The organism is Sulfurimonas sp., assembly GCF_028694605.1.
GTDB lineage: Bacteria > Campylobacterota > Campylobacteria > Campylobacterales > Sulfurimonadaceae > Sulfurimonas.
Map to the genome: position 1 here is coordinate 1 of NZ_JAQVKP010000008.1, position 110906 is coordinate 110906.

The 110906-nt window shown below is 38.9% G+C and carries 136 protein-coding genes and 2 tRNA genes (1 of these 138 running past the window's edge); 98 read left to right on the forward strand and 40 right to left on the reverse strand.

What is annotated here, in order from left to right; all coding sequences use genetic code 11:
* Window positions 1-671: 671 nt before the first annotated feature.
* The 5 genes from PHY84_RS05885 (at window position 672) to PHY84_RS05905 (ending at window position 3082) form a co-directional block, all read left to right on the forward strand.
* Window positions 672-812, forward strand: a complete 141-nt coding sequence (locus PHY84_RS05885; protein ID WP_299858447.1) for a hypothetical protein — start codon at window positions 672-674, stop codon at window positions 810-812.
* The gene (locus tag PHY84_RS05890; RefSeq protein WP_299858448.1) at window positions 809-1465 is read left to right on the forward strand and encodes a DUF4143 domain-containing protein; all 657 of its coding nucleotides are present in this window, start codon (window positions 809-811) and stop codon (window positions 1463-1465) included. Before PHY84_RS05885 ends, PHY84_RS05890 begins: the two co-directional genes overlap by 4 nt.
* The gene (locus PHY84_RS05895) at window positions 1462-2487 is read left to right on the forward strand and encodes a dipeptide epimerase (protein WP_299858449.1); all 1026 of its coding nucleotides are present in this window, start codon (window positions 1462-1464) and stop codon (window positions 2485-2487) included. Before PHY84_RS05890 ends, PHY84_RS05895 begins: the two co-directional genes overlap by 4 nt.
* 84 nt (window positions 2488-2571) lie before the next feature.
* Window positions 2572-2793, forward strand: a complete 222-nt coding sequence (locus PHY84_RS05900) for a ribbon-helix-helix domain-containing protein (protein ID WP_299858450.1) — start codon at window positions 2572-2574, stop codon at window positions 2791-2793.
* A gap of 1 nt (window position 2794) precedes the next feature.
* Entirely contained in the window at window positions 2795-3082 is a 288-nt protein-coding gene (locus PHY84_RS05905; protein WP_299858451.1) for a type II toxin-antitoxin system mRNA interferase toxin, RelE/StbE family, read from the forward strand.
* Between the two features lie 9 nt (window positions 3083-3091).
* On the opposite strand, the gene PHY84_RS05910 is transcribed toward PHY84_RS05905, so the two are convergent.
* Together PHY84_RS05910 and nhaA are read right to left on the reverse strand one after the other, a co-directional pair.
* A complete protein-coding gene (locus tag PHY84_RS05910; protein ID WP_299858452.1) occupies window positions 3092-4201 on the reverse strand; it encodes a multiheme c-type cytochrome in 1110 nt (369 codons plus the stop codon).
* A gap of 43 nt (window positions 4202-4244) precedes the next feature.
* Window positions 4245-5588, reverse strand: coding sequence for a Na+/H+ antiporter NhaA (gene nhaA / locus PHY84_RS05915; RefSeq protein WP_299858453.1), 1344 nt, complete (start codon window positions 5586-5588; stop codon window positions 4245-4247).
* A gap of 108 nt (window positions 5589-5696) precedes the next feature.
* Here nhaA and PHY84_RS05920 point away from each other — a divergent pair, with 108 nt between their 5' ends.
* On the forward strand, window positions 5697-6962 hold the full coding sequence (locus PHY84_RS05920; RefSeq protein WP_299858454.1) for a hypothetical protein: 1266 nt from the start codon (window positions 5697-5699) through the stop codon (window positions 6960-6962).
* Window positions 6959-7954, forward strand: coding sequence for a MoxR family ATPase (locus PHY84_RS05925; RefSeq protein WP_299858455.1), 996 nt, complete (start codon window positions 6959-6961; stop codon window positions 7952-7954). The genes PHY84_RS05920 and PHY84_RS05925 overlap by 4 nt, the downstream gene beginning before the upstream one ends.
* Before the next feature lie 91 nt (window positions 7955-8045).
* On the opposite strand, the gene PHY84_RS05930 is transcribed toward PHY84_RS05925, so the two are convergent.
* Together PHY84_RS05930 and PHY84_RS05935 are read right to left on the reverse strand one after the other, a co-directional pair.
* Entirely contained in the window at window positions 8046-8471 is a 426-nt protein-coding gene (locus PHY84_RS05930; protein WP_299858456.1) for a HepT-like ribonuclease domain-containing protein, read from the reverse strand.
* Window positions 8464-8754: a nucleotidyltransferase family protein gene (locus tag PHY84_RS05935; RefSeq protein WP_299858457.1), complete on the reverse strand. Its 291-nt coding sequence runs from the start codon at window positions 8752-8754 to the stop codon at window positions 8464-8466. The genes PHY84_RS05930 and PHY84_RS05935 overlap by 8 nt, the downstream gene beginning before the upstream one ends.
* A 207-nt stretch (window positions 8755-8961) precedes the next feature.
* Here PHY84_RS05935 and PHY84_RS05940 point away from each other — a divergent pair, with 207 nt between their 5' ends.
* On the forward strand, window positions 8962-10056 hold the full coding sequence (locus PHY84_RS05940) for a VWA-like domain-containing protein (protein WP_299858458.1): 1095 nt from the start codon (window positions 8962-8964) through the stop codon (window positions 10054-10056).
* On the opposite strand, the gene PHY84_RS05945 is transcribed toward PHY84_RS05940, so the two are convergent.
* A complete protein-coding gene (locus PHY84_RS05945) occupies window positions 10053-11297 on the reverse strand; it encodes a response regulator (protein WP_299858459.1) in 1245 nt (414 codons plus the stop codon). The two genes, PHY84_RS05940 and PHY84_RS05945, sit on opposite strands and share 4 nt — an antisense overlap.
* 47 nt (window positions 11298-11344) lie before the next feature.
* Here PHY84_RS05945 and PHY84_RS05950 point away from each other — a divergent pair, with 47 nt between their 5' ends.
* Both PHY84_RS05950 and PHY84_RS05955 read left to right on the forward strand, forming a co-directional pair.
* Window positions 11345-12604 (forward strand): DEAD/DEAH box helicase, encoded by a 1260-nt coding sequence (locus PHY84_RS05950; RefSeq protein ID WP_299858460.1) that lies wholly within the window; start codon window positions 11345-11347, stop codon window positions 12602-12604.
* Between the two features lie 55 nt (window positions 12605-12659).
* A complete protein-coding gene (locus PHY84_RS05955) occupies window positions 12660-14675 on the forward strand; it encodes a diguanylate cyclase (RefSeq protein ID WP_299858461.1) in 2016 nt (671 codons plus the stop codon).
* On the opposite strand, the gene PHY84_RS05960 is transcribed toward PHY84_RS05955, so the two are convergent.
* Window positions 14670-16580, reverse strand: coding sequence for an HD domain-containing phosphohydrolase (locus tag PHY84_RS05960; protein ID WP_299858462.1), 1911 nt, complete (start codon window positions 16578-16580; stop codon window positions 14670-14672). The genes PHY84_RS05955 and PHY84_RS05960 overlap by 6 nt on opposite strands.
* Before the next feature lie 70 nt (window positions 16581-16650).
* On the reverse strand, window positions 16651-17247 hold the full coding sequence (locus PHY84_RS05965) for a peroxiredoxin (protein ID WP_299858463.1): 597 nt from the start codon (window positions 17245-17247) through the stop codon (window positions 16651-16653).
* Between the two features lie 203 nt (window positions 17248-17450).
* On the opposite strand from PHY84_RS05965, the gene metK reads away from it, so the two are divergent.
* The 7 genes from metK (at window position 17451) to PHY84_RS06000 (ending at window position 22163) form a co-directional block, all read left to right on the forward strand.
* On the forward strand, window positions 17451-18614 hold the full coding sequence (metK, locus tag PHY84_RS05970) for a methionine adenosyltransferase (protein WP_299858464.1): 1164 nt from the start codon (window positions 17451-17453) through the stop codon (window positions 18612-18614).
* Between the two features lie 111 nt (window positions 18615-18725).
* On the forward strand, window positions 18726-19010 hold the full coding sequence (locus PHY84_RS05975; protein WP_299858465.1) for a 4Fe-4S dicluster domain-containing protein: 285 nt from the start codon (window positions 18726-18728) through the stop codon (window positions 19008-19010).
* A gap of 160 nt (window positions 19011-19170) precedes the next feature.
* Entirely contained in the window at window positions 19171-19584 is a 414-nt protein-coding gene (gene ndk / locus PHY84_RS05980) for a nucleoside-diphosphate kinase (RefSeq protein WP_299858466.1), read from the forward strand.
* 9 nt (window positions 19585-19593) lie between these two features.
* Complete coding sequence (locus PHY84_RS05985; RefSeq protein WP_299858467.1) at window positions 19594-19965, forward strand: hypothetical protein; 372 nt, start codon at window positions 19594-19596, stop codon at window positions 19963-19965.
* 45 nt (window positions 19966-20010) lie between these two features.
* Window positions 20011-20160: a 50S ribosomal protein L32 gene (gene rpmF, locus PHY84_RS05990; protein WP_021287145.1), complete on the forward strand. Its 150-nt coding sequence runs from the start codon at window positions 20011-20013 to the stop codon at window positions 20158-20160.
* A gap of 3 nt (window positions 20161-20163) precedes the next feature.
* On the forward strand, window positions 20164-21162 hold the full coding sequence (plsX, locus tag PHY84_RS05995) for a phosphate acyltransferase PlsX (RefSeq protein WP_299858468.1): 999 nt from the start codon (window positions 20164-20166) through the stop codon (window positions 21160-21162).
* Complete coding sequence (locus PHY84_RS06000; protein WP_299858469.1) at window positions 21162-22163, forward strand: beta-ketoacyl-ACP synthase III; 1002 nt, start codon at window positions 21162-21164, stop codon at window positions 22161-22163. Before plsX ends, PHY84_RS06000 begins: the two co-directional genes overlap by 1 nt.
* 1 nt (window position 22164) lies before the next feature.
* On the opposite strand, the gene PHY84_RS06005 is transcribed toward PHY84_RS06000, so the two are convergent.
* Window positions 22165-22533, reverse strand: a complete 369-nt coding sequence (locus PHY84_RS06005; RefSeq protein ID WP_299858470.1) for an HIT family protein — start codon at window positions 22531-22533, stop codon at window positions 22165-22167.
* 113 nt (window positions 22534-22646) lie between these two features.
* A complete protein-coding gene (locus PHY84_RS06010; protein WP_299858471.1) occupies window positions 22647-24236 on the reverse strand; it encodes a DEAD/DEAH box helicase in 1590 nt (529 codons plus the stop codon).
* A 175-nt stretch (window positions 24237-24411) separates the two neighbouring features.
* Between PHY84_RS06010 and PHY84_RS06015 the strand changes: the two genes are divergently transcribed.
* A complete protein-coding gene (locus PHY84_RS06015) occupies window positions 24412-24609 on the forward strand; it encodes a hypothetical protein (RefSeq protein ID WP_299858472.1) in 198 nt (65 codons plus the stop codon).
* Window positions 24609-24989, forward strand: a complete 381-nt coding sequence (locus PHY84_RS06020; RefSeq protein ID WP_299858473.1) for a DoxX family protein — start codon at window positions 24609-24611, stop codon at window positions 24987-24989. The genes PHY84_RS06015 and PHY84_RS06020 overlap by 1 nt, the downstream gene beginning before the upstream one ends.
* Here the strand turns inward: PHY84_RS06020 and PHY84_RS06025 are convergent, their stop codons facing one another.
* The gene (locus tag PHY84_RS06025; protein ID WP_299858474.1) at window positions 24990-25547 is read right to left on the reverse strand and encodes a CDP-alcohol phosphatidyltransferase family protein; all 558 of its coding nucleotides are present in this window, start codon (window positions 25545-25547) and stop codon (window positions 24990-24992) included.
* A gap of 306 nt (window positions 25548-25853) precedes the next feature.
* On the opposite strand from PHY84_RS06025, the gene PHY84_RS06030 reads away from it, so the two are divergent.
* Genes PHY84_RS06030 through mltF form a run of 7 tightly spaced genes read left to right on the forward strand, consistent with a single transcriptional unit; the run spans window position 25854 to window position 33408 of the window.
* Window positions 25854-27065: a hypothetical protein gene (locus PHY84_RS06030; RefSeq protein ID WP_299858476.1), complete on the forward strand. Its 1212-nt coding sequence runs from the start codon at window positions 25854-25856 to the stop codon at window positions 27063-27065.
* Between the two features lie 44 nt (window positions 27066-27109).
* On the forward strand, window positions 27110-27349 hold the full coding sequence (locus tag PHY84_RS06035; RefSeq protein ID WP_299858478.1) for a FeoA family protein: 240 nt from the start codon (window positions 27110-27112) through the stop codon (window positions 27347-27349).
* Window positions 27346-29481 (forward strand): ferrous iron transport protein B, encoded by a 2136-nt coding sequence (gene feoB / locus PHY84_RS06040; RefSeq protein ID WP_299858479.1) that lies wholly within the window; start codon window positions 27346-27348, stop codon window positions 29479-29481. Before PHY84_RS06035 ends, feoB begins: the two co-directional genes overlap by 4 nt.
* Before the next feature lie 17 nt (window positions 29482-29498).
* Entirely contained in the window at window positions 29499-30014 is a 516-nt protein-coding gene (locus PHY84_RS06045; RefSeq protein WP_299858480.1) for a ferritin-like domain-containing protein, read from the forward strand.
* 10 nt (window positions 30015-30024) lie between these two features.
* On the forward strand, window positions 30025-30687 hold the full coding sequence (locus PHY84_RS06050; RefSeq protein ID WP_299858481.1) for a response regulator transcription factor: 663 nt from the start codon (window positions 30025-30027) through the stop codon (window positions 30685-30687).
* Window positions 30688-30694: 7 nt separating this feature from the next.
* Window positions 30695-31969 carry an ArsS family sensor histidine kinase gene (locus tag PHY84_RS06055; RefSeq protein WP_299858482.1) on the forward strand — a complete coding sequence of 425 codons (1275 nt, stop codon included), beginning with the start codon at window positions 30695-30697 and terminating at the stop codon, window positions 31967-31969.
* Between the two features lie 23 nt (window positions 31970-31992).
* Window positions 31993-33408, forward strand: a complete 1416-nt coding sequence (gene mltF, locus PHY84_RS06060) for a membrane-bound lytic murein transglycosylase MltF (protein ID WP_299858483.1) — start codon at window positions 31993-31995, stop codon at window positions 33406-33408.
* Between the two features lie 11 nt (window positions 33409-33419).
* Here mltF and rsfS read toward each other — a convergent pair whose 3' ends face one another.
* The gene (gene rsfS, locus PHY84_RS06065) at window positions 33420-33755 is read right to left on the reverse strand and encodes a ribosome silencing factor (protein WP_299858484.1); all 336 of its coding nucleotides are present in this window, start codon (window positions 33753-33755) and stop codon (window positions 33420-33422) included.
* Window positions 33740-34288 (reverse strand): nicotinate (nicotinamide) nucleotide adenylyltransferase, encoded by a 549-nt coding sequence (gene nadD / locus PHY84_RS06070; RefSeq protein ID WP_299858485.1) that lies wholly within the window; start codon window positions 34286-34288, stop codon window positions 33740-33742. Before nadD ends, rsfS begins: the two co-directional genes overlap by 16 nt.
* 66 nt (window positions 34289-34354) lie before the next feature.
* Here nadD and gap point away from each other — a divergent pair, with 66 nt between their 5' ends.
* From gap to PHY84_RS06095, 5 genes are all read left to right on the forward strand, one after another.
* Complete coding sequence (gene gap / locus PHY84_RS06075; protein WP_299858486.1) at window positions 34355-35353, forward strand: type I glyceraldehyde-3-phosphate dehydrogenase; 999 nt, start codon at window positions 34355-34357, stop codon at window positions 35351-35353.
* Window positions 35354-35362: 9 nt separating this feature from the next.
* Window positions 35363-36559 carry a phosphoglycerate kinase gene (locus PHY84_RS06080; protein WP_299858487.1) on the forward strand — a complete coding sequence of 399 codons (1197 nt, stop codon included), beginning with the start codon at window positions 35363-35365 and terminating at the stop codon, window positions 36557-36559.
* 4 nt (window positions 36560-36563) lie between these two features.
* Window positions 36564-37271, forward strand: a complete 708-nt coding sequence (locus PHY84_RS06085; RefSeq protein WP_299858488.1) for a triose-phosphate isomerase — start codon at window positions 36564-36566, stop codon at window positions 37269-37271.
* A 19-nt stretch (window positions 37272-37290) separates the two neighbouring features.
* Complete coding sequence (fabI, locus tag PHY84_RS06090) at window positions 37291-38106, forward strand: enoyl-ACP reductase FabI (RefSeq protein ID WP_299858489.1); 816 nt, start codon at window positions 37291-37293, stop codon at window positions 38104-38106.
* A gap of 140 nt (window positions 38107-38246) precedes the next feature.
* Window positions 38247-38912 (forward strand): TorF family putative porin, encoded by a 666-nt coding sequence (locus tag PHY84_RS06095; RefSeq protein WP_299858490.1) that lies wholly within the window; start codon window positions 38247-38249, stop codon window positions 38910-38912.
* A 2-nt stretch (window positions 38913-38914) separates the two neighbouring features.
* Here PHY84_RS06095 and PHY84_RS06100 read toward each other — a convergent pair whose 3' ends face one another.
* On the reverse strand, window positions 38915-39379 hold the full coding sequence (locus PHY84_RS06100) for a hypothetical protein (protein ID WP_299858491.1): 465 nt from the start codon (window positions 39377-39379) through the stop codon (window positions 38915-38917).
* A 138-nt stretch (window positions 39380-39517) separates the two neighbouring features.
* Between PHY84_RS06100 and PHY84_RS06105 the strand changes: the two genes are divergently transcribed.
* Window positions 39518-40849 carry an OprD family outer membrane porin gene (locus tag PHY84_RS06105; protein WP_299858492.1) on the forward strand — a complete coding sequence of 444 codons (1332 nt, stop codon included), beginning with the start codon at window positions 39518-39520 and terminating at the stop codon, window positions 40847-40849.
* 81 nt (window positions 40850-40930) lie between these two features.
* On the forward strand, window positions 40931-41890 hold the full coding sequence (locus PHY84_RS06110) for an ABC transporter permease (protein ID WP_299858493.1): 960 nt from the start codon (window positions 40931-40933) through the stop codon (window positions 41888-41890).
* A gap of 3 nt (window positions 41891-41893) precedes the next feature.
* On the opposite strand, the gene nusA is transcribed toward PHY84_RS06110, so the two are convergent.
* Window positions 41894-43036, reverse strand: a complete 1143-nt coding sequence (nusA, locus tag PHY84_RS06115; protein ID WP_299858494.1) for a transcription termination factor NusA — start codon at window positions 43034-43036, stop codon at window positions 41894-41896.
* 175 nt (window positions 43037-43211) lie between these two features.
* On the opposite strand from nusA, the gene PHY84_RS06120 reads away from it, so the two are divergent.
* Genes PHY84_RS06120 through PHY84_RS06155 form a run of 8 tightly spaced genes read left to right on the forward strand, consistent with a single transcriptional unit; the run spans window position 43212 to window position 48749 of the window.
* Window positions 43212-43457, forward strand: a complete 246-nt coding sequence (locus tag PHY84_RS06120; protein WP_299858495.1) for an HP0268 family nuclease — start codon at window positions 43212-43214, stop codon at window positions 43455-43457.
* Window positions 43458-43466: 9 nt separating this feature from the next.
* Complete coding sequence (gene miaB / locus PHY84_RS06125; protein ID WP_299858496.1) at window positions 43467-44768, forward strand: tRNA (N6-isopentenyl adenosine(37)-C2)-methylthiotransferase MiaB; 1302 nt, start codon at window positions 43467-43469, stop codon at window positions 44766-44768.
* Window positions 44761-45384 carry a lysophospholipid acyltransferase family protein gene (locus tag PHY84_RS06130; protein ID WP_299858497.1) on the forward strand — a complete coding sequence of 208 codons (624 nt, stop codon included), beginning with the start codon at window positions 44761-44763 and terminating at the stop codon, window positions 45382-45384. The genes miaB and PHY84_RS06130 overlap by 8 nt, the downstream gene beginning before the upstream one ends.
* On the forward strand, window positions 45374-45832 hold the full coding sequence (locus tag PHY84_RS06135) for a hypothetical protein (protein ID WP_299858498.1): 459 nt from the start codon (window positions 45374-45376) through the stop codon (window positions 45830-45832). Before PHY84_RS06130 ends, PHY84_RS06135 begins: the two co-directional genes overlap by 11 nt.
* The gene (locus PHY84_RS06140) at window positions 45810-46649 is read left to right on the forward strand and encodes a tyrosine-type recombinase/integrase (protein ID WP_299858499.1); all 840 of its coding nucleotides are present in this window, start codon (window positions 45810-45812) and stop codon (window positions 46647-46649) included. The genes PHY84_RS06135 and PHY84_RS06140 overlap by 23 nt, the downstream gene beginning before the upstream one ends.
* A complete protein-coding gene (locus tag PHY84_RS06145) occupies window positions 46646-47653 on the forward strand; it encodes a hypothetical protein (RefSeq protein WP_299858500.1) in 1008 nt (335 codons plus the stop codon). Before PHY84_RS06140 ends, PHY84_RS06145 begins: the two co-directional genes overlap by 4 nt.
* Complete coding sequence (locus PHY84_RS06150) at window positions 47654-48208, forward strand: hypothetical protein (protein WP_299858501.1); 555 nt, start codon at window positions 47654-47656, stop codon at window positions 48206-48208. It abuts the gene before it with no gap.
* A complete protein-coding gene (locus tag PHY84_RS06155; protein ID WP_299858502.1) occupies window positions 48198-48749 on the forward strand; it encodes a hypothetical protein in 552 nt (183 codons plus the stop codon). Before PHY84_RS06150 ends, PHY84_RS06155 begins: the two co-directional genes overlap by 11 nt.
* On the opposite strand, the gene tilS is transcribed toward PHY84_RS06155, so the two are convergent.
* Window positions 48720-49733 carry a tRNA lysidine(34) synthetase TilS gene (gene tilS / locus PHY84_RS06160; RefSeq protein WP_299858503.1) on the reverse strand — a complete coding sequence of 338 codons (1014 nt, stop codon included), beginning with the start codon at window positions 49731-49733 and terminating at the stop codon, window positions 48720-48722. The genes PHY84_RS06155 and tilS overlap by 30 nt on opposite strands.
* The gene (gene rimO, locus PHY84_RS06165) at window positions 49726-51039 is read right to left on the reverse strand and encodes a 30S ribosomal protein S12 methylthiotransferase RimO (RefSeq protein ID WP_299858504.1); all 1314 of its coding nucleotides are present in this window, start codon (window positions 51037-51039) and stop codon (window positions 49726-49728) included. Before rimO ends, tilS begins: the two co-directional genes overlap by 8 nt.
* Before the next feature lie 62 nt (window positions 51040-51101).
* Here rimO and PHY84_RS06170 point away from each other — a divergent pair, with 62 nt between their 5' ends.
* Complete coding sequence (locus PHY84_RS06170; protein ID WP_299858505.1) at window positions 51102-52250, forward strand: aminoacetone oxidase family FAD-binding enzyme; 1149 nt, start codon at window positions 51102-51104, stop codon at window positions 52248-52250.
* A gap of 1 nt (window position 52251) precedes the next feature.
* On the opposite strand, the gene PHY84_RS06175 is transcribed toward PHY84_RS06170, so the two are convergent.
* Window positions 52252-52327: transfer RNA gene (locus tag PHY84_RS06175), tRNA-Val, on the reverse strand.
* A 173-nt stretch (window positions 52328-52500) separates the two neighbouring features.
* Here PHY84_RS06175 and pckA point away from each other — a divergent pair.
* The gene (pckA, locus tag PHY84_RS06180) at window positions 52501-54087 is read left to right on the forward strand and encodes a phosphoenolpyruvate carboxykinase (ATP) (protein WP_299858506.1); all 1587 of its coding nucleotides are present in this window, start codon (window positions 52501-52503) and stop codon (window positions 54085-54087) included.
* A gap of 5 nt (window positions 54088-54092) precedes the next feature.
* Here the strand turns inward: pckA and PHY84_RS06185 are convergent, their stop codons facing one another.
* Genes PHY84_RS06185 through PHY84_RS06195 form a run of 3 tightly spaced genes read right to left on the reverse strand, consistent with a single transcriptional unit; the run spans window position 54093 to window position 57535 of the window.
* A complete protein-coding gene (locus PHY84_RS06185) occupies window positions 54093-54659 on the reverse strand; it encodes a DedA family protein (protein WP_299858507.1) in 567 nt (188 codons plus the stop codon).
* A 7-nt stretch (window positions 54660-54666) separates the two neighbouring features.
* A complete protein-coding gene (uvrB, locus tag PHY84_RS06190) occupies window positions 54667-56649 on the reverse strand; it encodes an excinuclease ABC subunit UvrB (protein WP_299858508.1) in 1983 nt (660 codons plus the stop codon).
* 19 nt (window positions 56650-56668) lie between these two features.
* Window positions 56669-57535, reverse strand: coding sequence for a radical SAM/SPASM domain-containing protein (locus PHY84_RS06195; RefSeq protein ID WP_299858509.1), 867 nt, complete (start codon window positions 57533-57535; stop codon window positions 56669-56671).
* A gap of 130 nt (window positions 57536-57665) precedes the next feature.
* On the opposite strand from PHY84_RS06195, the gene PHY84_RS06200 reads away from it, so the two are divergent.
* Window positions 57666-57797 (forward strand): hypothetical protein, encoded by a 132-nt coding sequence (locus PHY84_RS06200; protein WP_299858511.1) that lies wholly within the window; start codon window positions 57666-57668, stop codon window positions 57795-57797.
* A gap of 53 nt (window positions 57798-57850) precedes the next feature.
* On the opposite strand, the gene PHY84_RS06205 is transcribed toward PHY84_RS06200, so the two are convergent.
* From PHY84_RS06205 to PHY84_RS06220, 4 genes are read right to left on the reverse strand one after another with little or no spacing between them, the layout of a single operon-like run.
* Window positions 57851-59293: a mechanosensitive ion channel domain-containing protein gene (locus PHY84_RS06205; protein ID WP_299858513.1), complete on the reverse strand. Its 1443-nt coding sequence runs from the start codon at window positions 59291-59293 to the stop codon at window positions 57851-57853.
* A gap of 10 nt (window positions 59294-59303) precedes the next feature.
* Window positions 59304-60335, reverse strand: a complete 1032-nt coding sequence (locus PHY84_RS06210) for a peptidase M42 (protein ID WP_299858514.1) — start codon at window positions 60333-60335, stop codon at window positions 59304-59306.
* Between the two features lie 2 nt (window positions 60336-60337).
* Window positions 60338-61270 (reverse strand): 30S ribosomal protein S6--L-glutamate ligase, encoded by a 933-nt coding sequence (gene rimK, locus PHY84_RS06215; protein ID WP_299858515.1) that lies wholly within the window; start codon window positions 61268-61270, stop codon window positions 60338-60340.
* Entirely contained in the window at window positions 61267-61701 is a 435-nt protein-coding gene (locus PHY84_RS06220; protein ID WP_299858516.1) for a RimK/LysX family protein, read from the reverse strand. The genes rimK and PHY84_RS06220 overlap by 4 nt, the downstream gene beginning before the upstream one ends.
* A 240-nt stretch (window positions 61702-61941) precedes the next feature.
* Here PHY84_RS06220 and PHY84_RS06225 point away from each other — a divergent pair, with 240 nt between their 5' ends.
* The 4 genes from PHY84_RS06225 (at window position 61942) to PHY84_RS06240 (ending at window position 62940) form a co-directional block, all read left to right on the forward strand.
* Entirely contained in the window at window positions 61942-62190 is a 249-nt protein-coding gene (locus PHY84_RS06225; protein WP_299858517.1) for a hypothetical protein, read from the forward strand.
* A 157-nt stretch (window positions 62191-62347) separates the two neighbouring features.
* On the forward strand, window positions 62348-62575 hold the full coding sequence (locus tag PHY84_RS06230) for a hypothetical protein (RefSeq protein ID WP_299858518.1): 228 nt from the start codon (window positions 62348-62350) through the stop codon (window positions 62573-62575).
* Window positions 62576-62579: 4 nt separating this feature from the next.
* Window positions 62580-62798 carry a hypothetical protein gene (locus PHY84_RS06235; RefSeq protein WP_299858519.1) on the forward strand — a complete coding sequence of 73 codons (219 nt, stop codon included), beginning with the start codon at window positions 62580-62582 and terminating at the stop codon, window positions 62796-62798.
* 65 nt (window positions 62799-62863) lie between these two features.
* A tRNA-Arg gene (locus tag PHY84_RS06240) sits at window positions 62864-62940 on the forward strand.
* A gap of 33 nt (window positions 62941-62973) precedes the next feature.
* Here PHY84_RS06240 and trpA read toward each other — a convergent pair.
* Window positions 62974-63714: a tryptophan synthase subunit alpha gene (gene trpA / locus PHY84_RS06245; protein ID WP_299858520.1), complete on the reverse strand. Its 741-nt coding sequence runs from the start codon at window positions 63712-63714 to the stop codon at window positions 62974-62976.
* On the reverse strand, window positions 63711-64115 hold the full coding sequence (locus PHY84_RS06250) for an Hpt domain-containing protein (RefSeq protein ID WP_299858521.1): 405 nt from the start codon (window positions 64113-64115) through the stop codon (window positions 63711-63713). Before PHY84_RS06250 ends, trpA begins: the two co-directional genes overlap by 4 nt.
* A gap of 90 nt (window positions 64116-64205) precedes the next feature.
* On the opposite strand from PHY84_RS06250, the gene panB reads away from it, so the two are divergent.
* Genes panB through PHY84_RS06265 form a run of 3 tightly spaced genes read left to right on the forward strand, consistent with a single transcriptional unit; the run spans window position 64206 to window position 67057 of the window.
* A complete protein-coding gene (gene panB / locus PHY84_RS06255) occupies window positions 64206-64997 on the forward strand; it encodes a 3-methyl-2-oxobutanoate hydroxymethyltransferase (RefSeq protein ID WP_299858523.1) in 792 nt (263 codons plus the stop codon).
* 9 nt (window positions 64998-65006) lie between these two features.
* Window positions 65007-66020 (forward strand): Holliday junction branch migration DNA helicase RuvB, encoded by a 1014-nt coding sequence (gene ruvB / locus PHY84_RS06260; protein ID WP_299858524.1) that lies wholly within the window; start codon window positions 65007-65009, stop codon window positions 66018-66020.
* Window positions 66017-67057, forward strand: coding sequence for an AI-2E family transporter (locus PHY84_RS06265; RefSeq protein ID WP_299858525.1), 1041 nt, complete (start codon window positions 66017-66019; stop codon window positions 67055-67057). The genes ruvB and PHY84_RS06265 overlap by 4 nt, the downstream gene beginning before the upstream one ends.
* On the opposite strand, the gene PHY84_RS06270 is transcribed toward PHY84_RS06265, so the two are convergent.
* Window positions 67054-67953, reverse strand: coding sequence for a lipid A biosynthesis lauroyl acyltransferase (locus tag PHY84_RS06270; protein WP_299858526.1), 900 nt, complete (start codon window positions 67951-67953; stop codon window positions 67054-67056). The two genes, PHY84_RS06265 and PHY84_RS06270, sit on opposite strands and share 4 nt — an antisense overlap.
* Window positions 67954-68178: 225 nt before the next feature.
* Here PHY84_RS06270 and PHY84_RS06275 point away from each other — a divergent pair, with 225 nt between their 5' ends.
* The 42 genes from PHY84_RS06275 (at window position 68179) to PHY84_RS06480 (ending at window position 93253) form a co-directional block, all read left to right on the forward strand.
* Complete coding sequence (locus PHY84_RS06275; RefSeq protein ID WP_299858527.1) at window positions 68179-69138, forward strand: transposase; 960 nt, start codon at window positions 68179-68181, stop codon at window positions 69136-69138.
* Window positions 69126-69269, forward strand: coding sequence for a hypothetical protein (locus PHY84_RS06280; protein WP_299858529.1), 144 nt, complete (start codon window positions 69126-69128; stop codon window positions 69267-69269). Before PHY84_RS06275 ends, PHY84_RS06280 begins: the two co-directional genes overlap by 13 nt.
* Before the next feature lie 63 nt (window positions 69270-69332).
* The gene (locus tag PHY84_RS06285) at window positions 69333-69719 is read left to right on the forward strand and encodes a hypothetical protein (protein ID WP_299858531.1); all 387 of its coding nucleotides are present in this window, start codon (window positions 69333-69335) and stop codon (window positions 69717-69719) included.
* Between the two features lie 19 nt (window positions 69720-69738).
* The gene (locus tag PHY84_RS06290) at window positions 69739-70020 is read left to right on the forward strand and encodes a hypothetical protein (protein WP_299858532.1); all 282 of its coding nucleotides are present in this window, start codon (window positions 69739-69741) and stop codon (window positions 70018-70020) included.
* 71 nt (window positions 70021-70091) lie between these two features.
* A complete protein-coding gene (locus PHY84_RS06295) occupies window positions 70092-71504 on the forward strand; it encodes a hypothetical protein (RefSeq protein WP_299858533.1) in 1413 nt (470 codons plus the stop codon).
* Window positions 71505-71870, forward strand: a complete 366-nt coding sequence (locus tag PHY84_RS06300; RefSeq protein WP_299858534.1) for a D-Ala-D-Ala carboxypeptidase family metallohydrolase — start codon at window positions 71505-71507, stop codon at window positions 71868-71870.
* A gap of 21 nt (window positions 71871-71891) precedes the next feature.
* The gene (locus PHY84_RS06305) at window positions 71892-72083 is read left to right on the forward strand and encodes a hypothetical protein (RefSeq protein WP_299858535.1); all 192 of its coding nucleotides are present in this window, start codon (window positions 71892-71894) and stop codon (window positions 72081-72083) included.
* A 16-nt stretch (window positions 72084-72099) separates the two neighbouring features.
* Complete coding sequence (locus PHY84_RS06310; RefSeq protein WP_299858536.1) at window positions 72100-72621, forward strand: hypothetical protein; 522 nt, start codon at window positions 72100-72102, stop codon at window positions 72619-72621.
* A gap of 9 nt (window positions 72622-72630) precedes the next feature.
* Window positions 72631-73107 (forward strand): hypothetical protein, encoded by a 477-nt coding sequence (locus PHY84_RS06315; protein ID WP_299858537.1) that lies wholly within the window; start codon window positions 72631-72633, stop codon window positions 73105-73107.
* Between the two features lie 153 nt (window positions 73108-73260).
* On the forward strand, window positions 73261-74487 hold the full coding sequence (locus PHY84_RS06320; RefSeq protein ID WP_299858538.1) for a hypothetical protein: 1227 nt from the start codon (window positions 73261-73263) through the stop codon (window positions 74485-74487).
* Complete coding sequence (locus PHY84_RS06325) at window positions 74484-75233, forward strand: hypothetical protein (RefSeq protein ID WP_299858539.1); 750 nt, start codon at window positions 74484-74486, stop codon at window positions 75231-75233. Before PHY84_RS06320 ends, PHY84_RS06325 begins: the two co-directional genes overlap by 4 nt.
* A gap of 11 nt (window positions 75234-75244) precedes the next feature.
* Complete coding sequence (locus PHY84_RS06330) at window positions 75245-75376, forward strand: hypothetical protein (protein WP_299858540.1); 132 nt, start codon at window positions 75245-75247, stop codon at window positions 75374-75376.
* Window positions 75377-75877, forward strand: coding sequence for a hypothetical protein (locus tag PHY84_RS06335; RefSeq protein ID WP_299858541.1), 501 nt, complete (start codon window positions 75377-75379; stop codon window positions 75875-75877).
* On the forward strand, window positions 75870-76229 hold the full coding sequence (locus tag PHY84_RS06340) for a hypothetical protein (protein ID WP_299858542.1): 360 nt from the start codon (window positions 75870-75872) through the stop codon (window positions 76227-76229). Before PHY84_RS06335 ends, PHY84_RS06340 begins: the two co-directional genes overlap by 8 nt.
* Window positions 76230-76236: 7 nt before the next feature.
* Window positions 76237-76467 carry a hypothetical protein gene (locus PHY84_RS06345; protein ID WP_299858543.1) on the forward strand — a complete coding sequence of 77 codons (231 nt, stop codon included), beginning with the start codon at window positions 76237-76239 and terminating at the stop codon, window positions 76465-76467.
* 527 nt (window positions 76468-76994) lie between these two features.
* Window positions 76995-77348: a hypothetical protein gene (locus PHY84_RS06350; protein WP_299858544.1), complete on the forward strand. Its 354-nt coding sequence runs from the start codon at window positions 76995-76997 to the stop codon at window positions 77346-77348.
* Window positions 77349-77351: 3 nt separating this feature from the next.
* Window positions 77352-77696 (forward strand): hypothetical protein, encoded by a 345-nt coding sequence (locus PHY84_RS06355; protein WP_299858545.1) that lies wholly within the window; start codon window positions 77352-77354, stop codon window positions 77694-77696.
* Window positions 77697-77703: 7 nt separating this feature from the next.
* The gene (locus PHY84_RS06360) at window positions 77704-77913 is read left to right on the forward strand and encodes a hypothetical protein (protein ID WP_299858546.1); all 210 of its coding nucleotides are present in this window, start codon (window positions 77704-77706) and stop codon (window positions 77911-77913) included.
* A gap of 279 nt (window positions 77914-78192) precedes the next feature.
* Entirely contained in the window at window positions 78193-78336 is a 144-nt protein-coding gene (locus PHY84_RS06365; RefSeq protein WP_299858529.1) for a hypothetical protein, read from the forward strand.
* Between the two features lie 63 nt (window positions 78337-78399).
* A complete protein-coding gene (locus PHY84_RS06370) occupies window positions 78400-78786 on the forward strand; it encodes a hypothetical protein (protein ID WP_299858531.1) in 387 nt (128 codons plus the stop codon).
* A 19-nt stretch (window positions 78787-78805) separates the two neighbouring features.
* Window positions 78806-79087 (forward strand): hypothetical protein, encoded by a 282-nt coding sequence (locus tag PHY84_RS06375; RefSeq protein ID WP_299858532.1) that lies wholly within the window; start codon window positions 78806-78808, stop codon window positions 79085-79087.
* A 71-nt stretch (window positions 79088-79158) separates the two neighbouring features.
* The gene (locus tag PHY84_RS06380) at window positions 79159-80571 is read left to right on the forward strand and encodes a hypothetical protein (RefSeq protein ID WP_299858533.1); all 1413 of its coding nucleotides are present in this window, start codon (window positions 79159-79161) and stop codon (window positions 80569-80571) included.
* On the forward strand, window positions 80572-80937 hold the full coding sequence (locus PHY84_RS06385; protein WP_299858534.1) for a D-Ala-D-Ala carboxypeptidase family metallohydrolase: 366 nt from the start codon (window positions 80572-80574) through the stop codon (window positions 80935-80937). It begins immediately after the preceding gene.
* Window positions 80938-80958: 21 nt separating this feature from the next.
* Complete coding sequence (locus tag PHY84_RS06390) at window positions 80959-81150, forward strand: hypothetical protein (RefSeq protein WP_299858535.1); 192 nt, start codon at window positions 80959-80961, stop codon at window positions 81148-81150.
* Window positions 81151-81166: 16 nt separating this feature from the next.
* Window positions 81167-81688 carry a hypothetical protein gene (locus tag PHY84_RS06395; RefSeq protein WP_299858536.1) on the forward strand — a complete coding sequence of 174 codons (522 nt, stop codon included), beginning with the start codon at window positions 81167-81169 and terminating at the stop codon, window positions 81686-81688.
* A 9-nt stretch (window positions 81689-81697) separates the two neighbouring features.
* Entirely contained in the window at window positions 81698-82174 is a 477-nt protein-coding gene (locus PHY84_RS06400) for a hypothetical protein (RefSeq protein WP_299858537.1), read from the forward strand.
* 153 nt (window positions 82175-82327) lie between these two features.
* Entirely contained in the window at window positions 82328-83554 is a 1227-nt protein-coding gene (locus PHY84_RS06405; RefSeq protein WP_299858538.1) for a hypothetical protein, read from the forward strand.
* Window positions 83551-84300 carry a hypothetical protein gene (locus PHY84_RS06410; RefSeq protein ID WP_299858539.1) on the forward strand — a complete coding sequence of 250 codons (750 nt, stop codon included), beginning with the start codon at window positions 83551-83553 and terminating at the stop codon, window positions 84298-84300. The genes PHY84_RS06405 and PHY84_RS06410 overlap by 4 nt, the downstream gene beginning before the upstream one ends.
* An 11-nt stretch (window positions 84301-84311) precedes the next feature.
* Window positions 84312-84443, forward strand: a complete 132-nt coding sequence (locus PHY84_RS06415; protein WP_299858540.1) for a hypothetical protein — start codon at window positions 84312-84314, stop codon at window positions 84441-84443.
* Window positions 84444-84944 carry a hypothetical protein gene (locus PHY84_RS06420; RefSeq protein ID WP_299858541.1) on the forward strand — a complete coding sequence of 167 codons (501 nt, stop codon included), beginning with the start codon at window positions 84444-84446 and terminating at the stop codon, window positions 84942-84944.
* Complete coding sequence (locus PHY84_RS06425) at window positions 84937-85296, forward strand: hypothetical protein (RefSeq protein WP_299858542.1); 360 nt, start codon at window positions 84937-84939, stop codon at window positions 85294-85296. The genes PHY84_RS06420 and PHY84_RS06425 overlap by 8 nt, the downstream gene beginning before the upstream one ends.
* 7 nt (window positions 85297-85303) lie before the next feature.
* A complete protein-coding gene (locus PHY84_RS06430) occupies window positions 85304-85534 on the forward strand; it encodes a hypothetical protein (RefSeq protein ID WP_299858543.1) in 231 nt (76 codons plus the stop codon).
* 527 nt (window positions 85535-86061) lie between these two features.
* Complete coding sequence (locus PHY84_RS06435) at window positions 86062-86415, forward strand: hypothetical protein (protein ID WP_299858544.1); 354 nt, start codon at window positions 86062-86064, stop codon at window positions 86413-86415.
* 3 nt (window positions 86416-86418) lie between these two features.
* Window positions 86419-86763, forward strand: a complete 345-nt coding sequence (locus PHY84_RS06440; RefSeq protein ID WP_299858545.1) for a hypothetical protein — start codon at window positions 86419-86421, stop codon at window positions 86761-86763.
* Between the two features lie 7 nt (window positions 86764-86770).
* Entirely contained in the window at window positions 86771-86980 is a 210-nt protein-coding gene (locus PHY84_RS06445) for a hypothetical protein (protein WP_299858546.1), read from the forward strand.
* A 147-nt stretch (window positions 86981-87127) separates the two neighbouring features.
* Window positions 87128-88033 (forward strand): PDC sensor domain-containing protein, encoded by a 906-nt coding sequence (locus PHY84_RS06450; protein WP_299858547.1) that lies wholly within the window; start codon window positions 87128-87130, stop codon window positions 88031-88033.
* Window positions 88030-88641, forward strand: a complete 612-nt coding sequence (gene hisH, locus PHY84_RS06455; RefSeq protein ID WP_299858548.1) for an imidazole glycerol phosphate synthase subunit HisH — start codon at window positions 88030-88032, stop codon at window positions 88639-88641. Before PHY84_RS06450 ends, hisH begins: the two co-directional genes overlap by 4 nt.
* A 9-nt stretch (window positions 88642-88650) precedes the next feature.
* Window positions 88651-89382 carry a 1-(5-phosphoribosyl)-5-[(5-phosphoribosylamino)methylideneamino]imidazole-4-carboxamide isomerase gene (gene hisA / locus PHY84_RS06460; RefSeq protein WP_299858549.1) on the forward strand — a complete coding sequence of 244 codons (732 nt, stop codon included), beginning with the start codon at window positions 88651-88653 and terminating at the stop codon, window positions 89380-89382.
* Window positions 89383-89432: 50 nt separating this feature from the next.
* Window positions 89433-89807, forward strand: coding sequence for a response regulator (locus PHY84_RS06465; RefSeq protein ID WP_299858550.1), 375 nt, complete (start codon window positions 89433-89435; stop codon window positions 89805-89807).
* Window positions 89807-90640, forward strand: a complete 834-nt coding sequence (locus tag PHY84_RS06470; protein WP_299858551.1) for a 50S ribosomal protein L11 methyltransferase — start codon at window positions 89807-89809, stop codon at window positions 90638-90640. The genes PHY84_RS06465 and PHY84_RS06470 overlap by 1 nt, the downstream gene beginning before the upstream one ends.
* 2 nt (window positions 90641-90642) lie before the next feature.
* Window positions 90643-92610, forward strand: a complete 1968-nt coding sequence (gene ftsH, locus PHY84_RS06475) for an ATP-dependent zinc metalloprotease FtsH (protein WP_299858552.1) — start codon at window positions 90643-90645, stop codon at window positions 92608-92610.
* A complete protein-coding gene (locus tag PHY84_RS06480) occupies window positions 92600-93253 on the forward strand; it encodes a phosphatidylserine decarboxylase (protein WP_299858553.1) in 654 nt (217 codons plus the stop codon). The genes ftsH and PHY84_RS06480 overlap by 11 nt, the downstream gene beginning before the upstream one ends.
* Window positions 93254-93306: 53 nt before the next feature.
* Here the strand turns inward: PHY84_RS06480 and PHY84_RS06485 are convergent, their stop codons facing one another.
* Together PHY84_RS06485 and serS are read right to left on the reverse strand one after the other, a co-directional pair.
* Window positions 93307-95664, reverse strand: coding sequence for a tetratricopeptide repeat protein (locus tag PHY84_RS06485; protein ID WP_299858554.1), 2358 nt, complete (start codon window positions 95662-95664; stop codon window positions 93307-93309).
* Window positions 95665-95762: 98 nt separating this feature from the next.
* Window positions 95763-97010: a serine--tRNA ligase gene (gene serS / locus PHY84_RS06490; protein WP_299858555.1), complete on the reverse strand. Its 1248-nt coding sequence runs from the start codon at window positions 97008-97010 to the stop codon at window positions 95763-95765.
* A gap of 99 nt (window positions 97011-97109) precedes the next feature.
* Here serS and PHY84_RS06495 point away from each other — a divergent pair, with 99 nt between their 5' ends.
* Entirely contained in the window at window positions 97110-99218 is a 2109-nt protein-coding gene (locus PHY84_RS06495; RefSeq protein WP_299858556.1) for a bifunctional diguanylate cyclase/phosphodiesterase, read from the forward strand.
* On the opposite strand, the gene PHY84_RS06500 is transcribed toward PHY84_RS06495, so the two are convergent.
* Entirely contained in the window at window positions 99215-100108 is an 894-nt protein-coding gene (locus PHY84_RS06500; RefSeq protein ID WP_299858557.1) for a methylenetetrahydrofolate reductase, read from the reverse strand. The two genes, PHY84_RS06495 and PHY84_RS06500, sit on opposite strands and share 4 nt — an antisense overlap.
* A gap of 54 nt (window positions 100109-100162) precedes the next feature.
* Between PHY84_RS06500 and serB the strand changes: the two genes are divergently transcribed.
* Together serB and PHY84_RS06510 are read left to right on the forward strand one after the other, a co-directional pair.
* On the forward strand, window positions 100163-100792 hold the full coding sequence (gene serB / locus PHY84_RS06505) for a phosphoserine phosphatase SerB (RefSeq protein ID WP_299858558.1): 630 nt from the start codon (window positions 100163-100165) through the stop codon (window positions 100790-100792).
* Window positions 100786-101106 (forward strand): hypothetical protein, encoded by a 321-nt coding sequence (locus tag PHY84_RS06510; RefSeq protein WP_299858559.1) that lies wholly within the window; start codon window positions 100786-100788, stop codon window positions 101104-101106. Before serB ends, PHY84_RS06510 begins: the two co-directional genes overlap by 7 nt.
* On the opposite strand, the gene PHY84_RS06515 is transcribed toward PHY84_RS06510, so the two are convergent.
* From PHY84_RS06515 to rpsF, 4 genes are all read right to left on the reverse strand, one after another.
* Window positions 101107-102849, reverse strand: coding sequence for an OmpA family protein (locus PHY84_RS06515; RefSeq protein ID WP_299858560.1), 1743 nt, complete (start codon window positions 102847-102849; stop codon window positions 101107-101109). It lies immediately after the preceding gene.
* A gap of 98 nt (window positions 102850-102947) precedes the next feature.
* Complete coding sequence (rpsR, locus tag PHY84_RS06520; protein ID WP_299858561.1) at window positions 102948-103211, reverse strand: 30S ribosomal protein S18; 264 nt, start codon at window positions 103209-103211, stop codon at window positions 102948-102950.
* A gap of 26 nt (window positions 103212-103237) precedes the next feature.
* The gene (locus tag PHY84_RS06525; protein ID WP_299858563.1) at window positions 103238-103762 is read right to left on the reverse strand and encodes a single-stranded DNA-binding protein; all 525 of its coding nucleotides are present in this window, start codon (window positions 103760-103762) and stop codon (window positions 103238-103240) included.
* Between the two features lie 54 nt (window positions 103763-103816).
* On the reverse strand, window positions 103817-104236 hold the full coding sequence (gene rpsF / locus PHY84_RS06530; RefSeq protein ID WP_299858564.1) for a 30S ribosomal protein S6: 420 nt from the start codon (window positions 104234-104236) through the stop codon (window positions 103817-103819).
* Window positions 104237-104422: 186 nt separating this feature from the next.
* Between rpsF and PHY84_RS06535 the strand changes: the two genes are divergently transcribed.
* Both PHY84_RS06535 and PHY84_RS06540 read left to right on the forward strand, forming a co-directional pair.
* Window positions 104423-105487, forward strand: coding sequence for a divergent polysaccharide deacetylase family protein (locus PHY84_RS06535; RefSeq protein ID WP_299858565.1), 1065 nt, complete (start codon window positions 104423-104425; stop codon window positions 105485-105487).
* Window positions 105488-105490: 3 nt separating this feature from the next.
* Window positions 105491-106267 carry a DNA-processing protein DprA gene (locus tag PHY84_RS06540; RefSeq protein WP_299858566.1) on the forward strand — a complete coding sequence of 259 codons (777 nt, stop codon included), beginning with the start codon at window positions 105491-105493 and terminating at the stop codon, window positions 106265-106267.
* Here PHY84_RS06540 and queA read toward each other — a convergent pair.
* The 6 genes in view from queA to PHY84_RS06570 are tightly spaced (at most 51 nt apart) and all read right to left on the reverse strand, a layout consistent with a single transcriptional unit that may run on beyond the window.
* On the reverse strand, window positions 106251-107279 hold the full coding sequence (gene queA / locus PHY84_RS06545; RefSeq protein ID WP_299858567.1) for a tRNA preQ1(34) S-adenosylmethionine ribosyltransferase-isomerase QueA: 1029 nt from the start codon (window positions 107277-107279) through the stop codon (window positions 106251-106253). The genes PHY84_RS06540 and queA overlap by 17 nt on opposite strands.
* A 1-nt stretch (window position 107280) precedes the next feature.
* The gene (gene tatC, locus PHY84_RS06550; RefSeq protein WP_299858568.1) at window positions 107281-108081 is read right to left on the reverse strand and encodes a twin-arginine translocase subunit TatC; all 801 of its coding nucleotides are present in this window, start codon (window positions 108079-108081) and stop codon (window positions 107281-107283) included.
* Complete coding sequence (gene tatB / locus PHY84_RS06555) at window positions 108074-108496, reverse strand: Sec-independent protein translocase protein TatB (protein ID WP_299858569.1); 423 nt, start codon at window positions 108494-108496, stop codon at window positions 108074-108076. Before tatB ends, tatC begins: the two co-directional genes overlap by 8 nt.
* A 51-nt stretch (window positions 108497-108547) precedes the next feature.
* Complete coding sequence (gene hemW, locus PHY84_RS06560; RefSeq protein WP_299858570.1) at window positions 108548-109600, reverse strand: radical SAM family heme chaperone HemW; 1053 nt, start codon at window positions 109598-109600, stop codon at window positions 108548-108550.
* A gap of 3 nt (window positions 109601-109603) precedes the next feature.
* A complete protein-coding gene (locus PHY84_RS06565; protein ID WP_299858571.1) occupies window positions 109604-110722 on the reverse strand; it encodes a methyl-accepting chemotaxis protein in 1119 nt (372 codons plus the stop codon).
* Between the two features lie 9 nt (window positions 110723-110731).
* A protein-coding gene (locus PHY84_RS06570; RefSeq protein WP_299858572.1) for a PAS domain-containing protein crosses the window boundary here: on the reverse strand, window positions 110732-110906 show its 3' end. The gene runs 209 nt beyond the window's last position; 175 of the gene's 384 nt are visible here — the last part of the coding sequence; its start codon lies beyond the right edge, outside the window; the stop codon is at window positions 110732-110734.

Genomic DNA, 110906 nt, shown 5'->3' on the forward strand with positions numbered 1-110906 from the left:
TAAAAAAGCACCTTGTATTGGTCTGTTGTCGTAAACAAATTATACTTTAAAGTGCCTATTTATGGGCTTTATTTATGCTTTTGAATGTAGGAAATTTAGGATTTTCTATGTGCGAAAGTTGAGTTATTATCTACCAACAACTTGAAGACAAAATTATACTAATATCAATTTTCTCTAAAACAGATAAAGGAAATTTAAGTGATGATGAACTCTCTTTGGCATTAAAGAAATTTCTCATGCAGTAGAAGATTGATAGTAAGTGAACCCGGAATTTAAGAATTCAACAAGATATAATGTTAAGGGCACCTCTAAAAACTCTAGCCATCTTCAGCGATAGAGCCAAGTTCACAATCAAGGCGGCTCTTTGCAGCCCTAGCTAAGGCTAAGGCAAAAAGAGGCAACGCAGAGTGTGGGCTTGGCTCTATCGCCCTACGGGAGGGTTCAAAAAAGCGATATGCCGCAAAACTTTTTATCGCCTTAGCGTTGGCTAAGGCTCAAAAAAGATTTTGCGTCCTCTCATCTTTTTTGATTCCCTCTGAAGACGGCTAGAGTTTTTAGAGGTGCCCTTAATAAAATAGATTTTAATTAAGCATTGACAACAAGGATAATAATATCTATAATAGTCCTTTTAAATAAGGATAAAAATAAGAGAGGTGTTTAAGCGGCTTATCATGGACTTTATAGAAAAAGAGATAAAAAATATACTCCCAAGAGCGTATGATATACCCATAGAGTCAAAAAAGATTACCTCTTTGACGGCGGTTTTGCCGAAACTATTAATGAAGACAAAACTATATCTAGAAAAATTTTGAGCGATTATCTTGAGCTTATCGTCTATAAAGATATAGTTGACAGATACAACATCACAAACAGAAGTTTGCTAAAGAGTTTAAATAAATACTGTTTTACAAATATCGCTACTTTGGTAAGTTTTACGAAGCTTTATAACGATTTTAAATCCCAAGGGTTCAAGCTCAGCAAAGACACTGTTTTTAACTATCTCTCACACCTAGAAGACGCTTATGCCATCTTTACACTGCCCATATATCGAAACTCCATCAAAGAGGAGCAACGCAATCCCAAAAAAATATATGCCATAGATAACGGATTTAAAAAGATATATGACTATGCTATCGGTGAAGATATGAGTAAGCTTTATGAAAATATCGTCTTTTTGCATTTGCGAAGACAGACAAAAGATTTGTACTACTTCAAGCAAAATCATGAGGTTGATTTTTATGCCAGAATTGATGGCAAAGAGCATTTGGTAAATGTAAGCTACATGATTGAGAATGAAAAAACAAGAAAAAGAGAAGTCGATGGACTGCTTGAGGCTATGGATTATTTTGGTATGGATAGCGCATACCTTATCACAAAAGAGCAAGAGAGCGTAATCGAGGTCGATGGTAAAAAAGTGTATGTTTTACCACTGTATAAATATCTGCTAGAATCGGATAAAAAATGAAAATAACAAAAATTATAACCGAAGTGAAACATATAGAGTTAAAAACTCCGTTTAAAACTGCTCTTAGAACTGCTGCTCATGCGGAGTTTGTAAGAGTTTTTGTAGAGTGTGAAAACGGTCTTACAGGGGTTGGCGAAGCGCCTGCAACTAAGGCGATTACTGGGGAGGGGATAGAGGATATTTTAGAGTCTATCGGCAGTGTTAAAGAGCTGTTTTTTAATCTCTCGCCAAAAGAGGCTATAACAACTCTTCATAAGGCAAAAATCGGCTCAAGTGCAAAAGCCGCACTTGATATAGCGTTTGTACATCTATTAGCTCAAGAGGCAAAAAAGAGGCTTTATGACTACTTTGGTGCAACGGATTTGTCTTTACTTAAAACAGATGTTACTATCAGTTTAAATGAGACCGACAAGATGCTTTATGATGCTAAAAAAGCTTATAGTGAGGGTATGGAGATACTAAAAGTAAAAGTCGGGAGCGATGTTTTGCATGCAGTGGGTGTTGTAAGAGCTATAGAAAAAGAGCTTCCGTGCGCAAAGATACTTGTAGATGCCAATCAGGCATGGAGTGTGGAAGATGCGGAGTTTTTTGTCACCAATATGTTTGATATAAAGATAGAGCTTATAGAACAGCCCGTAATTGCGGCTGATTTGGATGGATTGAGAAAAGTTACCGAGTTTTCGCATATCCCTATTTTGGCGGATGAAGCGGCATTTACTCTTGAAGATGTAAAAAAAGTGGTGAATTCTAAGAGTGCGGATATGATAAATATAAAGTTTATGAAGTGCGGCGGAGTGAGCAAGGCTATAGAGATTTTGGAGTATGCAAGAGAGCAAAAAGTCCCTTGTATGCTAGGTTCTATGCTTGAGGGTCCATGCTCTATCAATATGGCCATTTATCTTGCGTTTGCATATCGTGATGTTGTGAAGTATGTCGATTTGGATAGTCCGCTGCTTTATAAAGAGCCATGCAGCGAGCTTGATTTTGAGTTTCATGGGTGTGAAATAACTTTCAAAAATTAATGGCACCTCTAAAAAAATCTACTTGATAATAAATATAATAAACAATATAATAATAAATACAATAATAGACACAAAGGGCACAAAATGTACAAAACAGTAAAACCTACAACATTTACACTTCCGCTTTCACTTTTAGAGGAGCTAGACGCACTCTCTCATGAACTTGGTAAAAAAAAGAGTGCGATTATCTCTGAGGCGCTTGAGATGTATATGGATTATCAAGATGTTCAAACGGCTAGGGATAGGCTTAAAAATAGTGAGGGGACAATTACACATGAAGAACTTCTCAAAGAGCTAGGGCTTTAGGATGTACAGCGTTGTTTATGATAAAAAAGCTATTAAAGATTTTAAATCTATAAATAAATCGCACTTAAAATATTTAACAGATTCAATACTGGAGTTTGTAACAAATTTCTCCCACAAACTAGAACAAGATTTTTTAACAAACGGGAAGATTAAAAAACTAAAAGGCTTCGACGAAGAGCTTTATAGGCTTAAGCTTAGAACTTACAGAGTTATCTACAAAAAAGAGGATGAGAGGCTTATTATTTTGGTTGTGAGCGTAAAGTCAAGAGAGGGGAGCTATAAAAAATAGCTCCACCCACTAAAACGAAAAACTCTCTTTCTTAAAGACATGAAACTCTTTTGCCGCTTTTTCGTTCTCAAGCCCAAGTGATTTTAGTGACTGCGGATGCACTAAAAACCACCCCAGCGTAACATCTACTCTGTCGCCTTTTTCGAGTTTAAAGTCCCGTCTCACGGCTCTTTTCTCGTTTGCTTTTACCATGCTATCTTTTAGCGTTGCATCGGCAACCCACGGCATGGCAGGTTTGTTCTCTTTGCCTATAACACGCACAAACTGCTCTTCTGCAAGTGCTTCTGTTTTGCCGTCCCTTGTGACGCTAATCTTAAGAACGGCTAGACGCATTGGGTGTAGCAACAGTGCATGAGAAGTTTGGTTGTCCACATTGACTATAAAGTGGTCAGTATTGCGTAAAAGTGAGATTTGGACATACTTTTTGAGCATGTCGGAGTTGGCATGCGCCCCTGCAAAACCATGAAAAGAGTGCGTTTTCGTCTCTATGATAGAGGAGAAACTTCCCTCAACTTTTGGCATGTGGCAGCTTACACAGTTAGAAGTGCTCATCTCATCGTTTACATTTGTGGAACAGAGGTTAAGCCCATGAGCGTTGAGGTTGTGCGAGTGGCATCCGATACAGACATTGCCGTTACTAAAATGTTCGTTTTTTTCGGTGATGATTTTATGGTAAGGCGACTCTAAAGAGCTTCTTGTGGAGCCGTAAAAGCTAAGTTTTTCTTTGGAGATAATGTTGGTGTTGTTCATCTTGCCGTGTTCTATGCTTTGGATGCGGTGGCAGTATGCGCAGCCGACCGCCTCTTGATGCGTTTCGTTTTTTGAATCATGAAGAGCTTTCTGCCCTTTAGCAAGCATCGCATCTAGGTTGTCGGCGGCAGGTGAGTGGCACTTGCCGCATGAGTATTGTTCAAACTTGTTTTTATGCGGATGCTTATCCCAGACGGCTTTATGGATGGGGTCTTTGTCCGGAGTAGCATTGGCGTGCATAGAGCCGTAATACTCTTCGTAAATCTTCGGATGACATGCCTGACACTCCGCACTCTTTGCAAATTCGTGTGCGGTGTCGTTGCCCAGTAACCAAGCTGCGGCAGAGAGTAAAAAGAGCAGTTTTTTCATGGCGCATTCCTTTTTTTAAAACTATTATAACACTAAAAAACTATTACTGCTCTTGTACAGGGCTTTTTGCAACGTAGCGAAGCCAGAAAAAGCCTAAAAGTCCGGCACATAAAGAGGCGCTAAGTATCCCAACCTTTGCTTGAAATATAAGCGCATCATTGCCCGCAAATGCCAAGTCAGCGACGAAAATGGACATCGTAAAGCCGATACCGCCTAAAAAGGAGACACCTACTATCTGGTTCATTGTGCTGTTTTGCGGCAGTGAGGCGATTTTAAGTTTGATGGCTAGATAAGCAACTCCCGCAATTCCGATAGCCTTTCCAAAGAGAAGCCCCATGATGATGCCCAAAGAGACGTTTTGCGTGACGGATGCGCCGATTGATGAGAAATCTATGGCGATTCCTGCATTGGCAAGGGCAAAAAGCGGGATAATTACTAAACTTATAGGCAGATGCAGCGAGTGTTCAAGGCGTGCAGACGGAGAGCCAACGGCATCTATCTTGTCTTTGATATTTTGTAAAATCGCTTTTTGTCTCTCGTGCATAGTATGGTCTGTGGCAACCGGATAGTTGTCGTACTCATCAAGGAGGTTTTTGGTATGTGTGGTAAAAGAGGTAGGTGTGTATTTTGGTTTGGATGGGATGCTTAGTGCCGCAATTACTCCGGCTATGGTCGCATGAACACCGGATTCAAGCATAAAAAACCACATAAAAAGCCCCACGCTAAAGTATGGAAGCACCGCATGGATACCAAAACGGTTGAGTACAACCATCACTAAAAATGCGCCTCCCGCCATCATAAGCCATGAGAGATGAATCTCGTTTGTGTAAAAAAGTGCAATGACGATAACTGCTCCAAGGTCGTCCACGATGGCAAGAGCGACCAAAAATGTCACAAGCGAGGTGGAGACTCTGTTTCGCAAAAGCACAAGCGCACTGATGGCAAAAGCGATATCTGTCGCCATAGGGATACCCCAGCCGTTAGCTCCTTCGCCGCCGCTGTTGAGGGCACTATAGATAAGTGCCGGAAATATCATCCCGCCGATGGCACTAAGTATGGGCAGCATCGCCACTTTGATGTTGGATAGTTCACCGACCAAAATCTCCCGTTTTATCTCCAGTCCGATGATAAAGAAAAAAACCGCCATAAGTGCATCGTTAATCCAATGATGGATAGAGTGCGATAGCTTAAACTCCCCGATTTCTAACGCAATGGAGGTGTGAAAAAAGTGCATGTAAGCATCATAAAGAGGAGTGTTCGCCAGTACAAGCGCAACGATAGTCATGCTCATCAAGATGATACCGGTTGTCGTCTGCGCATGGATAAAGTGTTCAAAAGGAGTAGCGATTTTGTTAAAAGCTTTCTCCCACGGCGCATATATCTTCATTTTTTTTCCTTTGGTTGAAGTTGTGTTTGAAGATTGTAGCTAATTAAAAAAAACAGGTGGTCTTCATGTCGTATGCCATGATTTAAACTTTTTGGTTACAATCACCCCATGAATTTACAAAACCTACAAAACAAAAAAATCCTTCTTTTTGGCAAAAGCCGTGCTTTTAGCATGGATGAGTTTAGTGCGCAGTTGCAGGTGCATAAGATAATCATCACAAGCAGCTACAGTGATGATGTCGCTCTTGTCGTTGAGGGCAAGATGATGACGCCTTATGAGCAAAATGAGAGCAATGCGCTTTATGATGAGCATGGGAGCGGGCTTGAGTTTGTCGGTATCGATGTTTTTGAGAAGGAAATCGCAAAGTACATAGACGCAAACACGCTTTTGATGTCGCTCAAACTCAGCCGCAACAAAGAGCGGCTCAAATCTTTTCTGCAAAACTCCATGATAGAAGATGCACTTTTTTTCAAACTTCTCAAGATGTACGTATGGGGCGGCGAGGATTTTTTTGAAAATGATGACAACCGTGATGTGAGCGCGGCGATTATTTTGCGTTTTTACAAAGATATCGAGCGCAACCACAATGTGCAGTATGCGACTTCCGGATTTATCCATCTTTTGGCGCAAACAGACAATCAAGAGTTGGTGCGTGCGATGTTGGAGCTTGAACCGATGCAAAAAAAGAGCAGCGCAAATATAAAGATAAAAACCCTTATCGCAATGCGTTATGATTGTGACGAGGCTATGCAGATGGCACTTTACGGTTCAGGCGATGCGAGTGTACTTGAGGCACTCTGTAAAAATGAAAACCTCTCAAAAACGCTGCTTGAAAAGCTTTTAAAAGAGCCGGAATTTGCTCCTCTTTTGGCACGCTACATCAAACTTGACAATGCGCTTTTTAAAAAACTTTTAGCGGTTGTGCCTCTTGCGCTTTCAAAAAATGAGACACTCACTCCAGAGATGCAAGAGCAGCTTGTCGGGCTTGATGCAAGCGATGTTCATATCTCTCTTGCTTCCAACGAGAAGATTGCTCTTGCAGTGGTAGAAAAACTTCTCTCTTTTGGCACATTTGAGTTGCAAGAGACGCTATATAAAAACAGCGCAACACCGACGACACTGCTTTTTGAAGCATACAAAGAGGGAACGCATCATGCCGCCGTTGCCTCTAACCCAAATACGCCGCAAGAGATTTTAGAAGCACTCGCAAACTCCGGTAACATTGAAGTTTTAAAGGCTTTGGCGCAAAACAAAAGCACGCCGGTTGAGATTTTATACCAGTTGCAACTTGACTCAAGACTTGCACGCACAGTTAAAGAGAACCCCGCTTTTGGCAGATATATACAACAAGAAAATATAGGATGGATAGTATGACGATTACGGAGCTTAAAGATACCATAGCTTCACTTTTAGCGCAAAAAGTGCCTACATTTTTGTGGGGTGCACCGGGGATCGGCAAGTCCTCTATCATCAGACAGATAGCACAGGAGCAAAACATCGGTTTTATCGATTTGCGTTTGGCACTTATGGATCCAACCGACCTAAAAGGCATCCCGTTTTATGACAAAGAGAGCCATACCGCACTCTGGGCGCCGCCTGCATTTTTGCCAAAAGAGGGAGAGGGGATTTTGTTTCTGGATGAGCTAAACTCCGCACCGCCAAGCGTTCAAGCCTCAGCGTATCAACTCGTACTTGATAGAAAAGTAGGCGAGTACGAACTTCCCTCAGGATGGGCGATAGTCGCTGCCGGAAACCGTGAGGGTGACCGTGGCGTGACTTACCGTATGCCAAGCCCTTTGGCAAACAGATTTGTTCACTTTGAGATGGATGTTCATGTGGATGACTGGCGGGTCTGGGCGTTTGAAAACAGCGTGGATGCGCGCATCATAGCTTACATCGCCTATAAAAAAGAACATCTGTTCACTTTTGATGCAAAGAGCGAAAACAAGAGTTTTGCAACGCCAAGAAGTTGGGAGTATGTCGATAAAATCCTAAAAGCCAACCTAAAACCGTCTCTTTTGCTTGAAGCTATCGGTGCGGCACTCGGTAGAGATGTCGGCGTCTCCTTTTTGGCATTTGCAAAAGTGATGAACAAACTCCCCGATATTGAGATGATTTTGGAGAGCGGAAGCGGAGCATACAGTGACGAGGTGGATGTGCTTTATGCGCTCAGTTCGGGCATTGTGGGCAGCTTTTTGGGCAATCCGAGCAATGAGCGGCTTGAACATCTACTCACCTACACTTTTGGACTAAAAAGCGAGTTCGCCGTGATGATTGTGCAGGATTTACAGCGCAGCGGCGTGAAGATGGAACACTCCGACGTATTTAAAGAGTGGGTCAAGAAATTTGCCTATCTTTTGGGGTGATTTTTAAAATAGGTTTTTCGTTCATAGTGGATTTTGAACCATGTATTTCAATCACCATTTAAGACAAGTTTAAGGCGTATTTCTTGACATCTTATTTTCTTAGTTTAGTAACAGCATCTACCACAAAATTCAAATGTCTATTTTCATCTATAAAATCGATTATTAACTCTTCTTTGAGCTCTTTTTCAATTGTTTCTATCTTTGAGATTGCTATCTGTTTTAAGTCATTTAGTTTGTTGCGGGCGATATCAAATACCTCTTCTTCGTCTATCCCAAAATATTCATGAATCAAAACATTTCTAAAATTGACAATCTCTCTTTTGCTTGTATCAAACACCTCGCTATTGATAAGGTTTTTTGTAGCTTCTCCAATGATTTCAAACTCTCTTATGACACTATCCCATGCCATGTAGTTGTGTTTTAGTGCATCACCATCACTAAAGTTTTTGCAAGTTTCTTCTATCTTTGCAATAGCTATTAGCATATCAAACAAAAAAAGCTCTTTTACCCTAGACATAAATCATCTCTTTTTCTACTCTTTTTCTTAAAAAATTTCTCATACTGCTAAGATACCCTATGTCAACACTTTTTTGAAGTAGTTCTTCTAAGAAATATTTTGCTTGTACACGATTAAAATAATCTTTTTTATCAATCTCAACTATCGCTAAATCAATGTCGCTATCTTCTCTTGCTTCATCTTTTGCATAACTTCCAAAGAGTGCTATTTTTTTGATACCAAATCTATCATAAAGCTCTTTTTCATGTTCTCTTAAAAAATTGAGTATATAAGCTTTTGTCATAATTTTCTCCAAAACAAGCTAAGGTTTTAAGGTACCCTTAATAATTCAAGCAGTCTATACTCAGTATCTTTAAATGCTGTTCCATTTATGCTTTTGGTATAATAACTAAAAGAGATTAAAAATTTGATTTATTAAAATATACAAGAGCTCTAATGTCTTTGATGCTATAAGCTTCGATATAATAACTCTAAAAAAATGGATATTTACATGTTAGCTATGAGGCAAAAAATCTCAGAAGCCAAAGCCAAACTTCTTCTCAGGTTTCCGCTTTTTGGTACGCTTGCTTCCAAGCTCAAACTCGTTGCAAACGATGATATAGAGAGTTTTAAGAGCAACGGCATCACGCTTGAGTACAACAGTGATTTTTTGGCAAAACTCTCCTTGCAGCAGTTGGAGTTTGTTTTTGCCAACGGTGCGATGCACGCGTCTTTGGCGCATGAGGCGAGGAAAAATGGCAGAAGCGGTTGGCTTTGGCAGCTTGCGACAGACTATGCCATCAACGATATGCTTGTGCAAAACGGCTTGACGCGTCCCGATGAGGCGCACTACTCACACCGTTTTAACGGGCTTTATGCAGAGGAGATTTACGCCGCACTTAAAGAGGATATTTTGCGTGATGAGCTGGAGTATGAAGCCGATACGCCAGATGATGTGCAAAATCAAAACGTACAAGAAGAGGCGTTAGAAGAGCAGCTCTTTGAAGAGTTCGCCAATGCTAAGTTTGAAGAGGAGATGCAAAGCGGCGAGGTTATCCACGCCATAGAGCGTTTTTTTCACACGCCGAAAAAAGGCAAAATCAACTGGCGTGATGAGCTAAAGGCTGCATTAGAGAGGTTTCACAGAGACGACTACACGCTCTTGCCGCCAAGTAAAAAACTGCTCTATATGGGAGTTTATCTTCCTTCATGTATAAGCCAGCGCTTCAGGTTCGTTGTTGCGGTGGATAGTTCGGGTTCTATTGATGAGGCACTTTTAAACTCTTTTTTAAGTGAGCTAAACTCCCTTATGCACACCATCCCAAACTTTGAGCTGGAACTTCTCGTGTGTGATGATAAGATTAGGATGCGCAAAACTTTTTACGGCGGCGACACATTGGAAGCAGAGCTAAGCGGCGGCGGCGCAACCGACTTTCGTCCAGTCTTTGAGCTGGTAGAAAATGAGCTTGAAGATGTAAAACTGCTCTTGTACTTTAGCGATCTGGATGGAGTTTTCCCGCTTGTTGCACCGGAGTATGAGGTAAAATGGATAACCCCAAAAGAGCGGGATGTGCCTTTTGGGAGCGTTATAGTTTTGGAAGATTAGTTACTAACCACTCTATTTCTTCCCTGCTGTTTTGCGCTATATAGGAGCATGTCGGCTTGGTTTACACTCTCTTCTAGAGTCTCTTCAGGGGTAAGAAGTACGCCGATGGAAGCGGTGCAGTGGATATTTTCGCCGTTTGCCACCGCAATGCTGCACAGTTCTATTTTTGCTCTTAAATCTTCAAAAATGCTCAGTGCCTTTGATGGGGCGATATTTTTTAGTACTACACAAAACTCCTCGCCGCCGAAACGTGCCACCATGTCCTCTTGGCTTGTGTTGGCACGCAAGGTATCTGCTACTGCATTGATAACCTTATCGCCCGTATCGTGTCCGTATGTGTCGTTGATTTTTTTAAAATGGTCGATGTCAATCATGGCGATGGCAAGCTTCTCGCTCTCTTGAAGTGCTTTTTCAAAGTAGCCCTGCATCGTTGCAAAAAAGTATCTTCGGTTATAAAGCCCTGTCAAAAAGTCACGGTTGGCATGGTTGGTGATGGTGTGGATATTTTCAAGGGCTTCTATGGAGTTGTTGATGCGACATGAAAACTCCTCTTTTGAAAAAGGTTTTTTGATGTAGTCATTTGCACCGCTTTTTAAAAAGAGCGCCGTGGTGTCCTCTTTATCGTCATTGGAGACGGTAATGACACCAAGGTCGTTTTTAGTGTATATCTTGCGTATCTCGCTTGTGAGTTCAAGCCCGTTCATTACAGGCATATGGTAGTCGGTCAAAACCAGACTGATGTCATTTCTTGTGCGTAAGATTCCCATCGCTTCCTCACCGTGTGCTACGGTAATGACCTTGAAAAACATATTTTCAAGCATACTTTGGAGTTGTTTTCTAAAAACCAAAGAGTCGTCAACCACCAAAATAGTGTGGTTTTGGTTTTTTTGCAGTCTCGCAATGGTTTGAAGAATGTAGTTGATATCATTTACACCGCTTTTATTGACATAGTCGATGATGTTTTTTTTGAGCATTGAGGTGCGAAATGTTTTATCGATGTTGCCACTAAGGACTATAACATGGTTGCCGCTGCCAAGCGCATAATCAACGATTTCACCATTTGGAGCATCTGGAAGATTTATGTCTGTAAGAACCAAAAAGTAGCTATATCTTTTTAAAAAAAGTTTTGCTTCGGACATAGAGTAAGCGATATCCACTTCAAAACCAAGCTCAAGATTTATCTTTTTCGCTACCACTTTTGCTAGAGCTTTGCTGTCTTCAACGATTAATATTCTCTCCATAAACAGCTTCCTTATAAAAAAATTTCGTCATTATAGTATAATCTTGTATGAATTATTTTGAAGCAATCACTCAAAAACTGCATAATAAAGAGAGTGTTTTTCTAACCGGCGGAGCAGGTGTCGGCAAGACGACAATGACAAAAAAAGTGATAGAGCACTTTGAACAGGAGGCGAAGAAAGTCGCAAAACTTGCCTCTACAGGGATGGCGGCAACGCTTATCGGCGGTCAGACACTGCATAGTTTTTTTGAGTTTGGAATTGCACAAAACCACGAAGAGCTTGTGCGTAATGGCAAAGGCGAACCATCAAAACGGCTTAAAAAACTCATCGCTTCACTCGCACTTATCGTAATTGATGAGATTTCTATGGTAAGTGATACCCTTTTTGAAATGGTAGCTATGCGTCTTGAGCAGTGTGCATTTGACGGTGCGCTTTTGGTAGTCGGGGATTTTTTGCAGCTTCCTCCGGTTGTGCGCGGGGGTGAGGTTCGTTTTGCTTTTGAGTCTGAGGCTTGGAGTGCTTTTGTGTTTGAGCGTGTGGAGCTTACACACATCTACAGAACCACCAATGCTCATTTTATAGAGCTTTTGCATAAGGTACGTTTTGGAGAAGCGAATGAAGAGGTGCATAATGCGCTAAATGCTTTCATCAAGCCTCTGCCGTATGATTTTAACGATGTGACTTTTCTTTTTGGGCTTAACCAAAGCGCACAGCGACATAACAAAGAGCAGCTTGGCAAACTTGATGGCGAGCTTTATACCAAAGAGGCACAAATCATCAAGCATAAAAAAACACTCAGCGATGCGGAAGTAGAGCGTTTTATGAACGATGCACGCATAGAGAGGCTTTTAGAGCTAAAAGTCGGTGTGCCGGTACTCTTTAGCAAAAACGCATGGAACTATTTTAACGGCGAGCGGGGCGAGATAGTCGGTATTGATGCAAGCTATGTTTATGTCAAAAAGAGCGATGCAAAAGTTGTCAAACTAGAGCAGGTTGCCCAAAGCAAGATGGTATGGGCGGAACGCATCCATGAGGGCAAAAAAGAACTTGTAGAAGAGGCTGTCGTGACGCTCTATCAGTACCCCATCAAACTCGCCTACGCCATTACCATCCACAAGTCCCAAGGTATGAGTATTCTTGACCTTGTTATCGCCACAAATGAGATTTTTGCACCATCACAGTTTTATGTCGCTCTCTCACGTGCCATGCAGCCTGCGCGCCTCACACTTCTCGCACCAAAAGGGCAGTGGTACGAGAAGATTTTTGTCCATCCAAAGGCACTTGATTTTATGGACACATCACACTAAGCCGATTTTAAGATATTCTTCTGTTATAATGTGTTTGTAGCGGAGGGGGATTTTTATGAATAATAATCAGACGGCAAGTTATGTAAAAACAGTCATAACAAAACGTTACGTGATTGCGCTTGCAATTATTGCGTTGCTCTCCACGCTTGCACTCTCGATGCTTCATCTTGTTTTAAAAGATACACATAGCATCGCCTACGTTGTCAATCTCTCCGGCAAGCAGCGTATGCTCTCGCAGTATATCGCCCTTGATGCACACAGAATTCATCACCGTTATCAAGATAAAGATATTGAAACTGCAAATATTATAAAAAGAAGACTGGAGCGACAAAGCGATGAGATGCTTCGTGCAAATGCAATGCTCTCAAGCGGAAAACTTAGCCTGACAGAGGAGCTTACACTCTCAAGTGAGATGAATGACCTCTACTTTGGTCATGCCCGGATTGCTAAGCGTGTAGAAGCGTATGCCAACGCCGCAAAAGAGCTTGTTCGTGCAGAGACTCTAAAAGATATGGAGAGGCTTGCCGTCTTTTTCAACACTGAGTCGGATGCTCTTTTGGTGGATTTGGACAAAGTTGTTGCGCAATACCAAAAAGAGGGTGAGGCAGGTTTATACAAGATACAGCGTACAGAAAACATTATCTATGGAGTGACGCTTGTAGCGCTTCTTTTAGAGATGATTTTTATATTTCAGCCGATGGCGCGCAAGTTAGTAGAACTTGCAAGAGAGAAAGAGCTTTTTATGGGTGATTTGCGACATCAGGTCGAGTTGCGTACGCTCCACCTTGAACGTGCCAACGAGCGACTTAACAAACTTGCCAGCCATGACCCTCTCACAGGGCTTTTTAACAGGCTTACCTTTGAGATGGATATGAATCTGCTCATCAAACATTACAAAGAGCATAAAGCTCCGTTTGCGGTTATTCTCTTTGATATTGACTGGTTTAAAGATGTTAACGATACCTATGGACATGACGTAGGGGATTTTGTGTTGAGTGAGTTTGCACAGCTTCTCAAAGAGCATTTCCGTCATGAAGATAAGATTTATAGAGCAGGCGGAGAGGAGTTTGTGGCACTTCTAAGTCGTATCAGTGTTGAGGAGAGTATGATTATCGCTCAAAAAATTCGCCGTATTGTTGCGGAGCATGCTTTTAACAAAGGAAGCATCGTATTTCATAAAACAGTAAGTGCAGGGGTTTATCATACAGATATTCATACGGGGATAAAAAATTATAAAAATATTTATAAGTTGGCAGATATAGCGCTTTACAGGGCAAAAGAGGAAGGGAGAAACAGAACCGTTTTAGCGCAAGAAGTATTTCACGAACTGCATAATACGGATGAAAGAGAGAAGTGCCTCTTTGTCTTTGAAGATAGTGCACTCCATTATGTTATAGATGCAAATGGTCCTGTCTTTGAGATAACAGGCTATAAAACAGAGGCATTTGTCCACAAAGAGAGAGAGTTTCTCTCTATTGTTTATGAAGCAGACCTTGATGTGTTTCAAGATAGCGCTCTTGCCTACTCAAAAACTCTTCGCATAGTGTGTGCCGATGGAAAAATCAAGATAGTACGTTTAAATATCCGCCAACACAACGGCACTTTTATAGTAGAGATGTATGATGCAAAATCACTTGCCGGTGAGATGCGTGATGCTCTGTCTCTCTATAATTTTAATGCAATGCTTGAGCGAACCAATGACTTTATCTACTTTAAAGATGAAAATCATCTCTTTACCGCCGCAAGCAAAACACTTCTTGCTATTACCACCGCCGCAAGTGTTGAGGAGCTTATCGGCGCTACCGACTATGAAGTTTTTGGCAAAGAGTATGCGGATGAGTATTATAAACTTGAAAAAGCCATCTTTGGCGGTAAGGTTGATGTCGCGCAGGAGTACCAGCCATTTGTCACAAAAGAGGGCAAAAAAGGGTGGGTTGATAACAGAAAATACCCTATCAAAGATGTAAACGGAGCTATTATCGGGTTGTTTGGAATCGCAAGAATTCTCTCCGATGATTTTAGAGAGAGCGTTATTCCAAAGGAGTTAAAAGAGCGGTGGGAGTATCTATAAAAACTTCTTAAGTGTTTCGTAGGAGTTGATTTGATTTTGTGCTGCATCTTTTACGATACAGTCAAAAGAGAGCTTATGGGCTTCCAAAAATTCCCTAATTTCTGCCTTTTTTCCATCTATGGTTTCTTGTGTTCCAAGCAAAACGATAAAATCATTCGCTCTTACTCTAAAGAGTGCTTTACCGGGAAAGAGTTTTTGTAAGAGTGCGGCAAACTCTTTAAGCACTCTATCCCCATCTTCCCAGCCATGCTTTTTATTGTAGTTGTCAAACTGATGCAAAGAGATAAGAACTATCTTTTGAAATGCCCTAAAATTTTCATTGTTTACAAGCGTCGCTTCTAAGTATTTTGCATTGTAAAGCTCTGTAAGACTGTCCTTGTAGAAGTAAACAAAACGTTGTTCCTCTAAAACTGTTCGAGGAGTTTGGCTGACATTTTCTGAAGTATCAATCTCTTTAAGCGCTATCACGGCTGCTTGAATGACCTCCGGATGATAGTATCTGCCACTTAGTTCAACTATCTCTTCTATCGCATGTACAGTGCTTTTTTTGTGTTTGTAAATCCTGTTGGTAGTCATCGCATCAAAGGCGTCTGCAACCATCATAACACGTGCAAGTTTTGGAATCATATCTTTTGCCACACCCATCGGATAGCCGCTTCCATCGTATTTTTCATGATGATGCTTGATAATCTCTAGGATGTCATGAAACATAGGAACATCTTGAAGGATTTTGATACCGACATTGACATGCTCTTGAATGATGGCATACTCTGTCTGTGTAAGCTTTTCAGGCTTGAGCAAGATGGCATCAGGAGTGGCGATTTTACCTATGTCGTGGAGCATTGCCGCTTTGTAGAGTAGAGCTTGTTCCTCTTCATCATATCCCATCTCTTTGGCGATTAACCCGCAGTAGCGTGCCACGCGCTGAGAGTGTCCTGCCGTGTAGGAGTCTCTTTGTTCTATCATTGCAATAAGCGAGTAGAGAACTTGTCTGTAGTTATGTGCTTTTTCGTTTTCAATAGCTTGAAGGTGGTGAGCATTTTGGACTATTTTTTTAGTTTTCACACCGACTAGATAGCGAAAAAAGAGTACCGCACTGCCAAGCAGCAAAAGCAGTGTTGAGGCGATGATAAGAAACGGGTAAAACCACTCAGGAAGCCCAATCTTTGGTTTTACTTCAAGCCACTTTCTTTCCGCTGTGTAGTAGATAGAGCTTCTGTCTTTTTTGATTAAATCAAGATGATAATCAACTCTTTGAGCTATCTCAAAATTTTCTGCTTTGTTTGTGAGAGCAAATTTTAAAGCAGCCGGGTTGAGAAGTATGGAGCTTTCAATGAGGTTATATTTTTCAAAATATTGCGCTCCAAAATGTCTGTTAACGATTGCCGCATCGACCACACCGCTTTGTGTAAGTACAAAAGCCTCTTCAAAACTCTTTACACTAAGCAAAGTAGGCTTAACCCCAAAAAGAGCAAAACTCTCTTCAATCTGCTCTTGCTGGATACTGTTTTCTAACACCGCAATTCGCTTGTCATCCAAATCCAAAATAGAAGAGATTTTGCTTTTTTTGTTAGAAAATAGCGTTGACCAGTTGGAGATGACAATCTCTTTGTTGAACAAAAAATGCCTCTCCCGCTCTTTAGAGTAGGCAACATCGGGCATAATGTCCAACTCGCCATTCTCAAGCATCAAAAGACACTCTTGCCACTGACACGCCTTATATGTTAGAGACCAACCCTCTTTTTTTGCAATATCATTTAAAATATCCACAAAAAAACCGGAAGGATTGCCATTTGCATCCGTAAAAATCTTAGGAGCATTTTCGTAAATACCGACACGCAACTCTTTTGGAGCATCAGCATAAAGAGCAACGAGAAAAAGGAGTGCTAAAAGGAGTGTTTTCATAGAGATATTTTACATTAATTTTATGAAGAGTAACATGTGAAACTCACATGTTACCAAGTAGAGAAAAATATTAGAGTTTTTCGCTGTTTTTAGCCAAGTATTCTGCAACACCCTCAGTTGTCGCTTTCATACCCTCATCGCCCTTTTGCCATCCTGCCGCACACACCTCGCCATGCTCGTCCGTAAACTGCATCGCATCCACCATTCTTATCATCTCGTCGATGTTTCTTCCAAGCGGAAGGTCGTTGATAACCGCATGACGCACAATACCTTTGCCGTCAATCAAAAATGAACCGCGAAGCGCCACTGAATTTCCAAATAAAACATCATAATCTTTAGAAATTTGTTTTGTCAAATCTGCCACAAGCGGGTATTTTATTCTGCCGATACCGCCGCTGTTTACGGGAGTTTCTCTCCAAGCAAAGTGTGAAAACTGGCTATCGACAGAGACACCTATTACATTTACGCCACGGTTTTTGAACTCCTCTATTCTATGAGAAAATGCAATGATTTCAGACGGGCAGACAAAAGTAAAGTCAAGAGGGTAAAAGAAAAGAACCGTCCCTTTTGCACCAAGATTTTCTGATAATTTGAAATTTTCAACGATAGAGCCATCCGCTAAAACTGCTGTTGCACTAAAATCCGGAGCTGGGTTTGTTACTAACATAATATTTCCTTGTTTTTTTAAATTTGATACTGAAATTTTAACTGAATAAAAGTAAGAAAATATCTAGTCAGCTAAAGTAATAAAATATCTTAAGGATAATTTTTATTATTTGATAATTATTTGCATAATAATATCTTTAATTTTATGAGTTATAATTTTGCCGATTTATGGGGCTTGACTCTATATTTCAATAAGGAAAATCGATGACAAAAGAGTATATATTTACTTCAGAGTCTGTAACAGAGGGGCATCCCGATAAAATGGCTGACCAAATCAGTGATGCAATTTTGGATTATATTATTGAGCGCGATACCGCTGCACATGTAGCATGTGAGACTTTGGTATCCAATGGATTTTGTATCATAGCGGGTGAACTCAAAACAACAACCTATGCACCGATGCAGGAGATTGTACGAAAAGTCGTCCAAGAGATTGGCTACACGGATGCAACTTACGGATTTGACTACCGCTCCGCCGCAGTGCTTAATGCAGTCGGAGAACAATCGCCGGATATCAACCAAGGTGTAAGTCTTGCAGATGGCGAGATAGGCGCAGGAGATCAAGGACTTATGTTTGGTTATGCGTGTCGGGAAACCGATGTGCTTATGCCGCTTCCCATCTACCTTGCACACCGTCTCACAAGACGCCTTGCAGAGGTGCGCAAAGAGGGGATTATCCCATATTTAAGACCAGATGGAAAAGCACAAATCAGTATAAAATATGTGGATGATAAACCGGTTTTTGTAGAGACGGTTGTTGTCTCAACACAGCACGCTCCCGAGATTAGCCAAGAAAAGATACATGAAGATGTTGTACGCGAGGTGATTCGTGAAGTTATTCCCGCAGAGTTGATGCATGAAAATACCATTTTTCACATCAACCCGACAGGCAAATTTGTCATAGGCGGACCTCAAGGCGATGCAGGTCTTACAGGGCGCAAGATTATCGTTGATACATACGGCGGAAGCTGCCCTCACGGCGGCGGCGCATTTAGCGGCAAAGACCCGACCAAAGTTGATAGAAGTGCGGCGTATGCGGCAAGACATGTAGCTAAAAATCTCGTTGCAGCCGGTGCGTGCGATAAAGTAACCATACAAATCTCTTATGCCATAGGCATAGTGCAGCCGACTTCTATCATGGTAAATACGCACGGAACCGCTTTTGTCGATGAGAATAAAATCGAGGCATGCGTGAGAGAACTTTTTGATTTGTCTCCAAGAGGTATTATGAACTCTCTTAACCTTTTGCGCCCTATTTATCGTAAAACTGCTGCTTATGGGCATTTTGGACGAGAAGAAGAAGAGTTTACGTGGGAGCAGACAAATAGAGTAGGTGATATAAAAAATTATCTAAAAATAGGGATTTGAGCAAAGATTTTGTAACAAAAAAGATTTCTTTGGATTTTGTGTTTGATTTTTTAGCTATCTTTAAAAATGTTTTGTTAAACTTACCACGAAATTAAAAATAGGAGAATCCTAATGGCAGTAATTATTGGTGATACATGTATTAACTGCGGCGCTTGTATCGATGAGTGTCCGGTAGAAGCAATCGTTGACGAGGATGATAACCCGACTGGTGAGGAGACTTACTATGTATATTCTAACAAGTGTGTAGAGTGTGTCGGTCATCATGATGAGCCTGCATGTGCGACTGCATGTCCAACTGAGGGATGTATTACTTGGGATGCTGTAGGCGATAGCCCGGCACACCGTGCAGACATTACTGATGATATGCGTGGAATCGGCAAGGCTGTTGTAGCGTAATGCTCTCTTTAAAACCGTGAAGCAAAAAATGCTTTGCGGTTTTTGTCCCCTTTTTTTCTTTCAAACACCTCTTTTTATTTGGCTTATGCAACTTTAATTTTAAATCAGTGATTTTTTGGGTACAATTCCATCCTAATTTTTACATTTCATAGGAGATTTGATGGAACGCACACTATCAATAATAAAGCCAGATGCCGTTGCTAAAGGTGTTATCGGTAAGATTTTAGATCGTTTTGAAAGCAATGGTCTTAAAATAGCAGCAACAAGAAAAATGCAACTTTCACGTGCTGATGCAGAAGCATTTTATGCAGTACACTCTGAGAGACCTTTCTTTGGTGATTTAGTTGATTTTATGATTAGCGGTCCTGTAGTTGTCTCAGTACTTGAAGGTGAAAATGCAATCGCAAAAAACCGCCAACTTATGGGAGCAACAAACCCTAAAGAGGCAGAAGCAGGCACTATCCGTGCAGATTTCGCTGAAAACATTGATGCAAACGCTGTTCACGGAAGTGATTCTGCTGAAAATGCAGCGATTGAAATCGCATTTTTCTTCTCCCAAAGAGAAATTGCATAAGTAAAATATTTGAAGATATCTTTAAATAAAATTGGCAAAACACCTTTAGAGTTTGATATCAAAAAGGATAAAATAACTTTTAAAGGTTTTTTGCAGTATGATTCTGCAAAATTAATTTTGCTGAAAGCAAAATTAAGTGGTAAGATAGAGACTGCTTGCGATGTATGCGCTGAAGATTTTTTGCTCGATATAGATGAAGATGTGGAGTTCTACATCTCTGATGGACTCTATACTAAGAATCAAGATCTTTTTTTGGAAGTTGTAGAGTCTTTTGACTCTATGATTGACTTGCAAGAGATAATGAATTCTGAGATAGAACTTATTTTGAGTGACTACAAAAGTTGCGGAAATTGTGCTGGCTCTGACTATACAGTAGAGTAGTGTGAAGCTTAAGGCTTCTTTAATTCAAACAGAAAGGAATATACTATGGCAGTACCAAAGAGAAGAGTCTCTCACTCGCGTTCAGCAAAGAGAAGAACTCACTACAAAATTTCTTTAGCTCGTCCAGTGAAAGATAAGGATGGAACATACAAGCTTCCACACCACATCAATCCAACAACCGGTGAGTACAAATAGTCAATGGTTAAGATTGCTATTGACGCAATGGGTGGGGACTTCGGTCCTGAGCCTATCATTGAAGGTTGTATCCAAGCTCTCAAACAAAAACTTTTCATTCCTATACTTGTAGGTAAAAAATCAGAAATTTTACCTCTGTTACCAAAACGTTATAGAGATAAGATTTCTATAGTTGAAGCCGATGATGTTATATCGATGCATGATGCTGCTACCGATGCTCTTAAAAGGACGGAAAGTTCAATTTATAAAGCCATTGAGCTTGTAAAAAACGGTGAAGCGCATGGCGTAGTTTCCGCCGGACACAGCGGAGCAACTATGACTTTGGCTACTTTAAGACTAGGACGTCTAAAAGGTGTTTTAAGACCCGCACTTGTGGCTCTTATGCCGACAAAAACATCACGAAAATCTGTTATTCTTGATGTTGGGGCAAATGTGGACTCCAAACCTGAACATCTGGTACAGTTTGCCGTTATGGGCGGATGTTATGCGGAGGATATGTTCAAAGTACAAAATCCTTCCATAGGTCTGCTTGCAAACGGAGAGGAAGACTCTAAAGGCAATGAGCTCACAAAAGCGGTTTTTAAACTCTTGGTCGGATACAAGGGCTTTAAAGGCAATGTTGAGGGAAGTGATATCTTCAATGGAAGCTGTGATGTTATCGTTTGTGACGGTTTTGTCGGTAATCTTGTGCTTAAAGCATCTGAAGGCGTTGCTTCCACTATTAGCGGACTTATCAAAGATTATATCAGAAAGTCCCCGATTGCTATCACTGGAGCGCTTTTGATGCGCAAAGTGTTTGTGCTTCTTAAAAAACAGATGGATTATGCTGAAATTGGCGGTGCTCCGCTTATCGGTATTCAGGGTTGTGCAATAGTAAGTCACGGAAAAAGCAATCCAAAAGCGATAAAAAATGCAATCTTTCAGGCGATTGGCTATGTTGATACGGGCGTAAACGAACATATAGTAGAAAGACTAGAAGCGTTAAAAAATAAGGAAAAGTAATGGCATATGCTGCATTTCGCTCTATTGGTGCGTACGCTCCAAGCAAAATTCTCTCAAATGAAGATCTCGCAAAGATGGTGGATACTTCTGATGAGTGGATTACTAAGAGGACGGGTATCAAAGAGAGACGCATTGCAGAGGATGGAGAATTTACAAGCGACATGGGTGCAAAAGCTGCTCAAATCGCATTAGAGAGAAGCGGTATAGATAAAAGTAAAATCGATATGATTATCTGTGCGACTATTTCGCCTGATTACTTCTGTATGCCTTCAACTGCGGCTATCATCTCTACAAAGCTAGGCATTTCCAATGCAACTGCTTTTGACATCTCTGCGGCGTGTACCGGCTTTGTCTATGTCTTGTCAATTGCAAAAGCTTTTATAGAGTCCGGAATGAAGAAAAATATCCTTGTTATTGGTGCTGAAAAGCTCTCCGCCATAACCGATTATACAGACAGGGGTACTTGTATTCTTTTTGGAGACGGTGCAGGTGCGGCAGTTGTAAGTGCTACTGAGGATAAAAATGAAGCAATTATTGATGTACATACTGGAGCGGACGGAACATTTGCAGACTTGCTTATGTCTCCAAACGGCGGAAGCGGCTCTGCCCATGATACTTTGGAACAAGAAGCAACAAGCTGTTTTATGCAGATGAAAGGGAACGAGACTTTTAAAGTCGCAGTAAAAACATTGACAAAAGATGTAGTTGACATCTTAAGGGACAACAGCATTGACTCTTCTGAGATTAAACACTTTGTTCCGCATCAAGCAAATCTAAGAATCATAAAAGCAGTAGGCGAAGCACTTGGTATGAGTGATGAGCAGGTTGTTTTGACGGTTGAAAAGTACGGTAACACTTCCGGCGCTTCTATCCCGATGGCGATAAACGATATCTATGAGAGCGGTCGTTTGCAAGCAGGAGAGCTTATGCTTCTTGACGCTTTTGGAGGCGGACTGACATGGGGTTCTGCACTCGTTCCCTTTGCTCCGCTTCAAAAGTAGTTCATACGCCCTTTAAAGCCTCTTTGACTCTTCTATAAAACTCCTCTTCGCTAGGAAGCGTGAGTTTGCCCTCTCTTAATTTCTCCCCCCACATCGGATTTGGAAAATGACTGTCCTCTTCAAATCTTGCCATTACATGTATGTGAACACGGGGAAGCATGTTGGCAAAAGATGCCATATTTATCTTTTTTGGATTGTAGTAGCTTCTCATCTCTTCTTCTATGATGTCGTAAAGCTCCCAAAGTCTGCCCTTTAGCCCTTTGGGCATGTCGCCTAGCTCTCTGTATGGTTCTTTTGTGAAAATTTTTAACCACGGAATAGAACTTGCCTCTGTTTCTACAAAAAAATCGCTGTTTTCAAAAATAATCATTTGTTCTCTTTTTTTGGTTTTTTTTAATGGTCTTATTATATCTTGCAGAGGGGTAATTTATATAAAAGGCAGAGGGGTAAACCCGAAAAAATCGGGTTTTTGTGAGATGTTTTTTAGTCTCTGTGTCTTCCGCGGTTTCTATCGTTGCTTCCCGAGCGGCCTCTCTCGCCGCCGCTAGCATTGTTGCCACGGTAACCGCCGCCGCTTGGGCGAGAACTTCTGTCTCCGCCTTCGCTTGAGCGAGATCTATCACTGCTTCCTGAGCGGTTTCTGTCTCCGCTTGGACGGCTTCTGTTTCCACGGAAGTTACCGCCACGACCCCTATTTCTTGAATCGTTTCTTTTGTCTGCGCGCTCTAGGATAGCAGCAAGTCTGTCGGCAGGGATACCGATATGGTTTGGTCCTTGGATAGTCTGTTTGTCCAAAATCATAGAGACAAGTTTAAACATAATTGTCTCTTCGTCTATATCTTCTTTGAGCATATCAAGAATCTTATGTGCCTCATCATATATATGCTGCGCCTCTATGGTATCAACGATATTTTTAAGATTTAATGCTCTTAAGTCATTTTTGCTTGGAACAAATGCATGTGTCATTGTCGTTCCTACTTTTGCCTTGATGCGCTGAAGCTCTTTAAACTCAAGCGGAGTAAGAAGCGTGATAGCTTTTCCTTTTATACCCGCTCTTCCCGTTCTTCCGATACGGTGTACATAAGACTCCGGATCAAAAGGGATATGGTAGTTGAAGACATGCGAGATGTTGTCCACGTGGATACCGCGAGCAGCAACATCGGTAGCAACTAGAACTTTTACACCGCTGTTTTTGAAGTTTTTGATAACAGTCTCTCTTTGTCTCTGCTCCATGTCTCCATGAAGACCGTTTGCAAGGTAGCCCGCACTTGAGAGAACGTTTGAAAGTCTGTCAACTTCGCTTTTTGTTCTACAAAAAACGATAGATTTTTTGCTTTTTTCCGCATCCATAAGACGGATGATAGCGTCATCTCTCTCCGACTCCTCGATAACATAGTACTCTTGGTCGATGTCCGTGTTTGTCGTCTCGCCTTTTGTGATACTTACAAACTCCGGATTGTCAAGGATTCTCTCTGCAAGAAGCTTAATTGGCTTTGGCATAGTAGCCGAGAAGAGAAGTGTTTGGCGGTTTGAGGGAAGATAAGAAAAAATCTCGTTGATATCATCCAAAAATCCCATATCAAGCATCTCATCAGCTTCGTCAAGTACGACAACGCTTGGAGCAAAGTCTTTTACAAGATTCTTTTTAAGGATATCCAAAAGTCTGCCCGGAGTTGCAACAACTACGCTAGCACCTCTTTGTATAAGGTCAATCTGTCTGTTGTAAGAGCTTCCGCCGTAAACTGTTACGGTTTTGACACCCATGTTTCTGCCGTATTTGAAAATCTCGTCACTTACCTGGGTTGCAAGTTCGCGTGTAGGAGTGATAACCAAAAGACCTATGCCGTCTCTTACATCTATGTTGTTAAGAGCAGGAAGAGAAAACGCTGCCGTTTTACCTGTACCCGTATGTGCCTGACCTACAATGTCTCGTCCTGCCAAAACAAACGGAATCGCCGCTGCTTGAATCGGACTTGGGGTAGTAAAACCAGCATCCTTGATACTCTGAAGTATCTCTTTTTTTAAACCCAAATCATCAAATGTGATTGCTTTTTCTTGTGCATTTTCTTGCATCATTTTCCTTTAAATCGGAGATGATACAAGCATGTCACTAATGACAAGGCACCTTCCCCTAAAATATTTGGCGAATTATACCCAAATAAACTCCGTTTTTTATTGAAATAAATTATATTTAGAATTATTTAAGGTAATATTGAGTAAAAATGGACAATATAGCAAAAGGAGAAGCATGACGATAGAGACACAGTATAGTTATGAAAAGAGTTGGAGAGTAACCAAAGATGAGCATCTTTTGCAGATAATAGCAGAAGAAGTCGGCGACGCAGACCCGCAAGGCATACTTGCTTATATAAAAGAGGCGATAAAAAACGGTAAAATGATAACGGTCGGCAGTTGCAGATTTAAACGCAAAGAGGAGAGCAAATAATGCAGGATATAACAAAACTTTTTTTACGGCTCGCGGTTGGCATCATGATGCTTTTTCATGGTCTGCACAAAATCATTCACGGCATTGGCGGAGTAAGAGAGCTTACGCTTGCTGCGGGTTTGCCTGAGTTTGTAGCTTATGGCGTTTATGTCGGTGAGGTTGTTGTGCCTATTTTTATCTTGCTTGGAGCTTACGCTAGGGCAGCATCCCTTATTTTGGCGCTAAATATGGCAATGGTAATCTTTCTAGCCTATGGAAACTCTCTTTTTGCCCTTGGAAAACATGGCGCACCTGTTTTTGAACTCCCGTTTCTCTATCTTATACTTTCGCTTATGATTTTTGTTTTTGGAAGCGGGAAGTATGCGCTTAATGGGAAATAATTAGGGATGCGGCACTTTAATTTTTGAGTTTAAACTCCACCCTATGGCTACCATAAAGAGTAAAACCGCCGCTGATGGAAGCGAAGCGTAGGTTTGTGCCAAAAAGACAAGCCAGAGTAAAATTGCTCCCAGAGGAGTCGGTACGCCTGTGAAATGCTTGGCTACCTCCCCCGCATCAGAGTTGATGTTGAACTGGATAAGTCTTCTTAGACCCGAGATAACATAGTAGATGCTCACAACTCCCGCCGCAAACATCCACACACCCGAAAAACTGCTGCTGTAAATGGCTTGAAAGATAAGAAAAACAGGCACAAGTACAAAACTCAAAAAGTCCGCAAAGCTGTCAAGCTGAATGCCAAACTCGTTGGAGAGTTTGTACTTTCTGGCGATTTTGCCGTCAAAGATATCAAACGCTCCGCCTACCCACGCCAAAATAACGGCTATGAAGAAGTTGTTTTGCGTGATGAAGTAGGTTGCCAAAAGCCCTGCTGTGATGTTTACAAAGGTAAAAAGGTTTGCGAGGTTAAAGTGTGATGACGGATTGTATAAAAATTTCATATATTATCCAATATGGTTCAGGTGTGCGAAATTATAACAAATTTAATAGACTTCTTGCATAACCTTAAAATAAAACTTCATCCCTTCGCCCTGAGCTTGTCGAAGGGTGGATAAAGCACATGGTTCGACAAGCTCACCACGAACGGATTTTAAAGCTAACATTAAGCGAAAACTAGGCTTTGCAGGAAGTCTTAATAGACAAATAGCGTTTTAAAAAGATATTTGATATCAGTTATCAATATTAAGAGAGATATAAGCTGATAGTGATTATCATTTCTTAATTAAACAAAATTACAAAGGATTAATATGAACGGTTCACTAAAGAGTTTGTTTTTTATATCTGCCTTGACATCCGGTGCAGCACTTTTAGCAGATGAAAATTTACAAGTAAAAGCTTCAACGGTTTCACAGATGTTCGAAGAGGGTAAAGTTTCAGGAAATATCAGAGCTATTTATGCAGGATACAATCAAAAGCAGTTGGGAGAAGATGATGTTTATGCTACGGCGCTTGGCGGGTATCTGAAATATGAGCTCTCTGAGCTAGATGGTTTTAGTGCGGCTGCTGCTTTTGCAGTATCGCATGATTTGGGTTTTGCTACTGGGGAGAGGGGAAGCAAGCAAAATGATGAACTCTCTTCGTCTAACGGAGAGTACAATACACTAAGTGAAGCATATCTAAACTACAGCTATAATGATTTTAATTTTCGTGCAGGCCGTCAGCTTATCGATACGCCTTTGGCGGACAGCGATGATATAAGAATGATTCAAAATACATTTGAAGCGTATATAGCAACTTATGAAACTTTGAACTTTAATTTTATGGCAGGAAAGTTGGAAAAATGGCAAGGCACTGATGCAGGTTTGGATAATGGCTGGGTTAAGACTGGTGAAGATGGCACCCTATTTGGCGGCATTACATATTCAAAAGATACAATGGAGGCAAATGCGTGGTATTACAATATCTCAAAATTAACAGATGCAACATATCTTGACGCAAAGTTTGGCTATGAGATAAGTGATGATTTGTCTATTTTGGGTGCGGTTCAATACTTAAGAGAAAATGAGATTGATAATAGCGGTACCAAAGCTTCTGTATATGGCTTATTAGCAGAAGTATCGGCTTATGGCTTTACTCTAAATGCGGCATATAACAACTCCCAAAAAGAGAGCGGCAAAGCAAGTTTTAGCGGATTTGGCGGCGGTGCGCTTTTTACGAGTATGGATAGCATGATTTTAGATGCCATAACAATGGATAGGGGCGCAAAAGCTGTTGTAGCCGGTTTCACATACAACTATAATAATTTAAAATTGATGTATGCCTATGGGGATTTTAAGGGGAATGCAAACTCTCTTGGAGCAAAAGAGCACATCATAGAGCAAAATATAGGTTGTGAATACACCCTGCAAAAAGAGTTGATGCTGGCGGTTGTCTATGTTAAAGACAGAGACAAGGAGCATAGCTATAGCAATGGCGGAAATTGGGAAAATATGAGAGTTTTGCTCTCCTATAATTTTTAATTAATATGATATCTATTATCATTACAGAAAAAGAAAAGAGAAATATGTCTGAGAGTACGAAAAAATTAAGCGAATGCAAAAAGGCGTGTGTCGTAAAAATAAAGAAGTTACACGCCACAGCAGAGCTTAAAGCGCGCCTTATATCCTTTGGTGTGATGAAAGATGCAGTTATAGAAGTTTTGGAGTATGCTCCCGCAAAAAGCACTATCGAGATAAAAGTTGGTAAAACAAGACTGGCTCTTAGAGCGCAAGAGGCTGAACTTATAGAGGTGCAAAAAGTATGAGAATCAATGCAAAGAGTTGCCCCATAACGGCAAAACACATTAAAGTGGCTCTCGTTGGACAGCCAAATGTCGGCAAGAGCATGCTTATCAACTCCATCTCTAATGCTCACTTGCATGTGGGTAATTTTACGGGCGTGACGGTGGAAAAGAGCGAGGTGCTTTTTGACTATAAGGAACATCATTTTACTGTTGTAGATTTGCCGGGAACCTATGCTCTGAACGAGTATTCCATGGAGGAGAGGGTTACAACACAGTTTCTTATAGCCCAAGATTATGACCTTATCATCAATGTTATGGATTCAACGAACTTGGAAAAAAATCTGCAACTCTCTACCGAACTTATGAGTCTTGGCAAAAAGATGGTTATTGCACTTAACATGAGCGATGAGGCGCAAAAAGAGGGCATAGAGATAGATAGCAAACAGATGTCGCTTATCCTTGGGGTACCTTGCGTAAAGGTCTCCGCCGCTACAAAACTTGGTATAAAAGAGCTTATAGAAGCAGTGATAGAAGAGTTTGAAAAGAAGCACTCGCAAAACAAACTACTCTTTAGTGAAGCGGTGGAAGAGGAAATTGCGCTTTTAGAGGAGAGTTTGGCAAAGCACAGATTTAAAGATGAAAACTCATATAGAAACATTGCTATAAATCTGCTCAAAGGAGAGAAGCAAACTTATACCAAGCTCCATGACGACCCTGTCTGGACAGAGTTGCAGCCGCTTCTTGTAGAAGCGATGAGGCATATTGAGCTTCACCACGGAAGCGATGATATAAAAGAGGCGTTTGCTGAAGAGTATGCATCTTTTAACAAAGGTGTTGTTGCCGAAGTGCTACACTTTGCCAAAGAGCCAAAACGAAGAACGCTTACCGACAAGATAGACTCTATTTTGATTCACAATATCTTTGGCATCCCGATTTTTCTCTTCTTTATGTGGTCTCTTTTTCAGCTTACATTTGAGATAGGCTCTATCCCGATGGAGTGGATAGACGGGATTTTTTCTTGGCTTGGGGACGCTGTGGGTGCGACCATACCAAACGAGGATGTCCGCTCTTTGGTGGTGGACGGAGTTATCGCCGGAGTAGGGGCGGTTATGCTATTTGTGCCAAACATCGCCATTTTGTTTTTGGGTATCGCGCTTTTGGAGAGTACGGGCTATATGTCCAGAGTTGCCTTTTTGCTTGATGGATTTTTCCACAAATTTGGTCTTCACGGGCAGTCTTTCATTCCGCTTGTCACGGGCTTTGGATGCTCCATTCCAGCTTATATGTCTGCGCGCATCCTTAAAAATGACCGAGACAGACTTCTTACGCTCTTTGTTATCGGGTTTATGAGCTGTGGGGCGAGACTTCCTGTCTATGTTCTTTTTGCTGGCGCTTTTTTCTCTGAGAGTATGGCAGGAAATGTTCTTTTTGCCATCTATATCATCGGTGCATCTTTTGGGCTTATCGCTGCAAAGGTACTCAAACTTACCGCATTTAAAGGTGTGGATGAACCATTTGTTATGGAGATGCCAAAGTATAGACTTCCCTCTCTTAAGCTTATCTGGCACACGGTGGTTACAAAAACGGTAATGTATCTTAGAAAAGCGGGAACATTTATAGCCGTTGCTTCCATACTTATCTGGTTTTTTAGCAACTATCCGCACAATCTTGCACTAGAGGAGAGCTACGCACAAAAGATAGAAAATGCCTCAAGCGAGGAGGAGAAGAGAGATCTTGCAAACTCTCTTGCTCAGGCAAATTTGGAGCAGAGTTATCTGGGGCAAATCGGGAAGTTTTCAGAGCCTCTTTTTGCACCGCTTGGATTTGACTGGAAGATGAGCGTAGCGCTTCAAACCGGACTTGCCGCAAAAGAGGTTGTTGTCTCTACGCTTGGAGTTTTGTACTCTTTGGGTGATGAGGTGGATGAAGAGAACAGCTCGCTCAAAGAGATTATCTCTAGCAATATTCCACTTGCCTCTGCAGTGGCGTTTATCTTTGTAGTTATGACCTACTTGCCTTGTCTGGCGGCTTCAACCGTCTTTACTAAAGAGGCGGGACATATCAAATACTTCTTCTATCTTTTGGCGTTTACCTCTGTTGTTGCTTATACGTTAGCATTTATTGCTTACAATGTTACGAAGTTATTGACATAAATCCTAAGGAGTTAGTTATGGCAAAGTTTGGAAATTCTATTATCAAAGGCTTGGAGGTAAGTGAAATCATTGCGGTGCTTAACAAAGCATACGCAGATGAGTGGTTGGCACACTACCAGTACTTTATTGAGGCAAAGGTTGTCAAAGGTATTATGAAAGATGCCGCAATTGTGGAACTTAACCAGCATGCGGCGGATGAGCTAAGACATGCGACAATGGTTGCAGATAGAATCATACAGCTAGGCGGCACTCCTCTGCTTAACCCGAAAGAGTGGTTTACGCACTCGCGCTGTGGTTATGAAGAGCCAAAAGATTTTGATGTCGTGAGCATCTTGCAAGACTCCATCAAAGGAGAGCAGTGTGCTATTTCCATCTATTCGCAGCTTGTCGATATGACACGGGACAAAGATATCGTTACTTACGATATAGTTTCGCAAATCCTAGCCGATGAAGTAGAGCATGAGGAGGATCTTCAAGCACTTCATGACGATATTACCGAGTTTGTGGCAGACCTTAAAAAATCACTTGTATAGAGGCTAGAGTATGAAAAAGATATTGATGATTGAAGACGATTTGGAGCTTGCGGAGATACTTACGGAGTATCTTGAACAGTTTGATTTTAAGATTATCACTGAGGATGACCCTTTTAAAGCGGTTAGCATCCTAAAGTTAGAGCCGTTTGACCTTGTTATTTTGGACTTGACGCTTCCGGGAATGGATGGTTTGGAAGTTTGCGAAGCTATTCGTGAGCGTCAGGACATCCCTATTATTATCTCATCTGCCAGAAGTGATGTTACGGACAAAGTAAAAGCGCTTGAGTTGGGTGCTGATGACTATATCCCAAAACCTTATGACCCACGAGAGTTGGAAGCTCGCATCCACTCGGTTCTCAGACGCTATGAGGCAAAATCGCAGCAAAGAGAGGAGTCCAAAAGCGACTTTAAGTGCGATTTATCATCTATGATGATTACATATAAGGGTAGAAATATCGACCTCACAAACGCAGAGTTCGGGATACTTTCCTACATGATTGCAAAACAGGGGCTTGTTGTCTCAAGAGAAGATTTGATTCATAATGTCAACGCCATAAACGAGGACTCCTCTAACAAAAGCATCGACGTTATGGTAGGTCGTATCCGAAATAAACTCGGAGATAAAGCGCTTATCGAGTCTGTTCGAGGCGTTGGCTATAAACTCTTAAAGTAGCTCTTTTTTGCGCAAACATGCCGTTTTAATCACCGTTCTTTTTGCACTCACGGTAACACTTGTGAGTGTCAGTGCGGTTTTTTGGAAATTTTTTCAGCTAAACAGACAAAACTACATCAACAATATATTTACCAAACATGCCATCATCACGCAAATTTATCAGCAGTATCAGCAGCAAGAGGGTTCTGAGGTTATGCTTGAGGCAAATCTCGCTGTTTATAATTTTGTACTTGTTAAACAAAAAGCCGATGCGACAGTTATTCTAAAAAATGCAAAAATACTCAAGAAAAAAGATTTTCAAAATGTTAACGCCTCACTTCTTTTTTCAGGAAACGGCTTTTATACGCAGCGTGTAGTGACCGATTTGAGTGCAACAATGCTTGAGTTTAACAAAAAAATCTACTTTCAAATTGCTTCGCCAAACGCTTCTGTTATCATTCTTGATGAGGAGCTAAAACCTTATAAATACTGGAATGTAGTCTCTCCTTATTTGCTTATCATCTCCATTATTTTTATCTCTTTTATCCTTATTTTACGCAGGTTAAGACCTCTTATACGCTTAAGAAAAAAAATTGCCCTCTATGGAAACGGCGATATGAATGTCTCCTTTAAGACCAACGGGCAAGATGAGATAGCACTTGTAGCAAATGAGCTTGAAGCCACACGCCAGAAGATAAATATCATACTTGAGTCAAGAACCCTCTTTTTGCGCAATATCATGCATGAACTTAAAACACCCATAGCAAAAGGAACCATAGCAACGCAGATGCTGGAATCTCAAAAGCAGCGAGATAGATTTACTTCCATCTTCGGGCGTCTGGAGTCCCTTATCAATGAGTTTGCGCTTATCGAAGAGGTAACAACTATCGGAGATAGAGCTGAGTTTAAAGAGTACCGCCTTATTGATATTGTTGATGGTGCTATGGATATGGCGATGGTAGAACCAAGCAGTGTTGCTATCAATGTCGATTCTACAAAAAAGATAAACGCAAACTATAGGCTCTACACAACAGCGATAAAAAACATGATAGACAACGGTATCAAGTACTCCACTGATGCGCATGTTGCGGTCCTTGTCAAAAACGATGAGCTTGTTTTTGAGAGCAAAGGAGAGTGCATCGCTCATCCGCTTCAGTACTACATAGAGCCTTTTACTAAAGACAACCCGTCCAAAAACAGCTTTGGACTTGGGCTTTATCTTGTGGACTCTATCTTAAAGGCACATGGACAAGTACTCGCACATGAGTATGAAAATGGAACAAATCGTTTTATATTTGCATAAGTTTTGAAGGATAAACTACTAGCATGAAAAAATATATGAACAAAGGAACAGTTGCGCTTTTTGCGATGAGTTTCTTCTTTTTTGGCTGGATGGGGCATGTACTCTATGAGAATGCACACAAAATTGTCAAAAGTTCTACCCTTAAAAAGATACAAAAAGATGGAGTTTTAAATGTTGTGCTGCTCAACTCTCCATCGACCTACTATATAGGTTCAGACGGACCAAAAGGGTTTGAATATGACCTTTTAAATGCTTATGCAAAATATCTTGGCGTTACGCTAAACGTTACAACGGCAAATACCATCAAAGAGGCGCTGGAACTAAGCAAAAATCCCGATATTCAAATCACTTCAGCCTCTTTGACAAAAACAACAAAAAGGGAACAGACCTATATCTTTGGTCCCTCCTACTTTGAGGCACAAGAGCAGCTTATATGTCATAAGTCGTTGACACAAGACGGAAGATTTCCGACCAGCATGGACAAACTCTCCAACCTTAGTATAGTCGTAGGCGAAGATACAAGCTACAGCGAGACGATAGAACAGCTCAAGCAAGATGGGTTTGATATAAATGCAACCTATTCGCCCGAGCTATCCACGGATGAACTTATCGCACAGGTAGATTCTCATGAAATAGATTGCACAATCGTCGATTCCAATATTTATGCTCTTAATCAACGCTATTTTAAAAATATAGAACTGGCTTTTGATGTAACAAACAGAAGACAGCAGGCGTGGATTTTGGCGCCGGATTCAGATATGTTAAAAGCGCATATGTACGAGTGGCTCAACTCCTTTAACCAAAGCGGCGAGATGGCACGGCTTAAAGACCACTACTACAGTTATGTCCTCTTTTTTGATTATTATGATACTGCAATGTTTTATAAGCGTATCAAGACGCTTTTGCCAAAATATGAACACTACTTTAAAGAGGCTTCCGGTAAATACAATATCCCCTATTCAGTTCTTGCGGCACTCTCTTACCAAGAATCTCACTGGAATCCCAATGCAGTGAGCTTTACAGGCGTAAGAGGGCTGATGATGCTTACGCAAAATACGGCAGATTTGCTTGGAGTAAAAGATAGAACCGACCCTAAAGATAGTGTTTTTGGAGGGGCGAAACATCTTCGTGAGATGCTCACAAATATTCCTGCCGAAGTGGGGGGAGAAGAGCGCCTTAAATTTGCCCTTGCGGCTTACAATATAGGGCTTGGACATGTTTTTGATGCTCAAAAGCTGGCACAGCAGCTCGGACTCAATCAAAACAGCTGGACAGATTTAAAAGTGGTACTGCCGCTTCTATCGCAAAAGAAGTACTATAAAACACTTAAACACGGTTATGCAAGAGGAAGCGAAGCGGTACGCTATGTAGATGCTATCTACGACTATAGAGATATTCTACAAAAGATTGACAGCGAGACAGCCTTGCTTCAAAAATAGAGCAGAAGGCTTTAAAAAGCCATTCCCTCTTTGCCATCGGCTAAAGAGCTTAAAAAACTCTCCATGTCGTATTTGACACGATACTCGGGCGTCATGATATGGATGAGGATATCGCCCAAATCCACAACTATCCAGTCACTGCTCTCATCTACGGCATTGAACTTTTCTGCTGGTTTTAAATCTCTTTTGAGGTGATCCAAAAGAGCAAGTGTATGTTTTGAACCTAAAGAAGAGGCGATAATGGCATAGTCAACAAAGTAGTTTTTGTTTCTAAGGTCAAAAACCTCTATATTTTCCGCTTTGTTTTTATCCAAAACTTCTGTGATTCTTTCTATTCTGTTTTGCAATTGTTTTCCTTGTAAAAGTTATATATTTGCGTTGCGCATTTTTTTGGCAGTTTTGTTATCTCCATCTCTTCTCTTAAGTCGGTTGAGGAGATATCTACTGCAACATTAAGCGTGAGAAACTCTTTTGGAATCTCAATATTTTCCCGTGAGACCACAACAAAGGTTATAAGCTCTTTGAGCCTCTCATAGCTCTTCCACAGATGTAGTTTTGCGAGATTGTCCGCACCTATGACAAGATAGATTTTTTTGTAACTCTCAAGCAGATGTTCCACCGTCTCTATCGTTGGAACTTGTCTCTTTTGTAAAACTTCATAATCAGAGATGACAACATCTTCATCACCGCTAAAAATCTCTCTAAGCCACTCCAGCCTTACGTGTGCAGGGGCATGAAAAGTTGATTTAAAAGGATTTAAAAATGTTGGCATGATGATAATTTTGTCAATATCTCTAAAATTTTTTAAAGCCCTGACAACAGCTTCGTGTCCGATATGAGGCGGATCAAAAGAGCCGCCAAAAAGTGCAATCGTATCCATATTTAAAGCGAATTATAACTAATTTTAGATAAAATTGCCCAACTTTTACTTTTTAGGAATCATGATATGGCATTAAAGATAGCAATTAACGGATTTGGTAGAATCGGTCGCTGTGTCGCACGCATAGCTGCAACAAGAGATGATGTGGAAGTGGTGGCTATAAACGACGCCGCTAGTATGGACATGATGCTCTATCTTCTTAAGAATGATTCTGTTCATGGGACATTTAACGCTGAAGTAACACAGCTTGATGAGCAAAATATTGCTATTAACGGACAAAAAATCAGAGTGTTCAGTGACCGTGACCCAAAAAATCTCAAATTTGCAGAATGCGGAGCAGATATGGTTTTAGAGTGTACAGGTGTCTTTTTAAGCCAAAAAGATGCACAGGTTCACATCGACAACGGTGTCAAAAAAGTTCTCTTCTCTGCTCCGGCAAAAGATGATACCCCGACATTTGTTATCGGCGTGAACGAACATCTCTATGCGGGGCAGAACATAGTTTCAAACGCTTCTTGTACTACAAACTGTTTAGGACCTATCGCAAAAGTGCTTGATGATGCTTTTGGTATCGAAAAAGGACTTATGACAACTATCCACTCCTATACAAACGACCAAAATATCCTTGATGTCAAACACTCAAAAGACAAGCGCCGTGCACGTGCCGGAGCTATCAACATGATACCTACGACAACAGGAGCTGCAAAAGCTATCGGCTTGGTGCTTCCTCAACTCAAAGGCAAGCTTCACGGGCAAAGCGTGCGTGTTCCGACACCTAACGTCTCTATGGTTGATTTGAATGTAATTGTAAAGAGAAAAGTAACAAAAGAGGAAGTAACGGCGGCATTTAACACAGCTGCGCAAACAACACTCAAAGGCATCATTTTGATGGATAAAGAGATGCGTGTTTCTCAAGATTTTGTAGGATGTGAGTATAGTTCTATCGTTGCAGAGGATTTGACGCAGGTAATTGACGGCGATATGGTAAAAATCATGGCATGGTATGACAACGAGTGGGGATACTCGACAAGACTTATAGACATGGCACTTTATATCAGCAAATAGGATGCAAATTTGGAACTTTTAAATATTAAAAATTTAGATTTAGCGGGTAAAAAAGTTTTTATCAGATGTGATTTTAATGTACCGATGGACGAGTTTGGCAATATCTCCGATGATCGCCGTATCCGCTCTGCAATTGCGACAATTCACTACTGTTTAGACCAAAACTGTGCAGTTATTTTGGCATCACACCTTGGTCGCCCAGAGGGACAGGTTGTTGCAAAATACTCGCTTGCTCCGGTGGCAAAGAGAATCCAGCAGCTTCTCAAGCGTGATGTTGTTCTTGCGAATGATGTTGTCGGAGAAGATGCTCTTGCAAAGGCAGCCATACTTAAAGAAGGTGAAGTTTTAATGCTTGAAAACCTTCGCTATGAAGCAGGCGAGACAAAAAACAATGAAGAGCTTTCAAAAAAACTCGCATCTATGGTTGAGTTTTATATCAATGACGCTTTTGGTGTAAGTCACCGCGCACACGCTTCTGTGGAGGGAATCACACGCTATTTTGACAATGAACACAAAGCAGCGGGCTTTTTGCTTCAAAAAGAGATAGAGTTTTTAGGAAAAATCATCCAAAATCCTGTTCGTCCTTTTGCTGCAATCGTTGGCGGGAGTAAAGTTTCGGGAAAACTTGAAGCGCTTATCAATCTTCTTCCTAAAGTTGACAAGATTCTTATAGGCGGAGGAATGGCATTTACATTTTTAAAGCACCTAGGCTACGACATAGGAGCTTCTCTTGTTGAGGATGATTTGCTTGATGAAGCCGGACGCATCTTGGAAGAGGCAAAGAGACTTGACGTGAAGTTCTACCTTCCTATTGATGTTGTGGCGGCTGAGAAATTTTCTGAAGACACGCTAAGCAAGATAGTTCCATCGCAAGAGATACCGTCTGGTTGGATGGGGCTAGATATCGGACCTGCGACGGTAAGACTTTATAGAGAAGTTCTTAACGATGCCCAGACGATTCTCTGGAACGGACCGATGGGTGTTTATGAGATGGAGAAGTTTGCAAGAGGCTCTAACAAAATAGCGCACTTTGTGGCAGACAGCTATGCAACGACAGTCGTTGGCGGCGGTGACACGGCGGACTTGGTGCAGAGAATCGGCGTGGATGAAGAGATGACGTTTATCTCGACTGGCGGCGGGGCTTCACTAGAACTTTTAGAAGGCAAGGTTTTACCGGGTGTTGCCTCTTTGATGGTTCAAAAGTAAGCTGATGATTATTGCGGCAAACCTTAAAACCAACCTTACAAGAGAAAAAACGCTTCACTATCTACAAGAAGTAGAGCATTTTTTAGAGCAAAACGGTGTCTCGCAAGAGGTTTTGGTATTTCCTGCTATCTCAAACTTAAATTCGCACAAAGGGCAGCTTGTAGTTGGAACACAAAACGCCTATCCTGCTATCAACGGTGCTTTTACCGGTGAAATAGGATATGAACAGCTTGAAGAGTTTGGTATCAAGACTATTTTGATTGGTCATAGCGAGAGAAGACATATCTTGGGTGAGACGCAAGAGTTACTTGCTCTAAAGTTCAACTTTTATAAAAATCTTGGATTTAAGATTGTCTATTGTGTCGGAGAGCCTCTGAGTGTGAGAGAGTTAGGGCATGAGAAGATGATGGAGTATATATCTGCTCAGTATGAGGGTATAGATACTTCTTATGAAAATCTCATCATAGCCTACGAGCCTGTTTGGGCGATAGGAACGGGGCTGACACCAACGCTTGAGGAGATAGACTCTATCCATAAAGAGCTAAAAGTCAAATCTAGCGCTCCGCTTCTTTATGGCGGAAGTGTGAAGGTAACCAATGCAAAAGAGGTTATGGCGCTTGAAAATGTCGATGGGATTTTGGTCGGAAGTGCAGCACTGTATGCCGAGCACTTTTGTACAATGTGTATGTATGCGCAAGAATTAGATAAATAAAGAAAAAGGAGAAATAAAGATGGTAATGAAGGGTAAAAAAGGTTTAATAGTAGGTTTGGCAAATGATAAATCAATCGCTTACGGTATCGCAAAAGCGTGTCATGAGCAGGGTGCAGAACTGGCGTTTACATACTTAAATGATGCACTCAAAAAGAGAGTAGAGCCACTTGCGGCATCTTTTGGAAGCGATAAGGTATATGAACTTGATGTTTCAAATGAAGAGCATATGGCAAATATTGCTTCTCTTATTGAAAAAGATTTTGGCAAGATTGACTTTTTGGTACACTCTGTTGCATTTGCTCCAAAAGAGGCACTTAGCGAGCCGTTTATGAAAACAACAAAACAGGCATTTGCTATCGCAATGGATATCTCTGTTTACTCACTTATAGACTTGACAAACCGCCTTGAGAGCGTACTTGCGGATGATGCTTCTATCCTAACGCTCTCTTATCTTGGCGGACCAAAATATATCGTAAACTATAATGTTATGGGTGTTGCAAAAGCAGCGTTAGAGTCAACTGTACGCTATATGGCAGCAGAGCTTGGAGCTAAAGGACAGAGAGTAAATGCTATCTCGGCAGGACCGATTCGTACTCTTGCAGCAGCGGGGATTGGCGACTTTAAACAGATACTTAACTGGAATGAAATCAACGCACCGCTAAAGAAAAATGTCACGATTGAGCAGGTAGGAAACTCTGCCATGTATCTTCTTAGTGATTTGGCATCAGGTGTAACAGGTGAGATTCACTATGTTGATGCAGGATATAACATAATGGGAATGGCGGCTGCCGAGGAGAGAGACGGAAAAACTGTTCTCTCTTGGGATGTGAAGTAAAACATAACCTTAACTTTTGTTTGACTTCTCTTGCGAGAAGTCAAAATATCTTCTAAAAACTGCTTAATTTTTAATCTCTTTCTCGCACCTCTTCTCAATTTCCTATGTAATAATTTTACAACAAAATAAAAGGATATAACATGAAACTTCTTAAATTAAGTCTAGTGACTGCTTTACTTGCAACTTTTGCAACCGCACAGGAGCAAAAATCAGGCATCAATATGAGTGCAAATGTGGCATTTACAAGCAACTATGTATGGAGAGGTATGACACAGACAAAAGACTCACCTGCCATTCAAGGCGGAATCGATTTGGACTACAAAGGCTTATACGCCGGAGTATGGGGCTCAAATGTAGAGTTTGGAGATGACAAAAACTCTATGGAAGCGGATTTGTACGGAGGATACAAGGGCGAAATCTCTACAATTGGCTATGATGTAGGCTATATTCAGTATATTTATCCAAATATGTCCGATGAGTACAACTTTGGCGAAGCGTATATCGGCATAAGCAAAGAGTGGGATAAGTTTGGTGTGAGTGCAAAATACTATAAAGGAGTAGAGACAAACGAACTTAATCCACAAGATTATTATGAAGTCGGTATTACTTCTTCAATTCTGCCTTACGGGATTGGTTTCAAAGCAACCTACGGCAGTTATAACAACATAGGCGATTACTACTTGGTGGGACTTGGCAAATCGTTTGAGAAGTTTGATGTAAGCGTGGCATATATCGACTTTAGCCACGATACAGACTCAAGTGCAGACGAAGATAATGTCGTCGCCACACTTGGCTTTAAGTTTTAGTTCTATTTTGTCGCTGTGCCAATCACCGGCATAGCGTTTATTTTACCTACATGTGAGTTTTTCTCATCTGAGCTTACCCTGCTGTTGTAGCGCTCCATTTTATCTATATACTCTTGAAGAGTAAAAGGTCTCTCCTCGTCTTGGTATTTGGCTTGGAGTTCCTGCTCTCTTTTTGTCTCCTCTTTATCCATTTTTTTTAAAAGAACCCCAGTTTTTGCATCTATAAGTTCAGAAGTACCATTCTCCTTTGGGACTATTTTTACTGATGTCTCACCGTTTGGCGGTGTTGTTCCTTCTGTAATAGGCGACCATTCTTCTTTGAGCCATCTGTCTAGCTTTTGTTGCATAAAGCCACTGTTGTCACTCTCTTTTTTTCCTGAAATAGCATTTAATGCTTGGTTTTGAGACGGATTTGCACCATCCACTTTTGCACAAGAAGCAAGCAGCAAAGCTGCAGATATTGTCATAATTAATGTTCTCATGACACAATTATACACAATTATTTTGTTGACTTATAGAAAAAATAAAAAAGAATCCATAAATTAATATTAAATTAATCTTCTATATGACATTATGTTGACAACGTTAAGTTTAGGAGAACAAAAATGAGAGTAACAAAATTAAGTTTGATAGCGGTTTTACTGCTTGGTTCAAGCGCATTTGCAATTGAAAATACAAAAGTTTCAGGAAATGCTAAACTATATTACGGAACACAAGATTCGGATGCTGAGAATGCGCCAAATCTTTTTACAAAAGAGTCAGGTTATACAAACTTTGCGGCACGCCTTGATTTGACAACTGATTTGACAAAAGGCGTCTCTGCGGGTGTCGGTACACAAGTTGTAACAACTCTTGGTGTTGAGCATAATCTTGTTGATAGTGTTTGGTCTAATGCACATACGGCAAGCGGATCTACCGGTGCAAGATTTGTCGGCGGCGCTCAAGTTGACAGCGCTATGTGGTTTGATGAAGTTTGGTTGGCGGGAAGTGCATTTGACACAACGCTAAAAATCGGTCGTCAGTCACTTGACACACCTTTAGCGTTCACTGAGAGCTGGGGTGTTGATAAAAACACTTTTGAAGCAGCTGTGCTTATAAATCAGTCTCTACCGGGTACAACTTTAGTAGCTACTTTTATAGGAAAATCAAACGGCTCTGCCGATGATAGAACAAGTGCACGCGAGGGCGGTGTCGGCAACTTAAATGACCTTGGCGCAACAGCGGCAGGTTATGTTGCGGCAGATGGAACATTCTCAACTTTTGGTACACAGGGAACATACGCATTTGGTGTGGTAAACAACTCATTCAAGCCGCTAACTATTCAAGCGTGGTACTACGATATGGTTGACTTCGCACAGGCATATTGGCTTCAGGCGGACGCAAAATGCTCAAAAATTGAAGGGCTTAGCGTTGGTGTACAGTATGCAAATACAGACCTAGACAAAAGAGCAAATATTGGCGGTACAACAGGTGTTATCGGTGTTGATACAGAAGATACAACTGCATGGGCAGCAATGGTTGGCTATAAGATGAAAGATGTTGCAACATTTAAAGCGGCATACTCTGATGTTGACGATAAAGGTGTGTTAGGCGTGGCAAACACTGCAACAGGCTCTATCGCTACGGCAGGCGGACAGTCAAAACTATACACTGAGATGTGGTGGAACTATGGTTATGTTTCTGCTGTAGGCGCTGAGTCTTTCGCACTCTCTGCCGAGACAAAACTTGCAGGTGTAGATTTCCTCTTAGGTTATTATAATGCAGATATCGCTAAAGATTCTACGCTCTTTAGTAAAGAAGAGTTGACAGAAGTTGCACTTGTCGCTTCTAAGAAATTTGGACCGCTTGACACATCTTTAGCACTTATCCATGGCGATAGAGAAGTAGAAGATGTTAAAACAACAGATATCCAAATCTATTTAACATACAATTTCTAATTTTTCTCTCTACTCCCTTTTTTCTCTTGAAGGGGCTAAGATTTCTCACTTAGCCCCTTATATTTAGCTATAATTTCCCCCATGAAACAGTTACTAAAAAAAATATTTTATATCTTCTTTATGCTTTTTTTTATCTCAGCCATCTCTTTTTTGGCTATTCATGCCGCACCAAACAGCTTTTTTGCAGCAGGCGAACTTAACCCAAATATGACAGAAGAGGCGATAGCCACGCTCAAAGCCGTTTATGGACTTGATAAGCCGCTTTTGGAGCAATATACGGATTGGGTTACAAACATCATGACGCTCAATTTTGGTATCTCTTTTGTCTCAGGACAAGATGTAAGTGCCGAGATACTCAAACGCCTCCCTGTAACGCTTGTTGTGAACATTGTATCGCTCGTAGCAGTTTTTATCATGTCTCTCTACCTTGGTATCAAGGCAGCTTTGAATTATGAAAAAAAGAGCGACTACATTATCCGCCAGATTTCACTTGTCTCTTTTTCTATGCCGTCGTTTTATCTTGCACTTCTTTTTATAATCTTTTTTTCTTTGATGCTTGGACTTTTTCCAATCTCAGGTCTGCACTCCATAGAGCCAAAAGAGGGGTTTGCCTATTATCTCGACATGGCGTGGCATCTGGCTTTGCCCATAGGCGTTATGATATTTGTGGGGCTTGGAAGTATGGTTATCTACATCCGCTCTCTTACGTTAGAGATACTCAAAAGTGACTACTACTACTTCGCACTCTCGCGCGGTTTGGCGAAAAAAGAGCTGCTGCGCTACTACATTCTTCCAAATCTTTTGCCCCCGATAGTTACTCTTTTGGGACTGTCTCTGCCGGGGCTTATCGGCGGAAGCGTGATTTTGGAGTCGATTTTTGGAATAGAGGGAATGGGACAGCTCTTTTATATGAGTGCCATGAGCCGTGACTATCCAATCATCATGGGAACACTCATCATTACTGCATTTTTAACGCTGCTAGGAAATATGATAGCGGATTTAATCCTTTTAAAATTAAATCCGTATATGACTAGGGGATAAGATTTAGCTAAATAACGCCTTAAGTGCGTCAACACCCTCTTTTTGCTCTCTCGGCTCTTGCATCTCTGCACGTTTTGGTGCTTTTGCATCGTTTTCAACAAGCTCGATGTTCATACCGCTTAGCATAGATGCAAGACGGATATTGATACCGTTTTTGCCGATTGCTTTTGATTTTTGGTCTGATGGAAGTGTAATAATAGCCTTTTGAGCCACGCCGTTTTCATCTCTTTCAATCTCAACGGCGGAGATGATAGCGGGACTCATGATTCTTGAGATAAATAGCTCCGGAATAGTTGTGTATTCGATGCAGTCTATATTTTCTCCGAAAAGTTCTTGACTTACGGCGTTGATACGTACACCCTTGACACCGACAGTTGCGCCGACAGCGTCAACTTGTGAGTGTGTGCTGATAAGAGCGATTTTTGCTCTCTCTCCCGGGATACGTGCACTTTTTTCTATGATAACCGTTCCATCCGCAATCTCTGGAACTTCAAGCGCCAAAAGCTCTTCCAAAAATTTTGGAGAAGTACGTGAGAGTTCTATTTGGATACCGTTTTCTTTGTTCATATCAACACGGCGAACCACTGCTTTGAGGTGGTCGCCTACTTTAAACACTTCGCCTTTGATACGGTTTTTCATCGGAAGAACAGCACGAATTTCATCAATTTCGATGTAAGTCGCATTTTGGTGATCTACACGCGTTACCCTGCCTGTGACAAGAGTGCCGATTTTGGATTTATACTTGTTGAAAACTTCATCTTCTACAAGTCTTTGGATGTGGTACTCTATCTCACGATGGAGCTGTGAAGCCGCTGTTCTGCCGTATTCTTCGAGTTCGTGCGGGATTTGAAGCTGGTCATCAAGCTCCACTTGGTCATCATACCCACGTGCCTCTTTAATGGAGATATACGCAGGAGCAACTTCCGGGTCTTGGAGCCTTTCATCGTTGTTTGCTACAACTGTAATAGTTTGAATAATGTCGATAGTTTTTGTTTGGTTGTTAATCACTGCTTCGAAAGCAAATTTCGGGTTGATAACTCTTTTTGCAGTTTGAACAAATGCGTCTTTAAGTGCTTCTGTTACCTTCTCAGGTTTTAGCCCTTTTTCATTGGCAATAGCGTCAACGATATCTAAAATTTTTTCCATAATTATCCTTGTTTGGTTGGTATCATAAAAAAACAGTGTATAAAAATAGTGGGGATTTTTTATGAAGAGTGTTATTATAGCAAAGTTGCATAAAAATAGCATTAATGGGATTTTTAGTAGAGTTCAACTATAATGCAAAAAAAATATAGGGCACCCCTAGAGTTGAGGATTAATTATGGATTTAAAATTTGCAAGAACTGAACTTACTGCAAAACCGAAAAAAGCGGAATTGGCAAAGATTGAGGCTGCTGTTGAGAAAGATGAGAGCGTGATTTTCTACTTCGATAGAGAAAATTCACATAAAGATTTGCTTGAGCTTCAAGACTATTTTGAAGCAAAGGGAAAGAGCTTTTATATGACTGAAGTAAGATACGGACTCTCGGACAATGAGTATATGTATCAAGTTCATATCATCAACTAAGAAGCAGCGGTGTCAAAAAAACTATTTTTAGAGACGCTCGGCTGTGCTATGAACTCACGGGATAGCGAGCATATCATCGCAGAACTGCATGAAAAAGAGGGTTACGAGACAACAGATGATATCACAACCGCTGATTTGATTCTCATTAACACCTGTTCGGTCCGAGAAAAGCCTGTGGCAAAACTCTTTTCAGAACTTGGTGTTTTTAACAAAAAGAGAAAAGAGGGTGCAAAAATCGGTGTTTGCGGATGTACTGCATCGCACCTTGGCGAAGAGATTATCAAACGTGCACCTTATGTGAGTTTTGTTTTGGGTGCGAGAAATGTGTCTAAAATTACAGAAGTTTTGCACAAAGACAAAGCCGTTGAGATAGATATAAACTACGATGAAAGTGAATTTGCTTTCAATGACTTCCGTACATCTCCATACAAAGCTTACATCAATGTCTCCATCGGGTGTGACAAAGCGTGTACCTACTGTATCGTTCCAAAAACACGCGGAGAAGAGATTTCTATTCCTATAGAGCTTATTTTGCGTGAAGCACAAAAGGCAGTTGAGCGCGGGGCAAAAGAGGTCTTTCTTTTAGGACAAAATGTAAACAACTACGGTCGCCGTTTTTCGGGAGAGCATGAGAAGGTAAATTTTACGGAACTATTAAGAAGATTGAGTGCTATTGATGGGTTGGAGAGGATTCGGTTTACATCTCCGCATCCCTTTCACATGGATGATGAGTTTTTAAGTGAATTTGCATCAAACCCTAAGATTTGCAAGTCGATGCACATGCCGCTTCAAAGCGGCTCTTCAAAAGTTCTCAAAGATATGAAGCGAGGCTACACAAAAGAGTGGTTTTTAAACAGAGTGGAGAAGCTAAAAGCTCTATGTCCTGAAGTAAGTGTTTCCACAGATATTATCGTTGCATTCCCAGGCGAGAGTGATGAGGAGTTTGAAGATACGCTTGATGTGATGCGACGTGTTAAGTTTGACCAAATCTTCTCATTTAAGTACTCCCCGCGTCCTGAAACCGAGGCAGAACACTTTACAAATGTCGTGGATGAAGATGTCGCTTCTATGAGACTTACAACTCTGCAAAATCTTGCAACCGATATTTTGGATGAGAAAAACAAGATGCAGCTTGGAAAAGTGTATCGTGTTTACTTTGAAGAGTTAAATCAGGATTACTTCGTCAGCGGCAGAAGCGACAACAATCTTCTTATCAAAGTCAAAGGCTCCGATGAGCTTTTGGGCGAATTTCGTAATGTCAAGATAACAGCGATAGGCAGAACAATTTTGAGCGGGGAAGTTGTTGGCTAAGAAATTTTTTCGAGCATTGGCGCTTCTTGTTGTTCCTTTTTTAGCCTCTTTGTTCATCAGATTTATCTACGCTACAAACAAAAAAAACTTTTACGCACCTCTTAGCATCCCAGATGAGCCGACTATCTTTGCTTGTTGGCACGGGGAGCTTTTGATGCTTCCATACCTTTACTTCGTATATAGAAAAAAGCCACACGCCAAAGTACTTATCTCAAGCCATTTTGATGGAATGCTGATTTCCAAAACTATTGCCTATTTCGGACTTGAAACCATTGCAGGCTCCACAAACAGAAATGCAACAAGAGTTTTGATGCAAGGAATCAGGGCGCTTAAAGATGGTTATGATATAGGAATTACGCCGGATGGTCCAAAAGGTCCCAGACATGAGGTAGCAGATGGTATAATAGCAATGGCACAGAAAGCAGAAGCCAAGGTTGTTCTGGTGAGGGTGACATCGGCAAAGTTTTGGCAACTGGAGAGCTGGGATAAATTTACCATTCCAAAGCCTTTTGGCATACTTAACTATTATGCTACGTTGCCTATTGATGTGTGTGGGTTGGATATGCAGAGTGCCAAAGAGATGATTCAAAAGGGGTTAAAAAAAGATGAAGAGTAGATTGTTTGTCGTTATCATCGCTGCATCAATGCTTTTTGTTATGGCTCTTTATTTCATTGTCAACCCGTCTTACGAAAAGTCCCTTCGTGCAAAATATTATTATGAAGTAGGCGAGTACACTGAAGCGTACAATCTCGCAAAAGAGGCCTTTGGTATTGACCTCTACAATCGAATGGCGGCAACTATTATGGCGCAGTCGCAAATATCACTTAAGTATGTCGCTTATATCCAAGAGGCAAAAGAGTATATGAAGAGCATCGATGCAATCGCAAAACATGAACAGATATCTGATGTTGACAGAGCAAAGATAAAAATGATGTGCAACATAATGGTAGGCTCCTATGTAAAACTGGCTCCAAGCGTGGTAACCGATAAAGAGCTTGTGCAAGAAGCCGCAGCTTATCATGCAAAATTTGAGAAGCTCCTTGAAAAAGTTACTCAAAACTAAACAAAAAGAGTTTCTTCTCTTTCTTGAAGAGATAAGAGGTTATTCCGACTTTACTATAAAAAGCTACGACGGCTCTTTAAATGAAGCATTTTTGCACATAGAAGCCATGGAAGAAAAGGGGCATATTCTTCTCAATCTTATGCCTTATCGCATAAAAATAGCTTCGCTAAACCCTAAAACAATCAGTAAAAAACTGAGTGCCGTGCGCTCGTTTGCAGAGTATCTGAATGACAATGGGGTAAGAGTGGTTTTAAAGGCAGATGAGAGCATTAAAATCGCAAAAACCTTGCCAAAACCAATAGCCCATGAGCATATCGTAGAGGCACTCTTGAGCTCTGAACTTGAAGAGAGGGTAGTTGTAACAATGCTCTATACGCTTGGTCTTCGTATCTCAGAGCTCTCTTCTTTGGAGATTCAGGCTGTCTCGAAGGAGTGGGTGCGTGTCATAGGAAAAGGAAATAAACAAAGAGATGTGCCGCTGCTTAATAGTTCTAAAAAATTACTTGATGAGTATTTGAGCAAATATAAGCGAAATAAATTTGTTTTTGAAAAAAATGGCGAAAAATTAAGCGAAAACAGTCTAAGATATATGGTTATAAAAGTCTTTAGAAGAGTAGGGCTCAAAGTCTCTCCGCATCAGCTCCGCCACTCTTTTGCATCGCAACTGCTCAACGCTCATGCGCCGATTGCCGATGTAAGTGAGTTGCTTGGACACTCGTCTATGGCTACAACACAAATATACACAAAGCTGGGCAGTGCATTGAAACAACAAAATTACAGTATGGCGCATCCGCTTTGCGGGATAAAAGAGTCATGATAAGCAAACTTTTTTCCTCTTTATATGCAAGAGTATTTGTCAATATTGTTGTAGAGAACACGCAGAGTCTGGTTTTTGTGGAGATTTGCTCTAGTAAAAAAGTAGAGCGCAGTATGCACAAGTACTTTGCTACAACTACTATGAATGCGCAGATGCATGAGTTTATCAGTACCTTTTACAAAGAATCCCCTTTTTGCTACATCTCTGTTTTAGATAAATCCCTGGCTCAGGGTGCTATGCCTACGTGTACGACAAGTGAAATGGGAAAATATTGTGATATTAATGCCTCAGAGTATCGGTGCTACTCAAATGACTGGGCATTTTATACATCGGAGTATGATTTAGAGGCTATAAAACATGATTATCGAAGTATCGGCATTGACTTTATCTTCTCTCCGTTTGCGCTTCTGGCAAATTTTTTCAAGGACAAGATAGATAGTACGCTTTCTATCTTTGTGTTGGTAGAGAGCAACTCCCTTTCTTTTACTGTTTTTGATAACGGGAAGCTTCTTTATGGGGAATATCTTAGCATGAAGCACAGCAAAGGGAGCGATGCTCTTTTGGTTGACTCTTCTTTAGATGAGGAGTTGGATGCAGGCATGATAGACGGGATTGATTTAGAGGATATTGCCATAGAGGATGATGCTTCCGGATTTGAAGATTTTGGTGTTATAGAAGATTTGGATGCAGATGATACTATGGATGAATTTTCTGAAGAGGCAGTGCCTAATGAAGTAGTACATGAAAAAGAGCAGCATACCCCATCTTCAGGAGTTTTCAATGAAGATTATCAACGGTTTGTTTTAGTTCAGAGTGCTCTTAATACTTTTTATAAAGACCCAAAATACAAAAGCCAGTTTGTTGAGAGTATTTATATTGCTGATAGTGTCGGCGTGAGTTCTGATTTTAAAAACTATTTGGAAGAAGAGATTTTTTTGACCGTTTTTATAAGAAGGATAGACCTTGGTGCCTCACTTTGTGATATGGCAAAAGCAGAGGTATAGATGCGCTACAGCTATATAAAACCCAGAAATAAAACTGTTTTTACAAAAGATTTACAGCTTCTGCTTACTTTTTTTGGCGTAACGCTTTTTATGCTTTTTGCTACTTATGGCTTTTTGCTTTTTAAAGATTATCGTTATGGGCAGGATTTGGTAGAGATAGACCAGCAAAAAAAGGAGCTGGAAGGCAAAATTACAAAGATGAGCCAAGAGATAGCTACCGTAGAGAAGCAAAGTCTCCTGGCAGAGAAAATTTTGACAAAAAACAGTGTGCTTAAAGAGAGCATCACAAACCTTTTTGACTTGGTACCGAGTAGGATAACGCTTACGGAAGCAAATATTATGCAAGATGGGCTTGTACTCTACGGTATTACGCCAAATAGAGATGTCTATAATTTTATGCTTCAAGCACCGCTTCGTTCCATATTTCACAGAACATACAGTAGTTTTTACCCAGAGAAAAACGGGTGGCTGCGCTTTGTGTCAACCAACTATATAGACCAAACAGATGAAGCAGGAAATTTTGAAAAACAGGAGGAGAGAAACAGTGAAGATTAATATTTCAAGACAAAGTATCTATCTTTTGGCATCTTCTTTCTTTTTGCTTGTTTTTGTTTTGGTTTTTTCATTTATGGTTTTGATTCCGGAGGGAAAAAAGTACCGCATCACAAGAGGTGAACTTGCCAATGAAAACGTTGAATTAAAGCAGCTTAGTGATTTTGCAGCCCAAAAAGAGGTAATTCTTCAGAAACTACAGAGTGACAATCTTCATGCGATTAAAGCGTTTGAAACCGAGTTTAATCCTGAACGCTTTACTAAACAGCACAGAGCTTTTTTTACCTCTTTGCATATTTTTAAAAAAGAATCTCTTGAAGAGGAGGACGGTTTTAGCGTCTATGAGGTCAATGCGAGTTCTGAGATAAGTTCGCCGAAGAGTTTTTATAACTTTTTAGACGCTTTGGGTAAAGGTGACTGGATTATTTCGGTTAACTTCCCTATCAATTTTAAAAGAGAGGGAGAGATGATTCACTCCTCTTTTACGATGCGGGTTTATAATAACAAAAAAGATTCAAACAGTAGTATCGTTATGCCCAACTAGCTCTTTGACTTTCAAAAACGCACTGCTGTTTTTGTAAAGATAGGGACGCAGTTTAGGCTCTATCTTTAAAATTCTGCAAGCCTCTTTGAACTTTGCATCCATTTTTACAGCCTCTTGCTCAAAAGGCGTTATAAAGATATACTCCTTGCCCAAAGCAACTATAAACTTTCTGCCCACTACAAGAACACTCTTGTTTTTTAAAAGCTCTCTCTCTTTTGCACTAAGCATATAAAGCCGTGATTTGAGGTATTTGTCGATGGCAAAAATATCCGTTCTTGCATTGTTGGAGCGTTTAAAATAGGCAAAATCATCCAACACATGCACAACAATCTCTTCTATGAGATTTGTTCTATCCTCGTCAAGATACTCAAAACTTTTTTTTATACCGCCAAGATACTTTTCCAAAAGAGGAAGCGAGTAGTTGTGTCTAAATGAGTTTCTCTTGATATCCTCATCCATGTTGCTCTCATCTTCAAAATAGACCCTTTTGTTCGCCTCAAGATAGGCAAGAAGCTCTTTTTTGTCAAGATGCAGCAGTGGGCGCACAAGAGTATAATAGTCTCTTTTTTGCTCTTTTTGCATCCCTACAAGCTCCACACATCCCGCACCCTTGCAAAACTGCATCAGCATCCACTCAAACCTATCTCCGAGGTGGTGTGCGGTAAGGAGGTTTTCATACCCATCTTTTTTGATGATTTTTTCAAAAAAAGCGTAGCGAATCTCTCGTGCTTTTGCTTCAAAGTTTTTCTCTATCTTTGGTGCGGTATGCAGATGGCACTTAAGGTTGTGTGTTTTGGCAAGCTCCTGTGCATAGGCAACTTCCTCTTTGCTCTGCTCACGCATGCCATAGTCAACTATAGCTATATCAAAAGGGATTTTGTGTTCTAGGAGGAGAAAAAACAGAGCAGTAGAATCTGCTCCGCCCGAGAATGCTAAGAGATTTTTTTTATCCCGAAGCTTAAAGAGGAGAGATTCTTCAACCATTCTCTACAGTCGCAGTCAAGATAGAACCGACACTGCCGGTGATTTTTGCTCTATAGGCTTTGCCAAATTCCAGCTGTGCCTCATTTGTCTGGTCGTTTACATAGATTTCACCGTCTATCTCAGGCGCCCAAAGAAGCTCTCTTGCACTAAGCAGATACTCATGCTCATCACTCTGAGCGTCAATGACGATTTGAACCTCTTTGCCGATTTCGCCTTGAAGTGATTTCTCCATAACCTCAGAGGCGATTTTACCAAGAATCGCCGCTCTTTTGTTGATAACTTTTGCAGGGATTTTATCTTTCATCTCATGTGCAGTTGTCGTCTCTTCATCGGAGTAGGCAAAAACATTGATACGGTCAAAGCCAAAATTTGCCGCAAACTCGCACATCTGCTTAAACATCTCCTCGCTCTCCTGCGGATGCCCGACGATAAAACTTGTGCGTACAAATGAGTTTGGAAGTCCTCTCATAAACTCCAAAAGTTCAAGTGTCTCTTTTGTGCCAAAACCTCTTTTCATGATGCGTAACATATCGTTGTTGATGTGTTGGATGGGCATATCAAAGTAGTTATGAAAAATCTCGCTTTTTGCTATGTTTTTAAGAAGCGTGAGTGTTGTCGTAGATGGGTAGAGATAGAGGATCCTCGCACTCTTCACCCCATCAATAAGCTCTATACGCTGAATAAGCAGGCTCAAACCGTCCTTGACATTTTGGTCTCTCAAAAACGAAGAACTGTCTTGAGAAACAAATGAAAAATCCCAATACCCCTTTGCAACAAGCCCCTCAACCTCTTTGGCAATGGACTCCAGCGTTCTTGATTTTAGTTTTCCTTTGAAAGATGGGATAGCACAAAAACTGCACGCTTGGTTACACCCTTCTGAGAGCTTGATGTAAGCATGATAGGTTGAACCCGTCACTACCCTCTGAGCACCGTCAATGAGATAAACTTCTTCCGAAAAACGGCTCTTTTTCTCCACCAACAGCTCATCTATCTTGTCATAGTCACCAACACCCGTAAAGATATCAACCTCTGGCATATCTTGGCGTAACTCCTCTTTGTACCGCTCGCTCAAACACCCCGCCATAACCAAAACAGAGTCCTCTTTTCTTGCTTCATGAAGATTTAAAACTGTGTTGATGGACTCCTGTTTTGCCGCATCGATAAAACCGCAAGTATTTACGATGATAACATCCGCCTCCTCTTGGTTGTCTGTAAGCTCAAAATTTTGAAGCCTGCCCATCATCACTTCAGTGTCAACGAGATTTTTTGTGCATCCTAAAGATACGATATGAAGTTTGTTGCTCATTTATGCTACTTTTAAATATTTTTTGTATTATATCTAAAGGTGCCATAAAGTATAATTTCGGCATGAAAATATATGATGTTTTAATCCTTGGCGCAGGAGCAAGCGGGCTTATGTGCGCTTCCAATATTGATAAGAAGTTGCAAGTAGGCATGGTGGAGTGCAACAGTAAAATCGCCCAAAAACTTAAAATTTCGGGCGGCGGCAAATGCAACATTACCAACGCACAGCTAAGTCAAGAGAATTTTGATGGGGATAAAGATTTTATCTTCCATGTTTTTGAGCAATTTTCCAGAGATGATCTTCTTGAGTACCTCCGCCAAAACGGCGTTGTCCCAGAACTCCGCAAAAAACGCTACTATTTTTGCAAAGACTCCTCAAGCGAAATTATAGAAATATTCAAAAAAGCGACAAAAGATGTAGCAATGCACTTGAGTAGCAATATCTTGTGGGTTAAAAAAGAGGGTGAACTTTTTCATGTACAAACCCAAAAAGAGAGTTTAAGAGCCAAAAAAGTAGTGGTTGCAACGGGCGGGAAGAGCTACAAGGATTTGGGAGCAACCGACATTGCCCTAGAGATAGCCAAGAGTTTTGGTATCAAAGTCAAAGAGTTTACTCCCGCACTTGTAGGGCTTACGGTGCAAAAAGAGCAGTTTTGGATGAGAGAGTTAAGCGGTCTTAGCTGCATGGCTGCCATAAAAGTGGGTGCAAAAACTATCAAAGAAGAGCTTCTCTTTACACATAAAGGTATAAGCGGGCCCTCAGTTTTAAGCGCATCGCTCTACTGGCAAAAGGGCAACATCGCTATAGATTTTCTCCCTGATGCCAATATTTCAGAGCTTATAAAAGGGAGCAAAAAGCTCTTAAGCTCCCTCATCCCACTCCCAAAAAGACTATCAAAAGCGCTATTGGAGGCACTGGAAGTAGAAGACACCGAGTGCAAAAAAATCAGTAACGAATCCAAAAAAAAGCTAGAAAATATCCACGCATACGAGTTTGCACCGGCAGGAAATTTCGGTTTTAGCAAAGCCGAAGTAAGCCGCGGCGGAGTTTTGAGCGAGGAGCTAAACCCCTACACTATGGAAGCATTGGATGTGAAAAATCTCTATTTTATAGGTGAAGCAGTAGATGTAACCGGAGAATTAGGCGGATACAACTTCCAATGGGCATTTAGCAGTGGATATATCTGTGCAAAAGAAATAAATAGAAGCTAAGTGGTGCTCACAACTGGACTCGAACCAGTGACTTTTACCTTGTCGAGGTAACACTCTACCAACTGAGTTATGCGAGCGAGGGTGGAATTTTACCAAAAAAAACTTAAAGTAATTTTTCAAATAGACTCTTTATTTTGTTTGATGAAAAAGTTGTTAAATTTTCGTAAATTGAGGAGTATATTTACTTTGGATTTAGGTATGTTAGGTGTATAATTTCGTCTATAATTAAAAAAGTACCATAAGGCAAGTTATGAACTTAACCGAGTTAGAAGAGATAGGTTTAAGGAATGTTGGTAAGATTTATCATAATCTTAGTTATGATGAGTTAATTCGCCACGAGATAGAGAATGGTGAGTGCGTGCTTACAAAACAGGGCGCTACCGCCGTGGATACAGGCGTTTTTACAGGGCGCAGTCCAAAAGATAAATATTTCGTTGATAGAGACCCTTCCAACAGATACATCGCTTGGGGTGATGTTAATCATAAAGTAAGTGAAGAAATTTTTAAAGAGCTTTTAGAGGTGGCAAGAGAGCAACTCTCAGGCAAAGACCTTTATGTTACTGATGTTTATAGTGGCGCAAGTGTTGACTCAAAGCGTTCCATCCGTTTTGTTACAGAGATAGCGTGGCAGGCGCATTTTGTAAAAAATATGTTCATTCGCCCGACTGAAACTGAGCTTGATGGTTTTAAGCCACAGTTTACGGTTCTAAATGCTTGTAAAGCAGTAAATGAGAAGTGGAAAGAGCATGGGTTAAACTCAGAAGTTTTTGTTTTGTTTGATATCGAAAACAATCTTTCGATTATCGGTGGTACTTGGTATGGCGGAGAACTGAAAAAGGGTATCTTCTCTATGATGAACTATTGGCTGCCGCTGGAGAATAAGCTTTCCATGCACTGCTCTGCCAATGTCGGAAAGAATGGTGATACAGCACTTTTCTTCGGACTAAGCGGTACGGGAAAGACTACATTGTCAACCGACCCTTACAGAAAACTTATCGGGGATGATGAGCATGGCTGGGATGACAAGGGTGTCTTTAACTTTGAAGGCGGATGTTATGCCAAGGTGATTAACCTTGACGGAAACAACGAGCCTGAGATTTACAATGCTATCAAAAGAGGCGCACTGCTTGAAAATGTTGTCCTTGATGATGATGGTATCGTAAACTACAATGACGGAAGCAAAACAGAAAACACTCGCGTCTCTTACCCTATAGAGCATATTAAAAACCACGAAGTCTCGCTAAGTGCCGGACATCCTCAAAATATCATCTTCTTAACTGCCGACGCTTTTGGCGTTCTTCCTCCGGTTTCAAAACTTACTCGTGATCAGGCAATGTACTACTTCTTAAGCGGCTATACTGCTAAAGTGGCAGGAACCGAGAGAGGCATCACTGAGCCGGTTGCTACATTTAGCGCATGTTTTGGAGAGGCTTTTTTACCGCTTCATCCGACGGTGTATGCCAAGCTTTTAGGTGAAAAAATTGATGAGCATAATGTTCATGTTTATCTTGTAAATACAGGATGGACAGGCGGAGCGTATGGTGTGGGCAAGAGAATGAGCATCAAAGATACCCGCGCTTGTATCAACGCTATTCTTGATGGCAGTATAAACAAAAGTGAGTTTGACACCACAAAAACATTCAGACTTCATGTGCCTAAAACGCTAGGAGATATCAACCCTGAGATACTCAACCCGAGAAATGCGTGGAGCGACAAAGAGGCTTTTGATGCAACAAGAGATACTTTGGCGGAGATGTTTATCAAAAACTTTAAAAAGTACCAAAAAGAAGATAGTGAGTTTGACTACTCTGCTGCAGGACCAAAAGTAGGGGGTTGATCTCTCTACTTTTGCTTCTTTTTTGTTGCATAGTTCATATAAGTCCACAAGGTGACTCCGAAAACTACCAGAATGATTGGCGCTATCCAAGGTCTCTCGGCGACGGCTTCTGCCATTTTTACCAAAAATCCTCCAGAGTAAAAGCTTCCAAATCCAAAAACTAAAGCCCAGAGAGCGGCTCCGAAAATATTAAAAAATGCAAACTTTTTAAAATCATATTTTGTAAGTCCGATGGTTATGGGGATAATAGTTTTTATGCCATAGATAAACTTCTGAACGACAATAATCCAAGAGTCGTTTTTTTTGAGCAAAAGATGTGCAAGAGCCAGTTTTCTTCTATGTTTGCGAAGCCCATCCATCATCATACTTTTTTGGTAGCGTGCCATATAAAAAAGCATAAAACTCCCGAGTGCATTTGCCATAAACGCTATAAATATGGAGAGTCCCAAATCCATCTTTCCCATATAAGAGAGAACTCCGGCGGCGACAATCGCCACAAATCCTCCGCCAAGCGAGTAGAGAAAAAGTCCTATGTAACCGTAAGTGGCTAAGTTGCTAAATGTATCTTCCATGCTAATCCTATAATTTTTTGAGTTTTGCTATCTCATCACGCAGGCGTGCAGCCTCTTCAAAGTTAAGTTCTCGTGCAGCCTCTTTCATCTTTAAAGAGAGTTGTGTAACAAGTGCTTTTCTCTCTGAAGCCGGCATTTTATCTATTTTTTTATTTTTTTGGTAAATGGCGCCATAATCCTCTACTTTGAGATTCTCATCAAGTTTTCGGATAGTGGTTGTCGGTGTGATGCCATGTGTTTTGTTGAATTCATTTTGCATCGCTCTTCTTGCGTTGGTAGTATCGATGGCCTTTTGCATAGAGAGCGTTACCTTGTTGGCATAGAGGATAACTTTGCCGTTTGCATTTCTTGCCCCACGTCCGATGGTCTGTATGAGTGAGGTTTCGCTTCTTAAAAAGCCCTCTTTGTCGGCATCCAAAATCGCAACAAGGCTTACTTCTGGCAGGTCAAGCCCTTCACGAAGAAGATTGATGCCGATAAGCACATCAAACTCTCCAAGGCGCAATGCTCTTATGATTTGGTTGCGCTCTATGGTGTCGATGTCGGAGTGCATATACTGTACTTTTATGCCCAAATCAGCGAGGTATCTGGTAAGTGCTTCTGCCATTTTTTTGGTCAGAACGGTTATAAGTACACGCTCATTTTTTGCTACCACTTTTTTTATCTCATCATGGATATCTTCTACTTGGTTAGTGGACGGTTTTACCTCTAAGATGGGGTCCAAAAGCCCTGTTGGTCGTATAATTTGCTCTGCTTTTACGCTTGAGAGTTCCCGTTCATATTTTGATGGCGTAGCCGAGACAAAAAGGTAGTGCGGAGCTTTTGTGATGTACTCATCAAGCATAAGCGGGCGGTTGTCAAGTGCGCTTGGCAGACGAAAGCCATACTCTACCAAAACTTCCTTTCTTGCTCTGTCACCCGCATACATACCGCGATATTGAGGAAGCGAAACATGTGATTCATCGACGATGACTAGATACTCTTTGTGGTGCAGCGCAAAGTAGTCAAGCAGTGTGTATGGTGCTTCTCCCGCTTTTTTTTCAGTAAGCAGCCTTGAGTAGTTTTCTATCCCTTTGCACATGCCTGTTGTCTGGAGCATCTCAAGGTCAAATTCCACCCTCTGTTTGAGGCGTTGGTACTCAACAATCTTTCCCTCTTTTTGAAAGTAAGCCAGACGTTCATGCAGCTCATCTTCTATCCGTTTGATAGCGATAGCCATTTTTTCTTGCCTGACGCTAAACTGGGAGGTTGCGTAGATAGTAAGCTGTTTATGCTCCTCAAGTTTTTTGTTGTCTATGACATCAAAGGTATAAATCGCCTCTATCTCATCTCCAAAAAACTCAATGCGAACCGCCTCTTGCTCGAAGTATGGCGGATAAACATCCAAACTCTCGCCGTTTACCCGTATGTGCCCACTGTCAAAATAGGTGTCATTTCTTGTATAGCCCATCTCCACAAGACGGTAGAGCAGTTTTTTTTGTGCAATAGTGTCGCCGATGGCAACGGACTGTACCATGTTTTCATACTCTTCTGGGTCTCCCAGACCGTAGTTTGCAGAGACGGAAGCCACGACAATAACATCATCATAAGAGAGCAGAGAAGCTGTTGAGGAGAGGCGCAAGCGCTCAAGTTCATCATTGATAGCACTGTCTTTTTCTATAAAAAGATCTTGGCGCGGTATATAAGCCTCAGGCTGGTAGTAGTCATAATAGCTTACAAAATACTCAACATGGTTTTTGGAAAAAAACTGCCGAAACTCGCTGTAGAGCTGTGCCGCAAGTGTTTTATTGTGCGTCATGATAATGGTCGGCATCTGTACTTTTTCGATGATACGTGCCATCGTGTGTGTTTTGCCGCTTCCAGTTACTCCCTCAAGGGTTTGATAGCGGTTGCCCTTGAGGATAGAGCTGCTCAAAACCTCTATCGCTTTTGGCTGATCGCCCGCAGGCTCATAGTCTGATACTACTTGGAAGGTGTTTTTTTTATTCATGGATGCGATTATACCAGAGTTAACCAAACCGCTTTTTGTAGGTGCATTTTTTGCATAGCTCCTCTACTGCTATGCTGTTTTTAAAACCATCAATGATATCTTGCGCTCTTTTGGCACTCAAAATATCTTTGAGGCTTGTTTGGTTAAGATTGCCTAGGTTGATAACACCGTCCCCATCCAGACAACATGGAACAACAGTTCCGTTTGCAAGGATGCCGATGTGTGATTTGAGTCCGTGGCATGTCCCATCACTTTTGTGCGTTGCACTCATGGACGGCCACTCAAAGTAGTTGTCAAAATCAAGAAGCACTTTGCATGCCAAGCGGATGGATGCAGGTTTTTCTTTATAAACACTGTTTTCATCAAGAGAAGAGCCAAAAAAAGTGTTGAGCTTTTCAAAAACCATCGTGTTATATGAAGCTTCACTTGCAAAGGTATCAAGATTCCAAAGACGAAGATTGATAAACGGTTTTGGATAGTGTGCCAGTTTTTGTGCGCAGTGACGAAAAATTGCATCAATATAGGTGCCAAAGGGCATTGTCAGGCTGTTTTTGTTGAAACTGTTAAGTGAGATATTGAGCTGGCGTACCGCAGGATGAAAAAGAGTAGCGCTTTTATGTCTTTGAAGATAGTAGCCGCTTGTCGTAAGCTCCACTTCAAAAGCGTGTTTTTGGGCGATATCAAGATAGTCATGTAGATTTGAGAGTGTCAAAGGGTCACCCATCACATGCAGAGCAATACTCTTTGTGTATGGGCGAAGCTGTTGCAGCACATTTTCAAAAAAAGGGAGCGTCATGGTTTTTGACGGCTCTTGTTTTGGAGGGCAAAAGCTGCATGCCAGACCGCAGATATTTGTTGTTTCGATATAGACACGATGAAATTTCATCTTATTCCTTAGGTAAAACTTAAAACAAAAAGATAATTAAAAAGAGATAAGAAAGACAAAAGATAAATCGGATAAAATTTCTCCGATTTAAAATATTAGAGGGTAACGCTCTCTTACCAAAGGACACACGATGAAAAAAATCATCTTACTAATCGCATTGACACTAGGTGCTCTCCAAGCTAACGATATTGTACATTATGATGCTAACGAAGCGGAAGCTCCAATTAGCAAGCCCAACCACCCAAATACAGATATTCATTAATATCTGATTTTTCTATTTCTCCTTCTAAGATAGGTCTTTACCGTTGACCTATTTTAGAATATCTCACTTCCTTTTTGACTTTTGTAAAATTCAACTCCATTCTCAAGAAGTTTTTTGACGATTTTTTGGCTCAGTTGCGATTTTAATTCCATTATCTGATGATAAGGTGCTGCATACCAGACATAAAGTATAAAGCAGGGATTTTTTTCATCCGGAATAAAATGGACACGCGGTCGAAACTCACGAGAGCGCATATCGTAGCGATTTTTTAGGCTTGAGAACTGCTTTGAAGCAACATCCATATAACGCTCTGTTGCCTCTAAAGCTACTGCGCTTACAAGCTCTTCAATCTTTTTTGTATCTGCGTCAAAAGAGAGACGAAACTCTATGAGGTCGTAGATAGTTTTCATCTTATCATGCGTATAGTTATAGACATAGTTGGTCACAAAAAAGTTGTTTGGTATAAAAACTGTTCTTCCGGAGCGTTTTAAATTGAGTGCCGTTGTATTGTTGATACCTTCGTAAAGAGTAACTTGAAAGAGGGATATGTCGATTATCTCGCCTATGATTTGATTGTTATTGATTTGGATAAGAATTCTGTCTCCGACTTTGATAAAGTTTCCAAATGATAGATGAAACCATGTAGCCATGCTTTGGATGTACTCTTTCATGCTTATCGTCATTGCTGCGCCAATTACACCGATGAGTGTAGCTGCATAGACAATATTGCTGATATTGAAGATGATAAGCATAAGTAAAATAACAAAGAAAAATGTGATGTTAAGCACACGTTTCATTCTAAAGAGGCGGTCATCATCTTTGATTTTTTTTGAAATAAAATACTTTAGTAGATGAAACAGAAAAAACATGAGAAACAAAATGGCGATTTTAACAACATGAATCGGCAGCTGCGTCTGCTTATATGTCTCAAGTTCGTTAAGATAACTCTGTTTTGTACGTCTTAAAACTTCTTTTTTGTTATCTAAAAGTCCAGCGGCACTTCCAAAAAAATCAAGTGCTTTTTGAAGTTGTTGTTCCTTGGTGACGTTCTTAACCTCTAGCTCTTTGGTTGTTGCAAGCTCTTTTTCTAAAAATGTAAGAGCTTGAATAAATTCATCCTCTAAAAGGTTAAGACGCTGTGTTTGAATCTTAAATTTGCTTTTTTGGTTAGTAAAGATAAACTCCAAGAGAGTAATCTCTTCAACTTTTTCAAGTGTAATTTTATCAAGAATGGTGTCAAAAGATTGTGGAAGCTCATCAATAATTTTCTTTTTGCTTTGTTGCAGTTCAAGAAGTTGTTTAAGTTCTGTTTTTTTCTTTCCCCATGACTCTTTTATCGATTTTTCAAGTGTTTTTATCTCTTCATCAAGTGCTTGCGCTTTGAGGGAGTTGCTATAGACTTGTAGCCAACTGTTTTTCTCCTTCTCAAGATAGTCAACATTTTGTGCATTTAGAAACAAAGAGACAAATAACAGAATTGGTATAAAGTTTCGCATTTTATCCTCTTTATATTTTGTAGAGCTGTTTTAAAACAGTTATCATGCTCTCAATAGCTCTTGTGGTTGTCGTTTCATTGACGGTATGGTAACCGATAGTCGGTATTTGGAGTGTTGTTCCTTGAATTTCGCCTTTTGTTGCATGGATGAGTCTTCCAAGTTCGGTTGTTCCTAGCGAGCTTACTGTTCCGTTTTTACGCATTTTGTTTTTAAGATAAGTATCTTTAAAATTAAATTTGATTTTCTCTTTTATTGCTATTTTTTTGATTTTGTTTTTTAAAGCAGAGCGAAAAATAGCATTGGAGTCTCTGTGTCTAAGGACAATATCGATGTTACGTATCTCTTCTAGCGTTGGGTACGGGCTTGTGTCCAGTACAAGCAGCTCATCCGTTTTTATATCAAAACGTCTAAACCACTCCAGCAAAAACCTCCAACTCCTACCAGCCTCTTCTGAAGCCGTAAAAAAGGCAGTTCCCTGATATCCAAGAGAATATAGATAGATGATAATGGCAATACTGATAACATTGTCAAGCTGTGCAGAGACCAAATCGTCGTTAATCACAAGTTTATCCATAAAAGCGATAGGGATTCCGGGCAAAAGATAGTCAAAACCGTCTATTTTAAAAATAATGTTGTTTCTTCTTTCGCATAAAAAGGCATCTTTAATAGAGCCTAGCCCAAGGTAGCTTCCAGCCCATGGTTGGTAAGCCTGTACTTTCTCATCCATAAATCTGGCAGTAAAGTTGCGTAAAAGCTGTTCCGAGTTGGAATCACCAGTCAAATCAGCTTTGTTTTTTGCGATAAACGCCGCATACTGAAATTCATTGTGTCCCGTGCAGATAAGCCCGTGCCTGTCGGCGTGTGCCGAGATATAGCCGCTTTGAGGGCTACTCCCTTTTGCCACAAGTACACCGTCGTAATATTTAACAGTGATGCCAAGTTCTTCAAGCTCTCTTTTGATGAACATAAAAAAAGGCTGTTCCGCTCCCACGACACTGGGAATACGGATAAGCTGCTTTAGGATATCATAAAATAGTTCCACGCTTATGCCCCGATACTATCTTTTTTGATTTTTCTTTTTTTTGGGTGCGTCTTGCATTTTGGAGCAACATGTTGTGCTATATAATCCATAATTTTGCCGGCTATGTCTATTTTTGTTGATTTTTCAATCCCTTCTAGCCCGGGGGAAGAGTTTACTTCCATAACAAGCGGTCCGCGAGACGATGGAATCATATCAACTCCACAGATGCCAAGCCCCATTGCTTTTGCGGCTGCAAGTGCGGTTTCTTTCTCTTTTTTGGTGAGTTTATGTGCTACGGCACTTCCGCCTTGATGTAGGTTGGAGCGAAAATCTCCCTCCGCTCCTTGACGTTTCATGGCACCCACGACCTTTCCATCCACGATAAAAGCACGGATGTCCGCACCGCCTGCTTCTTCTATGTATTCTTGAACAAGGAGGTTGACATCCATCCCGTAAAAGGCATCGAGTACAGATTTGGCAGCTTTTTCACTTTCTACCAAAACAACACCCACTCCTTGTGTTCCCTCAAGTATCTTAAGCACAAGCGGTGCACCACCACTGAGTGCAATAACATCTTTCGCGCTTGATTTGTTGGAAGCAAAGACGGTTTTTGGCATATCAATACCGTTTTTTGAAAGAATCTGAAGGCTTCTTAGTTTATCTCTGCTTCTCTTGATTGCCAAAGAACCTGTTGCACTAAAGACATCCATCATCTCAAAGTGTCGTACCATTGCCGTACCGTAAAATGTTCTGCTTGCACCTATTCTTGGGATGATTGCATCCGGTGTCGGAAGCTCTTGCCCCTCATAGTTGATTTTGAGCTCGTCTTTCATTATCTCTATACTGCATTTAAGATAGTCGATAACATGTGCTTCCCACCCTCTAGTTTCTGCAGCTTCTACCAATCTTTTTGTAGAGTAGAGTTCCTTGTTTCTTGATAGTATGTAAATTCTCATTTTTTCTCCTCTTTTGTCTGCTGTGTGAGATATTCTCGTGAAACATCAACTAAAAATTTTTTTGCTAAAAACTTTCTTCCTATAAGCATCGGATATTTCATGTCAGAGCGATTGGTGAGAGATATGACCGTTGTATAGCTTTTTCCAAAAAAATTAACCTTGACACGTACAGATGGTCTGTTTTCCGTCTTTCCGTTGGAACTCTTAATGCGTTTCATCTTATAAAGAGGCAAAGTCATTTTTTTATAGTTATACGTTGGGTGCACTTCATCAACAAGTGTAAAATGGACTATGTCGTTTTCAACAAAGATGGCATCGCAGTGTAGTGCATTGGAGTCCGCACCTGTATCAATTTTTGCATCAAGATTGTATAGTTCTAAAATTGGAATGGAGATGACTTCTACTCTGCCGATAATTCTCTTTTTTACCATCGAAAAATCCAATATTTTAGGGAGATTATAGCATATAATATAGGTAAGATACGGTAGTTTTTTTAAGACTTTTTTTAGCAAACTTTTTTTTATTTGTGAGTATAATTTTGTATAAATAAGGGAGTTATACTAAATGCAACAAAGTTGTATTTAGTATTAGGTGGCTTTAAAAGCCTAAGGTGATTGTGCGACAGTGCAAGGCATTCACAGAAGTGAAAGGTATTTGTTAAGAGGGCAAATATGACGTTGAAAGATTTGGAATTTATGTTAGAGTTGAATGGTGTTATGCGAAAAGACATCGATTCTATTTTAGACTTTAGTAGAAAAAATGGCATTAACCAAGAAGAGATAGATGATGAGCTCAATAAAATGGGGTATGAGAGAATTGTTGAAAATGAATTAGACGGCGGATGGGATGATGATGAAGATGATTATGGTCATGTAGAAAAAATCAAATCCCGCGGTAAATTTTCAGAGGATTATGACTAGTCCGGAGATTGGCAGCATATTTTTTTGGATGAAATATGAGATTTTATCCAAAAAGTGTAACTCACATTACAATAAGATTCCGCATAAGAGCATTCTGCTAGCGGCTCGTTTTTAAATTATGATAGAATTATATTAATATAAGATGGATGGGGTTTTTATGCAAAATCAAACAACTTTAGCAAGATTAAGTGACAAAGTTTCAGCAATGGTTGATCAATATAAAATGATAAAAGAAGAGAATGAGGCGTTGAGAGTAGAGATGGTGAAGCTTCAAGCTCAAAATGAACTCAAAAATCAAGAGATAGAAAAACTTACGGAACAAAATGCACTCAAAGATTCAGAAATAGAGTCTATTGTAGAAAAGCTAGAAAGTATAATGGCTTAGAGTAATGAGCAAAAAGCTTGGGTTATATATAGCCGGACGCCGTTTTGATGTTGATATAGATGATGGTTTTGCTCCTTTTTTGGAGCAACAGATGAGAAAAGATTTCAATATTGACGGCAACAATGATTTAAAAGTATTGCTTCAAGCTTATGTTCGCAAAAATCACGAGCTCTATCTTCAGGAAAAAAAAATAGAAGAAATTACAAAAACATTAGAAATTTAACGCAGTTTTTATCATTCTATAAGTTAAGAGTGATATAATTTCGGTCTCTTAAATAGAGATAATGTGCGTCCGTAGCTCAGCTGGATAGAGCACTGGTTTGCGGTACCAGTGGTCAGGGGTTCGAATCCCTTCGGGCGTACCACTTACAAACTCTTCATCCATTCAACAATCAGATTTAGCTGTTTATCTCACTTTTTATTATTTGCGCAAGCTTGCTGCAATTTTTTATTTTCTCTTCATAACCGAGTTTCTCATCTAAGAGTATAGAGACAAAAGCGCTCCCGACTATAACTCCGTCTGCCCCTCTTACTTTCTCTTTTGCTGTTTTTTCATTAACTCCAAAGCCTACATAAACAGGAGTTTGTGTATATTTTTTGATAGTCCTCAGAATCGGTTGCAAATCTTCTGCGGCTCCAGACCCCGTAATGCCGGTATAAGCAACCATATAGATAAATTTTTTTGCATCACTGACAATCTTGTGGATTCTTGCTTCACTGTCTGTTGGAGCGACAAAGCTGATATTTGCCAGATTGTTTGTGTCAAAAAGCGAAGAATACGCAAGACTTTCTTCGTAAGGCAAATCCGGAATTATAAATCCGTTGACGCCAATTTCTCTTGCCAGAGGGATTAGTTTTTGCATATTGTGTTGATAAAAACTGTTGAAATAGCCCATCCATAGTGTATCTACCTTTGGAGCGATTGCTTTTGAAATCTCTAAAAGATGCTCAAACTTAAATCCTAGTTCAAGTGCTCTCTGGTTTGCTTTTTCTATCAAAGGACCATCTGCAACAGGGTCAGAGAATGGTATGCCAAGCTCAAGAGTGTCAACTCCATTTTCATGAAGTGCCAGCGCCAAATCAATGCTAAAAGATTTTTCAGGGTATCCGGATGTGATGTATGCTACAAGTTTTTTCAAGGTGTTTCCAAATCAGGTAATTTTAGCAGAGAATATTTGACATGAGTAAGTTCGTTGTCGGATTTTAAATCATCTTTCCATATGGCAAACATGTCGCTAATGCCAAGAAGCCAGTTGAGTGTCTCTTCATTAACTTTTGTATGGTTTGTGCGTATCTCTTCAAGCGCTTCTTCCACAAAAGTTGCAAGCTTTGTCATGGATGTTATTTTCAAATAACCTGAAGCAGATTTTATGTTATGAAAAACTCGAAAAAGTTCATTAACGCTCTGCCGGTACATGTTTGGCTTTGTCAAATCAAGAATCATGACTTCCATCGAATCAACCATAATAGAATAGTGATCTAAAAATTCATCGACTATTTCATAATCAAAGTTAGAATCTAAATCACTTCTTATGCCCATAAAATATTTTCTCCTATAAGTCTAAAATTATATCAATTTTTCGTTAAAATGCTTTTTATTAAATAAACAGAGTTTATAAAAGAGTTTGAAATGACTAAAAAGATGACAATTACTTCAATCAAGAAAAGCAAGGGTGTTACGCCTTTGGTTATGATAACCGCTTATGATGCACTTTTTGCAAAGCTTTTGGAGAGTAGTTCTGACATGATTTTGGTTGGTGACAGTTTAAATATGAGTTTTGCAGGCAAGAGTGATACTTTGAGTGCAACGCTTGAACAGATGATATACCACACCAACGCTGTTGCTATGGGTGCAAAAAATAGCTTTATCATCACCGACATGCCATTTGGAACCTATGTAAATAAAAAGGAAGCTTTGAAAAATGCTATTACTGTTTTTCAACAGACTACGGCTGATGCGCTCAAGATAGAAGGCGGAGAGGATAAGGCACACATCATAGAACACCTATGCTCCAACGGTATTGCGGTATGTGGGCATATCGGGCTTTTGCCGCAGGCATTTCGCTCGGAGGGCGGCTATAAAGTTAAAGGCAGAACAAAAGAGGAAGAGGAACAGCTCATCAAAGATGCGCAGGCAGTAGAGAGGGCAGGTGCTTTTTGTATGGTGATTGAGGGTGTCAAGGCGGATGTTGCAGCCGTTGTTGCCAAAAGTGTCTCAATCCCCGTTATCGGTATCGGGGCAGGCAAAGATGTGGATGGGCAGGTGCTTGTCTTTTCTGATATGCTTGGACTTTTTGAGGAGTTTACGCCAAAATTTGTAAAAAAATATATGAACGGTGCAGCTTTAGTCAAAAAAGCAGTTGGGCAATATGCTGATGATGTAAAATCAAAAGAGTTTCCCCAAGATATCCACACTTACTAAAGAGCAGAGATGGAACGATTGGTAGAGATTGAGAAGTTTGATGGTGAAGAGATTGCTGAAAACTCTCTTCGTCCGAGTGCATGGAGTGAGTACATCGGGCAAGAGCAGATTAAAAAAAATCTCGGTGTTTTTATAGAGGCGAGCAAAAAGAGGGGAGAGGCGCTTGACCATGTCCTTTTTTACGGACCTCCGGGGCTTGGAAAGACTACGCTTGCGCTCATTATCGCAAACGAGATGCAGGCAAATATCAAAGTAACCGCAGCTCCTATGATAGAAAAAAGCGGCGATTTGGCGGCAATTTTGACAAATCTGCAAGAGGGAGATATACTCTTTATAGATGAGATTCACCGCCTCTCGCCCGCTGTAGAAGAGATCCTCTACTCCTCTATGGAAGATTTTCGTATCGACATCATCATAGGAAGCGGTCCTGCTGCACAAACGGTAAAGATTGATTTGCCTCGTTTTACGCTTGTGGGTGCTACTACAAGAGCAGGAATGCTCTCAAATCCGCTTCGTGACAGGTTTGGTATGAATTTTCGTATGCAGTTTTACTCTCCTGAAGAACTTGCGAAAATTATCTCTCAAGCTTCGGGCAAGCTGAATAAAAATATAGCTCATGAGGCGTGTTTGGAGATAGCAAAACGCAGCCGTGGAACGCCCCGTATAGCACTTAGACTTTTGCGTCGTGTAAGAGATTTTGCCGATGTTGCAAATGAGAGCAGTATAATGCATGCAAGAACACAGTATGCACTTGATGAACTCGGTATCAACGCTCATGGGTTTGATACGATGGATATTAGGCTTTTGCATATTTTAGCCGGAGCAAACGGAAGAGCGATTGGGCTAAGTACGATTGCGGCGGCACTTAGTGAGGATGAGGGGACTGTAGAGGATGTTTTAGAACCTTACCTCATTGCAAACGGTTATCTGGAGCGAACGGCAAAGGGGAGAAAGGCAACAGACGCTACCTATCAAGCCCTAAACATCACTCCGCCAAAATCAGATAATGGAGCCCTTTTTTGAAACCGCAATATTTTGTCGCAATTCTTTTTGCAACGTCGCTTTACTGGATGTATCTTCTCTATGCGCCGTTTTTGTTGGGGATGGTCATCGCAGCACTTTTAGCAATCTCTACGTCAAATATTCAAAATTTTTTTGAGAGACTTTTAAAATCAAAATTTTTAGCAGCACTTGCAAGCAGTTCCTTGCTTGCTCTTCTCTTTTTTGCGCCGCTTGGTTATTTTTTGGTTACTTTGACGCTTAAACTCAACACAATAGAGCCTGAGATTTTTAGAAATATAGAGTTGAGTGTAAATAACTTTTTGGCAAATCCTCCGGCGTATCTAAATTTTCTGAAACCTTACATGGATGATATCACGCAAGAGATAAGCGTAAACTCCATAGCTTCTTATGTCTTATCGTTTACCGGAAATATCGGTTCGCTTAGTGTAGGATATCTCAAAAACTCATTTTTAGTTATCATTTTTTACTTTTTTGCGCAGTATAACGGCGGTTTTGTAGTTGATTTGCTCAAAAGAGTGGTGCAGATGTCTGTTGAAGAGACGACGCTTCTGGCAAGAGAGCTTTCCTCTGTTATGAGTGTTGTTTTTTACTCTATCATCATAAATGCTATGTTTCAGGGCGTATTATTTGGTATCGCAATATCTTACATGGGCTATAACGGTCTTCTTTTTGGAATTATGTACGGTTTTGCTTCGCTTATCCCCGTTGTTGGCGGAGCGCTTATGTGGCTTCCGTTTATGCTTTATGAATTTTCCATGGGAAACAGTGCAAATGCCATATTCATCGCTTCTTATACCGTTGTTGTTATCTCGCTCATTGCCGATACGTTTATTAAGCCGCTTATTATCAAAGAGATAAACATAAGACTCTTAAAGGAGGATGATGCAAAGATGAATGAGCTTATCATCTTTTTTGCAATCATTGCGGGACTCAGTGTGTTTGGGTTTTGGGGGATGATTCTTGGACCTGCCATCACTGCCTTTTTTCTTGCAATTTTAAAACTCTTTGAGGCAAGAACACAGGGGTATATTAGCTAACGTTTGTAGATATGCGGGTATTCACCCTTAAACCTTCTATGAATCCAAAACCAGCATTTTGGTTGGTTGTAGATGAGAGAACCTAGCCAGTCAGCTTGAAGCTGTGTTGCTTTTTGGATATCTTCTTGCTCATTTTCTGTTTTTTCGACAACAATTTCATCAAAGAACACAAGTTCATAGCTCTCTTCATCTTTGCTTAGCATAACAACAGGGATGATAGCAGCATCATATTTTCTCGCCAAATAGGCAGGAGCCGGTGTTTGGTAAACTTTTTTACCTAAAAAATCAACCTCGATACCCTCTCTTTGATTCATGGCAGTGTCTATCAGGATACCGCTTGCCATCTTTTTTTTGACAAGTGAGATAAGCGCTCTCATAACATTTCTCTTCTCAAGCGAACTGTTTCCAAATCGCTCCCGTGATTCTAAAACCCACTGTTCATACTCTCTATTTTTCATTTTGCGAAAAACAGCAGCAAGAGGCTCTACAAAAGTGCCAATCCCGATACCGCCAAGCTCCCATGCACAGTAGTGTGATGTTACATAGATAACGGCTCTATTTTGCGCATGTACATTATCTACGATTTCTCTGTTTTTAATGGTAATTTTTTTTGCAAGTTCATCTTTGCTTATGTGTCTTAGCTCCATCAGATGCAAAAAGTTAAGTAGAAGATTTCTAAAACTGTATTTGACAATCTCTTTTTTTTGTGTGTGAGAAAGCGTATCGCCATAGATAAAATCAAGATTTACAAAGCCTGTATTTCTGTAACGTGACGAGAGATAATATGCGAGGGAGGCTAAAAATGTAAAGAAATTTTTTCTTGCCTTGTTTGGCAAAAGCATTAAAATTTTTTCTAAAAGTAAAAAGAGTTTAAATCCCATAATCACTAAATCCATTCCATAGTTTAAAAGCGGATTATAGCCAATTTCTATAATGTTATCCAAATATAAAAAATGACGAAAAAAAAAGGTTTTTTCTATTTTTTTATATTAATATTTCACTGCATAATAAGCCTTAATAGCCAAAAAAGTCTTGAACTTTCATAACAAATTAGGCTAGTGAAATATACCTTTGACGGAATTAAGTGCTTTAAGCTCAAATAGAAAATAGAGGTTTCGCTAATGACAAATTTAATAGGCGTTGATATTTCAAAAGATACGATTGATTGTTGTTTACTCATACAGAATGAGCCTTACTACCACAAATTTAACAACGATATAGAGGGGTTTAATAGCCTTTTATTTCTTTACCATAATTTCAAAGTTTTCTCTCTTGGATTTGAAAGTACGGGAAATTATCACAAAAAGTTAGAAAAATTTCTTTATAACAACGATGTTAAACCATACATTTTGAAACCGCTTTCAGTGTCTAGTTTCCGTAAGTCACTTAATGTTCACGGCAAAACTGATAAAACAGATAGCTACGTTATTGCTCGTTTTTTAAGAGATGGCGATTTATCAGAATATTTGTCTTATCCTACACGTGAATTGTTTAAACCTATTTTGTCATCTCTTCATTTAATGGATAAACAAATAAGACAAACTCAAAATAGTATCCACGCTATAGAACTTTATCCCGAAACTTCTCAAATATTACATGATTTGAGAGACATTGTTAAGTATTTGACTATAACTAGAGATAGAGTTGAAAAAAACGCTATCTCTTTGCTTTATGTAACTTGTCCCGAAGCAAAAAAAATTAAGAAAGATATATCTGGTGTCGGCGATAAGCTTTTAATTCATTTGATACCTTATCTATACGACCACTTCGACAAATTTACTTTAAAACAAATAAATGCTTTTTTCGGTCTTAATCCTGTTTCTTTTCAAAGTGGGACTTCTGTTCATAAAAAAGACAAAATTTCTAAGAAAGGTGATAGAGACATCTTAAGACTTTTGTATATGTCTGCCGTTCCTGCTATAAGAAGTAACGAGATACTTAAAAATAAATATTCAAGACTTAGAGACAAAGGTAAACCTGCAAAAGTTGCTTTAGTTTCTGTCATGTCACATATATTGAGAGCTATTGTAATTAAGCTCTCGCATTACACAAAAAGAGAGCTAAAACAATGCAAGAAGTAGATAAAAAAATATACTTTGCCTTTTTGCAATTAGTCAAAAGTAAAAAAAAAATAACTGTTTCAAGTGTTGCAAAATGTGCAAACGTTGAGCGAAAGAGTATTTATTACAGGCTAGATAAATTAGTTTCATAGTGCGTTATCTGTAACTCACTAATGAGATTAAATCTCAAAAAAAAATAAACTAAGGATGTACAAATGGCGCAAGCAGAACAAGTAAAAGATTTGGGCTCAAAGCCTCTAACAATTGCAGATGTGCAAGAGCAAACTCGTATTTATCTTGAGAGATTAAATACAAATAAAATTTTGATTGCTGGAAAGATTAAGGAAAAAAGAGTTAGCGAGCCACGTTTAAAAATTGATAAAAAAACTGGTGAGGTTATTTTGGACGAAGATGGTAAGCCTCAGTATTGGAATCCGTATTATACGGTTGTTATCGCTTTTGAAGGTGGCGAAATGTCTATTAACGTAAAATCTGATTGGCATGAGATGTTTGATGTCGGTATGCGTGTTTTGTTTGAAGGTTCATTTGGTCTTTCGTTTGGAAACATATCTCCTGTCTTTCATAAATATACTATTTTGTAAGTTAAAAAAAATGTCTTTCATGCAAGATTTAATTAATTTTGTTGACGGCGGTTCAAAAGTCAAATATTACGTTGACAATGTTACGTATTATCCAAAGCCATTGAATACAGTTGATTTTTTTGAGCATGAATTCAAGCAGTTCTACAAAACTCCTTTCGGATGTTTTGTAGGCGTTTCTATTTCTCAATTTGTTAGAGCTATTTCTGTTAGAGAGTTTGATATTATGAAAAATGATTACTTAAAAAATAAAAATAGTTCTGATAAGTTGATGGTGAGAAATCAACTTTTGTTTAGTTTTTAGTTTGCCCAAACGTGGTTTAACAAGGGGGCATAAATGGACATTTTTGCAAATTGATTATCAGGGGTTTTCAGATGGTTAAAATTATTTCACAACATGTTGACACGTTGAAAGAACACTATTATATTTCTAGTGATATTGATGATGCAGATTTTAAAAAATATTTAGGTACTGTTGATGATTTGATATATTTAAAAAAACAATCTCAAGAACGAGCAAACGAATACAATTCTGATAAAGTTATCGTCAATTTTGGCGTTCATAAATTTGAAGTTTTGCCTACGTCAATTTCTGGTTTTAGTGTTGTTCTTGTAAATAATGATATTACTATCGCTTTACGTAAAACAAAAAATAAAATTAATTCTTCGCCTTTAATGAAAGTTGAGTATCGTGCAGAATTTTTGGCACGTTATGGCTATGTTAAGTGCATTTCAATAGTTAATAATTTTGTAAAAATTCATTTGTTATCTTCATATCTTTTGAAAATACCTGAGATACATTTAGCATGTGATATTCAAGGTTACAACTTTACACATCTAGATTTTTATCGATTGCGTACGAGAGCAAGATTAGCACAAACGCATGAAGATGTTAGTGAATTTGCTAAAGCTTCTGTCTATGGTGGTATTACATCGTTTAGCGGTTTCACGTTTGGTGGTGGTGATTATCATTTAAGAGTTTATAACAAATCATTAGAGATTGATAAGAAAAAAGAGAAATCTTTTGTAAAAAGTTATCTTTGGCAAAATTGTTTAGATTATGATGAAAATAAAACTGTTTGGCGTATTGAAATTCAGTTTAGACGAGAGAAGCTAAAAAAATTAAAAAATGCAGATAGTTATAACTTTGATGATTACTTAACAGTTTTAAATAATATTCCCGCTCTGTTTGATAAGGCTTTGACTGATTTTAAGTTGCTTGATTTAGATGAGAAAACAGTTTTTAATCTTCTTCGTGGTAAGCGTACTTTGAGAGATGGTACTGAGAAATTATTAACTAAATATGCTATGCAAAAGATATATCAAAGAGCTAATGTTCTTGATTTTTGGGAAGACATGAAAGTTTGGAATGGTTATCGAATGAGTGGTGTATCAACTTCTTTTAAAGTACCGCAAAAAGGTTCTTTAGATTACGTTTCAAATAGTATTAAAAGTTTATTTTCTACTATGAGTAAGTATTATGGTTCAATATCTCAAGATACTTTAATTCAAGCATTCAAAGATAGTAATTCGAAGAATTATCAAGATAAAGAAATCTCTTTGTTAGAAGATTGTATTAATAAACAGCTAGACTGGTTCGAAAAGATAGATTATTGCAGATTTAACGGCGTCGTTTCGGTTCCTGACTATCAAGATTTAGAGAGAAGCATATATACAACTGTTTATAAAGCTAGTGATAGCGTTTATGATGTTCTATATAGTCCTGAATTGGTAGAAAAATTGGATTCTAGAGCTTTATTTCATAATAAAGGAGGTGTTTCTATATAAATGGCTTATGATTTTGGAAGATATTTCAAGCCTAAAGAGTTTGAATGCGGTTGCGGATGTGGTGGTCTTGATATCAGTCAAAAACTAGTAGATAGATTAAATACTGCTAGGGAGTTGCTAAAGCAACCTATCGTAATAAATAGCGGTTTTAGATGTTTAGAGCATAATAGAAAAATTGGCTCTGAGGATAGTTCCGCACATGTTAAAGGTCTTGCAGTTGATATTAGAGCAATAGATAGTAATTACCGTTACAAATTGCTAAATGTCTTGTTTTTTTGTGGTTTTTTTCGCATCGGTATTGATAAGGATTTTATACATATTGATATTGATGAAAGTAAACCTCAAAAAGTTACTTTTTTATATTAAAAATAAAGGATTTAAAAAAAAATGTTTACTTTTCAATGGTTAATGCCGCTAGTTTTTGATTTAATTAGAGGTTACATTAATTCAACATCATCTAAGAGTGATGATGAAGTTTTGTCGATTATACAATATGGTGCTAGTTATCTAGCTAACAAAGATAATAACACGCTGTCTAAGTATGATGCTGATTTGTTATTAAAAAAAGAAATGAAATAAAAGAGGATTAAAAAAAATGTTAACATTAAGAGAAATAAAAGGCTCTGTACTTACTCATGCCGAAATGGATTCAAATTTTAAGGAAGTTTTAAAATTGCAAAATTTTCTTAATATTATATTGAGTGTTAGTTCTTCACCTATGGTAGATGTTCTTTCAGGTTCTGACTTAATTAATTTAAGTGAATCAAATTATAATGATTCTGTTACTTGTATTAAGACTTTTGATTCAGTATTTAAAAGCGTTGTTATGCTAGATTTTAATACTGTTCAGTCTAAGCAGTTTGACTTTACTGCTACAATGTATGACTTGTCAAGTGTTCAAAATATAAATACTGCTAATAGTCGTCTTGTTTTTTTTGATGAAAATTTTAGTTTTATTTCTAGTTTAGATTTGTTGCCAAACGCTACAAATGATGCTTATTTTGTTAGTTTAGATATGTCTGCATATTCTAATCTTCGCTATTCTTTGTTTTTTATACAGAGTGATATTGAGCAGATGGAAGCAAATTTTACTGTCAATCAGATTATTGTTGGTTAGGTTTGAATTATGAGTGAGAATTATGTTGAAGCAAATTATACTGAACTTGATTATGTCGTAGGCGATTCTGTATCTACTGTGGTTTGTGATTTGTCTTTGGTTAGTTCAAAAATCGATAGTAATTCAGTCGATTTGAAAACAATATTAGATAATTTTAATAGTATGCTAAGCGTTGTAAATAATAGTTTTTCATCATTGCATGCAAATATTTTTAATTTGCTAGCTAAAGTAGAAAATAATACAAGTGATTTGATAAATATTAAATCATATTTATTTTCTAATAATTTTATTTCGCTTAATGGAAACGGTTGTGAGTTTCTGGACGGCACTAATGTCAAAGTTGCAGGTCGTGACGTCGTCTATAGTGTTGCAAGAAGTTTTGTATCTTTATATTCCGACAACGGCTATACAGTGCATTATGACTTAGTTTCTGACGACGGTTACAAATTAACAGTTCCAGAAGCACTCTTGACAAAATATGTGTAGGCGGTGTAGAATGTTCAAAAAGTATAAAGGTTGTTTTTATGGAAATGCTTTTAAAAGTTTTAAATTCAGTTCACTTGTGGCGAGGTATTGCCATAGGTTCTTTATTGGCTATAATAGTAAATTGCAAATAGTTTCATGTAGTAGGGGCTTTTAATGGTGGCTCCACTGCTTGTTCCCATTTTTGAGGCTTTAGCCGCTGGTGCTGCTTATGAAGTTGTAAACAATTATATAACTCGCTCAGTAAATCCAAAAGGCGCACCTGATATAAATCCTATCCCGACATCAAAACCAAAAACTGCTACTATTGCAAGTAAAAAGCAAAATTTAGCTAATTTTGCTATGGGTGTTTCTTGTATGTTGTCTGATGCAACTACTTCTACTATAGAATCTACTACGAAAGGTGTTGCGAATGCAGAATCTATCTCAGTTGAGCAACGCACTAAAACTACACAGCTGTTGGATAATTCTTCTGCAAGTCCATTGTTGACAAATCAAGTTTTCATTAAAGATAGTATTGACAAATTAATTGACGCTATCAATACAAGTTCCTTAGTTACTGCTTCCGTTTTCGGAACTCTTGATGTTAATTTGTCTGTTATCGGTGCTTCGTTAGCTTCAATTTCTGCTACTCTTATAGATGTATCAGAAAATTATCAAGAAGATTTAACAAACACTGGTGATACTCCATATATAAATACTTCTGACTATTATAAGATGTTGTCAAGTTCTGGCGTTTCTGCTGACGAGGTTTCAAGATTACAAACAGCTGAAAATGCTTATATTGAAACTATGAGAAGTCAAGGTGCGAGTTATTCAGATATTAAAAAAGCTTTAATTAGTTGGCGTCAACAAAATGTTCCATCATCAGCTCAGCAAAAAATTGATGATGATATTAACGGTCTTTCGAGTGGTATAACTTATAAAACTGTTATACGTTCAACTACGAGCGGTGAAAATTTAACTGAATATATCCCTAGTAATTCTTCTGTTAGTTCTGTTGCAAGTGTTTTAGAAGCACCATATTTAGAAGAGTGGGCAAATTCTCAAAAATTAATAAATGACGGTATTTTGACTTTCGGTTCTGATATCGTTGGTCGTTCATACAGTGCAAGAACGCAAAAAGATGAATACGCAATTACTCAAACTGAAATTAGAGATTTGGACGGTAATGTAGTTGCCATAATGAAGCCTGTTGAAATTCAAGCAGTGAAAAATTCTACTGACGCTAGACTTAGAACTGATATGAATAATTTAGAGTTTGATAATGATGATTTTGATATGAGCTTAACTCCTGATTTAGACTTGTCAAAGCTCTTTCAGTTTGATAAGAAATCAACTCGTTTAAACGATATTGTTTCGTCTTTGGGAGGTTCTATTTGAGCATCGGTGCGATTGGTCAAAATTCAGTAAGTGAGTTTTTTGAAGATTTAACATACCAGGTTGGCTACAATGAAGCACGCTCACAAGTTCAAAATCTTGTTAAAGATGTTGAGAGTGACGCGGTTAAAAGTGCTCTTGAAAGTTCTATGAACATTCTTACTATGGGTTTAATGATGCTTTTAATTAGGTCTCAAGAAGATTTTGTTCAAAAAGTGTTTACTCTCGCTCAAGGTTTAGTTGTTATTGCTTTAGCTTCGGATTTTGCGCAAAAAACTAAAAATAAATTGCAGAATTTTCGAGGCTTTAAATTTTTAAAAAAGTTTGAACTCTTTCAAAAATCATATGCTGATAGAGTTGCAACTGCTCAACTTGTTTTGGACGGTGCAAATGCTCATTTTAGTGCTGAACGTTTAACGCAAAACGAGGGTAGCACTATTGATAGTGTAATAAGACAAAAAGAACATATCGTTAACCGTGAATCATTTCATTTGAATGTCGCTGATAAGATGGCTAGTAGATATAACGATACTCTGCTTTTTAAAATGTTTACAAAATCGTTTACTTCAAATGATGAAACTATGATAAAGCGTATTTTAGGACGTGACACTGCATCGTCTATAACTGCTGACGAGTTGAATCATGTTGCTGACTTCATGTACGTTACGGATTCCGCTGGTCACGTAACTGGTCTTAGCGAGCAGTTCTTAACTTTGTTGAATGGCTTAGGCTATGTTTATAATAAATAAGAGGTGAAAAAATGGCTATAAATTGTGAAGAAGTTTCAGCTGAAGAGTTGAAAAGATTAAGAGATATTCAAAGACTTTTACAGGCTTTAGTTCTTGCCCTGTATGGCACTTTAGATTCATTGCATTTGGAGGAGGTTTTGTAAATGATTTCTACTCTTTTTTGCTGTGAATCTTTTCTTTTGGATTATTTGTCGATTTATCAACCTGAGCATGAAGACCAGTTGTATCCTAAGGGAATGACTTTTGGTAATTCGTATGTACAACTTTTTTTTATTGGTAATTTTCCTGGTTTTGATCCTATTGTACATCAGCTAGAAGTTTTTGTTGAGATTCCTTTTCGTGTTCTGTCTTCAGATGTTACTTCTTTTTGGAAATTACCTAATTCTTTGCAAGTTCTTGGCTATTCTTATTATCGAGATTCTGAAAATCATCCTTTTTATGCTGATTACGTATTTACTCGTTGTGATATTGATGAGTTTATATCGCTTTTGCGTTTGTTGTTTGATAGCTATAACGGTCATTTAGGTAAAATATATTGTGTTTCTGATGAAACTTTTTATGACGTTTCATGTTCTTTAACTTTTGATATGTTTATGTCTTATGTTTATCCAAAACTAACTTTTTTGAGTACTCCTGATGCCTAAATACAGAATCCAATTAAAGCAAGGAAAGCGCACTATCGTTGAGCATGCAGAGTTTAAGTCGCTCTCTCATGCCTTAGATTTTTACAGCACGCTTTCGACTATGAAAGTAACTGAAATACTAAGAGTTGAATATGAAGATTTGACTGAAAACATACCTATTGATGATATGAATTATAATTCACTTTTCAAAGGCTTTATAAAAAATGATGAAACTAGAATGAGTAAACAAGTTCTTCATCATAATATAAAATTGACTAAATCAAGTGATGATGTTTTTGCAAAGATTAAAGAATGTATGGACATTTCTGGCTTAAATGTCGATAGTGTTTATTGTTCACTGTTTAAAAAGTAGTTGAAAAATGACACGTTCAGAAGCAAAACTATTTTTTCAACGTTTAGATATTAATCTTGATAATGATGAAGTTAGTTGTTTTAAATGTTGTAATCCACTCTATTATAAATCATATTCATATCGCTGTATAAATAATCATACTTATAATTACCAAACGCTTGTTTTTGAATATGCAAAGTTTTTAAATGATTTAAAAGAAGATGTAGCAGATAATAAAATTTGCTGTGTTCAATTTTAAGCCTATTTTAAAAAAAATAGCACATTTTTTGAGGATTAAGTTTTTTTTTAAAGTCAAAAAGGCTACTGCTGTTTCTACATTGCGTAGCTTTCTTCCGTTCCCTTCATCGTCATACCGACTTTATAAATTTTTTAGCTTAGAATGTCCTTGTGTGGGACTTCGTCCCCCATAAGGACACTGTAAGCTAATAAAATTTAATAATCAAAGGTTGACTATGTAGGGTGCGGAAAAAAGTTGCGCTTTGGAGATTTTAGCTTTCTTTTGTTTAGCAGATTCAGATTTTGCTGTCTTAGTTTCTATCGGCGGTTATTGTTTTATGCGTTAAAAATTTGTAATGTTTGTTTTGAAAAAAAATAAATTACACACTCTTTAAAAAAGTGTTTACTTTATCCATTTAAAACCACGTTGAATAGTGCATTAAAAAAAAATTCTTCACACCCTGTGAAATAAAAAAAATAACTTCATACTTTCATCACTTTAAGCTACTTCACGTATCACTTAAAGAATAAAAAAAAAGGTTATCGCAAATGATAAAGCAAAAGATAAACGGTAAAAGTGCCGGAACTGCTTATGCCGCTATGACTACGGCTGACTTTTCTTTACTTTCTCCTCTATTGGCTGGTGTAAGCGAATTATTTATAAAAGTCGCTTCTGGTGGTACTGTTGCTAACATCGCAACTCCAAATTTTAGACGTTTTTCCGTCGGTAAAAAAAACATTGATGGTGTAACTATCTCGAAGGCTTTCACTCTTCCACATTGTAAAACAACTGTGAAGGATGATGATATTAGAACTCAAACGATTGGTTTGTTTGACGTAGATTACAATTCTTCTGTTAAGTGTGAATATTGTAATTCAATTGGTAATTCTAGTAGGGGGTAATAAATGTCAAAAAGTTTAGTAATTAACCGTTTTAGCGGAAAAAATCACTCTATCACTCTTCCATGCGACGATACAGTTGCCGCAACTTTTGCAAGTGCAGTATTAGATGGAGAGTTTGCAGTTTACAGTCTAGCGACTACTAGCGGTGCTTCCGACGTTGAGACTTCTTACAAAGATATGCAAATCATGGTAAAAAATTCAACTACCGCTGAAAAAACATATCTTAATATCAAAGTTAAGGCAAATAAGTCTGAGGAAGACGTTTTTGCAGTCTTAATCGGTATGACTATCAACGGTGTTGTCGTAGATGAGGCTTTCGTCATTTCAAATAGATTAATTACTGCGTAATTCTTCTATGACGATTGATTTATACATGGGGATTTTAGGCTTTTTGTTTACTTTCCTCACATACTTTGCGTATGTTACCTCTCGTTTTGCTAAATTAGAAAGTGAAGTCAAACATCTTAGAGATGATATTGAAGACTTTCACGAAATTAAGCAGATAGTTTATGAGATACATGCTCAAAATAAAGTTTTGTTAAATATAAAATCTTCTTCTGTCTAGTTTCTACAAAAAAACATCATATAGAGCATTTTAAACGCTCTGTATGATAAAATCTCAAAAAAAACCTCAAAACCTTGACAAACATTACGGAATTTTCTATAATGTTATCCAAATATAAAAAATGACGAAAAAAAAAGGTTTTTTCTATTTTTTTATATTAATATTTCAACTTAGAGACAAAGGTAAACCTGCAAAAGTTGCTTTAGTTTCTGTCATGTCACATATATTGAGAGCTATTGTAATTAAGCTCTCGCATTACACAAAAAGAGAGCTAAAACAATGCAAGAAGTAGATAAAAAAATATACTTTGCCTTTTTGCAATTAGTCAAAAGTAAAAAAAAAATAACTGTTTCAAGTGTTGCAAAATGTGCAAACGTTGAGCGAAAGAGTATTTATTACAGGCTAGATAAATTAGTTTCATAGTGCGTTATCTGTAACTCACTAATGAGATTAAATCTCAAAAAAAAATAAACTAAGGATGTACAAATGGCGCAAGCAGAACAAGTAAAAGATTTGGGCTCAAAGCCTCTAACAATTGCAGATGTGCAAGAGCAAACTCGTATTTATCTTGAGAGATTAAATACAAATAAAATTTTGATTGCTGGAAAGATTAAGGAAAAAAGAGTTAGCGAGCCACGTTTAAAAATTGATAAAAAAACTGGTGAGGTTATTTTGGACGAAGATGGTAAGCCTCAGTATTGGAATCCGTATTATACGGTTGTTATCGCTTTTGAAGGTGGCGAAATGTCTATTAACGTAAAATCTGATTGGCATGAGATGTTTGATGTCGGTATGCGTGTTTTGTTTGAAGGTTCATTTGGTCTTTCGTTTGGAAACATATCTCCTGTCTTTCATAAATATACTATTTTGTAAGTTAAAAAAAATGTCTTTCATGCAAGATTTAATTAATTTTGTTGACGGCGGTTCAAAAGTCAAATATTACGTTGACAATGTTACGTATTATCCAAAGCCATTGAATACAGTTGATTTTTTTGAGCATGAATTCAAGCAGTTCTACAAAACTCCTTTCGGATGTTTTGTAGGCGTTTCTATTTCTCAATTTGTTAGAGCTATTTCTGTTAGAGAGTTTGATATTATGAAAAATGATTACTTAAAAAATAAAAATAGTTCTGATAAGTTGATGGTGAGAAATCAACTTTTGTTTAGTTTTTAGTTTGCCCAAACGTGGTTTAACAAGGGGGCATAAATGGACATTTTTGCAAATTGATTATCAGGGGTTTTCAGATGGTTAAAATTATTTCACAACATGTTGACACGTTGAAAGAACACTATTATATTTCTAGTGATATTGATGATGCAGATTTTAAAAAATATTTAGGTACTGTTGATGATTTGATATATTTAAAAAAACAATCTCAAGAACGAGCAAACGAATACAATTCTGATAAAGTTATCGTCAATTTTGGCGTTCATAAATTTGAAGTTTTGCCTACGTCAATTTCTGGTTTTAGTGTTGTTCTTGTAAATAATGATATTACTATCGCTTTACGTAAAACAAAAAATAAAATTAATTCTTCGCCTTTAATGAAAGTTGAGTATCGTGCAGAATTTTTGGCACGTTATGGCTATGTTAAGTGCATTTCAATAGTTAATAATTTTGTAAAAATTCATTTGTTATCTTCATATCTTTTGAAAATACCTGAGATACATTTAGCATGTGATATTCAAGGTTACAACTTTACACATCTAGATTTTTATCGATTGCGTACGAGAGCAAGATTAGCACAAACGCATGAAGATGTTAGTGAATTTGCTAAAGCTTCTGTCTATGGTGGTATTACATCGTTTAGCGGTTTCACGTTTGGTGGTGGTGATTATCATTTAAGAGTTTATAACAAATCATTAGAGATTGATAAGAAAAAAGAGAAATCTTTTGTAAAAAGTTATCTTTGGCAAAATTGTTTAGATTATGATGAAAATAAAACTGTTTGGCGTATTGAAATTCAGTTTAGACGAGAGAAGCTAAAAAAATTAAAAAATGCAGATAGTTATAACTTTGATGATTACTTAACAGTTTTAAATAATATTCCCGCTCTGTTTGATAAGGCTTTGACTGATTTTAAGTTGCTTGATTTAGATGAGAAAACAGTTTTTAATCTTCTTCGTGGTAAGCGTACTTTGAGAGATGGTACTGAGAAATTATTAACTAAATATGCTATGCAAAAGATATATCAAAGAGCTAATGTTCTTGATTTTTGGGAAGACATGAAAGTTTGGAATGGTTATCGAATGAGTGGTGTATCAACTTCTTTTAAAGTACCGCAAAAAGGTTCTTTAGATTACGTTTCAAATAGTATTAAAAGTTTATTTTCTACTATGAGTAAGTATTATGGTTCAATATCTCAAGATACTTTAATTCAAGCATTCAAAGATAGTAATTCGAAGAATTATCAAGATAAAGAAATCTCTTTGTTAGAAGATTGTATTAATAAACAGCTAGACTGGTTCGAAAAGATAGATTATTGCAGATTTAACGGCGTCGTTTCGGTTCCTGACTATCAAGATTTAGAGAGAAGCATATATACAACTGTTTATAAAGCTAGTGATAGCGTTTATGATGTTCTATATAGTCCTGAATTGGTAGAAAAATTGGATTCTAGAGCTTTATTTCATAATAAAGGAGGTGTTTCTATATAAATGGCTTATGATTTTGGAAGATATTTCAAGCCTAAAGAGTTTGAATGCGGTTGCGGATGTGGTGGTCTTGATATCAGTCAAAAACTAGTAGATAGATTAAATACTGCTAGGGAGTTGCTAAAGCAACCTATCGTAATAAATAGCGGTTTTAGATGTTTAGAGCATAATAGAAAAATTGGCTCTGAGGATAGTTCCGCACATGTTAAAGGTCTTGCAGTTGATATTAGAGCAATAGATAGTAATTACCGTTACAAATTGCTAAATGTCTTGTTTTTTTGTGGTTTTTTTCGCATCGGTATTGATAAGGATTTTATACATATTGATATTGATGAAAGTAAACCTCAAAAAGTTACTTTTTTATATTAAAAATAAAGGATTTAAAAAAAAATGTTTACTTTTCAATGGTTAATGCCGCTAGTTTTTGATTTAATTAGAGGTTACATTAATTCAACATCATCTAAGAGTGATGATGAAGTTTTGTCGATTATACAATATGGTGCTAGTTATCTAGCTAACAAAGATAATAACACGCTGTCTAAGTATGATGCTGATTTGTTATTAAAAAAAGAAATGAAATAAAAGAGGATTAAAAAAAATGTTAACATTAAGAGAAATAAAAGGCTCTGTACTTACTCATGCCGAAATGGATTCAAATTTTAAGGAAGTTTTAAAATTGCAAAATTTTCTTAATATTATATTGAGTGTTAGTTCTTCACCTATGGTAGATGTTCTTTCAGGTTCTGACTTAATTAATTTAAGTGAATCAAATTATAATGATTCTGTTACTTGTATTAAGACTTTTGATTCAGTATTTAAAAGCGTTGTTATGCTAGATTTTAATACTGTTCAGTCTAAGCAGTTTGACTTTACTGCTACAATGTATGACTTGTCAAGTGTTCAAAATATAAATACTGCTAATAGTCGTCTTGTTTTTTTTGATGAAAATTTTAGTTTTATTTCTAGTTTAGATTTGTTGCCAAACGCTACAAATGATGCTTATTTTGTTAGTTTAGATATGTCTGCATATTCTAATCTTCGCTATTCTTTGTTTTTTATACAGAGTGATATTGAGCAGATGGAAGCAAATTTTACTGTCAATCAGATTATTGTTGGTTAGGTTTGAATTATGAGTGAGAATTATGTTGAAGCAAATTATACTGAACTTGATTATGTCGTAGGCGATTCTGTATCTACTGTGGTTTGTGATTTGTCTTTGGTTAGTTCAAAAATCGATAGTAATTCAGTCGATTTGAAAACAATATTAGATAATTTTAATAGTATGCTAAGCGTTGTAAATAATAGTTTTTCATCATTGCATGCAAATATTTTTAATTTGCTAGCTAAAGTAGAAAATAATACAAGTGATTTGATAAATATTAAATCATATTTATTTTCTAATAATTTTATTTCGCTTAATGGAAACGGTTGTGAGTTTCTGGACGGCACTAATGTCAAAGTTGCAGGTCGTGACGTCGTCTATAGTGTTGCAAGAAGTTTTGTATCTTTATATTCCGACAACGGCTATACAGTGCATTATGACTTAGTTTCTGACGACGGTTACAAATTAACAGTTCCAGAAGCACTCTTGACAAAATATGTGTAGGCGGTGTAGAATGTTCAAAAAGTATAAAGGTTGTTTTTATGGAAATGCTTTTAAAAGTTTTAAATTCAGTTCACTTGTGGCGAGGTATTGCCATAGGTTCTTTATTGGCTATAATAGTAAATTGCAAATAGTTTCATGTAGTAGGGGCTTTTAATGGTGGCTCCACTGCTTGTTCCCATTTTTGAGGCTTTAGCCGCTGGTGCTGCTTATGAAGTTGTAAACAATTATATAACTCGCTCAGTAAATCCAAAAGGCGCACCTGATATAAATCCTATCCCGACATCAAAACCAAAAACTGCTACTATTGCAAGTAAAAAGCAAAATTTAGCTAATTTTGCTATGGGTGTTTCTTGTATGTTGTCTGATGCAACTACTTCTACTATAGAATCTACTACGAAAGGTGTTGCGAATGCAGAATCTATCTCAGTTGAGCAACGCACTAAAACTACACAGCTGTTGGATAATTCTTCTGCAAGTCCATTGTTGACAAATCAAGTTTTCATTAAAGATAGTATTGACAAATTAATTGACGCTATCAATACAAGTTCCTTAGTTACTGCTTCCGTTTTCGGAACTCTTGATGTTAATTTGTCTGTTATCGGTGCTTCGTTAGCTTCAATTTCTGCTACTCTTATAGATGTATCAGAAAATTATCAAGAAGATTTAACAAACACTGGTGATACTCCATATATAAATACTTCTGACTATTATAAGATGTTGTCAAGTTCTGGCGTTTCTGCTGACGAGGTTTCAAGATTACAAACAGCTGAAAATGCTTATATTGAAACTATGAGAAGTCAAGGTGCGAGTTATTCAGATATTAAAAAAGCTTTAATTAGTTGGCGTCAACAAAATGTTCCATCATCAGCTCAGCAAAAAATTGATGATGATATTAACGGTCTTTCGAGTGGTATAACTTATAAAACTGTTATACGTTCAACTACGAGCGGTGAAAATTTAACTGAATATATCCCTAGTAATTCTTCTGTTAGTTCTGTTGCAAGTGTTTTAGAAGCACCATATTTAGAAGAGTGGGCAAATTCTCAAAAATTAATAAATGACGGTATTTTGACTTTCGGTTCTGATATCGTTGGTCGTTCATACAGTGCAAGAACGCAAAAAGATGAATACGCAATTACTCAAACTGAAATTAGAGATTTGGACGGTAATGTAGTTGCCATAATGAAGCCTGTTGAAATTCAAGCAGTGAAAAATTCTACTGACGCTAGACTTAGAACTGATATGAATAATTTAGAGTTTGATAATGATGATTTTGATATGAGCTTAACTCCTGATTTAGACTTGTCAAAGCTCTTTCAGTTTGATAAGAAATCAACTCGTTTAAACGATATTGTTTCGTCTTTGGGAGGTTCTATTTGAGCATCGGTGCGATTGGTCAAAATTCAGTAAGTGAGTTTTTTGAAGATTTAACATACCAGGTTGGCTACAATGAAGCACGCTCACAAGTTCAAAATCTTGTTAAAGATGTTGAGAGTGACGCGGTTAAAAGTGCTCTTGAAAGTTCTATGAACATTCTTACTATGGGTTTAATGATGCTTTTAATTAGGTCTCAAGAAGATTTTGTTCAAAAAGTGTTTACTCTCGCTCAAGGTTTAGTTGTTATTGCTTTAGCTTCGGATTTTGCGCAAAAAACTAAAAATAAATTGCAGAATTTTCGAGGCTTTAAATTTTTAAAAAAGTTTGAACTCTTTCAAAAATCATATGCTGATAGAGTTGCAACTGCTCAACTTGTTTTGGACGGTGCAAATGCTCATTTTAGTGCTGAACGTTTAACGCAAAACGAGGGTAGCACTATTGATAGTGTAATAAGACAAAAAGAACATATCGTTAACCGTGAATCATTTCATTTGAATGTCGCTGATAAGATGGCTAGTAGATATAACGATACTCTGCTTTTTAAAATGTTTACAAAATCGTTTACTTCAAATGATGAAACTATGATAAAGCGTATTTTAGGACGTGACACTGCATCGTCTATAACTGCTGACGAGTTGAATCATGTTGCTGACTTCATGTACGTTACGGATTCCGCTGGTCACGTAACTGGTCTTAGCGAGCAGTTCTTAACTTTGTTGAATGGCTTAGGCTATGTTTATAATAAATAAGAGGTGAAAAAATGGCTATAAATTGTGAAGAAGTTTCAGCTGAAGAGTTGAAAAGATTAAGAGATATTCAAAGACTTTTACAGGCTTTAGTTCTTGCCCTGTATGGCACTTTAGATTCATTGCATTTGGAGGAGGTTTTGTAAATGATTTCTACTCTTTTTTGCTGTGAATCTTTTCTTTTGGATTATTTGTCGATTTATCAACCTGAGCATGAAGACCAGTTGTATCCTAAGGGAATGACTTTTGGTAATTCGTATGTACAACTTTTTTTTATTGGTAATTTTCCTGGTTTTGATCCTATTGTACATCAGCTAGAAGTTTTTGTTGAGATTCCTTTTCGTGTTCTGTCTTCAGATGTTACTTCTTTTTGGAAATTACCTAATTCTTTGCAAGTTCTTGGCTATTCTTATTATCGAGATTCTGAAAATCATCCTTTTTATGCTGATTACGTATTTACTCGTTGTGATATTGATGAGTTTATATCGCTTTTGCGTTTGTTGTTTGATAGCTATAACGGTCATTTAGGTAAAATATATTGTGTTTCTGATGAAACTTTTTATGACGTTTCATGTTCTTTAACTTTTGATATGTTTATGTCTTATGTTTATCCAAAACTAACTTTTTTGAGTACTCCTGATGCCTAAATACAGAATCCAATTAAAGCAAGGAAAGCGCACTATCGTTGAGCATGCAGAGTTTAAGTCGCTCTCTCATGCCTTAGATTTTTACAGCACGCTTTCGACTATGAAAGTAACTGAAATACTAAGAGTTGAATATGAAGATTTGACTGAAAACATACCTATTGATGATATGAATTATAATTCACTTTTCAAAGGCTTTATAAAAAATGATGAAACTAGAATGAGTAAACAAGTTCTTCATCATAATATAAAATTGACTAAATCAAGTGATGATGTTTTTGCAAAGATTAAAGAATGTATGGACATTTCTGGCTTAAATGTCGATAGTGTTTATTGTTCACTGTTTAAAAAGTAGTTGAAAAATGACACGTTCAGAAGCAAAACTATTTTTTCAACGTTTAGATATTAATCTTGATAATGATGAAGTTAGTTGTTTTAAATGTTGTAATCCACTCTATTATAAATCATATTCATATCGCTGTATAAATAATCATACTTATAATTACCAAACGCTTGTTTTTGAATATGCAAAGTTTTTAAATGATTTAAAAGAAGATGTAGCAGATAATAAAATTTGCTGTGTTCAATTTTAAGCCTATTTTAAAAAAAATAGCACATTTTTTGAGGATTAAGTTTTTTTTTAAAGTCAAAAAGGCTACTGCTGTTTCTACATTGCGTAGCTTTCTTCCGTTCCCTTCATCGTCATACCGACTTTATAAATTTTTTAGCTTAGAATGTCCTTGTGTGGGACTTCGTCCCCCATAAGGACACTGTAAGCTAATAAAATTTAATAATCAAAGGTTGACTATGTAGGGTGCGGAAAAAAGTTGCGCTTTGGAGATTTTAGCTTTCTTTTGTTTAGCAGATTCAGATTTTGCTGTCTTAGTTTCTATCGGCGGTTATTGTTTTATGCGTTAAAAATTTGTAATGTTTGTTTTGAAAAAAAATAAATTACACACTCTTTAAAAAAGTGTTTACTTTATCCATTTAAAACCACGTTGAATAGTGCATTAAAAAAAAATTCTTCACACCCTGTGAAATAAAAAAAATAACTTCATACTTTCATCACTTTAAGCTACTTCACGTATCACTTAAAGAATAAAAAAAAAGGTTATCGCAAATGATAAAGCAAAAGATAAACGGTAAAAGTGCCGGAACTGCTTATGCCGCTATGACTACGGCTGACTTTTCTTTACTTTCTCCTCTATTGGCTGGTGTAAGCGAATTATTTATAAAAGTCGCTTCTGGTGGTACTGTTGCTAACATCGCAACTCCAAATTTTAGACGTTTTTCCGTCGGTAAAAAAAACATTGATGGTGTAACTATCTCGAAGGCTTTCACTCTTCCACATTGTAAAACAACTGTGAAGGATGATGATATTAGAACTCAAACGATTGGTTTGTTTGACGTAGATTACAATTCTTCTGTTAAGTGTGAATATTGTAATTCAATTGGTAATTCTAGTAGGGGGTAATAAATGTCAAAAAGTTTAGTAATTAACCGTTTTAGCGGAAAAAATCACTCTATCACTCTTCCATGCGACGATACAGTTGCCGCAACTTTTGCAAGTGCAGTATTAGATGGAGAGTTTGCAGTTTACAGTCTAGCGACTACTAGCGGTGCTTCCGACGTTGAGACTTCTTACAAAGATATGCAAATCATGGTAAAAAATTCAACTACCGCTGAAAAAACATATCTTAATATCAAAGTTAAGGCAAATAAGTCTGAGGAAGACGTTTTTGCAGTCTTAATCGGTATGACTATCAACGGTGTTGTCGTAGATGAGGCTTTCGTCATTTCAAATAGATTAATTACTGCGTAATTCTTCTATGACGATTGATTTATACATGGGGATTTTAGGCTTTTTGTTTACTTTCCTCACATACTTTGCGTATGTTACCTCTCGTTTTGCTAAATTAGAAAGTGAAGTCAAACATCTTAGAGATGATATTGAAGACTTTCACGAAATTAAGCAGATAGTTTATGAGATACATGCTCAAAATAAAGTTTTGTTAAATATAAAATCTTCTTCTGTCTAGTTTCTACAAAAAAACATCATATAGAGCATTTTAAACGCTCTGTATGATAAAATCTCAAAAAAAACCTCAAAACCTTGACAAACATTACGGAATTTGTTATTGTCACTTTGGTATAATTGCTGCATTTTTATAAAAGGCACAAAGCAAATGATGGCATCAGACATTCAAAACTTCTCCGATGGTCGCACTAAAGCAAGAGCCTATTTCTGCTATCTTTTTTCAAAAAATATTCAAAACAGGATGCCTTCTCTTAGTCAAGAGATGGTAATGATTGGGCTTTTAAAAACAAAAGAGGCACTTGAAAAATGCGAAGGCGTCTATCTGCTTGACAGCAGCGGTGTACAAATTTCTCCAACGTTTACGGCAACAAAACGCATTGATGATGATGCTGGAAGGATACGTGCCGACCGTGCATACTACTATCGTGCCGTAAAAGAGGGAAGATGCACAATTACAGATCCGTATCCGTCGCTAATAACTGGCGATTTGACGGTTACGGTATCGCAGCCCGTTTATGATGAAGAAGGAATACTAAAGTATGTAGCATGTCTTGATATGCCGCTTGAAGAAGTTGTAAAAATTTCGCACTCTACGATGCTTGACCGCTTTTTCATCTCTCTTTTTAGATATTCGTACGCATTTTTTGCATTTGCTCTTATCTCTGTTGCGGTGCTTCTGTTTGTCAAAGGTGCGCAGAGCTTTTTCTTCTATGAGATTTCACCGGATCATTTTAAGATAAAAGATGTCTTTGAAGCGACTATCTTACTCACACTCTCTCTTGCTATTTTTGACTTGGCTAAAACGCTTATAGAAGAGGAGATTTTGGGAAGAAGCAAAGAGCATAGTATATCAGGACCGCACAAAACAATGGTACGGTTTTTAGGTTCTATCATCATAGCGCTCTCCATTGAGGCTTTGATGCTTGTCTTTAAGTTTGCTATAACAGACCCGGAGAAGATACTCTACTCCATGTATATCATATTAGGAGTTTCAATGCTCTTGGTGACGTTAGCCATTTATATAAAATTTACAAAACTAAAGATTGAAGAATGATAGGAATTGTTGATTATAACATGGGAAATTTGGCAAGCGTGCGTAATGCTTTTGCCAAAGTAGGCGCACAGACGGTTGTAGAGAGCAACCCTGAGAGATTTAAAGAGTATGACAAACTTATACTTCCCGGTGTCGGTGCTTTTCCGGATGCGATGGAGCATCTAAGAGAGAGAGGGATGATAGAGGCTATCAAAGAGTTTGCTGCTTCATCTAAGCCCATACTCGGCATTTGTCTTGGAATGCAACTGCTTTTTGAGAGTTCTGAGGAGTTTGGCGAGCATGAAGGCTTGGGTCTTATAAAAGGCAAGGTTGTTGCATTTGATACCTCTAAATTTGATAGAACACTAAAAGTTCCGCATATGGGGTGGAACAGAATGTTTACCAAAGAACACCCGCTTTTTAATGGGCTTGACGAGGAGCATTACCTCTATTTTGTCCACTCCTACCATGCAGTATGTGCAAATGAAGAGGATGCAATAGGTAAAACTGTTTACGGATATGAGTTTACCTCTGCAGTTGCACATAAAAATATCATGGGCATCCAGCCACACCCGGAAAAAAGCCATCAAAACGGGCTGAAAATACTTGAAAATTTTACAAAACTATAGGAAAAATATATGACGTTATATCCGGCGATTGATTTAAAAGACGGTAAGGCTGTTAGACTTACAAAAGGGCTTATGGATAGTGCAAAAGTCTATTCCGATGAGCCTTGGATGCTTGTAAAAAAGTTTGAAGAGATGGGAGCAGAATGGGTACACCTTGTTGATTTAAACGGTGCTTTTGCCGGTGAGCCAAAAAACTTGGAACAGATTGTTAAAATCAGAGAAAACTGCAATGTAAAGCTTGAGCTTGGCGGTGGCATAAGAGACGAAGCAACAATCCAAAAAATGTTAGAAATCGGCATAAATCGTATCATTTTAGGCTCAATAGCAGTTAAAAATCCTGCATTTGTCAAGGAGATGGCGGCAAAATATCCTATCGCAGTCGGTATTGATGCCATTGACGGATTTGTCGCCGTTGAGGGATGGGGCGAGGTTAGCAAAATGCGCGCAACTGACCTTGCGCGTGAATTTGCCAATGCGGGAGTTGAAGCGATTATCTGTACCGATGTCTCGCGTGATGGAACTCTTGGCGGTGTAAATGTTGATTTTACACTAGATATTGCACAGGCAAGCGGCATTACTACGATTGCAAGTGGCGGTGTTAAAGATGAGAGTGATATAGAGGCACTTATAAAGACAAATGAAGTTGGCGGAGTTATTATCGGCAAGGCTTATTATGAGGGAACATTAGACCTTGCAAAAATGTTTAAAACTTTGCTTAATGTCAAAATAAATAAAATTTAGGTATTATTATTGCTTAAAAAATTGCAAATATTTATAGAAAAGGATTTCGTTTGAAATTACTTATTGTTGATGATAGCTCTACTATGCGCCGTATTATAAAAAATACCTTGCAGAGACTTGGGCACAAAGATATATTTGAAGGCGGAGATGGTGTAGAGGGGTGGAATACACTCAATACAAATCCTGATATTGATATGTTAATTACCGACTGGAATATGCCGGAGATGAATGGGTTGGAACTTGTAAAAAAAGTACGTGCAGATGAGCGTTTCAAAGATCTTCCTATCATCATGGTAACAACAGAAGGCGGGAAAGCGGAAGTTATTACTGCGCTTAAAGCAGGTGTGAACAACTACATAGTCAAGCCATTTACGCCACAGGTTCTGAAAGAAAAACTCGGTGCTGTTATGGGTATAGAGGTGTAATGCAAGAGTATTATTTTGAACTAATCGTTAACGTCTCTTCCCACCACGACCTTTTTTCAGATTTTTTAGCAGATACTTTACCGGTTGGATTTGAGGAGACGGATGGTGGTTTTATTATCCGAAGTGAAGATGAGCTTGACACCATTGTGTGGGGGCTGGAGCAGTTTAGAGAAGCTTTGCAAAAAGCAACCGGCGAGAACATAGAGCTTGAGTGCAAGCAGGAAAAACTCAAAAACAGTGACTGGGTAAAAGTGTACCAAGAGAGCATACAGCCTCTTGTTATCGATAAGTTTTATATTCACCCCACATGGGATGCTCCAAATCCGGAATTAGTCAATATTGCCATAGATCCGGCACTTGCATTTGGTACAGGGCATCACCCGACCACCGCTTCAGCGCTCAGAGCAATTTCGAAGTACGTGAAAAAAGGCGACAGGGTTTTAGATGTCGGTTGCGGAAGCGGCATTTTAGGTGTTGCAGCACTTAAAGTCGGTGCACTTGTTGATGCATGTGATACAGACATCGCTTGTGTAGAAAATAGTCAGTTAAACTCAGATTTAAACGAAGTAAAATTTGAACATTTATGGGAAGGCTCTTGCGCTTTAGCGTCTGGTAAGTATGATGTAGTCGTTGCCAACATAGTAGCCGATGTTTTGATATTCATAGCAAATGATTTGAAAAGTGTTGTAAAAGAGGGTGGAATCCTTATTTTATCGGGCATTTTAGAAAAGTATGAAGCTAAAGTTTTGAAATTTTATCAAGGGTTTGAGATTCTTGAAAAAATTGCTCAAGATGAGTGGGTAACACTTATACTCAAACAAGGTAAAAAATAGAAATGCAAAACAGTAACAATAATAATGATAATAATTTTTTCAATAAAAATCCGCTTATAACTTTTGCGATTTTCTCAGTTGTTATCATCTTGCTATTTAAAGCACTTATCGGTGAAAACAGCGCCTCTGATGCAGTAGTGTCAACAAGCAAAAGAGCAAAGCAGATAAGCTACTCTGAATTAAAATCGCTCATAGAAGCAAAAGATGTAAGCAAGGTGGAGATTGGTCAGAGCTACATCAAGGCTCATTCACCGGACGGTGCAACGCTATATACAACGCGTATAGTTCATAGTGATACAACACTTACTCAAGAGCTTGACAAACAAGGGATAGAGTATAACGGTTTTAGCGAAACAAACTGGTTTACAGAGATGTTTGGCTGGCTCTTTCCATTTTTAATCATAATCGCAATATGGATGTTTTTTGCCGGGCGTATGCAAAAGAGCATGGGTAGCGGTATTTTGGGTATGGGTGGTTCAAGAAAAATGATAAACTCTGAAAAGCCAAAAACAAAGTTTGATGATGTTGCAGGCGTTGAAGAGGCAAAAGAGGAAGTTCAAGAGATTGTTGATTTCTTGAAGTATCCGGGACGCTATGTTGAGATTGGTGCAAAGATTCCAAAGGGTGTTTTGTTGGTTGGAAGTCCGGGAACCGGAAAAACTCTTTTGGCAAAAGCAGTTGCAGGGGAAGCGGATGTTCCTTTTTTCTCGGTAACCGGTTCTAGTTTTATAGAGATGTTTGTCGGTGTTGGTGCCGCACGTGTGCGTGATCTTTTTGAACAGGCAAAAAAAGATGCGCCAAGTATCATCTTTATTGATGAGATTGATGCGATAGGAAAGAGCCGTGCAGCCGGTGCAAACATGGGCGGTAATGATGAGAGAGAACAGACTCTCAATCAGCTTTTAGCGGAGATGGACGGATTTGGCACAGATACTCCGGTTATCATTTTGGCAGCAACAAACAGACCCGAGATACTTGACCAAGCACTTTTAAGACCGGGGCGTTTTGATAGACAAGTGCTTGTTGATAAACCGGACTTTGAGGGGCGTATAAAAATCCTTAAAGTGCACGTCAAGGGCGTGAAGATGGGTGATGATGTTGACCTTGAAGAGGTTGCACGCTTGACGGCAGGTCTAGCAGGAGCGGATTTGGCAAATGTCGTCAATGAAGCAGCACTTTTGGCAGGAAGAAAGAGCCAAAAAACAGTAACGCAAAAAGACCTTTACGAGTCGGTCGAGCGTGCTTTGGCAGGACTTGCAAAAAAATCGCGCCGCATCAATCCAAAAGAGAAAAAGATTGTTGCTTACCATGAGAGCGGACATGCGCTCTTGGCAGAGACGACGGTCGGTGCAAAAAAGGTTTCAAAAGTTTCTATCGTTCCTCGTGGACTTGCAGCACTTGGATACACACTCAATACGCCGGAAGAAAATAAGTTTATGATGCAGCAGCATGAGTTGTGGGCAGAGGTGGACGTGCTTCTTGGCGGGCGTGCGGCTGAAGAAGTCTTTATCAAAGAGATATCTACCGGTGCAGGAAATGACCTTGAGCGTGCAACGGATATCATCAAGTCTATGGTTCAAACGTATGGTATGAGTGATGTTGCAGGTCTTATGGTGCTAGAAAAGAGCAGACACTCTTTTCTTGGTGGATATGGACAATCACCGAGAGAGTATAGCGATAAAATGGCCCAAGAGATGGATACCTTTATCAAATCGTCACTTCAAGCGCACTACAAGATGGTCGTAGAGAGACTTCAAGAGTACAGAGGGGCGATTGAAGAGATAGTAAGACTTCTTTATAAAAAAGAGAATATTACAGGTGAAGAGGTGCGGGATATCATCATTAAATTTGAGAAAGATAACGGACTGACTTCAAAAGTTGTTACTATCGTTGATGATATTGAAGAGGAGCTTAAAACTGATGCCGCAATGGCTCAAGAAGTTGACAAAGGAGAGTTGGATGAAAAATAATCTTCTTCCGATTGCAAAGGAAGGGTGGAATTACGTTATCGGTTCGGTTATAGCGTTTGTTGTTTTTGCGCTTTTAGATTTTGACTTTTTAGAATTCTTCTCTTTTTTAGCGATACTTTTTTTTCTTTTTGTATTTAGAAATCCGGAGAGAGAACATTTGCTCTATCAAGAAGAGAGCGTTGTCGCTCCTATAGACGGAACGGTTTCATCAATTGAAGAGATTGTTGATGACGGCTATATCGGATATAAAGTTGTAATTGAGAGCAGTTATTTTAATGTGGGGCTATTGAGAGCACCATTTACTGCGACACTTGAGAATGTTGTAAACAAAAAAGGTGCAAGACTTTCAGGATTAAGCCCGCTCTCAGAGACTCTTAATGAACAGGCAGAACTTCTTTTTAGTGACAAAAAATCCCTTAACAAACTAAGGATTATACATAGGCTTAAGCAGAGTTTTGCTCCAATCAATGTCGATGCTACCGCTAATCAGACTATGATGCAAGGAACAAGATATGGACTTATGGTCAATGGTACAACGACACTTTGTCTGCCAAAAAACTTTCGATTAAACGTCAGCATCGGAAGTGAGCTTGTTGCTTCTGAAACACTTATAGGCTACTTTACGAGTGAGCCGAAAAAATAGATTTTAAATCCTGAGCCAAGCTCAGGATGACTTCTTGCCATTGTTTAAAAGATTCAATTACCGTTGCTTAGTCTTTGGTTCCTCTCAAACATTACCTTATCTGTATCGATAGTAAAATCAAAGTACTCCGAGAAGAAGTTGTTTTTATTGATTCTTGATAACTGAATAACTGCTCCCTCATTGTTTTTTGCTTCCATATAGAGCAGACCGAGTGCATATCGGCTCTCTAAAAAATTACTATCTTTCATTTTGGAGAGCTCCAAAAGAGCAATTGCGTTTTCATGATGGTTTGCTGCTATAGAAGCAACTGCGCCAAGAAAGAGGGTGTGTGAGTCTCTTATCTTATGGTTGTCGATAAGATCATTGTAGAGTGTATAGGACTCCTCGAATGCTCCATCATAGAGAGAAGCCAAAGCTAATGCACTTGTCAGGTCGGCTATTTGTGATGTTGATGATGCCAAGGCATCTTTGAGTTGTTCTCTTAGAAAGTAGAGTTTTCCGCTAATAAGATATTGTTGGATAAATAGATATCTTGCTATATGCGCCCCAAAGTAGAGGTCTTGATATGAAAACTCTTGTATTTTTAGATGGTTTATAACATCAAGCGCATATTTTTTGTCTTCAGAGGCATTAAAAAATGCATCAATATACATCATGTGCGGCAATATCTCATTTGGAAGCAGAGCGATTAGTTTATTTGCCGATTTTTGTGCAACGCCGCTGTTTTTTTGCTTGAGTGCAATAATGATATCCAGTGCAAGATAAAGAGATCTTTGTTGATAATCCTTCTCAAGCCAATCTGATGCCGCAAAAAAATTATCCTCGGCGACAAATAGAAGTGTTTTTAAAAGATCTGTCTCTTCGCTTGGAGCCTCATTTGCAATCTCATCTTTTATGATGGAGAGAAGTTTTGCACTCTCTTTGTCTGTAAGTTGTGCACACATAACTGCATATATACCGGAGATATAGTTTTTTGCATCTAAATTGTAAGAGCGTAAAAAATGTTTATGCGCCTCTACAAAGTTGCCCATTTGTGCGTAGGTAAGTCCAAGGTTATAATGCAGTGCAGAGTGTTTAGGCTGAATTTCTACAAGTTTTTGAAGCATCTCATTGGCTTCTCTGAGTTTGTGTGAGAGTGCTTTTTTAATTGCCTGAACAATCCCTAAATTTACATTTGAAGAGGAAGCGCTCTTTTGGAGATACTCTTTTGCAGCGTCTAAATTATCTATAAAAATAGTTGCATTTCCTTTGCGTATATAGCTTATAGTTTGATTTGCATTAAATATTTTATATGGAGAGAAGTAAAATATTTTCTGATAGTTTGTTGCTGCACTATTGCTTACAAAATTTCTATAGTGTTTTTGTGCTTCATCTGTCTTAAAAAGTGAATCTTGCAATTTAACCTTAATTGGATAGGGCTTATAAACCTCTTGCGCAAACAAATCTGTTACATTTTCTATCTCTTTTGCAGCTTCTTGTATTTGCCCGGATTTGAGGTTGACATAACCGATAGCAAGTTGCGCTTTCATTGGTTCTATACCTTGTTTGATTGCATTTTGCAGGTGTTTTTTTGCAAGAGGCAGATCCCCAACTCTTGCATAGAGAATTCCTAGACTGAAATCGTCGTTTTGTGAGTGGTTTTTTTCAAGACTTTCAATGGCTTTGATATTGTTTCCAAAAAGAGCGTTTATCTTTGCGCTAAGAGAGTTTTGGATATTTGCATACTCTTTTGTGGTTGGGTTGTTGAGTGAGCTTAGAGCCTCTAAATAGTTTTGATTGTAATAGTTTGTAAGTGTGTAATAGTAGGAGTAAAGCGGCGATTGTCTCTCTTGAGGCAGGTAGGCATGAGCCAAATCTATGTAATACCGAAAGCTTTTTTCATCATTTAGATGAAGTGAACAAACCGCCGCATTAATGGCACTTACGCATCGCTTTTCATTGTTTTGTATAGCTTTAGCAAATGATGCCAGAGCTGTTGCATACTGAGCCTCTTTGATTTGTGCAACTCCCAAATTGTAGGCGGAGACAGCCTCGCTGTAGTGTGCTATCTTTTCATAGAGCGAGAGTGCTTCGCTTTTAGAGCCTGTCGAGTAGAGATAGTCGGCTTTGGCTATGAGATTTTCTATCTTGCTTGGCTCTACAGGCTCCTCTGTTGGTTTGCTAAGCTTCTCTTCGATATTTTTAGTAGAGGTGCCTTCACTGTCTTGCGGTGGTTTTTTGAGTAAAAAATATGCACCTACGGCTATAGCGATAAGCAGTGCAGACACACCGGCTACGATGACTAAAATCTTTTTTTTATTTGCAGGAGAAGAGTTTTCTTGTGCTGCTTGAGTCTCTTTTGAGCTACCATCAGTGGTGGTAGCGGCGTCAGTATCCTCAATGATGATTATCTCTTCTTCTAGTCCTGCCATCTGTTGCCTTAGATTTATGTTTTTAATTAGTAGATTTTTTTGCAATCCCCTAAAGCTATAAAAAAGTAAACTTTTTGAGATATTTTAGCATTATACTCTTAGTTAATATATGGTTCCAGTGCCTTTGGTATAGTGATGCTTCCGTCTTCGTTTTGAAAGTTCTCCATAATTGCAACAAGTGTTCTGCCGACTGCCAAAGACGAGCCGTTTAGCGTGTGAACAAAAGAGTTTTTCTCGCCGTCTTTAAATCTGATTTTTGCACGTCTTGCTTGAAACTCTCTGGTGTTTGATACCGAACTTATCTCTCTGTAGCAGTTTTGCCCCGGAAGCCACACTTCCAAATCGACTGTTTTTGCTGCACCAAATCCCAAATCCCCACTGCAAAGCGTCATAAGACGGTGGGGAAGTTCAAGCGCACTAAGCAAATTTGAAGCAGTTTGTACCATCTCCTCAAAAACTTTATCGCTATCCTCAGGTTTTGTGATGCTTACAAGTTCTACCTTGTGAAATTGGTGTTGACGTATCATCCCTCTTGTGTCTCGCCCCGCAGCACCAGCTTCTTTACGAAAACATGAAGTGTAAGCAGTCATCTTGATGGGTAGTTTTTCAGATGGTAAAATCTCGTCTTGGTAGAGGTTGGTAACAGGAACTTCCGCCGTTGGAATCAAGAAAAGCTCTTGGTCTTGAACCTTGTAGAGATCGTCTTCAAATTTTGGAAGCTGTCCCGTTCCTTCAAGTGCGGCTCTGTTGACTAAAGATGGCACGCTTACCTCTTCAAAGCCTCTTTTTGAGTTGAAGTTCAGCATAAAGTTTATGAGGGCACGCTCTAGTTTTGCACCCATCCCAAAAGAGACGCTAAAGCGGCTTGTAGCGAGTTTTACGCCTCGCTCAAAATCTATCCAGCCGTTTTGTTCAGCCAGTTCCCAATGCTCTTTGGGAGTAAAACTAAATGTGCGTGGTGTGAGAACTTTTTTTATTTCCACATTTTGGCTGTCGTCTTTACCTTCTGGAACATCATCATCGGGAATATTTGGGATGGACATCGCAAGGGCTTCTAGCTCCTCTTGTCTTATCCTCTGAACTTCAAGTGCTTCACTGATTTTGACTTTATTTGCATCGACTTTTGCTTTAAGCTCACTTACGTCTTTACCCTCTTTTTTATAGACGCCAAACTCTTTGCTCATTGCATTTTGCGCTGCTTGAAGTGTCTCATAGGAAGCTTTTGCGCTTTTGAGTTCCTCATTTTTTTTCTTTAAAGTATCAAGCAGTTCAATACTCACACCTTTACGCATAAGTTTGTCGCTTACACTTTGAAAATCTTTTTGAAGTAGTTTTAAATCAATCATAGTTGTCCTAAAAAAATAAGTCTTGTATTATAGCAAAATAAAGCATTTCGTTGTAATTGCTATGATAAAATACACAAAGCAAAAGAGGGATATAAATGTATGCAAGACCATAATGATTTTGAGATAGGCACTGACGTCTTAGCAAAAAAAGAGTATTGCAACAAGTTGTATTCCGGCTTTTTAGAGGCACAAAAACTCGCCAACATCGGGCATTGGGAGCTTGATTTGGCTACAGGTGTGCTCTATTGGTCTGACGAGGTCTATCGTATCTTTGGACTTGAGTCGCAGGAGTTTGATGCGACTTATGAGGCATTTTTAAGCTATGTGCACCCAGAAGACCTAGAGATGGTTAATGATGCCTATTTAAAGTCGCTTCAAGAGAGAAAAGGCTACCACATTGAGCATCGCATAGTACGTAAAAACGGTGAAATAGGGTTTGTTGAAGAGAGATGCGAGCATAAGTTTTTGGCAGATGGAACGGCTCTTGGATCTATCGGCACCGTGCACGACATAACAGATAAAAAGATAGCAGAGAGTGAGCTTTTTCTAGCCTCAATTCTTTTTAAGAAAATAAATGACGGTGTTATGATTACCGATGCCGACCAAAAAATCATCACGGTAAATGACGCTTTTGGCAAGATATCGGGCTATGAAAGAGAAGAGATAATAGGTAAAGCGCCTAACATCGTAAGTTCCGGTTGGCATGATAAAAAGTTTTACGAAGAGCTATGGCATGCCATCAATACTGATGGATATTGGAACGGTGAAATGATTGATAGGAGAAAAGATGGAGAGCTCTATACCGCGGAACTCAGCATCATCGCCATTCATGACAAAAAGGGCGAACTTACAAACTATATCTCCATCGTCAATGATATTAGCGAGAAGAAACAAAAAGAGACTCTTATTCACAATCTTGCCTATTTTGACTCTCTGACAGAGCTTCCAAATAGGGCTTTGTTCCAAGAGCGCATAAGCAGAAAGATTTCATCGCTTAAGAGAAGCGGTAAGAAAATGGCGCTTTTTTTTATCGATATGGACAATTTCAAAAATATCAACGATACTTTCGGACACTTTACGGGAGACAGATTTTTGATAGAAGTAGCAAGGTTGATGAATGCTTTGTTACGGGAACAAGACACATTGGCACGGCTTGGAGGAGATGAATTTACTATCGCTGTCGAAGATGTAGAGTCACTCGTGGATATCGCATCCATAGCACAAAAGATTGTAGATGCGTTTGATAAGCCTATAAAGATAGGCGATAAGAATCTTTATACGGGAGCTAGTGTCGGTATAAGTATCTATCCTGACGATGCAAAGAACTATGAAGAGCTTGTAAAAGCCGCAGATACGGCAATGTATCAGGTTAAAGAGGGAGGTAAAAACGGTTACCAGTTCTATACTCAGACAATGAACGAAAAAGTAATGCAGCGCATGCATATAGAGAATGATTTGCGAAGCGCGATTGCCAAAGATGAATTCTTTTTAGTGTATCAGCCAAAAGTCAACATTGTAACAAAGAGTGTTTATGGTATGGAGGCACTTGTTCGTTGGAACCACACAACAAAAGGTTTGATTGGACCGGATGAATTTATCGGTATCTCAGAGGAGACGGGTCAGATATTGTCTCTGGGTCTATGGGTGGCAAAGCGGGCTATGTATGATACAAAGATGCTTCATGATGAAGGAAAAAGGCTTGTTGTTTCCATTAATGTTTCAAGCAAACAGCTTGGTGATGCTTCTTTTGTAGATGATATTTGTGTCATTGCAGATGAGATCGGGCTTGATAGAGGCTTTGTCGAGCTTGAGATTACAGAGACGCACATTATGAAAAATGTGGACAAAGCACTGCAAATTTTAAATGAACTTTACAAAAGAGGGTTTCTTCTCTCTATAGATGACTTTGGAACAGGTTACTCTTCGCTAAATTATCTTAAAAAATTGCCCGCAAAAACCATAAAAATAGACCGTAGTTTTGTGCTTGATATCGACAAAAATCCGGATGACCGCTCTATCGTCGCAGCCATAATTGCCATGGCAAACTCGCTAGGAAAAGATGTGATTGCCGAGGGTTCTGAAACAAAAGAGCATATAGAAGCACTTAAGTTTCTTCACTGCTCCAAAGTGCAGGGGTACTACTTTAGCAAACCACTTAAAATAGAGGCATTTAGGGAGTATGTAACCAATTTTAAGCTTGATAACTAGGAAAGCAAATCTTTTGCTAGTTGGAACTGGTTTGCCGTCATAAGATGAATTTTTGGGTGGAGGGTTTTTAGCTCTAGAAGGAGATTTCTGCTTAGTTCAAAACCGACACGATACTCCTCTTCCGCTCCTTTGTCGTTTGCATCTCTAAGAGCATCTATCCAGCTCTCAGGTACGTTTATACCGGGGACATGGGCAGATAAAAACTGTGCGGTTCTTAGTTTTGTGATTGGGAAGATACCAAAGATAAGCTCTGTTGAGTTTTGTTTCAGCTCCGCTTTAAGTTCAAGCAGAAGCTTTGCACTCTCTATGTCATAAATGGGCTGTGTGATGATGCCAAGCGCACCGTGTTTTATCTTCTTTTGCATCTTTTTTTGTAAGGTTTTTGGATTTTTTGCATAAGAGTTCATCACGGCAAAAGGATAAATCTCTTGCGGTTTGTATGCCAAAGGTTTTCCTGCATAGTTGATACCGCTGTTAAAACAGGAGATAATGTCAAGAAGCAGCGAACTGTCGGACTCAAAAACTCCTTTTGTGTGTGGTTGGTCTGAGATAGTTGCAGGGTCACCCGTGAGTGCTAAAATGGCTCTTACATCCACCTCGTTTGCTCCAAGCAAGTCTGACTGAAGGGCGATTTTATTTCTGTCACGCATACTCATAGTCGCAATGACGGGTTTATGAAATCTATCTTGAAGCATTTTTGCCGCAAAAAGAGAGTTGTACTTGAGTTTTGCAAGAGGATTGTCGGTTGTGGTAAAGCCATCTACAAGTTTATCTAGCCCTAATTCTGCTATCTTTTCAACGATAGGTGCAAAAAGAGGAGAGTGCGCAGGAGTTGTCTCAAGGGTAATGTAGGTATCGTTTTTTAATTTATCTATAAGTTGGTCAAACAAAAAGCATCCTAAATGGGTATAATTGCGCAATTATAACAGATAGGGAACGAATATATGTTGAAATTGGCTGTTTTTGATTTTGATTCTACGCTTATGGACGGTGAGACGATAGATTTTTTTGCAGATGAGCTGGGACTAAAAGAGCAGGTAAGTAAAATCACTGAAGCTGCCATGAACGGCGAACTTGATTTTTTTGAATCGTTGCAGCAAAGAGTAGGGCTTCTCAAAGGACTAGAGTATAGCGTTGTTGAGAGGATAAGCCATAATCTTCCATATATGAAAGGCGCACGCGAGACGATTGCAGAACTCAAAAAAATGGGCATGAAAGTTGTCTGTTTTAGCGGCGGATTTAGAAGTGCGACTGGATATGCAAAAAATATTTTAGGATATGATGCAGATTTTTCAAATGTATTGCATCATAAAAACCAGATACTTACGGGTCTTGTCGGCGGCGATATGATGTTTAACTACTCAAAAGGGGATATGCTTATTCGTCTGCAAGGACTGCTTGGAGTAAAAGAGGAAGAGACGCTGGTGTGCGGCGATGGGGCAAATGACCTATCAATGTTTGCGCATGCGGGTACAAGAGTGGCTTTTTGCGCAAAAGAGATTTTGCGTAAAGAGGCAAATATAGTAGTCGAGACAAAAGACTTAACACAAATATTAGGAAAAATAACATGTTAGAAAATAGCGTTTGGAAACAGTATAATGACACAAATAGTTTTAGAGAGTGTATAGCAAAATATTGCAGGCTTAGTGAAATTGATCTTATCGAAGATGACAAAGCACTTTATAATGCTCTTAAGGCAAAATTGACAAAAAAAGAGCTAAAACTCTTTGCTATGGATAGCGCAAATGTTTCTGATGAGACGATTAAGTCTGAATTTTCACTCAATGATGAAGAGCTTGAAAAAGCAAAGTTTAAACTCTACAAAAAACTTAAGCAAGATAAAGTGCGTCTTGCTTTCCGTGCTTCAAGTATAGAGGATTTTGAATAGTTAGCGAAGAAGTATTTTAAACGATACTCTTCTTGACTTCTCTTTATCTTCGCCCTCTTTGGTTGTTACTTTTTTAGAAAAGCTCAGACCGCTTCCTTTTAAGATTTCGCTTAGCCATTTTTGTCTCTCTTGGTTTTGCAAGCCAAAGAGATAGCTCATAGTAGAAAAAGAGCGTTTCATAGAGAGGTCTGCATTGTTAAGATATCTTTGCGAAAAATCAGTCGTACCCCATTCGCTTGAGGTATGTCCGCTTACCTCTAGCGTTGTTATAAGTTGTTTGTTTTTCTCTAAAAAAGGGATAAGTTTAGCACCAAACTTTTGCAAAAACTCCTTTTGTTTTGCGGTGAGTACAAACTCTCCTAAATTAAAATATAGGCTTTTGTCGATAAAATCTATGCCCAAATCTTTATGAAGTGCAATTTTTTTTGCGTCAATCTCCTCTTTAAAGAGCTGCTGGAGTTGTGCGTAGAGGTCTGAGCTACTTGGGACTGCTGCTGCTTGAGTGACATCTTTTTTCGATACTTTTACCATCTTTAAGTCTTGACCCAGCTTCACGACCCACATATCACTCTCTTGCGAGGGAGTATTTGTATGAACCCCGACAGCCGCTATTTGTGAGTTGTGCAGGATTGTGAGTGCATGAAAAGCATCATAGGTATCGGAGCCATAATGCTCTTGATTTATCATGGCAAGTTTGCCATCTAAAAGCATTGCAAGTGCGTCTGTGTTGTAGCCATCTACTACTTTACCGACACCAAAAAGCTTCCCGTCTTGTGACTCTTGTATATCATATAAAACAGAGGCGTATGTAGTTTGGATGGTTTTGTCAACAAGGATATTTTGGTGTAAATCGACTTTTATAAGCCGTATCTGCTCTTTGCCCATATCGTTTAAATGGGAGAGAGACAGAATGAAATTGTTATCTCTGAGTTTTGCTATTTTATACGCACTGCTTCTGCTTTGCCCTTTTATCTCACGAAGCCAAATCTTCTCTCCCTCTTCTGTTATGCGCAAAAGAGTCGGATATTTGGATTTTTCACCGCTTGTCTGTCCAAGCAACATGATGCTTCCATCTTCTGCTTCTTGTGCATCAACGCCGCTATCATCATAGCTTGTGCCATATTTTTTACTCCATAGCATCTCGCCGTTGCTTGAAAATCTTGCTACATAGATGTCGCTCAGTCCAAGACCGCTTTGAAAAAGGTTGTTTGTTGAGGTTTTTGCAGTGGTAGAGGAGCCTATAACAAGAACTCCTCCATCACGAAGCAGAAGGATTTTGCTCATCGTATCTTGTTTGGGTGTTCCAAAGGTTTTATGAAAAAGGAGATTCGCATTTGCATCTAGCTTTGCTACTATAAGCGAACCATCCATTGTATTGCCACCAACTATATAGCCATTTTGCGGAGTTTTAACGATACCGACTCCTTTGGTAAATTGTAAGAGACCCAGCGTTTTTTCAAAGCTTATCTCTGCATCAGCATCAACCTTGACAAGATGAAGAGCCGCACCGTGAGTGTTAGAGACGGAAGCAAGGTAGTCAAAAGCGTTGGTATAAACACCGTCATTTTTAGCTGTACTGTTTTTATATGGTCTTATGAAACCAACCGCACTGATGGAGCGGTCATAATCTTCCGTTACGTCAAAAAGAGCATTTTCAAACGGTTTGTCTATGATGAGAGAAAACGGGACTGTTTTTGCAAAAAGTGAAGAGAGAAGTAAAATAGTAAGGATAAAATAATGCATAGTGCCACTTTTTACATTTTATGTAGCAAAAAACATTCCTAAAAAAGCAGTGTATTTAAAGTTGAAAAATGCCCGCAAAGGGGCATTGCAGTGAAAATTTATTTTAAATTTTCAAATGGAGCAGTTACAACTGTTTTTCTAGTTACAGTGTAAGGAACAAGTGCAGCAGCACGAGCTCTTTTGATAACTGTTGCAATCATATCTTGGTGACGCTTGCAGTTTCCTGTAAGACGGCGAGGCATGATTTTATATCTCTCTGAAAGTGAGAAGCGAAGAGCTCCTACATCTTTATAGTCCATGAAGTCAACTTTTGCTTCACAATATTTACAAAATCTTTTTTTGTATTTTCTTCTTTCTGCCATGGTATCTCCTTTTTGTTATCTAATGTCTAAAACGGAATTTCATCTTCATCAATGTCGATTACGGGAATAGAACTGTTGCTAGGCATTTGCTGCTGTACACTTGGCTTTTGATAGCTTTGTGGCTGCTGTTGTTGATAGCTTGGCTGTTGATAACTTTGTTGCTGATAGCCTTGAGTAGGTTGCGCCATCTGCGGTGCTGCATACTCATCACCGCCTCCTTGCGCACTGCCTTTACTGTCCAGCATCTGCATAGTTTCAACAACAACAGAGTGCTTGGAGCGCTTCTGTCCGTTTTGATCTACCCATTGATCAAAGTTAAGTCTGCCTTCTACGAGGATTTTACTCCCCTTTCTAAGGTACTGGTTGGCAACTTCTGCACTTCTTGCAAAAAAAGTGATGTCAACAAAACATACTTCCTCTTTTTTTTCACCGTTTACAGTGAATTTGCGACTTGTAGCTAAACCTGTGTTTGCTATCGCCATGCCGCCTTGAGAGTATCTAAGTTCTATGTCTCTAGTTAAGTTTCCAACCAAAATAACTTTGTTATACATGAATTTTCCTTATTTGTTGCGGCGTTTGCCACTCACTTAGCCGTTTGATTTGGCTTATTCTTCGTCTTCATCCGCTTCTTCAAGTGCTGCAGGAATAACAACTTCTTCAACCTTCGCTTCACCGGCAGGTTGTGTTGCTTTCTTTTGAGCTTTTTGTACAAGTTGATTCCATGCCGTTACTTCACGGTTTGTATCATACTTGATAGTCACAAAGCGAAGAAGGTCTTCGTTGATACGGAAACGTCTCTCGATTTCGTTAATTGCTGAAGGAGCAACTGAATAGTAGATAACATGGAAATAACCACGCTCATTTTTTCCAAGTGGGTATGCTAATTTTCTCATCCCCATTGCATCTCTTGCAGCGATTTCGCCGCCGTTAGAAGTGATAACTTCTTCAATAGCACTGATATTTGCTTGAATCTCTTCAGCTGTTAGTGTCGGTTTTACGATTACTAAGTTTTCGTAATGTCTCATAGAGTGGTCTCCCTTTGGTATTTCGCCTCAAAACAAGGCTTTTGTTTCCCTTTCGGATGTATATATATCAAAGAGTGCTTTGATACAAAGAGAAAGGAACTCGGAATTATACAGAAAATATGCTTAAAAATATAAAAAATTTATATTCTTTAGGATATAGTTTTGCATAAAATTTATGAGGAATCTATGCAAAAAAGAAAAAAAACTACCTCCAGAAAAAATTCAAATTTTTTACAATATATAGCGTGGGGGTTATCTTTTATCATCATTCTTGCTGTTGTTTTTGTTGCCGGATATTATGTCGGTCATGATGGGGCAAAAAGGGAGGCTGTTGAAAAAGAGCGCTCCAAAGAAGAGGCAAAACGCTCTATGATGCAAAAACTTGAGGAAGAGAGTGCAAAATTAGAGCGCCAAAAAGAGCAAAGTGTTACTCAAAAACTTAAAGATGTTCTTCAAAAAGATACTCAGCAAGAACAAGCGGTACAAGAAATTCCTAAAAAAGAAGCCTCTGTGTTAAAAGAGGAGGCTAAAGAGTATGAAAATGCTTCCCATGAAGTTGAAGAGGCTCAGTTGCCAACCGCACCGGAACGCAAAGTTATCAAGAGTTTCAGTAAGCCAAAACTGGCAATTATTATTGATGATGTCAGTGTTTCTTCGCATGTTCAGGCGATAAAAAGCCTTCATCTCCCCATAACGATGTCCTTTTTGCCACCAAGCAAATTAAGACCTTCCTCTAGTGTATTGGCGGCAAAAGAGGATTTTTATATGGTGCATTTGCCTATGGAAGCGCAAAATTTTAAAGCCGAAGAGCCATTGACGCTCAGAGTTGATGATTCGCATGCAAAAATTCTTCAAAGGATAGAAGAGCTAAAAGAGCTATTTCCAAAAGTGAAATATATCAATAACCATACGGGTAGCAAATTTACAGCGGATGAAGCAGCAATGGATAGGCTTATTTTAGCGTTAAAGAGCCAAAACATCACATTTATAGACAGCAGAACAACGGGTAGTTCCAAGGCTCAAAAGGTAAGTAAAAAGTATGATTTGGAGTATATAGGGCGTGATGTCTTTTTGGATCATCAAATGGATAAAAGTTATATCGTAGCGCAAATCAAAAAAGCGATTCAAATAGCAAAAAAACATGGTACGGCTATAGCCATCGGACATCCGCATTCAAACACTATCGCCGCACTAAATGAATCAAAATCGCTTTTCAAAGAGGTTGAGCTCGTGTTGGTGGACAAACTTTAAAAAATGAGCAGAGTAACGTTTGAGATTCCGGAACTGGCATCCATGAAAAAGTATCCAAAAGAGCTTTTTTATCGTGGAAATCTTGAACTTTTACAAAGAACAAAAGTCTCTATAGTAGGAAGCCGCAAACCTACAAAATACTCAAGAATGATGGTCGAGAAGCTCTCCGGTGAACTTGCAAAAGGCGGCGTTTGTGTTGTAAGCGGCGGCGCTATGGGCATAGACGCAACAGCTCATTTGGGAGCAAAAAGTACCGATACGATAGCAGTTCTGCCATGCGGTGCTGATGTGCGCTACCCCGCCGTCAATAAAAATATGCTTATAGATATAGAGAAAAACGGACTTTTGTTAAGTCAGTTTGAGGATGGGTTTGCGGCTACGCCATGGAGTTTTGTAGTTCGCAATGAGCTTGTTGTGGCACTCGGTAGTGTGCTAGTGGTCGGAGAAGCAGAGATAGATAGCGGTACGATGAGAAGTGTGGAATTTGCGCTTGCGATGGGTAAGGAGATTTTTGTTCTTCCGCAACGCCTTGGCGAGAGCTGCGGAACAAACAGGCTTCTTAAAGAGAAAAAAGCAGAGGCAATTTATGATATAGATGCTTTTGTCGCCAGATTTTGCAATCCCGAGAAAATAATGGAGAAAAAAGAGGATGAGTTTCTTCTTTTTTGTGCTGCCAATCCAACTTATGATGAAGCAGTCGCAAAATTTCCTCAAAGAGTTTTTGAAGCAGAACTCAGCGGTGAAATTGAGGTGGTTAATGGTGCTATAAGATTAGCATAGCATCGCCGTAAGAGTAAAATCTGTAGTGCTCTTTTATGGCGGCAGCGTATAGCTCTTTTGCTTTTTCAAGCCCCACGAAAGAGGCGACAAGCATAAGAAGCGTCGATTTTGGCAAGTGAAAGTTTGTAAGAAGATGGTTTACTCTTATGGGTTGGTTGTTTGGGTGTAAAAAGAGATTTGCCTCTCCACGCTCCTTATCTTTGTTTCTGACATAATACTCAATCGTTCTTGTTGATGTTGTTCCGATACTCAGTATGGGTTTGTCTGAATCAAGAAGCTCTTTTGCCTGCGGTGAAATCTCATAATATTCCGAGTGCATCGGATGGTCTGTGATAGTTTTGCATTCAACGGGTTTAAATGTTCCGCTTCCGACATGAAGCGTGATGTAGGCGTGAGTAAAATTTGCACAAACTCTCCGGTGTTGCTCTTTGGTAAAGTGCAGTGATGCCGTCGGTGCGGCTACTGCTCCCTCTTCTTTGGCAAAAACACTCTGGTACTCCGTGGTATCTTCTTGGTTGTCTTCTCTTTGGATATATGGAGGAAGAGGAATGTGCCCGATTTTGTCTATGATGGGAAGAAGCTCTTCAAAGCGTAAAATATTTCCATTTTGGTAGAAATTTACTACTCTGCTGCCGTCTTCAAGCAACTCTTTGACATTCGCAACGAGGCTGTTTTCAAAGATGATTTTTGTGTCGGCTTTTACTCTTCCTCGTATGAAAACATGGATATCGTGTGCGTTTAAGGCTCTGTTGATGAGAAGTTCAAGTTTTGCGCCACTCTCTTTTTCGCCAAAGAGTCTTGCCTTTATAACTTTTGTATCATTGAAAATAAGTGCGCAATTTTGTGGGATAAAACGCTCTAAATCGTAAAAATTGACATGGGAGACTTCATTTGTTGCTCTGTTGTAAACAAGAAGTCTCGCACTATCTCTTGGATGGGCAGGGTGGGTTGCTATTAGCTCTTTTGGGAGAGTAAAATCATAGCTGGATGTGAGCAGCTCACTGCTGCTCATTTTAACTTTCTATCCTTTTTGTATCATTCTCTTCATCATCATCTTCTTCTTCACTCTCATCTTCTGCTGAAGCTGGGTTGACTGCTCTGACAATAAGGATAGAGACGCCGTACAGAAGAATAAGAGGAAATGCCATAAGAAGCTGTGTGAGAACGTCAGGCGGAGTAAGCAGAGCCGCTACGATAAATATGATAACGATGGCATATCTGAAAAACTCTATCATCTGTCTGTCGTTAACCATGCCAAGAAGTGCCAGCGTATAGGCAAAAACAGGTAGCTCAAAAGCGATACCAAAACCAAACATAATTTTTGTAAAAAAGCCTACATAATCCTCTATATTGATAAGAGGAGTAAACTTGAAACTACCAAAAGCGATAAGAAAATCAAAACCAAAAGGCGTGACGATGTAGTAGGCAAACATGACCCCGATAGCAAACATAATCGTTCCGCCAAATATAAAAGGCATAACCATCTTTTTTTCATTTGCATAAAGAGCCGGAGCTACAAACGCCCAGATTTGAGCAAGTATGATAGGAAGCGCACCGATGATTGCCGCAAAGAAAGAGACTTTAAGGGCTACAAAAAATGCTCCGCCTACTTGGTTTGTCGTAACCATTCCATCAGCTGCGTGAACAGAGACTTTGCCTACTTCTAAAAGGGCCGCATTTAGTGGCGCAACTATCCATGCTAAAAGAGGCTCATGAAAAGCGAACATAACAAAAAACATAACTATCAAGCTGGCAACAGAGATGGCAAGCCTTTTTCTAAGTTCTATCAGGTGTGGTTTTATCTCATCAAACATTTTTGTTGTCTTCTTTTTTCTCTATAGTTTCTTCACTCTTTTTCTTTGGGAGTGTTACTTCGTCAGGTTTGGTTTGTGCCGGAGGCGTGACCGGTTTTTCCGGTGCATCAAAAATGCCGTTAAATTCATCATCTTCAAGCGTTGTCAATTTCGCTGCCATCTGCTTTATGTCAGTAGCGCTTTTAACTTTGTCTCCAACATCGGTAAGCTCTTTTTTGTAAGCTAGAGCCTCTTCTTTCATGGTTTTGACATTCATCTCTTCTTCTATGGTGCTTTTCATATTGTTTATCGTGTTTTTTGTATTTCTAAAAAATTTTGCTATTTGAACCATTGTTTCAGGCAATTTATCGGGACCAAGGAACAAAATGGCAATAATTGCAATGACAAGTATCTCTGTAAAACCCATACCAAACATAAAAAATCCTCAAGTTGTAATTGCGGCAATTCTAGCTAAAAAAAAATTAAACTACGATATAAAAATGGCAATTTCATCTGCTAAGAGATACTCTGTGTTGTAAAAAGTGCCATTTTGAAATATAAGTTTTTTTTCATTTACTAAAAGAGAGGCTCTTTGAAGCTCTTGCGCAGTGAGTGTCTCTTGCTTGATTCCGACACAAGAGCGTAATCCTAAAAAGATTTTCTCTAGTCTGCTCTCTTCATCGCTAAGCACCTCTTTGCGGATGTTTAAAGGGCTACTGATGTAGGCTTCAACATCTGAGGTTGGGTAAAATCTCTCATCTGCGAGTTTACCGACAGCTCCGCTTCCAAGCCCGATGTACTCTTTGTACTCCCAGTATCCGAGATTGTGCCTGCTTTTGCATTTGCCAAAGTTGCTGATCTCATACTGCTCAAATCCAAAAGCTTTTATTTTTTCAAAAAGCCAATTTGTAAGCTCTAGCCTCTCATTTGACATGTGTGGTTTTGACGCAAACGGTGTTCCCTCTTCAATGGTTAGAGCATAAGCGCTGAGGTGGTTGATGGGAAGTGTAAAAGCGGTGTTTAAGTCCTCTTGTAAAAGCTCTTTGGTGTCACCGAATGTAGCATAGATAAGGTCAAGCGAGATATTTTCAAACCCAGCCTCTTTTGCGTGTAAAACTGCATTTTTGGCTTGAATAGGGGAGTGCGCACGGTTTAGTAGGCGCAATTTCTCTTTGTTAAAACTCTGCACACCAAAACTTATGCGATTTACTCCAAGTGCATACATCCCATTTAGCCACTCTTTTGTTGCACTGTTTGGGTTTGCTTCGCTTGTTATCTCGGCATCTTTTTTGAGGTAGGGTTTGAGTTTTTCAAAGAGCTTTTTGTATAGTTTCGGCTCTACGGTCGAGGGCGTGCCACCGCCTATAAAGAGTGTTTCGATGGAATTTGGAGCAACACAAAAGCGCTCTAGCTCAAAGTCGAGCTGCACCAAGAGTGCTTCCATGTACTTCTCTTTTAGGTGAAACTTGTCAACGTAAGAGTTAAAAGAGCAGTAGTAGCACTTTGAGTCGCAAAACGGGATGTGAATATAGAGCAACATCTCTTATTTTGAGAGGTTGCTAAGTGTTGCGATGATTTCATCCATTTTGTTGCTGATTAGACTGACATCGCTTGAAATGTCATTTACTTCCCTTGCATTTCTGTTGAGCGTATCAGAACTCTCGGCAATTGACTGTATAAGGATGTTTGTTGTCGCAGAGGTTTCTGCCAGACTTTTTTGTGTTCTCTCTGCAAGTTTGCGTACTTCATCGGCTACAACGGCAAAACCGCGACCATGTTCGCCGGCACGTGCAGCTTCGATAGCAGCGTTAAGTGCCAAGAGGTTTGTCTGTTCTGCAATGTCACCGATGGTTGCCAAAATCGTCTTTGTTTCGTTTGCGTTTGTAACAAGGGTTTGAAGACCTTGAACCATGTCGTCCTCTTTTTGTGCAACACTGTGGATACGCTCTACCGCATCACTAATCATCTCTTTTAGCTCTTTGATGGTTGAGTTTGTAATCTTTGTGATGGTCTCATTTAATCTTTTGGAAGATTCGACTATCGTCTCTTGGTTTTCATGGTTTTTTTGCTCCATGCTCTGAAGTGCTTCACCCAAAGAGTTGATATTGTTGAGCAAGTCGGCCATTTTTGCTTCAACATGCACCTGACTTCTTGTTGCAAAAAGTCCTTGTGAGAATTTTTGAAGTGTTGAAATGGCATTATCAAGATTTTTCTCTGAAGCATCAAGCATATTGTTGAGACTGTTGCGCAGTACGTGAACATAAGGTGTTTTTGAGTTAGAGGAAATTCTGCATGAGTAGTGACCTCTTGCGACTTTATCGGTTAAGAGAACCATCTCTCCCGCAACTTTTGTATCTTCTAAAACAGAGTTTTGATATGCAGTTACAATTTTGTTAAAGTTTGCTTCAGCTTCACTTGCAGGGTTTTCATTAAGGCTAATTTTGTTTCTTTTAAACTCCATTACCTCTATAAGTTCTAATCTCTTCTGATTAATAACATTAGAGGCAGCTTTTGAAGTTGCAAAAGTATTTAGTGCAAAAACAAGTGCGAAAGTCAGGAATGCTACTGCTGCGTGGATAACCGCCGAATCAGTGAGAAAAATAGAGGCGAGGAGAACTGTAAAAGCTATAGCGATAATACTATTTTTTGTTATGTTGTTCATGTGTGATTCCTAGTTTAATGTACTGTAGAGTGCTTGTGCCTGTGCTATCTCTTCAGGGGAAGGTTTTCTTCTGCAAGACAGGTATGTCTGTTCCTTTCTTGTTGCATCATACATAGGATAAACTGTTGCATAAACCCAGTAAAAACCGCCGTCTTTTGTCATGTTTTTGACATAACCGTCCCAT

Coding starts and splice junctions, on each gene's coding strand:
- PHY84_RS05885 (WP_299858447.1), top strand. CDS start 672: ATGGACTTTATAGAAAAAGAGATAAAAAATATACTCCCAAGAGCGTAT.
- PHY84_RS05895 (WP_299858449.1), top strand. CDS start 1,462: ATGAAAATAACAAAAATTATAACCGAAGTGAAACATATAGAGTTAAAA.
- PHY84_RS05900 (WP_299858450.1), top strand. CDS start 2,572: ATGTACAAAACAGTAAAACCTACAACATTTACACTTCCGCTTTCACTT.
- PHY84_RS05905 (WP_299858451.1), top strand. CDS start 2,795: ATGTACAGCGTTGTTTATGATAAAAAAGCTATTAAAGATTTTAAATCT.
- PHY84_RS05910 (WP_299858452.1), bottom strand. CDS start 4,201: ATGAAAAAACTGCTCTTTTTACTCTCTGCCGCAGCTTGGTTACTGGGC.
- nhaA (WP_299858453.1), bottom strand. CDS start 5,588: ATGAAGATATATGCGCCGTGGGAGAAAGCTTTTAACAAAATCGCTACT.
- PHY84_RS05920 (WP_299858454.1), top strand. CDS start 5,697: ATGAATTTACAAAACCTACAAAACAAAAAAATCCTTCTTTTTGGCAAA.
- PHY84_RS05925 (WP_299858455.1), top strand. CDS start 6,959: ATGACGATTACGGAGCTTAAAGATACCATAGCTTCACTTTTAGCGCAA.
- PHY84_RS05930 (WP_299858456.1), bottom strand. CDS start 8,471: ATGTCTAGGGTAAAAGAGCTTTTTTTGTTTGATATGCTAATAGCTATT.
- PHY84_RS05935 (WP_299858457.1), bottom strand. CDS start 8,754: ATGACAAAAGCTTATATACTCAATTTTTTAAGAGAACATGAAAAAGAG.
- PHY84_RS05940 (WP_299858458.1), top strand. CDS start 8,962: ATGTTAGCTATGAGGCAAAAAATCTCAGAAGCCAAAGCCAAACTTCTT.
- PHY84_RS05945 (WP_299858459.1), bottom strand. CDS start 11,297: ATGGAGAGAATATTAATCGTTGAAGACAGCAAAGCTCTAGCAAAAGTG.
- PHY84_RS05950 (WP_299858460.1), top strand. CDS start 11,345: ATGAATTATTTTGAAGCAATCACTCAAAAACTGCATAATAAAGAGAGT.
- PHY84_RS05955 (WP_299858461.1), top strand. CDS start 12,660: ATGAATAATAATCAGACGGCAAGTTATGTAAAAACAGTCATAACAAAA.
- PHY84_RS05960 (WP_299858462.1), bottom strand. CDS start 16,580: ATGAAAACACTCCTTTTAGCACTCCTTTTTCTCGTTGCTCTTTATGCT.
- PHY84_RS05965 (WP_299858463.1), bottom strand. CDS start 17,247: ATGTTAGTAACAAACCCAGCTCCGGATTTTAGTGCAACAGCAGTTTTA.
- metK (WP_299858464.1), top strand. CDS start 17,451: ATGACAAAAGAGTATATATTTACTTCAGAGTCTGTAACAGAGGGGCAT.
- PHY84_RS05975 (WP_299858465.1), top strand. CDS start 18,726: ATGGCAGTAATTATTGGTGATACATGTATTAACTGCGGCGCTTGTATC.
- ndk (WP_299858466.1), top strand. CDS start 19,171: ATGGAACGCACACTATCAATAATAAAGCCAGATGCCGTTGCTAAAGGT.
- rpmF (WP_021287145.1), top strand. CDS start 20,011: ATGGCAGTACCAAAGAGAAGAGTCTCTCACTCGCGTTCAGCAAAGAGA.
- plsX (WP_299858468.1), top strand. CDS start 20,164: ATGGTTAAGATTGCTATTGACGCAATGGGTGGGGACTTCGGTCCTGAG.
- PHY84_RS06000 (WP_299858469.1), top strand. CDS start 21,162: ATGGCATATGCTGCATTTCGCTCTATTGGTGCGTACGCTCCAAGCAAA.
- PHY84_RS06005 (WP_299858470.1), bottom strand. CDS start 22,533: ATGATTATTTTTGAAAACAGCGATTTTTTTGTAGAAACAGAGGCAAGT.
- PHY84_RS06010 (WP_299858471.1), bottom strand. CDS start 24,236: ATGCAAGAAAATGCACAAGAAAAAGCAATCACATTTGATGATTTGGGT.
- PHY84_RS06015 (WP_299858472.1), top strand. CDS start 24,412: ATGACGATAGAGACACAGTATAGTTATGAAAAGAGTTGGAGAGTAACC.
- PHY84_RS06020 (WP_299858473.1), top strand. CDS start 24,609: ATGCAGGATATAACAAAACTTTTTTTACGGCTCGCGGTTGGCATCATG.
- PHY84_RS06025 (WP_299858474.1), bottom strand. CDS start 25,547: ATGAAATTTTTATACAATCCGTCATCACACTTTAACCTCGCAAACCTT.
- PHY84_RS06030 (WP_299858476.1), top strand. CDS start 25,854: ATGAACGGTTCACTAAAGAGTTTGTTTTTTATATCTGCCTTGACATCC.
- PHY84_RS06035 (WP_299858478.1), top strand. CDS start 27,110: ATGTCTGAGAGTACGAAAAAATTAAGCGAATGCAAAAAGGCGTGTGTC.
- feoB (WP_299858479.1), top strand. CDS start 27,346: ATGAGAATCAATGCAAAGAGTTGCCCCATAACGGCAAAACACATTAAA.
- PHY84_RS06045 (WP_299858480.1), top strand. CDS start 29,499: ATGGCAAAGTTTGGAAATTCTATTATCAAAGGCTTGGAGGTAAGTGAA.
- PHY84_RS06050 (WP_299858481.1), top strand. CDS start 30,025: ATGAAAAAGATATTGATGATTGAAGACGATTTGGAGCTTGCGGAGATA.
- mltF (WP_299858483.1), top strand. CDS start 31,993: ATGAAAAAATATATGAACAAAGGAACAGTTGCGCTTTTTGCGATGAGT.
- nadD (WP_299858485.1), bottom strand. CDS start 34,288: ATGGATACGATTGCACTTTTTGGCGGCTCTTTTGATCCGCCTCATATC.
- gap (WP_299858486.1), top strand. CDS start 34,355: ATGGCATTAAAGATAGCAATTAACGGATTTGGTAGAATCGGTCGCTGT.
- PHY84_RS06085 (WP_299858488.1), top strand. CDS start 36,564: ATGATTATTGCGGCAAACCTTAAAACCAACCTTACAAGAGAAAAAACG.
- fabI (WP_299858489.1), top strand. CDS start 37,291: ATGGTAATGAAGGGTAAAAAAGGTTTAATAGTAGGTTTGGCAAATGAT.
- PHY84_RS06095 (WP_299858490.1), top strand. CDS start 38,247: ATGAAACTTCTTAAATTAAGTCTAGTGACTGCTTTACTTGCAACTTTT.
- PHY84_RS06100 (WP_299858491.1), bottom strand. CDS start 39,379: ATGACAATATCTGCAGCTTTGCTGCTTGCTTCTTGTGCAAAAGTGGAT.
- PHY84_RS06105 (WP_299858492.1), top strand. CDS start 39,518: ATGAGAGTAACAAAATTAAGTTTGATAGCGGTTTTACTGCTTGGTTCA.
- PHY84_RS06110 (WP_299858493.1), top strand. CDS start 40,931: ATGAAACAGTTACTAAAAAAAATATTTTATATCTTCTTTATGCTTTTT.
- nusA (WP_299858494.1), bottom strand. CDS start 43,036: ATGGAAAAAATTTTAGATATCGTTGACGCTATTGCCAATGAAAAAGGG.
- PHY84_RS06120 (WP_299858495.1), top strand. CDS start 43,212: ATGGATTTAAAATTTGCAAGAACTGAACTTACTGCAAAACCGAAAAAA.
- PHY84_RS06135 (WP_299858498.1), top strand. CDS start 45,374: ATGAAGAGTAGATTGTTTGTCGTTATCATCGCTGCATCAATGCTTTTT.
- PHY84_RS06145 (WP_299858500.1), top strand. CDS start 46,646: ATGATAAGCAAACTTTTTTCCTCTTTATATGCAAGAGTATTTGTCAAT.
- PHY84_RS06150 (WP_299858501.1), top strand. CDS start 47,654: ATGCGCTACAGCTATATAAAACCCAGAAATAAAACTGTTTTTACAAAA.
- tilS (WP_299858503.1), bottom strand. CDS start 49,733: ATGGTTGAAGAATCTCTCCTCTTTAAGCTTCGGGATAAAAAAAATCTC.
- rimO (WP_299858504.1), bottom strand. CDS start 51,039: ATGAGCAACAAACTTCATATCGTATCTTTAGGATGCACAAAAAATCTC.
- PHY84_RS06170 (WP_299858505.1), top strand. CDS start 51,102: ATGAAAATATATGATGTTTTAATCCTTGGCGCAGGAGCAAGCGGGCTT.
- pckA (WP_299858506.1), top strand. CDS start 52,501: ATGAACTTAACCGAGTTAGAAGAGATAGGTTTAAGGAATGTTGGTAAG.
- PHY84_RS06185 (WP_299858507.1), bottom strand. CDS start 54,659: ATGGAAGATACATTTAGCAACTTAGCCACTTACGGTTACATAGGACTT.
- uvrB (WP_299858508.1), bottom strand. CDS start 56,649: ATGAATAAAAAAAACACCTTCCAAGTAGTATCAGACTATGAGCCTGCG.
- PHY84_RS06195 (WP_299858509.1), bottom strand. CDS start 57,535: ATGAAATTTCATCGTGTCTATATCGAAACAACAAATATCTGCGGTCTG.
- PHY84_RS06200 (WP_299858511.1), top strand. CDS start 57,666: ATGAAAAAAATCATCTTACTAATCGCATTGACACTAGGTGCTCTCCAA.
- PHY84_RS06205 (WP_299858513.1), bottom strand. CDS start 59,293: ATGCGAAACTTTATACCAATTCTGTTATTTGTCTCTTTGTTTCTAAAT.
- rimK (WP_299858515.1), bottom strand. CDS start 61,270: ATGAGAATTTACATACTATCAAGAAACAAGGAACTCTACTCTACAAAA.
- PHY84_RS06220 (WP_299858516.1), bottom strand. CDS start 61,701: ATGGTAAAAAAGAGAATTATCGGCAGAGTAGAAGTCATCTCCATTCCA.
- PHY84_RS06225 (WP_299858517.1), top strand. CDS start 61,942: ATGACGTTGAAAGATTTGGAATTTATGTTAGAGTTGAATGGTGTTATG.
- PHY84_RS06230 (WP_299858518.1), top strand. CDS start 62,348: ATGCAAAATCAAACAACTTTAGCAAGATTAAGTGACAAAGTTTCAGCA.
- PHY84_RS06235 (WP_299858519.1), top strand. CDS start 62,580: ATGAGCAAAAAGCTTGGGTTATATATAGCCGGACGCCGTTTTGATGTT.
- PHY84_RS06250 (WP_299858521.1), bottom strand. CDS start 64,115: ATGGGCATAAGAAGTGATTTAGATTCTAACTTTGATTATGAAATAGTC.
- panB (WP_299858523.1), top strand. CDS start 64,206: ATGACTAAAAAGATGACAATTACTTCAATCAAGAAAAGCAAGGGTGTT.
- ruvB (WP_299858524.1), top strand. CDS start 65,007: ATGGAACGATTGGTAGAGATTGAGAAGTTTGATGGTGAAGAGATTGCT.
- PHY84_RS06270 (WP_299858526.1), bottom strand. CDS start 67,953: ATGGATTTAGTGATTATGGGATTTAAACTCTTTTTACTTTTAGAAAAA.
- PHY84_RS06275 (WP_299858527.1), top strand. CDS start 68,179: ATGACAAATTTAATAGGCGTTGATATTTCAAAAGATACGATTGATTGT.
- PHY84_RS06280 (WP_299858529.1), top strand. CDS start 69,126: ATGCAAGAAGTAGATAAAAAAATATACTTTGCCTTTTTGCAATTAGTC.
- PHY84_RS06285 (WP_299858531.1), top strand. CDS start 69,333: ATGGCGCAAGCAGAACAAGTAAAAGATTTGGGCTCAAAGCCTCTAACA.
- PHY84_RS06290 (WP_299858532.1), top strand. CDS start 69,739: ATGCAAGATTTAATTAATTTTGTTGACGGCGGTTCAAAAGTCAAATAT.
- PHY84_RS06295 (WP_299858533.1), top strand. CDS start 70,092: ATGGTTAAAATTATTTCACAACATGTTGACACGTTGAAAGAACACTAT.
- PHY84_RS06300 (WP_299858534.1), top strand. CDS start 71,505: ATGGCTTATGATTTTGGAAGATATTTCAAGCCTAAAGAGTTTGAATGC.
- PHY84_RS06305 (WP_299858535.1), top strand. CDS start 71,892: ATGTTTACTTTTCAATGGTTAATGCCGCTAGTTTTTGATTTAATTAGA.
- PHY84_RS06310 (WP_299858536.1), top strand. CDS start 72,100: ATGTTAACATTAAGAGAAATAAAAGGCTCTGTACTTACTCATGCCGAA.
- PHY84_RS06315 (WP_299858537.1), top strand. CDS start 72,631: ATGAGTGAGAATTATGTTGAAGCAAATTATACTGAACTTGATTATGTC.
- PHY84_RS06320 (WP_299858538.1), top strand. CDS start 73,261: ATGGTGGCTCCACTGCTTGTTCCCATTTTTGAGGCTTTAGCCGCTGGT.
- PHY84_RS06330 (WP_299858540.1), top strand. CDS start 75,245: ATGGCTATAAATTGTGAAGAAGTTTCAGCTGAAGAGTTGAAAAGATTA.
- PHY84_RS06335 (WP_299858541.1), top strand. CDS start 75,377: ATGATTTCTACTCTTTTTTGCTGTGAATCTTTTCTTTTGGATTATTTG.
- PHY84_RS06340 (WP_299858542.1), top strand. CDS start 75,870: ATGCCTAAATACAGAATCCAATTAAAGCAAGGAAAGCGCACTATCGTT.
- PHY84_RS06345 (WP_299858543.1), top strand. CDS start 76,237: ATGACACGTTCAGAAGCAAAACTATTTTTTCAACGTTTAGATATTAAT.
- PHY84_RS06350 (WP_299858544.1), top strand. CDS start 76,995: ATGATAAAGCAAAAGATAAACGGTAAAAGTGCCGGAACTGCTTATGCC.
- PHY84_RS06355 (WP_299858545.1), top strand. CDS start 77,352: ATGTCAAAAAGTTTAGTAATTAACCGTTTTAGCGGAAAAAATCACTCT.
- PHY84_RS06360 (WP_299858546.1), top strand. CDS start 77,704: ATGACGATTGATTTATACATGGGGATTTTAGGCTTTTTGTTTACTTTC.
- PHY84_RS06365 (WP_299858529.1), top strand. CDS start 78,193: ATGCAAGAAGTAGATAAAAAAATATACTTTGCCTTTTTGCAATTAGTC.
- PHY84_RS06370 (WP_299858531.1), top strand. CDS start 78,400: ATGGCGCAAGCAGAACAAGTAAAAGATTTGGGCTCAAAGCCTCTAACA.
- PHY84_RS06375 (WP_299858532.1), top strand. CDS start 78,806: ATGCAAGATTTAATTAATTTTGTTGACGGCGGTTCAAAAGTCAAATAT.
- PHY84_RS06380 (WP_299858533.1), top strand. CDS start 79,159: ATGGTTAAAATTATTTCACAACATGTTGACACGTTGAAAGAACACTAT.
- PHY84_RS06385 (WP_299858534.1), top strand. CDS start 80,572: ATGGCTTATGATTTTGGAAGATATTTCAAGCCTAAAGAGTTTGAATGC.
- PHY84_RS06390 (WP_299858535.1), top strand. CDS start 80,959: ATGTTTACTTTTCAATGGTTAATGCCGCTAGTTTTTGATTTAATTAGA.
- PHY84_RS06395 (WP_299858536.1), top strand. CDS start 81,167: ATGTTAACATTAAGAGAAATAAAAGGCTCTGTACTTACTCATGCCGAA.
- PHY84_RS06400 (WP_299858537.1), top strand. CDS start 81,698: ATGAGTGAGAATTATGTTGAAGCAAATTATACTGAACTTGATTATGTC.
- PHY84_RS06405 (WP_299858538.1), top strand. CDS start 82,328: ATGGTGGCTCCACTGCTTGTTCCCATTTTTGAGGCTTTAGCCGCTGGT.
- PHY84_RS06415 (WP_299858540.1), top strand. CDS start 84,312: ATGGCTATAAATTGTGAAGAAGTTTCAGCTGAAGAGTTGAAAAGATTA.
- PHY84_RS06420 (WP_299858541.1), top strand. CDS start 84,444: ATGATTTCTACTCTTTTTTGCTGTGAATCTTTTCTTTTGGATTATTTG.
- PHY84_RS06425 (WP_299858542.1), top strand. CDS start 84,937: ATGCCTAAATACAGAATCCAATTAAAGCAAGGAAAGCGCACTATCGTT.
- PHY84_RS06430 (WP_299858543.1), top strand. CDS start 85,304: ATGACACGTTCAGAAGCAAAACTATTTTTTCAACGTTTAGATATTAAT.
- PHY84_RS06435 (WP_299858544.1), top strand. CDS start 86,062: ATGATAAAGCAAAAGATAAACGGTAAAAGTGCCGGAACTGCTTATGCC.
- PHY84_RS06440 (WP_299858545.1), top strand. CDS start 86,419: ATGTCAAAAAGTTTAGTAATTAACCGTTTTAGCGGAAAAAATCACTCT.
- PHY84_RS06445 (WP_299858546.1), top strand. CDS start 86,771: ATGACGATTGATTTATACATGGGGATTTTAGGCTTTTTGTTTACTTTC.
- PHY84_RS06450 (WP_299858547.1), top strand. CDS start 87,128: ATGATGGCATCAGACATTCAAAACTTCTCCGATGGTCGCACTAAAGCA.
- hisH (WP_299858548.1), top strand. CDS start 88,030: ATGATAGGAATTGTTGATTATAACATGGGAAATTTGGCAAGCGTGCGT.
- hisA (WP_299858549.1), top strand. CDS start 88,651: ATGACGTTATATCCGGCGATTGATTTAAAAGACGGTAAGGCTGTTAGA.
- PHY84_RS06470 (WP_299858551.1), top strand. CDS start 89,807: ATGCAAGAGTATTATTTTGAACTAATCGTTAACGTCTCTTCCCACCAC.
- ftsH (WP_299858552.1), top strand. CDS start 90,643: ATGCAAAACAGTAACAATAATAATGATAATAATTTTTTCAATAAAAAT.
- PHY84_RS06480 (WP_299858553.1), top strand. CDS start 92,600: ATGAAAAATAATCTTCTTCCGATTGCAAAGGAAGGGTGGAATTACGTT.
- PHY84_RS06485 (WP_299858554.1), bottom strand. CDS start 95,664: ATGGCAGGACTAGAAGAAGAGATAATCATCATTGAGGATACTGACGCC.
- serS (WP_299858555.1), bottom strand. CDS start 97,010: ATGATTGATTTAAAACTACTTCAAAAAGATTTTCAAAGTGTAAGCGAC.
- PHY84_RS06495 (WP_299858556.1), top strand. CDS start 97,110: ATGCAAGACCATAATGATTTTGAGATAGGCACTGACGTCTTAGCAAAA.
- serB (WP_299858558.1), top strand. CDS start 100,163: ATGTTGAAATTGGCTGTTTTTGATTTTGATTCTACGCTTATGGACGGT.
- PHY84_RS06510 (WP_299858559.1), top strand. CDS start 100,786: ATGTTAGAAAATAGCGTTTGGAAACAGTATAATGACACAAATAGTTTT.
- PHY84_RS06515 (WP_299858560.1), bottom strand. CDS start 102,849: ATGCATTATTTTATCCTTACTATTTTACTTCTCTCTTCACTTTTTGCA.
- rpsR (WP_299858561.1), bottom strand. CDS start 103,211: ATGGCAGAAAGAAGAAAATACAAAAAAAGATTTTGTAAATATTGTGAA.
- PHY84_RS06525 (WP_299858563.1), bottom strand. CDS start 103,762: ATGTATAACAAAGTTATTTTGGTTGGAAACTTAACTAGAGACATAGAA.
- rpsF (WP_299858564.1), bottom strand. CDS start 104,236: ATGAGACATTACGAAAACTTAGTAATCGTAAAACCGACACTAACAGCT.
- PHY84_RS06535 (WP_299858565.1), top strand. CDS start 104,423: ATGCAAAAAAGAAAAAAAACTACCTCCAGAAAAAATTCAAATTTTTTA.
- PHY84_RS06540 (WP_299858566.1), top strand. CDS start 105,491: ATGAGCAGAGTAACGTTTGAGATTCCGGAACTGGCATCCATGAAAAAG.
- queA (WP_299858567.1), bottom strand. CDS start 107,279: ATGAGCAGCAGTGAGCTGCTCACATCCAGCTATGATTTTACTCTCCCA.
- tatC (WP_299858568.1), bottom strand. CDS start 108,081: ATGTTTGATGAGATAAAACCACACCTGATAGAACTTAGAAAAAGGCTT.
- tatB (WP_299858569.1), bottom strand. CDS start 108,496: ATGTTTGGTATGGGTTTTACAGAGATACTTGTCATTGCAATTATTGCC.
- hemW (WP_299858570.1), bottom strand. CDS start 109,600: ATGTTGCTCTATATTCACATCCCGTTTTGCGACTCAAAGTGCTACTAC.
- PHY84_RS06565 (WP_299858571.1), bottom strand. CDS start 110,722: ATGAACAACATAACAAAAAATAGTATTATCGCTATAGCTTTTACAGTT.